This is a genomic window from Bradyrhizobium sp. WD16 (assembly GCF_024181725.1).
Classification (GTDB): domain Bacteria; phylum Pseudomonadota; class Alphaproteobacteria; order Rhizobiales; family Xanthobacteraceae; genus Bradyrhizobium_A.
Map to the genome: position 1 here is coordinate 5,559,049 of NZ_CP028908.1, position 115,343 is coordinate 5,674,391.

Annotated in this window: 104 protein-coding genes and 4 pseudogenes (2 of these 108 only partly in view); 44 read left to right on the forward strand and 64 right to left on the reverse strand. The window is 65.7% G+C overall.

Annotation, left to right across the window (positions count from 1 at the left end):
- Positions 1-379: the 5' portion of a bifunctional aminoglycoside phosphotransferase/ATP-binding protein gene (locus tag DB459_RS25675; RefSeq protein ID WP_253709690.1), read on the reverse strand. The gene continues 1,139 nt to the left of window position 1, outside the view; only the first 379 of its 1,518 coding nucleotides appear in the window; the start codon lies at positions 377-379; its stop codon lies off the left edge, out of view.
- 149 nt (positions 380-528) lie between these two features.
- On the reverse strand, positions 529-897 hold the full coding sequence (locus DB459_RS25680; protein WP_253709693.1) for a nuclear transport factor 2 family protein: 369 nt from the start codon (positions 895-897) through the stop codon (positions 529-531).
- 130 nt (positions 898-1,027) lie between these two features.
- On the opposite strand from DB459_RS25680, the gene DB459_RS25685 reads away from it, so the two are divergent.
- Positions 1,028-1,669: a SagB/ThcOx family dehydrogenase gene (locus DB459_RS25685; protein ID WP_253709695.1), complete on the forward strand. Its 642-nt coding sequence runs from the start codon at positions 1,028-1,030 to the stop codon at positions 1,667-1,669.
- Between the two features lie 182 nt (positions 1,670-1,851).
- Here DB459_RS25685 and DB459_RS25690 read toward each other — a convergent pair whose 3' ends face one another.
- From DB459_RS25690 to DB459_RS25710, 5 genes are all read right to left on the reverse strand, one after another.
- Entirely contained in the window at positions 1,852-2,682 is an 831-nt protein-coding gene (locus DB459_RS25690; protein ID WP_253709698.1) for a universal stress protein, read from the reverse strand.
- Between the two features lie 65 nt (positions 2,683-2,747).
- Entirely contained in the window at positions 2,748-3,488 is a 741-nt protein-coding gene (locus DB459_RS25695) for an ABC transporter ATP-binding protein (protein ID WP_253709701.1), read from the reverse strand.
- Between the two features lie 294 nt (positions 3,489-3,782).
- A complete protein-coding gene (locus DB459_RS25700) occupies positions 3,783-5,009 on the reverse strand; it encodes an ABC transporter permease (RefSeq protein WP_253709703.1) in 1,227 nt (408 codons plus the stop codon).
- A complete protein-coding gene (locus DB459_RS25705) occupies positions 5,006-6,223 on the reverse strand; it encodes an efflux RND transporter periplasmic adaptor subunit (protein ID WP_253713703.1) in 1,218 nt (405 codons plus the stop codon). Before DB459_RS25705 ends, DB459_RS25700 begins: the two co-directional genes overlap by 4 nt.
- Positions 6,224-6,416: 193 nt before the next feature.
- A complete protein-coding gene (locus tag DB459_RS25710; RefSeq protein ID WP_253709706.1) occupies positions 6,417-8,249 on the reverse strand; it encodes an alpha/beta hydrolase in 1,833 nt (610 codons plus the stop codon).
- A 147-nt stretch (positions 8,250-8,396) separates the two neighbouring features.
- On the opposite strand from DB459_RS25710, the gene DB459_RS25715 reads away from it, so the two are divergent.
- A complete protein-coding gene (locus tag DB459_RS25715; RefSeq protein ID WP_253709709.1) occupies positions 8,397-8,864 on the forward strand; it encodes an NUDIX domain-containing protein in 468 nt (155 codons plus the stop codon).
- 39 nt (positions 8,865-8,903) lie between these two features.
- On the opposite strand, the gene ftsH is transcribed toward DB459_RS25715, so the two are convergent.
- The 4 genes from ftsH to DB459_RS25735 form a co-directional block, all read right to left on the reverse strand.
- Positions 8,904-10,754, reverse strand: a complete 1,851-nt coding sequence (gene ftsH / locus DB459_RS25720) for an ATP-dependent zinc metalloprotease FtsH (protein ID WP_253709712.1) — start codon at positions 10,752-10,754, stop codon at positions 8,904-8,906.
- Between the two features lie 61 nt (positions 10,755-10,815).
- A complete protein-coding gene (locus DB459_RS25725) occupies positions 10,816-11,925 on the reverse strand; it encodes an MlaD family protein (protein ID WP_253709715.1) in 1,110 nt (369 codons plus the stop codon).
- Between the two features lie 12 nt (positions 11,926-11,937).
- Positions 11,938-12,708, reverse strand: coding sequence for an ABC transporter ATP-binding protein (locus tag DB459_RS25730; protein WP_253709718.1), 771 nt, complete (start codon positions 12,706-12,708; stop codon positions 11,938-11,940).
- A gap of 2 nt (positions 12,709-12,710) precedes the next feature.
- Complete coding sequence (locus tag DB459_RS25735; protein WP_253709721.1) at positions 12,711-13,850, reverse strand: ABC transporter permease; 1,140 nt, start codon at positions 13,848-13,850, stop codon at positions 12,711-12,713.
- 228 nt (positions 13,851-14,078) lie between these two features.
- On the opposite strand from DB459_RS25735, the gene DB459_RS25740 reads away from it, so the two are divergent.
- The 3 genes from DB459_RS25740 (at position 14,079) to DB459_RS25750 (ending at position 15,308) form a co-directional block, all read left to right on the forward strand.
- Positions 14,079-14,354, forward strand: a complete 276-nt coding sequence (locus DB459_RS25740; RefSeq protein ID WP_253709724.1) for a hypothetical protein — start codon at positions 14,079-14,081, stop codon at positions 14,352-14,354.
- A complete protein-coding gene (locus tag DB459_RS25745) occupies positions 14,355-14,831 on the forward strand; it encodes a phage holin family protein (RefSeq protein ID WP_253709727.1) in 477 nt (158 codons plus the stop codon).
- 66 nt (positions 14,832-14,897) lie between these two features.
- Positions 14,898-15,308 (forward strand): hypothetical protein, encoded by a 411-nt coding sequence (locus DB459_RS25750; protein ID WP_253709731.1) that lies wholly within the window; start codon positions 14,898-14,900, stop codon positions 15,306-15,308.
- A 111-nt stretch (positions 15,309-15,419) separates the two neighbouring features.
- On the opposite strand, the gene DB459_RS25755 is transcribed toward DB459_RS25750, so the two are convergent.
- The 4 genes from DB459_RS25755 to DB459_RS25770 form a co-directional block, all read right to left on the reverse strand.
- Positions 15,420-18,134: a bifunctional acetate--CoA ligase family protein/GNAT family N-acetyltransferase gene (locus tag DB459_RS25755; RefSeq protein WP_253709733.1), complete on the reverse strand. Its 2,715-nt coding sequence runs from the start codon at positions 18,132-18,134 to the stop codon at positions 15,420-15,422.
- A gap of 340 nt (positions 18,135-18,474) precedes the next feature.
- Complete coding sequence (locus tag DB459_RS25760) at positions 18,475-18,903, reverse strand: HPP family protein (RefSeq protein ID WP_253709736.1); 429 nt, start codon at positions 18,901-18,903, stop codon at positions 18,475-18,477.
- 66 nt (positions 18,904-18,969) lie between these two features.
- Positions 18,970-19,302, reverse strand: coding sequence for an Hsp20/alpha crystallin family protein (locus DB459_RS25765; RefSeq protein ID WP_253709739.1), 333 nt, complete (start codon positions 19,300-19,302; stop codon positions 18,970-18,972).
- 81 nt (positions 19,303-19,383) lie between these two features.
- Complete coding sequence (locus DB459_RS25770; protein WP_253709742.1) at positions 19,384-19,779, reverse strand: hypothetical protein; 396 nt, start codon at positions 19,777-19,779, stop codon at positions 19,384-19,386.
- Positions 19,780-19,795: 16 nt separating this feature from the next.
- Between DB459_RS25770 and DB459_RS25775 the strand changes: the two genes are divergently transcribed.
- Positions 19,796-20,737, forward strand: coding sequence for a CHAD domain-containing protein (locus DB459_RS25775; RefSeq protein WP_253709745.1), 942 nt, complete (start codon positions 19,796-19,798; stop codon positions 20,735-20,737).
- A gap of 359 nt (positions 20,738-21,096) precedes the next feature.
- Here the strand turns inward: DB459_RS25775 and DB459_RS25780 are convergent, their stop codons facing one another.
- Positions 21,097-21,462, reverse strand: coding sequence for a hypothetical protein (locus tag DB459_RS25780; protein WP_253709747.1), 366 nt, complete (start codon positions 21,460-21,462; stop codon positions 21,097-21,099).
- Positions 21,463-21,601: 139 nt separating this feature from the next.
- On the reverse strand, positions 21,602-22,429 hold the full coding sequence (locus DB459_RS25785; RefSeq protein ID WP_253709750.1) for a universal stress protein: 828 nt from the start codon (positions 22,427-22,429) through the stop codon (positions 21,602-21,604).
- 438 nt (positions 22,430-22,867) lie between these two features.
- Between DB459_RS25785 and DB459_RS25790 the strand changes: the two genes are divergently transcribed.
- The 9 genes from DB459_RS25790 to DB459_RS25830 all read left to right on the forward strand — a co-directional run bounded on the left by DB459_RS25790 (position 22,868) and on the right by DB459_RS25830 (position 30,746).
- Positions 22,868-23,701 carry a universal stress protein gene (locus DB459_RS25790; protein ID WP_253709753.1) on the forward strand — a complete coding sequence of 278 codons (834 nt, stop codon included), beginning with the start codon at positions 22,868-22,870 and terminating at the stop codon, positions 23,699-23,701.
- Between the two features lie 344 nt (positions 23,702-24,045).
- Entirely contained in the window at positions 24,046-24,870 is an 825-nt protein-coding gene (locus DB459_RS25795; RefSeq protein ID WP_253709756.1) for a universal stress protein, read from the forward strand.
- Positions 24,871-25,011: 141 nt separating this feature from the next.
- Positions 25,012-25,743 (forward strand): CBS domain-containing protein, encoded by a 732-nt coding sequence (locus tag DB459_RS25800; protein WP_253709759.1) that lies wholly within the window; start codon positions 25,012-25,014, stop codon positions 25,741-25,743.
- Positions 25,744-25,783: 40 nt separating this feature from the next.
- Positions 25,784-26,194, forward strand: coding sequence for a translational machinery protein (locus DB459_RS25805; RefSeq protein WP_253709762.1), 411 nt, complete (start codon positions 25,784-25,786; stop codon positions 26,192-26,194).
- Between the two features lie 138 nt (positions 26,195-26,332).
- On the forward strand, positions 26,333-27,859 hold the full coding sequence (locus DB459_RS25810) for a PAS domain S-box protein (RefSeq protein WP_253709765.1): 1,527 nt from the start codon (positions 26,333-26,335) through the stop codon (positions 27,857-27,859).
- Positions 27,852-28,466, forward strand: a complete 615-nt coding sequence (gene fixJ / locus DB459_RS25815; RefSeq protein ID WP_253709768.1) for a response regulator FixJ — start codon at positions 27,852-27,854, stop codon at positions 28,464-28,466. The genes DB459_RS25810 and fixJ overlap by 8 nt, the downstream gene beginning before the upstream one ends.
- A gap of 109 nt (positions 28,467-28,575) precedes the next feature.
- The gene (locus DB459_RS25820) at positions 28,576-28,965 is read left to right on the forward strand and encodes a response regulator transcription factor (protein WP_253709770.1); all 390 of its coding nucleotides are present in this window, start codon (positions 28,576-28,578) and stop codon (positions 28,963-28,965) included.
- Between the two features lie 117 nt (positions 28,966-29,082).
- A complete protein-coding gene (locus DB459_RS25825) occupies positions 29,083-29,751 on the forward strand; it encodes a helix-turn-helix domain-containing protein (protein ID WP_253713704.1) in 669 nt (222 codons plus the stop codon).
- A 92-nt stretch (positions 29,752-29,843) separates the two neighbouring features.
- Entirely contained in the window at positions 29,844-30,746 is a 903-nt protein-coding gene (locus DB459_RS25830) for a hypothetical protein (RefSeq protein WP_253709773.1), read from the forward strand.
- A 6-nt stretch (positions 30,747-30,752) separates the two neighbouring features.
- On the opposite strand, the gene hemA is transcribed toward DB459_RS25830, so the two are convergent.
- From hemA to DB459_RS25905, 15 genes are all read right to left on the reverse strand, one after another.
- The gene (gene hemA / locus DB459_RS25835; RefSeq protein WP_253709776.1) at positions 30,753-32,069 is read right to left on the reverse strand and encodes a 5-aminolevulinate synthase; all 1,317 of its coding nucleotides are present in this window, start codon (positions 32,067-32,069) and stop codon (positions 30,753-30,755) included.
- A gap of 203 nt (positions 32,070-32,272) precedes the next feature.
- A complete protein-coding gene (gene ccoS / locus DB459_RS25840) occupies positions 32,273-32,443 on the reverse strand; it encodes a cbb3-type cytochrome oxidase assembly protein CcoS (RefSeq protein WP_253709779.1) in 171 nt (56 codons plus the stop codon).
- A 3-nt stretch (positions 32,444-32,446) separates the two neighbouring features.
- Complete coding sequence (locus tag DB459_RS25845) at positions 32,447-34,636, reverse strand: heavy metal translocating P-type ATPase (protein WP_253709782.1); 2,190 nt, start codon at positions 34,634-34,636, stop codon at positions 32,447-32,449.
- 25 nt (positions 34,637-34,661) lie between these two features.
- On the reverse strand, positions 34,662-35,162 hold the full coding sequence (locus DB459_RS25850; protein ID WP_253709785.1) for a FixH family protein: 501 nt from the start codon (positions 35,160-35,162) through the stop codon (positions 34,662-34,664).
- A 10-nt stretch (positions 35,163-35,172) separates the two neighbouring features.
- Positions 35,173-36,642, reverse strand: coding sequence for a cytochrome c oxidase accessory protein CcoG (gene ccoG / locus DB459_RS25855; protein ID WP_253709823.1), 1,470 nt, complete (start codon positions 36,640-36,642; stop codon positions 35,173-35,175).
- Between the two features lie 126 nt (positions 36,643-36,768).
- Complete coding sequence (ccoP, locus tag DB459_RS25860) at positions 36,769-37,641, reverse strand: cytochrome-c oxidase, cbb3-type subunit III (RefSeq protein ID WP_253709826.1); 873 nt, start codon at positions 37,639-37,641, stop codon at positions 36,769-36,771.
- Positions 37,642-37,647: 6 nt separating this feature from the next.
- The gene (locus DB459_RS25865) at positions 37,648-37,812 is read right to left on the reverse strand and encodes a cbb3-type cytochrome c oxidase subunit 3 (protein ID WP_253709829.1); all 165 of its coding nucleotides are present in this window, start codon (positions 37,810-37,812) and stop codon (positions 37,648-37,650) included.
- Positions 37,813-37,821: 9 nt separating this feature from the next.
- Entirely contained in the window at positions 37,822-38,550 is a 729-nt protein-coding gene (ccoO, locus tag DB459_RS25870; protein ID WP_253709832.1) for a cytochrome-c oxidase, cbb3-type subunit II, read from the reverse strand.
- A gap of 12 nt (positions 38,551-38,562) precedes the next feature.
- Complete coding sequence (gene ccoN / locus DB459_RS25875) at positions 38,563-40,185, reverse strand: cytochrome-c oxidase, cbb3-type subunit I (protein WP_371926823.1); 1,623 nt, start codon at positions 40,183-40,185, stop codon at positions 38,563-38,565.
- A 110-nt stretch (positions 40,186-40,295) separates the two neighbouring features.
- Positions 40,296-40,466, reverse strand: coding sequence for a hypothetical protein (locus DB459_RS25880; RefSeq protein WP_253709837.1), 171 nt, complete (start codon positions 40,464-40,466; stop codon positions 40,296-40,298).
- Between the two features lie 57 nt (positions 40,467-40,523).
- Positions 40,524-40,931 carry a hypothetical protein gene (locus tag DB459_RS25885; protein WP_253709840.1) on the reverse strand — a complete coding sequence of 136 codons (408 nt, stop codon included), beginning with the start codon at positions 40,929-40,931 and terminating at the stop codon, positions 40,524-40,526.
- Positions 40,932-41,018: 87 nt separating this feature from the next.
- Positions 41,019-42,413: an oxygen-independent coproporphyrinogen III oxidase gene (gene hemN / locus DB459_RS25890; protein ID WP_253709842.1), complete on the reverse strand. Its 1,395-nt coding sequence runs from the start codon at positions 42,411-42,413 to the stop codon at positions 41,019-41,021.
- A gap of 3 nt (positions 42,414-42,416) precedes the next feature.
- Entirely contained in the window at positions 42,417-42,563 is a 147-nt protein-coding gene (locus DB459_RS25895) for a hypothetical protein (protein ID WP_253709844.1), read from the reverse strand.
- Between the two features lie 119 nt (positions 42,564-42,682).
- Positions 42,683-43,957, reverse strand: coding sequence for a cyclic nucleotide-gated ion channel (locus tag DB459_RS25900; protein WP_253709846.1), 1,275 nt, complete (start codon positions 43,955-43,957; stop codon positions 42,683-42,685).
- On the reverse strand, positions 43,954-44,667 hold the full coding sequence (locus DB459_RS25905; RefSeq protein ID WP_253709849.1) for a Crp/Fnr family transcriptional regulator: 714 nt from the start codon (positions 44,665-44,667) through the stop codon (positions 43,954-43,956). Before DB459_RS25905 ends, DB459_RS25900 begins: the two co-directional genes overlap by 4 nt.
- 419 nt (positions 44,668-45,086) lie before the next feature.
- Here DB459_RS25905 and DB459_RS25910 point away from each other — a divergent pair, with 419 nt between their 5' ends.
- The 3 genes from DB459_RS25910 (at position 45,087) to mgtA (ending at position 49,236) form a co-directional block, all read left to right on the forward strand.
- Complete coding sequence (locus tag DB459_RS25910) at positions 45,087-45,404, forward strand: cytochrome c (RefSeq protein WP_253709852.1); 318 nt, start codon at positions 45,087-45,089, stop codon at positions 45,402-45,404.
- Positions 45,405-45,488: 84 nt separating this feature from the next.
- Positions 45,489-46,475, forward strand: a complete 987-nt coding sequence (locus DB459_RS25915) for a zinc-dependent alcohol dehydrogenase family protein (protein WP_253709855.1) — start codon at positions 45,489-45,491, stop codon at positions 46,473-46,475.
- A gap of 154 nt (positions 46,476-46,629) precedes the next feature.
- Positions 46,630-49,236 (forward strand): magnesium-translocating P-type ATPase, encoded by a 2,607-nt coding sequence (mgtA, locus tag DB459_RS25920; protein WP_253709857.1) that lies wholly within the window; start codon positions 46,630-46,632, stop codon positions 49,234-49,236.
- A gap of 21 nt (positions 49,237-49,257) precedes the next feature.
- On the opposite strand, the gene DB459_RS25925 is transcribed toward mgtA, so the two are convergent.
- Entirely contained in the window at positions 49,258-49,713 is a 456-nt protein-coding gene (locus DB459_RS25925) for a hypothetical protein (protein WP_253709859.1), read from the reverse strand.
- A gap of 223 nt (positions 49,714-49,936) precedes the next feature.
- Here DB459_RS25925 and DB459_RS25930 point away from each other — a divergent pair, with 223 nt between their 5' ends.
- The 3 genes from DB459_RS25930 (at position 49,937) to lon (ending at position 53,460) form a co-directional block, all read left to right on the forward strand.
- Positions 49,937-50,572, forward strand: coding sequence for a nucleoside deaminase (locus tag DB459_RS25930; protein WP_253709861.1), 636 nt, complete (start codon positions 49,937-49,939; stop codon positions 50,570-50,572).
- Positions 50,573-50,642: 70 nt separating this feature from the next.
- Positions 50,643-51,047, forward strand: a complete 405-nt coding sequence (locus tag DB459_RS25935) for an Hsp20/alpha crystallin family protein (RefSeq protein ID WP_253709863.1) — start codon at positions 50,643-50,645, stop codon at positions 51,045-51,047.
- A 22-nt stretch (positions 51,048-51,069) separates the two neighbouring features.
- On the forward strand, positions 51,070-53,460 hold the full coding sequence (lon, locus tag DB459_RS25940) for an endopeptidase La (protein ID WP_253709865.1): 2,391 nt from the start codon (positions 51,070-51,072) through the stop codon (positions 53,458-53,460).
- A gap of 835 nt (positions 53,461-54,295) precedes the next feature.
- Here lon and DB459_RS25945 read toward each other — a convergent pair.
- From DB459_RS25945 to DB459_RS25985, 9 genes are all read right to left on the reverse strand, one after another.
- Positions 54,296-55,242 (reverse strand): IS630 family transposase gene (locus tag DB459_RS25945; protein WP_253706756.1). Its coding sequence is split into 2 segments (ribosomal slippage): positions 54,296-54,903 and positions 54,903-55,242, totalling 948 coding nucleotides; the frame shifts between segments, so codons are not numbered across the junction.
- A 336-nt stretch (positions 55,243-55,578) separates the two neighbouring features.
- Positions 55,579-56,283, reverse strand: a complete 705-nt coding sequence (locus tag DB459_RS25950; RefSeq protein WP_253709867.1) for a glutathione S-transferase N-terminal domain-containing protein — start codon at positions 56,281-56,283, stop codon at positions 55,579-55,581.
- A gap of 331 nt (positions 56,284-56,614) precedes the next feature.
- Positions 56,615-56,917 (reverse strand): HU family DNA-binding protein, encoded by a 303-nt coding sequence (locus tag DB459_RS25955; protein WP_253709869.1) that lies wholly within the window; start codon positions 56,915-56,917, stop codon positions 56,615-56,617.
- A gap of 280 nt (positions 56,918-57,197) precedes the next feature.
- The gene (locus DB459_RS25960) at positions 57,198-58,406 is read right to left on the reverse strand and encodes a GTP-binding protein (protein WP_253709872.1); all 1,209 of its coding nucleotides are present in this window, start codon (positions 58,404-58,406) and stop codon (positions 57,198-57,200) included.
- Positions 58,407-58,522: 116 nt separating this feature from the next.
- Positions 58,523-59,239: a sulfite exporter TauE/SafE family protein gene (locus DB459_RS25965; RefSeq protein ID WP_253709875.1), complete on the reverse strand. Its 717-nt coding sequence runs from the start codon at positions 59,237-59,239 to the stop codon at positions 58,523-58,525.
- 97 nt (positions 59,240-59,336) lie between these two features.
- Positions 59,337-59,966, reverse strand: coding sequence for a uracil phosphoribosyltransferase (gene upp / locus DB459_RS25970; RefSeq protein ID WP_253709877.1), 630 nt, complete (start codon positions 59,964-59,966; stop codon positions 59,337-59,339).
- Between the two features lie 23 nt (positions 59,967-59,989).
- Positions 59,990-61,156 (reverse strand): DUF1688 family protein, encoded by a 1,167-nt coding sequence (locus tag DB459_RS25975; RefSeq protein WP_253713705.1) that lies wholly within the window; start codon positions 61,154-61,156, stop codon positions 59,990-59,992.
- 411 nt (positions 61,157-61,567) lie between these two features.
- Positions 61,568-62,824, reverse strand: a complete 1,257-nt coding sequence (locus tag DB459_RS25980) for a GTP cyclohydrolase II (RefSeq protein ID WP_253709880.1) — start codon at positions 62,822-62,824, stop codon at positions 61,568-61,570.
- Positions 62,825-63,100: 276 nt separating this feature from the next.
- On the reverse strand, positions 63,101-64,351 hold the full coding sequence (locus DB459_RS25985) for an MFS transporter (RefSeq protein ID WP_253709883.1): 1,251 nt from the start codon (positions 64,349-64,351) through the stop codon (positions 63,101-63,103).
- Between the two features lie 208 nt (positions 64,352-64,559).
- On the opposite strand from DB459_RS25985, the gene DB459_RS25990 reads away from it, so the two are divergent.
- The gene (locus tag DB459_RS25990; protein ID WP_253709885.1) at positions 64,560-65,297 is read left to right on the forward strand and encodes a DUF3750 domain-containing protein; all 738 of its coding nucleotides are present in this window, start codon (positions 64,560-64,562) and stop codon (positions 65,295-65,297) included.
- Positions 65,294-66,283, forward strand: a complete 990-nt coding sequence (gene pip, locus DB459_RS25995; RefSeq protein WP_253709888.1) for a prolyl aminopeptidase — start codon at positions 65,294-65,296, stop codon at positions 66,281-66,283. Before DB459_RS25990 ends, pip begins: the two co-directional genes overlap by 4 nt.
- On the opposite strand, the pseudogene DB459_RS26000 reads toward pip, so the two are convergent.
- Positions 66,255-66,607, reverse strand: a pseudogene (locus DB459_RS26000) (ATP-binding cassette domain-containing protein); the annotation flags it as partial. The gene pip and the pseudogene DB459_RS26000 overlap by 29 nt on opposite strands.
- 159 nt (positions 66,608-66,766) lie before the next feature.
- Between DB459_RS26000 and DB459_RS26005 the strand changes: the two are divergent.
- Positions 66,767-68,029, forward strand: coding sequence for an NAD(P)/FAD-dependent oxidoreductase (locus DB459_RS26005; RefSeq protein ID WP_253709890.1), 1,263 nt, complete (start codon positions 66,767-66,769; stop codon positions 68,027-68,029).
- 32 nt (positions 68,030-68,061) lie between these two features.
- Here DB459_RS26005 and DB459_RS26010 read toward each other — a convergent pair whose 3' ends face one another.
- Positions 68,062-68,571, reverse strand: coding sequence for a MarR family winged helix-turn-helix transcriptional regulator (locus DB459_RS26010; protein ID WP_253709893.1), 510 nt, complete (start codon positions 68,569-68,571; stop codon positions 68,062-68,064).
- A gap of 130 nt (positions 68,572-68,701) precedes the next feature.
- On the opposite strand from DB459_RS26010, the gene DB459_RS26015 reads away from it, so the two are divergent.
- The 3 genes and pseudogenes from DB459_RS26015 to DB459_RS26025 form a co-directional block, all read left to right on the forward strand.
- Complete coding sequence (locus DB459_RS26015) at positions 68,702-69,904, forward strand: cytochrome P450 (RefSeq protein ID WP_253709895.1); 1,203 nt, start codon at positions 68,702-68,704, stop codon at positions 69,902-69,904.
- 8 nt (positions 69,905-69,912) lie between these two features.
- Positions 69,913-70,236, forward strand: coding sequence for a 2Fe-2S iron-sulfur cluster-binding protein (locus DB459_RS26020; protein ID WP_253709898.1), 324 nt, complete (start codon positions 69,913-69,915; stop codon positions 70,234-70,236).
- A 24-nt stretch (positions 70,237-70,260) separates the two neighbouring features.
- Positions 70,261-70,767, forward strand: a pseudogene (locus tag DB459_RS26025) (ABC transporter substrate-binding protein); the annotation flags it as partial.
- Between the two features lie 408 nt (positions 70,768-71,175).
- Here the strand turns inward: DB459_RS26025 and DB459_RS26030 are convergent.
- The 5 genes and pseudogenes from DB459_RS26030 to DB459_RS26050 form a co-directional block, all read right to left on the reverse strand.
- A complete protein-coding gene (locus tag DB459_RS26030) occupies positions 71,176-72,012 on the reverse strand; it encodes a 3-keto-5-aminohexanoate cleavage protein (protein WP_253709901.1) in 837 nt (278 codons plus the stop codon).
- A 34-nt stretch (positions 72,013-72,046) separates the two neighbouring features.
- Positions 72,047-72,361: a hypothetical protein gene (locus tag DB459_RS26035; protein WP_253709904.1), complete on the reverse strand. Its 315-nt coding sequence runs from the start codon at positions 72,359-72,361 to the stop codon at positions 72,047-72,049.
- A gap of 238 nt (positions 72,362-72,599) precedes the next feature.
- A pseudogene (locus tag DB459_RS26040) lies at positions 72,600-72,872 on the reverse strand (acyclic terpene utilization AtuA family protein); the annotation flags it as partial.
- Between the two features lie 202 nt (positions 72,873-73,074).
- Positions 73,075-74,685 (reverse strand): FAD-dependent monooxygenase, encoded by a 1,611-nt coding sequence (locus DB459_RS26045; protein ID WP_253709907.1) that lies wholly within the window; start codon positions 74,683-74,685, stop codon positions 73,075-73,077.
- A gap of 87 nt (positions 74,686-74,772) precedes the next feature.
- Positions 74,773-75,558, reverse strand: a complete 786-nt coding sequence (locus DB459_RS26050) for an IclR family transcriptional regulator (protein ID WP_253709913.1) — start codon at positions 75,556-75,558, stop codon at positions 74,773-74,775.
- A gap of 169 nt (positions 75,559-75,727) precedes the next feature.
- Here DB459_RS26050 and DB459_RS26055 point away from each other — a divergent pair, with 169 nt between their 5' ends.
- Positions 75,728-77,089 carry an MFS transporter gene (locus DB459_RS26055; protein ID WP_253709917.1) on the forward strand — a complete coding sequence of 454 codons (1,362 nt, stop codon included), beginning with the start codon at positions 75,728-75,730 and terminating at the stop codon, positions 77,087-77,089.
- 9 nt (positions 77,090-77,098) lie between these two features.
- Here DB459_RS26055 and DB459_RS26060 read toward each other — a convergent pair whose 3' ends face one another.
- Entirely contained in the window at positions 77,099-78,814 is a 1,716-nt protein-coding gene (locus tag DB459_RS26060; RefSeq protein ID WP_253709921.1) for an IlvD/Edd family dehydratase, read from the reverse strand.
- A gap of 120 nt (positions 78,815-78,934) precedes the next feature.
- On the opposite strand from DB459_RS26060, the gene DB459_RS26065 reads away from it, so the two are divergent.
- Complete coding sequence (locus DB459_RS26065; RefSeq protein WP_253709924.1) at positions 78,935-79,864, forward strand: dihydrodipicolinate synthase family protein; 930 nt, start codon at positions 78,935-78,937, stop codon at positions 79,862-79,864.
- Between the two features lie 374 nt (positions 79,865-80,238).
- Here the strand turns inward: DB459_RS26065 and DB459_RS26070 are convergent, their stop codons facing one another.
- Complete coding sequence (locus DB459_RS26070; protein ID WP_253709927.1) at positions 80,239-82,455, reverse strand: amylo-alpha-1,6-glucosidase; 2,217 nt, start codon at positions 82,453-82,455, stop codon at positions 80,239-80,241.
- A 530-nt stretch (positions 82,456-82,985) separates the two neighbouring features.
- Here DB459_RS26070 and DB459_RS27665 point away from each other — a divergent pair.
- Positions 82,986-83,081: pseudogene (locus DB459_RS27665) on the forward strand (PRC-barrel domain-containing protein); the annotation flags it as partial.
- A gap of 215 nt (positions 83,082-83,296) precedes the next feature.
- Complete coding sequence (locus DB459_RS26080; protein ID WP_253709932.1) at positions 83,297-84,622, forward strand: MFS transporter; 1,326 nt, start codon at positions 83,297-83,299, stop codon at positions 84,620-84,622.
- On the opposite strand, the gene DB459_RS26085 is transcribed toward DB459_RS26080, so the two are convergent.
- Positions 84,597-85,661, reverse strand: a complete 1,065-nt coding sequence (locus DB459_RS26085; RefSeq protein ID WP_253709937.1) for a glycosyltransferase family 4 protein — start codon at positions 85,659-85,661, stop codon at positions 84,597-84,599. The two genes, DB459_RS26080 and DB459_RS26085, sit on opposite strands and share 26 nt — an antisense overlap.
- Positions 85,662-85,909: 248 nt before the next feature.
- On the opposite strand from DB459_RS26085, the gene DB459_RS26090 reads away from it, so the two are divergent.
- Both DB459_RS26090 and DB459_RS26095 read left to right on the forward strand, forming a co-directional pair.
- A complete protein-coding gene (locus DB459_RS26090; RefSeq protein WP_253709942.1) occupies positions 85,910-87,673 on the forward strand; it encodes an ABC transporter ATP-binding protein in 1,764 nt (587 codons plus the stop codon).
- 117 nt (positions 87,674-87,790) lie between these two features.
- Positions 87,791-90,235, forward strand: a complete 2,445-nt coding sequence (locus tag DB459_RS26095) for a mechanosensitive ion channel family protein (RefSeq protein ID WP_253709951.1) — start codon at positions 87,791-87,793, stop codon at positions 90,233-90,235.
- 484 nt (positions 90,236-90,719) lie between these two features.
- On the opposite strand, the gene DB459_RS26100 is transcribed toward DB459_RS26095, so the two are convergent.
- The 3 genes from DB459_RS26100 to DB459_RS26110 are packed head-to-tail and all read right to left on the reverse strand — an operon-like array spanning position 90,720 to position 94,226.
- On the reverse strand, positions 90,720-92,132 hold the full coding sequence (locus tag DB459_RS26100; RefSeq protein WP_253713706.1) for an FAD-binding oxidoreductase: 1,413 nt from the start codon (positions 92,130-92,132) through the stop codon (positions 90,720-90,722).
- Between the two features lie 28 nt (positions 92,133-92,160).
- A complete protein-coding gene (locus DB459_RS26105; RefSeq protein ID WP_253709953.1) occupies positions 92,161-93,240 on the reverse strand; it encodes a D-TA family PLP-dependent enzyme in 1,080 nt (359 codons plus the stop codon).
- Entirely contained in the window at positions 93,237-94,226 is a 990-nt protein-coding gene (locus DB459_RS26110; RefSeq protein WP_253709955.1) for a hydroxyacid dehydrogenase, read from the reverse strand. The genes DB459_RS26105 and DB459_RS26110 overlap by 4 nt, the downstream gene beginning before the upstream one ends.
- 246 nt (positions 94,227-94,472) lie before the next feature.
- Here DB459_RS26110 and DB459_RS26115 point away from each other — a divergent pair, with 246 nt between their 5' ends.
- The 3 genes from DB459_RS26115 to DB459_RS26125 all read left to right on the forward strand — a co-directional run bounded on the left by DB459_RS26115 (position 94,473) and on the right by DB459_RS26125 (position 96,956).
- The gene (locus tag DB459_RS26115) at positions 94,473-95,189 is read left to right on the forward strand and encodes an RraA family protein (RefSeq protein WP_253709957.1); all 717 of its coding nucleotides are present in this window, start codon (positions 94,473-94,475) and stop codon (positions 95,187-95,189) included.
- 109 nt (positions 95,190-95,298) lie between these two features.
- Positions 95,299-96,603, forward strand: a complete 1,305-nt coding sequence (pncB, locus tag DB459_RS26120; protein WP_253709960.1) for a nicotinate phosphoribosyltransferase — start codon at positions 95,299-95,301, stop codon at positions 96,601-96,603.
- Positions 96,604-96,620: 17 nt separating this feature from the next.
- Complete coding sequence (locus DB459_RS26125) at positions 96,621-96,956, forward strand: VanZ family protein (protein ID WP_253709963.1); 336 nt, start codon at positions 96,621-96,623, stop codon at positions 96,954-96,956.
- Between the two features lie 134 nt (positions 96,957-97,090).
- Here DB459_RS26125 and DB459_RS26130 read toward each other — a convergent pair whose 3' ends face one another.
- Positions 97,091-98,071 (reverse strand): tripartite tricarboxylate transporter substrate binding protein, encoded by a 981-nt coding sequence (locus DB459_RS26130; RefSeq protein WP_253709966.1) that lies wholly within the window; start codon positions 98,069-98,071, stop codon positions 97,091-97,093.
- A 183-nt stretch (positions 98,072-98,254) separates the two neighbouring features.
- Here DB459_RS26130 and DB459_RS26135 point away from each other — a divergent pair, with 183 nt between their 5' ends.
- Positions 98,255-99,505: a Zn-dependent hydrolase gene (locus DB459_RS26135; RefSeq protein ID WP_253709970.1), complete on the forward strand. Its 1,251-nt coding sequence runs from the start codon at positions 98,255-98,257 to the stop codon at positions 99,503-99,505.
- Between the two features lie 322 nt (positions 99,506-99,827).
- On the opposite strand, the gene DB459_RS26145 is transcribed toward DB459_RS26135, so the two are convergent.
- From DB459_RS26145 to DB459_RS26180, 8 genes are all read right to left on the reverse strand, one after another.
- A complete protein-coding gene (locus DB459_RS26145) occupies positions 99,828-100,238 on the reverse strand; it encodes a VOC family protein (RefSeq protein WP_253709973.1) in 411 nt (136 codons plus the stop codon).
- 7 nt (positions 100,239-100,245) lie between these two features.
- A complete protein-coding gene (locus DB459_RS26150) occupies positions 100,246-100,488 on the reverse strand; it encodes a DUF3297 family protein (RefSeq protein ID WP_253709976.1) in 243 nt (80 codons plus the stop codon).
- 85 nt (positions 100,489-100,573) lie between these two features.
- Positions 100,574-101,449 carry an SDR family oxidoreductase gene (locus DB459_RS26155; RefSeq protein WP_253709978.1) on the reverse strand — a complete coding sequence of 292 codons (876 nt, stop codon included), beginning with the start codon at positions 101,447-101,449 and terminating at the stop codon, positions 100,574-100,576.
- Between the two features lie 44 nt (positions 101,450-101,493).
- Positions 101,494-102,480 carry a UDP-glucose 4-epimerase GalE gene (gene galE, locus DB459_RS26160; RefSeq protein ID WP_253709981.1) on the reverse strand — a complete coding sequence of 329 codons (987 nt, stop codon included), beginning with the start codon at positions 102,478-102,480 and terminating at the stop codon, positions 101,494-101,496.
- Between the two features lie 32 nt (positions 102,481-102,512).
- Positions 102,513-103,331 (reverse strand): WecB/TagA/CpsF family glycosyltransferase, encoded by an 819-nt coding sequence (locus DB459_RS26165; protein WP_253709984.1) that lies wholly within the window; start codon positions 103,329-103,331, stop codon positions 102,513-102,515.
- Positions 103,324-105,603, reverse strand: coding sequence for an exopolysaccharide transport family protein (locus tag DB459_RS26170; protein WP_253709987.1), 2,280 nt, complete (start codon positions 105,601-105,603; stop codon positions 103,324-103,326). The genes DB459_RS26165 and DB459_RS26170 overlap by 8 nt, the downstream gene beginning before the upstream one ends.
- 154 nt (positions 105,604-105,757) lie before the next feature.
- The gene (locus tag DB459_RS26175) at positions 105,758-106,549 is read right to left on the reverse strand and encodes a polysaccharide deacetylase family protein (protein ID WP_253709990.1); all 792 of its coding nucleotides are present in this window, start codon (positions 106,547-106,549) and stop codon (positions 105,758-105,760) included.
- Positions 106,515-107,318, reverse strand: coding sequence for a bifunctional 2-polyprenyl-6-hydroxyphenol methylase/3-demethylubiquinol 3-O-methyltransferase UbiG (locus tag DB459_RS26180; protein ID WP_253709993.1), 804 nt, complete (start codon positions 107,316-107,318; stop codon positions 106,515-106,517). Before DB459_RS26180 ends, DB459_RS26175 begins: the two co-directional genes overlap by 35 nt.
- A gap of 293 nt (positions 107,319-107,611) precedes the next feature.
- On the opposite strand from DB459_RS26180, the gene DB459_RS26185 reads away from it, so the two are divergent.
- The 7 genes from DB459_RS26185 to DB459_RS26215 form a co-directional block, all read left to right on the forward strand.
- A complete protein-coding gene (locus DB459_RS26185) occupies positions 107,612-108,706 on the forward strand; it encodes a glycosyltransferase family 2 protein (protein WP_253709995.1) in 1,095 nt (364 codons plus the stop codon).
- Positions 108,707-108,835: 129 nt separating this feature from the next.
- Positions 108,836-110,200: a GNAT family N-acetyltransferase gene (locus DB459_RS26190; RefSeq protein WP_253709998.1), complete on the forward strand. Its 1,365-nt coding sequence runs from the start codon at positions 108,836-108,838 to the stop codon at positions 110,198-110,200.
- A gap of 4 nt (positions 110,201-110,204) precedes the next feature.
- On the forward strand, positions 110,205-111,665 hold the full coding sequence (locus tag DB459_RS26195) for a lipopolysaccharide biosynthesis protein (RefSeq protein WP_253710000.1): 1,461 nt from the start codon (positions 110,205-110,207) through the stop codon (positions 111,663-111,665).
- A 13-nt stretch (positions 111,666-111,678) separates the two neighbouring features.
- The gene (locus DB459_RS26200) at positions 111,679-112,740 is read left to right on the forward strand and encodes an endo-1,4-beta-xylanase (RefSeq protein WP_253710002.1); all 1,062 of its coding nucleotides are present in this window, start codon (positions 111,679-111,681) and stop codon (positions 112,738-112,740) included.
- A gap of 181 nt (positions 112,741-112,921) precedes the next feature.
- Complete coding sequence (locus DB459_RS26205; RefSeq protein ID WP_253710005.1) at positions 112,922-113,950, forward strand: glycosyltransferase family 2 protein; 1,029 nt, start codon at positions 112,922-112,924, stop codon at positions 113,948-113,950.
- Positions 113,951-114,289: 339 nt separating this feature from the next.
- Positions 114,290-115,192 carry a glycosyltransferase gene (locus DB459_RS26210; protein WP_253710009.1) on the forward strand — a complete coding sequence of 301 codons (903 nt, stop codon included), beginning with the start codon at positions 114,290-114,292 and terminating at the stop codon, positions 115,190-115,192.
- A 114-nt stretch (positions 115,193-115,306) separates the two neighbouring features.
- Positions 115,307-115,343 carry the 5' end (the start) of an SDR family oxidoreductase gene (locus DB459_RS26215; RefSeq protein WP_253710013.1) on the forward strand. It continues 743 nt past the right edge of the window, so the window shows 37 of its 780 coding nt (coding positions 1-37); the start codon lies at positions 115,307-115,309; its stop codon lies off the right edge, out of view.

The window sequence follows — 115,343 nt, forward strand, 5'->3', positions numbered from 1 at the left end:
TCAGCCGCCCCTGCCGCGCGAGGTTGTCGAACAGCGTTGCTTCGTCGAACCGGTTCATTTCGACGACGGCGTCGACCAGCGTCCCGGCGCCGTCGAATGCGAGACCTCCATCCGTCGTCCGGGTGATGTGCCGGGTAGCACGATAGATCGTCGGCGCGGTGCGCCGGTTCAATTCGAGCTCGCGCTCACAGGCGGCGAGCCGCTTCTCGGGGGTGGAGAAATCGAGATAGGGCAGTCGCACGGCCCGCTTCAGCTTCCAGGCCAAAGCGTCCGACAGCACCACTTTCGAAATGTGGGTTTCGATCGGCGGCCGGGCGGTTTCGGTTCGCCCACCCTGCCCGACCAGAAAATCGATAACCTCGGCCTGATCGTCCTGCATTACCCTCACCACCCGGCGGGCTTACGCGACCTTTAAGCATGATCCGGAAAAGTTGGCATCGGTTTTCCGATCGGATCATTGCTCCGTCAATAAGCCGGCGCGCGATGGTTTCGATGTGACGCATCGCGCACCAGGGCGTCGTGCAATGCTCAGATTCGCTCTATGGAATATTCCGTTTCGCGGCGAATCTTGCCGTCCTCGAACTCCATGATGCTGACGACGCAGAGCGCCGTCGCATTGCGGGTGCAGGTATACTCGGTCACCCAGAAATCCAGCCGGCCGCGCACGCGCTCGACACTCAGCATCTTGCGATGGGGCTCCCAGGCGCGAAATTTGCGGATGTTGTCGCGGCCGGTGATGATGCGCCCCGACTGCGGAAATTCGAGAACCGCGTCTTCGGCATAGATCTCGCAACTCGCAACGAAGCCGCGATTGGCGACCTTGCGCCAGTGAGTTTCCAGAACATCCTCGTTGAGCTCGAACAGGACGTCTTCGTCGTCCGCTGCCAGATCGCCCATCAGTTCATCTCCGGTCTCTGCAGTAACTACCTGCGATTCTTCATAAAGCCTTCACGCCGCCAGCGCCTGATCCAGATCAATGTTGCCGGGCAAAGTTGGTGGTTGGCTGCAAATACGAGGAGAAATCGGCATGAATACGCTGACGAAGCTGGCGCTCGGCATGATGGGGCGCCTGCGCCCCAAGCCGCCGCGCGGCGAAGGCGCGGCGCATCTCGCGCTGCCGCCGCCGGCCAAGAGCGGCGGCATGCCGCTGATGGATGCGTTGTCGCAACGGGCTTCGTCGCGCGACTTCGCAACCACCGAACTGTCGCCGGAAATGCTCTCCAGCCTGCTGTGGGCCGCCGACGGCAGGAACCGACCCCATGGCCGGACGGCGCCGTCGGCGCTGGATGCTCAGGAGATCGATATCTACGTCGCCCTGCCCTCCGGCGCCTATCTCTATGACGCCGATGCCCATCGCCTCGATCTGGTTGCCGGCAGCGACCTGCGCCAGGTCACCGGATATCAGGACTTCGTCGACGAGGCGCCGCTCGACTTTGTCTTCGTCGCCGACCACAGCCGAATGCGGCTCGTTCCCGTCCAGAACCGCGACAGTTTTGCCGCCGTCGCAGCGGGCGCGATCGCGCAGAATGTCTACCTGTTCGCCGCGGCCAATGGCCTCGCCACCGTGATCCGGGCCTGGATCGACCGCGAGGCACTGGCGGATGCGCTCGGGCTCAGCCACGACCAGCACGTACTGCTGTCGCAGACGGTGGGCTATCCGAAGAGATAGTACCGCCACGGCCTGTCGACTCTGCCCGGCTGGCGCTCTCCGTAGTTGCCGTCACGGCCAGGCTCGTCGCCCGGTAGTCGGATGCTTCCGACTTCCGTGATCTTGAAGAAACGCCATCCGGCGGAAGCCGGATCGCCATGCCGGGCAAGCGGAACGTCGCGGCGACTGGTTACTGGCCGCGCTCAATGCGCCATGAAGACCGGACAGGTCATGGTCTCCAGGATGCCGCGGGTGACGCCGCCGAGCATGAATTCGCGCAGCCGGGAGTGGCCATAACCGCCCATCACCAGCATGTCGGCGCCGCAGTCCGCGCTGTGCGACAAGATCACGCTGGCGACATCGATGTCGGCGGCCGGCGTGGTCTCCACCGTAACCTTGACGCCATGGCGGGCGAGGTGCTGGGCCATGTCGGCGCCGCGCATCTCGTTCTCGCTCCTCGTTTTCTCGTTGGCGACGATGAAGAGCTCGACGGCCGTAGCCCGCTTGAGCAGGGGCAGCGCATCGTTGGCGGCGCGGGCGGCGGTACGGCTGCCGTCCCAGCAGCAGACGATCCGGCCGAGCTTGAGGCCTTCCTTCTGGATGTACGGCGCGACGATGACCGGACGGCCGGTGTTGAACAGCGCCGCCTCGATCATCAGGTCGTTGTGGACGCCGTTCTCATGGTCGGACTGCATGATCACGCTGAGGTCGAAACGGCGCGCAATGTTGGCGAAGACGTCCGGCGGCCCCATTTCGGTTTCAAGCACCAGCCGATGCTCGTTGGAGACGCCACTGCGGCCGACGGCGGCGTCGAAGCGCGTCACCGCGCCGCGGGCTGCCGCCTCGTTCTCCGCCAGCATGCTGGCGAGGACGTCCGAGGGCACATCCGGCAGGACGAAGCTGGGCAGGTTGGCATGGGCAAAGGAAACCCCCGCCACATGGGCCGCGAACGTCTCGGCAATCGAGATCGCGTAGTCGCGCACATGGTCGCGCGCGGCATCACGTTCGAGCTTCACCAGGATGTCCTTGATCATCGTCGCCTCCGCCTGTTGAGTTGGTATCATAATGACACGCCATCCTCGGCCAGATTTGACGCAGGTCAACTCTGAATGGGCGCCCCCGCCGCCCCGGACGGCGCGGCAATCCGACCATCGATCACCTCGATGATCCGATCGCAGCGGCGCGCCAGGGACATGTTGTGGGTCACGATCAGGAAGCTCGTGCCGTCCTGCCGGTTGACCTGCCGCATCAATTCGAACACGCCGTCGGCCGACTTGCTGTCGAGATTGCCGGTGGGCTCGTCCGCCAGCACGAGCTCGGGGCGCATGGCGAGCGCCCGCGCCACGGCAACCCGCTGCTGCTGCCCGCCGGACATGTTGGTGGCGAGATTGTTGGCGACCTTTTCGAGCCCGACCTGCACCATCAGGTCCATGGCCCGTTGCTCTATCGCCCTGTCGGGAAAGCCCCGGTCGACCAGCATCGGCATCATCACATTCTCAACGGCGGTGAAGGCCGAGATCAGGTGATGGTACTGGAACACAAATCCGAGTGTACGCCCGCGCAAGTGGGTGATCTGAGCCTCGGTCAAGGCCGCGGTATCGCGGCCGTCGATCAGAAGCCGTCCGCGGCTCGGCCGATCGAGCAGCCCGATGATGTTCAACAGCGTGCTCTTGCCTGAGCCGGACGGCCCGATCAACGCGACGAACTCGCCACGCGCCACGCCAAGGTCGATGTCGTGCAGCACCTCCACTTCGGAAGGCAGGCCGAGATTGTAGGACTTGCAGACCTCGTCGAGGCGGACGATTTCGCTAGTGTCCCGTTTCCAAGGTTCGTATTCCATTGCAGCGGGTCCTTATACGAACGCTGGAAACAATGGGACACCAGGTGTGGCGTCTCGCAATTGCCTACCGCCTTTGCGGCGAGCCTCTCGTAGGCAATTGCGAGACATAAGCCACACTAGCACTTTGATTTTGCTAGTGTCCTTATGTCTCCAAATGACCGTGCGAGCGTGAGGCAAATGGGGCGGTAATTCGGAGACAGGACACTAGCATCATTGTGATCTCGTGCGGTTTTGGATCTGACGCTCGTATGAAGAAGGCGATCCAATGCTGATACGAGCGTCAGATCCACCGCACTAGCCACGGATCGCCACCACCGGATCAAGATTGGCCGCCCGCAGGGCCGGAGCGGTCGCGGCGGCAAGCCCGGTCAGCGTCGCCAGCAGCGCCGTGAGGACGAAGAGCTGACGTTCGAGGATGAGCGGGAAGAGTTCGGAGCCGTCAACCTGACGCGCCACGGCGTGCCAGTAGATCAGCGCGCCGGCACCCATTGCCGCCCCGAAGATCGATCCGACGAATCCGAGCAGTCCGCCCTGCAGCAGGAAGATGCGCAGGATCCGCTGCCGCGTCGTGCCCATCGCCCGCAGGATGCCGATTTCCTTGGAGCGCTGGATGACGGACACGATCAGCACCGCCGCGATGCCGAACGCCACCGACAGGCCGACGAAGACGCGGATCAGCGTGTTGGTGCTTTTCTGGGCCTGGACCGCGGTGAAGAACTGGGCATTGGTCTTGATCCAGCTGTCGGCGATCACAGGGTTGGAGGCCCGGATCTGCTGGGCGAGCGTTTCGGCCGCGTAGATGTCCTTGACGGTGATGTCGATCGTGGTCACGCCGCCGATCATGTTGAGCAGCGACTGAGCAGTGCGCAGCGCCACATAGGCGATGCGCTGGTTGGCGCCCTTACTGCCGAGGTCGACCAGGGCGGTGACGGTCAGCACGCGCAAGCGTCCGGAAGCAGTGCTGACGATGATCTTGTCACCGACGCTGGCGCCGAGATCCTTGGCCAGCTCCGTGCCGAGAATGACGTCGTCGCTGGTCAGCCGTGGCTGGCCGGCGACCACGTAATCCGGCACCTTGACGATCTTGAAATAGCTGTCGGGCTCGACGCCCGAGAGCGAGACCGATCGGCTGGCATCCCCTCTCACCGCCAGCGCCGAGCCGGCCATGGTCGGCGATACCACGACGACCTCGGGCATGGCCTGGAGTTCGGCCCGCAGCTTCGGCCACTGATCGATCGACAGGATGCGCTGGCTCGGCCGCTGGATCGCAGCATCTTCGACCTCGCTGCTGCCGCCGCGCAAGGGACGGGCGATCTGGTCGGGCGGCAGGATCTGGATCTGCGGCTGAGAGGTGAGGACGCGCTTGATGAAGTTCGCCTCGAGCCCGGCCAGCATCGCCGACATGAAGACGATCACGGCGACGCCGATCGAGATGCCGACGATGATGAAGACCGTCTGCAGCCGCCCTTCGCGCAGGAAGCGGACCGCGGCGATCCATTCGAATGGCAGCCAGTGGTTCACGGCATCACCGCCCTGATCCGTTGACCGATCAGGATCCCCGCCGTCACGGGGATGGCAAGATCGCCCTCGGCCGCACCTTCGAGGATTTCTGCGCTGCCGTTACCGCGGATGCCGAGCTTGACCGGCTCCCTGGCGGCACGCCCGTTGCGAACGGCCATGATCCAGGGCTGCGACAGCAGCGCATCCCGCACGCTGCGCAGCGGCAGCACCAGCGTATCGTTGCGCCGCGCCGTTTCGATGTCGACGGAGACGGTCATGTCCTGGCGAAGATAGTCCGGTGGTTTTGGCACCACGAGCTTGACCTGCACGGAGGCGCGGGAGATGTCGATCCCCGGATTGATGTAGCTGACGCGGGCCTCGAAGCGCCGGTCGGGATAGGCGTCCGCCGAGGCAAGCGCCGGCTGACCCAAAGCGATCCTGCCGAGATTGCGTTCGTCGATCTGCAGCACGAGCTGGGTATCGCCGCTCGGCGCAAGCACCAGAAGCGCCCGGCCCGGCTGCACCACGGTGCCCTTTTCGACATTGCGCGTGATCAAGACCCCGTCCCGCGGCGCCACGATCGTCGCGTAGTTGAGACGGGAGGCGGCGGTCTCGAGATTGGCGCGCGCCTGGCTGAGCTGGGTCTGAGCCATGATGTAGTCGCTGCCCTTCACATCGGCGGTGAAGACCTGCAGCTCCGCGGTCCTGACCTGGGTGCGGGCCACATCGAGGTTCTTCTGGGCATCGTCCAGCGCTGCCCGGGTGGCGAAGCCGTTCTTGAACAGCTCCGAGGTGCGATCAAAGGTCCGCTGGGCATTGAGTAAAGTGGCCTGGGCCTGGGCCAGCGCCTCGCGCGCTGAGGGCAGCGTGAGTTCGGTCAATTGACGAATGCGCGCTTCCGCCTGATCGACCGCACCCTGCGCCTGAACCACCGCGGCCTTGAGTTCACGCGCCTCGAGCGAGATCAAGGGCTGGCCCTTGACCACGCGCTGGCCTTCCTGGACCAGAACCTCGTCCACCGTGCCGGTGATCTGGCTGCCGATCTCGACCCGGAACGGCGTCTCCACGTGACCACTTGCAACCACGGTCTCGACCAATGCCGCGCGGCGGACCTGGTCGACCACGACGGCGGGACCGAGAACGATCCGGATGGCCTGCCATGATCCGAACGTCACCAGACCCACGGCGACCAGAATGAACCAGCGATGGGCCCACAGGAATCTCACGCCGGCCATGGCACGCTTCGCCTGCTCAGGCGCGATGGGGGGCCGTTGCAGCATCCGCATTGATCCTCAACGGCAACGATCGCCCCCACCTCACCGTTGCGCTGACTACTCATCGCCCGCAGCCGGCGGTATCACCTTGCGGTGAATCAAGCAGATTGAACCGGCGTCGATTTTTCGCCGAAGCGGAACCGTCATGTCCGCGTCAATGCTCGTGGACGTAGCGGCCGGGAGCATCCTCCAGCGCCGGATTGCGCGGCGATCCCATGGTCGGCGGGGCATTCTGGCTGGTTGAATGAGCCGACAACCAGGCGACCCACGCGGGCCACCACGACCCTTGGCGGAGTTCCGCGTTGGCCATCCACTCCTCCGGGCCGATGTAGCGGCCTTCAGCAGGGCGGCGGGCGATGCGAAAGTGTCGCCGCGACGACCCGGGTTCGCTGACCACGCCGGCATTATGGCCGCCGGAGGTGAGGACGAACGTGATCTCGGCATCGTTGAGCAGATGAAACTTGTAGACCGAGCGCCAGGGAGCGATGTGGTCGGTCTCGGTTCCGACCACGAAGCTCGGAACGCGGATGTCGCTGATGGCGATCTCGCGCCCGTCGACGGTGTAGCGCCCCTCGGCCAGTTCGTCGTTGAGGAACAGGTGGCGGAGATATTCGGAATGCATTCGCGCCGGCATCCGCGTGCCGTCGGCATTCCAGGCCATCAGGTCGCTGGGATGCTCGCGCTCGCCCAGCAGATAGCTCTTGATCAGTCGCGACCAGATCAGGTCGTTGGCGCGCAGCAGCTGGAAGCTGCCGGCCATCTGGCGGCTGTCGAGATAGCCCTGCTCGCGCATGACATCGCCAAGAAAGGCGAGTTGGTCCTCGGTGATGAAGAGTTCCAGTTCGCCGGCGTCGGTGAAGTCGGTCTGCGCGGCGAACAGGGTGAGACTGGCGAGGCGCTCGTCGCCGTCACGCACCATCGTCGCCGCAGCAATCGAAAGTAACGTTCCGCCGAGGCAATAGCCGGTGGCATGAATCCTGGTCGCGGGGCAGATATCGGCGACGACATCCAGCGCTGCCATCACCCCGCGGACCCGATAGTCATCGAGGCTGACGTCGCGGAATTCGGCACCCGGATTGCGCCAGGAAATCGCGAACACCGTATGGCCCTGCCCGACCAGGTAGCGGATCAGCGAATTGTGCGGCGAAAGGTCGAGAATGTAGTATTTCATGATCCAGGCCGGCACGATCAGCACCGGCTCGTGCTGCACCGATGGGGTCGTCGGCGCATACTGGATCAATTCGATCAGATCGTTGCGGAACACCACCTTGCCCGCCGTCGCGGCGATGTCGACACCGATCCGGAAGGTTTCATCGGCCGACGCCCCGGTCGCGATCTGCATCACGTCGCGCCGCCAGTTGCGCGCGCCGGCGACGAAATTGGCGCCGCCGCTTTTCGCCGTCGCCTCGATGACCTCGGGGTTGAGCCAGGGGATGTTGGAGGGCGAAAACACGTCGACGAGCTGCCGGGTGCGGAAGGACACGATGCGCTGGTTGGCGCGATCGACGCCGGGAGGACTCTCGGCCACCTTCATCCAGAACTCCTCGGCGAGAAGGAATGCCTGCGAGAACAGCTTGAACGGCTGCTGCTGCCACGCAGTATCGACAAAGCGGTGGTCGGTGGGTTTGGGCGCGATCACCTCCTCGCCACCCGCGGCCCGGACCAGCCGGCCCCATTGCTTCGCCGCAGTGCCAGCGAGATCGGCCTGGCGGAACGGCACGTTGACGTAGTGCACGCCCCAGTCGAGCATCGCCAACCATTGCGCCGTCAGCGACAATCCGCCGGTGAGCTTGCCTTCAGCGGCGTGGAAGAGGCTGTCGAGCTCCTCAGGGCTGATCGGCATTGCCGTCGCCGGCCGCGGCGTCAACGGCAGCGCCGCTGCAATCGGCATCGGCAGCAGACGCTCACGCTCTGCCTGATTGACCGGATCATGAGAGCTATCATGATGGTTGATGATGGTCTGCTGTTGCAACGGCGCGTCGTCCATGGTCGTGTCCTGCCGGTTCTGCGTCAGTGCCCGCTTGCTCGTGTCCGGGGGGCGACAACTCAAGCACGAACGACGGAAACGGGTATTGGAACCCTTACGCCACGACGGTTAAGGGCGTTTGACGTGCCTCAAGTCGAGGGCGCGCCGATGGCAGCGAAGGCAAGCGCAGGCATTTTGATGTACCGACGGCGCGGCAAGTCGCTGGAGGTGCTGCTGGTCCATCCGGGCGGCCCTTTCTGGCGGCGCAAGGAAGCCGGCGCCTGGTCGATCCCCAAGGGCGAGTTCGGTCCGGACGAGCCGGCCGAGACGGCGGCCCGCCGGGAATTCACCGAGGAGCTCGGGCGGCCGCCGCAGGGCGCGCTGATCCCGCTCGGCGAGATCCGCCAGGCGGGCGGCAAGCGCGTGGTGGCGTTCGCCGTCGAAGGCGACTTCGACGAGAGCCGGATCGAGAGCAATCAGTTTGAAATCGAATGGCCGCCGCACAGTGGCCGCCGCCTGCTCTTTCCCGAGGTCGATCGTGCCGCCTGGTTCGACCTCGCACGTGCCCGCGACAGGATCGTCATCGGCCAGATGCCGCTGCTCGATCGCCTCGCCGAGATCAGCAAGGCGCACTGAATACGGCGCGCGGAGCCGGCACACAGCCTCGCTCACGCCTCAGGCGATGGCGCGCGGCGGGCCGCGCTCGGCCGGCGGACGCAACGGTTCGAATTCGTCGGCAGTGAGCGTCTCGCGTGCGATCAGAAGATCGGCGCCGCTCGACAAATCGGCACGACGCTTCTCCAGAATGGCGCGGGCGCGGATCTCCGCCGCTTCGATCAGGTCGCGCACGGCGACATCGATCTCGCGCGAGGTGACTTCCGCCGCGCCGACCACCTGATCCTGCGCCATGCCAAGGAAGGTCTGCGGCCGCGGCGCATAGGTGCGCTGTCCGATGGTGGCGTCCATGCCGTATTTCGTCACCATCTCCACCGCCATCTCGGTCGCTCGCTGCAGATCATCGGCAGCGCCCGTCGACACGTCGCCATCGAAGATCAGCCGCTCGGCGGCGCGGCCGCCGAGCAGGACCGCGAGACGGTTCTTCAATTCGGTGACCGTCAGCAGGAATCGGTCCTCGGTCGGCCGCTGCATGGTGTAGCCGAGCGCGCCGACGCCGCGCGGAATGATCGAGACCTTCTGCACCGGATCGACCCCCGGCAGGTCGGAGGCCACCAGCGCATGCCCCATCTCGTGGAAGGCGACGCGGCGGCGCTCCTCGGACCCGAGCACCCGGCTCTTCTTCTCGATGCCGGCGATGATGCGTTCGATGGCGGCGGTGAAATCCTCGAAGCCGACCGCACTCGCCTTGCGTCGCGTCGCCGCGATCGCCGCCTCGTTGATCAGGTTCGAAATGTCAGCCCCGGTGAAGCCCGCCGTCATGCTGGCGATCTTCTCGAGGTCGACGCCCGGCGCGAGCTTGATCTTGCGGACGTGGACCTCGAGGATCGCGAGCCGCCCGCCGCGGTCGGGCCGGTCGACCAGGACCTGGCGATCGAAGCGGCCGGCACGCAGCAGCGCGGGGTCGAGAATTTCCGGACGATTGGTCGCGGCGAGCAGGATCACACCGGCGCGCGGGTCGAAACCGTCGAGTTCGGCCAGGAGCTGATTGAGGGTCTGTTCCTTCTCGTCATAGCCGCCGAACGCTCCCGCGCTCCGGCTGCGGCCCAGCGCATCGAGTTCGTCGATGAAGATGATGCAGGGCGCGGCCTTGCGCGCCTGCTCGAACAGGTCGCGCACCCGTGCCGCGCCGACGCCCACGAACATCTCGACGAATTCCGAGCCCGAGATCGAAAAAAACGGCACCCCGGCTTCGCCGGCGACTGCGCGCGCCAGCAGGGTCTTGCCGGTGCCGGGCGGGCCGACCAGCAGGATGCCCTTGGGCACATGCGCGCCAAGCCGGCCATAGCTCTTCGGGTCCTTCAGGAACGACACCACTTCCTGCAATTCGAACTTGGCCTCCTCAACGCCGGCGACGTCGGCGAAGGTGACCCTGGTGTCCTTCTCGACATAGACCTTGGCGCGCGACTTGCCGATCGACATCAGCCCGCCGAAGCCCTGCCGGTCGGCAATGCGGCTGCCGAGGAAGGTCCAGATGAAATAGAACATCACCGCCGGCAGCACCCAGGACAGCAGCGTGCCGAACAGGCCGCTCGACGGCTCGCCCGTCACGGTCACACCCTTGGCGGCCAGCTTCTCCGCGAGCTGCTGGTCGACCCGGGCGGTGATGAAACCGGTCTTGCCGTCCGGCAGCTTGTCTTTGTCCTTGACCTTGCCGCGGATCAGGTCCTGACCGATCGTGACCTCGCTGACCGCGCCCTCGCTCACCAACTGCTCGAAGCGGCTGTAGGAGATGGTGTCGACCTGGCTGTAGCTCGTCAGCAGCCATTGCAGCAGCAGCATGCCGATGCTGGCGGCGAACACGTACCAGATGATGATGGTCTGTTTGCGCGACGATCCGTCCGGTTCCACGACAACCTCCTGGCGGCGGCGCCGCCGATCTCTACGCGCGCCACGGCCGCGCCCGCCCGCGTCATCCGAGCTTGACCACCCATTGGATCAGCCGGCTCGCCACCGCGCCGAACGCCGTATTGAAGGCGCTGAGCGCGGCCGGCGGCGTCAGCTCCGAGAGCGGACTGCGCTCCTGGAACAATTCTGCCGCCACGACCTTCCCGTCCTTGTTCAGCACCCGCGCCGCGAAAGCGATGTCGGCGACGGGCTTCTCCTCGCTGTGCACGGTGAAGCTGCGGATCTCGATCAGCAGCTGGTAGTCCGGCGTCACGCTGTCCAGCGGCCGCAGTGGCGCATGGCCGACATCGTAGTTCTCGAAGCTCTGGATCAGCTTCTCCTGGAGCAATTTGGGGATGCTGTCGGCCCATTGCACCTCGGCGAACCCCGGATAATTGTGCCCGGTCGGCGTGATCAGCACACGCTGGGTGTCGAACATCACCGTGCCTGTCGGCTCGGGGAACACGATCTGGTGCCGGATCGGCTCCTTGGCGAAGGCAAATCTCTGCGGCGGCTGAAGATCGAGGATCGCCTTGGGCGCCGGCGGCGTTCCCCCGCCGGTCATCTTCTCGAGCCCGGCCAGGATGCCGTCGATCCGGCCGGTGTTGCGGGCGAGGCCTTCGGAGAAGGTCTGCAGGTTGCCCAGGGTATTCTTGAGCGGCTCGGCATTGTCCGAGAGCACCGCATCGACCCGGCGAAGCGCGTCCCGCGCCGCCTGGGTCATGCTCTGGCCGGCGCCCGGCTCGGCGATCAGCACCGGCACCGGGCCGGAGGCGGTCTTTTGCGTTCCGCCCTCCAGCGCCACCACAGGAACGCCGGTCAGCCCCTGGAATTCCAGTCCCACCTTGGTGTCCGCCCGTACCGGCGTCGCGATGGCGACCGCGATCGTCGCATTCACCTGCCGCGGATTGTCCGGCGCGAGACCGAGTTCGGTCACCTCACCGACCTTGATGCCGTTGAACAGCACGCCGGCGCCGACCAGGAGTCCCGGCACCGGGCCGTTGAACTGGACGTGAAAGACGTTGCGCGCGCCGATGCCGCCGATGTTGTGGAGCCAGTAGACGAAGCCGAACACGGCCATGATCGCCGCCAGCACGAATGCGCCGACAATGACGAAGGGAGCGCGGGTTTCCATGGCTAGCCGACCTCACTCTCGCGGTTGAAGCATCTGAGAGCGCTTGCCATGGAAATAGGCTCGCACCCAGGGGTGTTCGCTGACCAGCAATTCAGGCATCGGGCCGATGGCGACGATCTTGCCGTCCGCCAGCGCGGCAACGCGGTCGCAGACGGTGTTCAGGCTGGCGAGATCATGGGTGACCATGAACACCGTCAGCCCCAGGGTCTGCTGCAGCGTCTTGATCAGGGCGTCGAAATCACCGGCCGAAATCGGATCGAGGCCGGAGGTCGGCTCGTCGAGAAACAGGATCGCCGGATCGAGCGCCAGGGCACGGGCCAGCGCCACGCGTTTGGTCATGCCGCCGGACAATTCCGCAGGAAACTTGTCGCCGTCCTCGGGATCGAGGCCGACCATTTCCAGCTTGGCGGTCGCGATCTCGTCCATCAGGGGTTCCGAGATGACGAGCTTCTCGCGCAGCGGAAACTGGATGTTCTGTTTCGCCGTCAGCGACGAGAACAGCGCGCCCTGCTGGAACAGGATGCCCCAGGCCCCGGCCGCCAGCCGGTTCGCCCCGTCGCCGTCCATGGACAGGCCATCGACGACGATCTCCCCGCTGCGCTTGGGAATGAGGCCGATGATGGTCCGCATCAGCACCGACTTGCCCCCGCCAGAGGCGCCGACCAGTCCGAGAATCTCGCCGCGGCGGACCTCGAGAGACAGATGATCGAGCACCGTGGTGCGACCGAAGCCGACCACGAGATCGCTGACGCGGATTGCCGGCTGGCCTGAGGCGGCGAGCATCGTCACATCCCGATCGAGGCGAAGAACACGGCAAAGATGCCGTCGAGCACGATGACGAGGAAGATCGATTTCACCACCGATGTCGTGGTCTGGCGGCCCAGGGATTCCGCGCTGCCCTTGACGCGAAGCCCCTCGCCGCAGGCGACGATGCCGATCACCAGCGCCATGAAGGGCGCCTTGATCATGCCGACCTTGAAATGGGTCACCGACACCGCCTCGTGCAGGCGGGCGATGAAGATCTCGGGGCTCATGCCGCCGTAGAACCAGGCCACCAGCCCGCCGCCGTAGAGCGCGGCCATGGAGCCGAGGAACGTGAGGATCGGCAGCGCGCAGATCAGCGCAAGAATGCGCGGCAGGATGAGCACCTCCACCGGGTCAAGCCCCATGGTCGAGAGCGCGTCGATCTCCTCGCGCATCTTCATCGACCCGAGTTCGGCGGTGTAGGCGCTGCCCGACCGGCCGGCGACCATGATGGCGACAATCAGGACGCCGATCTCGCGCAGCACCAGGATTCCGACGAGGTCGACCACATAGGATTCCGCACCGAAGCGGCGGAAATGGAAGATGCCCTGCTGGGCGATGATGGCGCCGATCAGGAAGGTGATCAGCGCCATGATCGGGATCGCCTGCCAGCCGACGCGATAGAGATGATAGACCAGCGAGGTCAGGCGCAGCGATCGCGGCCGGCGCAGCGTCGACAGCAGCGCCACAGCCAGGGCGCCGAGCATGCGCAGGAAGACGGTGATGTCCTCGGTCGCCGCGAAAGCGGACCGGCCCACCTGCTCGACATTGTCGACCAGGAAGTTGCCTGGCGGCGCCACCTGCGGCTTGCGGCGATTGACCTGACGGACCTCGTCGATCAGCCCGGCATATTTGTCGGCGACGCCGACCAGTTCGGCCCGACGCCCGGCGCCGGCGACCTGCCGCGACAGCTTCTCCAGCATCCAGGCGCCGAGCGTATCGAGCTCCGTCACGCCGGAGAGATCGATCTGGAGTGCCCCGGCATCGGCGACCTGGGATGAAGCCTGGTCCCGCAGCCGTTCGAGGACCTCGACATGGGCCGCCGTCCAGGCGCCTGCCGGGCGCAGCCGCAGGCCGCTCGCCGCAACCACGGAATCGAGTACGGGGGCGGCGGCAGTCACGATCGACCTCGTTGAACCATTGCCATGCTCCGCTTCTAACGACGGTTCCGCCCCGACCCTTGACGTGCCTCAAGCCGCCGAGGCTCAAATCACGGCCGCACGGCCGCCGCCCTCGACGACGCGGCCCGTGGGATCGCTGCAGTGTCGCCACCCGCTTGATTCAAATCAAGAGCGCAACCGTATGCCGGCCTAGTCTTGCCCCGAACCCGTGGGGCTGGAGACCATCCGATGCCGCCAAGCAACGATTTGCGCGACGAATTGCATGCCTTGAAACGCGATCTTGCACGCATCCTGGAGGCGGCCAACGCCCGCATCGCGCAGGACTCGAAGACCCGCATCGACGACGTCGCCGAACAGATCAAGGCGACGCTTGGCGATCTCGGCGACACCCTGCTCCACGAGGAAGAGCACGTCGAGAAGCTGGTGACACAGCGGCCGATCGCCGCACTCGCCTCTGCCTTGGCCGTTGGCGTCGTGATCGGTCTCTTGCTGAGGAGAAGCTGAGTGAGCTCCGACGACATCGCACGCAACCTTCGGGCGCTCTGGCGTGCGGACAAGATCATCGCCGACATCCGCCTCCGGCACATGCTGGTCGGCCTCGGACTGAAGGCTTTCGCGGCCCTGATCGCCGCTTTCGGCCTGCTGATGTTCGAGCTCGCCGCCTATTTCGCACTGGTTCAGGTCTGGAGCGCGATCGTCGCCGCGGCGGCGCTCGGCGCCTTCAATTTCGTCATCGCGGGCATTATCCTGCTGATCGCGGCGCGGCAGCCGGCCGGGCGCGACCTCGAGCTCGCCAACGAGATCCACGGCACTGCCGTCGACGCGCTGCAACTCGAGGCGCAGGTGATGCAGTCCCAATTCAGCGAAGCCTTCCGCAATCCGTTGAACAGCATCCTGCCTTCGCTGATCGCCCCGCTCCTGACCATCGTCCTGCGTAGCCTGCGCAAGACCAGGGCCGCGCCCGAAGGGGAGCAGCGTTGATCTTCGCCCCCCGTTCGAGAACCGTTTTGAACAGCCCGCAATTCGCCCGTTCGCAGAAGTGATCAGATGACAAAGCCTCACCCCACCGCCATTCGCAACACCGATCTTCCGCCGAATTTTCGGCAAATTCGCCTCGAACTCGCGCGGGAATCCGGCCACCCCGAGGGCGCGGCCGGAATCGCCTATGTCTTCCTCGCGCCGCTCAACGCCGACAACAAGATCGACGCGGAGCTGTGGAAGCGCCATCGCGAGGCCTGTCGCGTCGCACGCCAGCGCCCGGGCGAACCCGATGAACTCGGTCATCTCGTCGAGCGCCCCGGCGGCGCATGGGCGTTCAAATACGATGTCGCCGGCGATACGCCGGACGAGGTCGGCTATCATTTCGGCGACGAACAGTTCGTCGCCGGCGAATATGTTTCAATCAGGGAAGACGGCGCCATGCACACATTCCGTGTGGTCGGCGTCCACCGGCTCTGATCCGAGGGCCCGGCGCCAAGAGAGGGCCGGCTCCGCCGCCGACGCAACGTGCCGCGATTGCGGGCGCGGCGTCGGCGCGGTCTTTCCTCGGGTCTGTGACGCTTTCCGCGATCAGCGGCCGACGGGCGGCCGGTCCAGCGCCAAGGTGACGTCGCACAATTCGGGCTCGTGCGGGTCGGTGCGGACCGCGAAGCCGAGATGACGGCACATCGCCAGCATCACGCTGTTGTCCTGCAACACCTGCCCCGCGATGCGCTTGAGCCCCTCGGCCTTGCCGTATTCGATCAGCAGCATCATCAGCGCCCAGCCGAGCCCCTTGCCCTTCATGTCGGTGCGCAGCAGGATGGCGTATTCTCCGCTCTCATAGATCGAATCCGAGTGCAGCCGGGATACGCCGAGGATCTCGCCGGTTGCCGGGTCGATGCCGACAAAGGCGATTGCCCGGGCGTAATCGAGCTGGGTGAGACGCGCGATGAACTGGTGGGAGAACTCCTTGATTGGAGCGAAGAACCGCAGCCGCAGGTCCTCCGGGGTGACATGCTTGAGCATGTCGTAGATGCCGGGCTCGTCATCGGGGCGGATCGGGCGGACCAGCAACTCGCGCTTATCCTTGATGCTGATATGGCGCACCCATTCCGCCGGATACGGCTTGACCGCAAAATTGGCATTGCCGGTGCCGGTGAATTTCCTGACCGGCGGCCCGACCGCGACCCGCGCATCGACCGCCAGCACCCCGGCCTCGTCGGCCAGCAGCGGGTTGATGTCGAGTTCGTGGACCTCGGGAAAATCCGCCGCGAGCTGCGACAGCTTGACCAGCGTCAATTCCACCTCGTCGGCCTTGGCCGGCGGAACATCACGATAGCCGCGCAACAGCCGTGACACCCGGGTCCGGCCGACCAGGTCGCGGGCGAGGCGCAGATCGAGCGGCGGCAGCGCCAGCGCCCGATCGTTGATCACCTCCACCGCGGTGCCGCCGCGGCCGAACACCATGGTCGCGCCGAAGGTCGGATCGTCGGCGAGACCAAGGATCAGCTCGCGCGCCTTCGAGCGTACCACCATCGGCTGAACGATGACGCCCGAGAGCCGCGCGTCGGGCCGGCGCTCCCTGGCCCGGGCGAGGATCTCGTCGGTCGCCGCCCTGACCGCCTCCGCCGAGGTCAGGTTCAGCACGACCCCGCCGACGTCCGATTTATGGATGATGTCACGCGACAGCACTTTGAGCACCACCGTCTCGCCCTTGGCGAGAAACGGCGCCGCTGCGGTCGCGGCGGCAGCGCCGTCGGGCGCCGCAAAGGTCGGGACCATGGCGATCTGGTAGGCTTCGAGGAGGCCGCGGACCTCCACCGGATCGAGCCAGGTTCGGCCCTCGCCCAGCGCCTTGTCGATGATCCGCCGCGCCCCGGCCTGATCCGGCGCGAAGGCGCTCGGCAGGCTGGGCGGCACCTCGGCGAGGGCCTCGACGATTTCGCGATGCCGCACCAGATGCATGAAGCCGCGCACCGCGTCGTCCTCGGTCGGGTAATTCGGAATGCCGGCGGCGCTGAACGCCTTCCAGACCGCCTCGTCGGCGCCGACCCAGGTGGCGAGGACGGGTTTGGGCGTCAGCGTGCGCCGCGCGCGGTCGGCCTTGACGATCTCCGCCACCCTCGCCGCAATCTCGTCGGCAGACGCGATCGCGGTCTGCACATTCATCACCAGGATGGCGTCGTTGTCCGGATCGGCGAGCAAGATCTGCAACGCGGCGGCGTAGCGCTCGGCATCGGCGTCTCCGACGATGTCAATCGGGTTGGAGCCGGACCAGGTCGCCGGCAGAACGGCATCGAGCTTCTGCCGCAGCGCCGGCGACAGGCTGGCCGGCTGGCCGCCGAGTTCGACCAGGCGATCGATGGCGAGCACACCGATGCCGCCGCCATTGGTGAGCAACGCGAGGCGTTTGCCGGCTGGCGGGCGAACGCGACCGAGAGTTTCGGCGCAGTCGAACAGTTCGCGAAGGTCATAGACCCGCAGCATGCCGGCCCGGAGAAACGCGGCGTCATAGACGGCATCCGCCCCCGCCAGGGCACCGGTATGGGTCGCTGCCGCCCGGGCGCCCTGCGCCATCCGGCCGGACTTCACCACCACGATCGGCTTGACCCGGGCCGCCGCCCGCGCGGCCGACATGAATTTGCGGGCGTCCTTGATCTGCTCGACGTAGAGCAGGATCGCCCGGGTGTGGCTGTCGAGCGCGAAGTAATCGAGGAAATCGGCGATATCGACGTCGAGCTGATCACCGATCGAGACAAGGCCGGAGAACCCCACCGACCGCTGCGCCGCCCAGTCCACCATGCCGGCTGCGATCGCGCCCGATTGCGAGATCAGCGCCAGATTGCCGTCGCGCGGATTATGGGCGGCAAAGCTGGCGTTGAGCTTCAGCCCGGGATTCATGATGCCGAGACAATTGGGGCCGATCAGCCGCATGCCATGCGCGCGCGCGGCATCATTGGCCACATCGGCGAGAGAGCCCTCTCCGTGACCGAGACCCGAACTGATGATCACCGCCCCCGCGACGCCGCGCGCTCCCGCCTCCGCGACGATCGCCGGCACCACCGCGGCCGGCGCCGTGATCACCACGACATCGGGAACAAAGGACAGCTGTGTCAGGGTCGGCACCGTCGCGATGCCGTCGATCATCGCGTGGCGCGGATTGACGACGCCGATCTCGCCGGCGAACCCCGCCGAGCGAATATTGCGAAGGATTGCGAGGCCGAGCGAATGAGGCCGCGAGCTGGCCCCGACCAGCGCCAGAGAACGTGGGGACAGAACCTGGTTCAGGCGATAGACCGACATGAGATCCTACGGATTCGAACTGTCGCGACCGAGAACTTCAGTTGAAGCTAGTGTGGCGTCTCGCAATTGCCTATGCCCTTTGCGGCAAGCCCCTGTAGGCAATTGCGAGACATAAGCCACACTAGCTTTTTGATTTTGCTAGTGTCCCGATGTCTCCGAATGACCGTGCGAGGGTGAGGCAAACGAAGCGGTAATTCGGAGACGGGACACTAGCACAAAACCTGCAGTGCGCATCAAGCGCGGGTCGCTGCTGGCGGCGTCCAGCAGCTGCCGATGCCCGCGCGGCCTGCACAGACCTGCACATTGAAGGAACGATGACGGAACACCGCCACAGGCGGTGTCACAAGTTGCGCGTCGCAACCCCGAGCGCATGGACAACGTCCACACGGGAGATCATCCCGACAAGCCCACCTTTGGGGCCGAGGACCGGCATGCTCCTGAGGCGATGTTCGACCATCAGCTGGAGCACACGCGTCAGCTTCGTTGCAGGGCCGACATAGATGTACTCTGCCGTCATGACGTCGCCCACGGTCTGTTTCATCAGATCGTCGTAATGGGGAACGAGGCTGTAGGTGGTGAAGGCGAAGCACTTGAGGAAATCAAACTTGGAGACGACGCCGATGACGTCGTCCCCTTCGACCACGGGATATGTGTTGTAGTCATCCGCCTCGAAACGTTGTTCCAGGTCCGCGAGCGTCATAGACCGGCCAACCGTCTTGATGTCGGCGGTCATGTAGTCTTGGACGACGGCTTCGAGGAATTCAAACAAGAGTGCTTCCCGTCATATGGATTTGGGTTTCGGCGCGCCGTGGCGTCGCCGCCGACGCGTCGTCGTTCAAGCCGCGGGCTTGATGTCGACTTTCCTGCCCTGGCCGGGGTCGGCTTCGCAACGTCGAGCTTCAGCGCGCGTTTCGCGCATCTCGGCCGTAATTGCGCTGGCGTCAATGCCCGCCGGCAACTCGACGCTTCGCGAGAAGGAACCGGAGCGGCGTTCGACGAGGTGATAGTCCTTTCCCGTCTCCTCACGCTGCGATTTCTTCTCGCCGCGGATGCGCGAACATCCGTCGAACCGGCGATCGATCTCCTGCTGCAGGGCGGCGATGGGGGTGAAATCCCGCGGGCCCAGCAGGCGGTCCTGATTGACTGGAAGCAGGGGTTTCAACGACATGACACGCTCCAGTGCTAGTTTGTCCGCGAAGCAACGCGGGGTGACCTTGCAGCCTGATCGCGCTTCGTGGTTTGATCAGGGTCAAAATCGGTGTGGTGGTGCAGAAATTCCCTTCATTGTCGCGGCGGGTCGCCATGAGAATGTCTGAACCAGACACACTGGAATCACCGGAATCACCGACTTCGAGTGTTCTTTCGCATCCGAAGCACGCTGACGAAGGTGCGGCAAAATCGAGCGAACCTCGGCTTCGGGACGCTGGGGTCGTTTTCCACCCGATCGCCCGGTCAGGACCAATCGCATCAGCATGCCGCCCGGTCCGATGTCGATCAGAGGTCGAGAAGTGACCCGCAGTCCCGCCAGATCTCGTCGGACCAGGCCGGATTCCAGGCCGACGACCGGACCAAGCCGGCCCGGCGCGGCGGCCGCCCTGCATCGCAGCCGGGCGAAATCCGAATCGAGCCCCAGCTCGCGCGCCAAGCCGGCCTCCAAATCAGTGCCCGAGGCCGACGTCGAACGGGAGCGGCAGCCCACGGGGCAGGCGAGGCCCGCCACACGGCAGAAGGCCCGGAAACCCGCCCTCCCACCGAGCGGGACCGTGGCGGCGGGAGCCGACCCGACGCTCGAGCCGTCGCTGCCTAAGGCGCAGGCATTTCGTCTCGCCATGCGACGCTGTCTCGACAGCATCGCCACGCTGCGGAACACCACGATCGCCGGCGATCTCGATGCACTGCACCAGATGCGCATCGCCATGACCCGATTGCGGGGTACCGTCTCCTTTTTTGCGCCGATGACGACCGACGCCGAATGGCGGCGGCTCAAGCACGAGTTGAAATGGATCAACCGACGGCTTGGCGCCGCGCGCGACCTTGACGTTCTGGTCCAGAAACAGGGCGAGAAGGATGCGCCGAGATTGACTGTCGACGAGCAGATCGCACTCGACCGGCGCTGGCTCGCGAGCCATGCGCGGCTGGCGCGAGCCCTCCAGTCATCGCGCTACCGCCGCCTCCTCCAGCGCACCTCGGATTGGATCGAACGCGGCCCATGGTCCTCTAGCGTCGGCTCCAGGCAGGATCGTCTGCGACAGGAGGCGCTGGGTGCGTGGTGCGGCCGCGTCCTGAGCCGCTGGCACGACCGCCTGGTGAAGCGCAGCCGCGGACTGGATCAAATGGATGAAGAGACGCTGCACCAGCTCCGGCTGAAGACCAAAAGGCTGCGCTACGCCATGGAAGACTACGGCCCCTACGTGCCGGATCGACCGCTGCACTGGTCGCAGGCGATCGCCAAGCAGCTCCGGCGCGCCCAGGGTGCGCTCGGCGAGATCAACGATGCCGCACAGGCTCCGATCCGCAACGGACTGCGCTTGAAAGCCAAGGCGCGCAAGCGGCTGCTGCGCGAGGCCGAGGCGGCCTATCGAGAATTGGGCCAGCTGGCCTGAGCTGGTGCGGCGTCTAGTGTGGCGTCTCGCAATTGCCTACCGCCTTTGCGGCCGGTCTGTCGTAGGCAATTGCGAGACATAAGCCACACTAGCGCTTTGATTTTGCTAGTGTCCTTTATGTCTCCGAATTACCGTGCGAGGGTGAGGCAAATGGGGCGGTAATTCGGAGACAGGACACTAGTGTCCCGGTTCGAACGTTCGTATCTCTTTGGCGCGAGCACTTATGCGAACGTTAGAACCAAAGGGGCACTAGCAATGATCATGATTCTGGTGCAGTTTTGGATCTGACGCTCGTTTGAAGAGCTCGCTGCAATACTGATACGAGCGTCAGATCTACCGCACTAGCCGCGAATCCGATTTCAAGTCGGGGCTGTTCCGGTCAACAGGCGGGAGGTGCGATCGCAAAGCCGCTGACCGTGCTTCATCAAAAGCTGGCTGTCGATCCGAAACGCTTCCGCCTGATGTTGGGTGCAATCATTGTAGGCGGTGGCGAGTTCGCGGATCGAATGGGCGCTTGCGACCCGCGCCACCAGCTCCGAGGTAATCTCGATTTCCACGTGCATGCGTTCGAGAATCTCGCCGGACGCCCGGGCCATCTCCTCGATCATCGCCCGCTGCAATTCGAGAGAGAATTGCAGGGCGTTGCGGCCGGAATCGGTCAGGCGCCTCGCATTTTCCGCAGCCAACCGGCTGGCATCGTCATCGTGGATGTGGAAGTCAGACATGACCGATCTCCCGTGGTTCCCAGCTCTTGGTTGGACCGCAATGCAAAATGAGCGTCAGGTCCACCACACTAGTGTCCCTATGTCTCCGAATGACCGTGCGAGGGTGAGGCAAATGGGGCGGCAATTCGGAGACAGGACACTAGCGTGACACCAGCGAGCAACGTTCGACCTCGCTTACCAGGCGCCGCGTCACCCCGCCGAACACCCATTCGCGCAACCGCGAATGACCGTAGGCGCCGGCGACAATGACGCCCGCCCCAAGCTCATCGGCGAGCCGATCGAGACGCTGAGCTGCATCGCCGCCCTCCTCCGGAACCATCGCATTGGCATTGATGCCATGCCCTCGTAACCAGCCGATGACGTCGCGGATCCGCGCCTCGGCCTGCGGCCGGTCGTCGCCGTTCTCGACGACCTCGACCACGGTGATGTCGCCGACTTTCTTCAGCAACGGCAGTGCGGCGGCCACTGCGCGACGGGCCTCGGGGGTATCCTTCCAGGCGATCATGCCGCGGCGAAGGTCAAGCCAGGTCGCGCCCGCCGGGACGATCAGCAGCGGCCGCCCCACCTGCATCACGAGATCGTCGGGATCGGCGTGATCGAACGGATCGGTGAGGCTTGAGCCGGCGCGGCCGCAAACGATCACATCCGCCGCCCGCGCCTGCTCGGCGACGAAGGCCGCGGGAAGGCTCAGCGCGCTGCGCCATTCGACCAGCTTGGCGCGGGGCGAGATCGCAGCCCTGAATACCTGCTCGAGATCCGCAAGATGCGTCCGAATCTCATTTTCGGTCCGCTCGACCAGTTGCTCTGCCGCTTCGCCGGACGTGTAGTAAAGTGGCGGGCTGAACTCGGCGGCGGCAATGCCGATGACGCGCGCGGCGAATTTCTCGGCAAGATCGCCGGCGACAGCGAGCGCCGCCTCATTGGGCTGACCGAGTGCGAGGCTCACCATCACCGTTGCGTAAGTCATTGCCCTCTCCCGTGCACGGCGGCCCTGTCTGCGCCTCCGACATCCAAGATCTTTCCGATCAAGACTGTTCCGATCAACAACCGTCCCGTTCGTATCCCTGGAGTTTCCGAAGTTCGTGCCAGCGTCCCTTTGTCTCCGAATGACCGTCCGAACGTGCGGCAAATGAAGCGGTCAGGGACACTAGAGTCCTGTCTCCGAATTACCGCCCTATTTGCCTCACCCTCGCACGGTCATTCGGAGACATAAGGACGCTAGCAAAATCAAAGTGCTAGTGTGGCTTATGTCGCGCAATTGCCTACGAGAGGCTTGCCGCAAAGGCGGTAGGCAATTGCGAGACGCCACACTAGCGGCTGAGCCGCGACAACCCATGAGCTAGATCAAAGATCTCTCGGCAAAGCCTGCTCATATCGTCAGCGGAAGATAACCTGGGGTTTTGCCATGCTGAAAGACATTCTTGCGCATATTCCCGCCGACGATCGCGACGGCGGTGTAATCGCTTGTGCCGTGTCCGCGGCACGTCTTTTCAATGCCCATCTCGACGGCCTGTCGGGCCCCGGCATTTCGGTTCACCCGGCGATCGCGCTCGGCGCCTCCTCTGCAGCGCTGGCGATCACTGCGGAAAATGACCCGGCGGTCGCGCGGGCCACGGCGGCGCTCGATCACCTGGAAGCGGCAGCCAAGGCCGCCGAAGTCCGACTGGGCGAACTGACAGTCTGCGACAGCCCCTATCCGGCCCACCAGCGCATGGCCGAACTTGCCCGCCTGTATGATCTCAACATTCTCGCCCAGCCGGACCGGTCGAGGCCCCGCTCCGGCGACGCTGTCCTCGAGTCCATCCTGATCCAATCCGGGCGGCCCCTGCTGGTCGTGCCCTATATATTCAAGGGGGCGCTCAAGCTCGATCGCGTCCTGCTGTGCTGGGACGGTGGCCGGCGGGCCGCCCGCGCGCTGCATGATTCAATGCCGTTGCTCCAGCGCGCCAAGGCGGTCACCATTGTCACCGTCAACGAGACGCTGCCGGACACCGACCGGCTGTCCTCGACGGCCTTGAGCGAACACCTCGCCCGCGGCGGGATCAATGCATCGGCCTTGCGCATCACCGCGGAAAAGCCTGAAATCCACGGCGCGATCCTGTCGCTCGCCGCTGATGACGGCGCCGACCTGATCGTCATGGGCGGTTACGACCACTCGCGGCTGCGCGAGCGCGCGTTCGGCGGAGTGACTCGGGGCATGCTGGAGACCATGACCGTCCCGGTGTTCATGTCGCACTAGTGTCCCGTTTCCAACGTTCGTATCCCATTGCAGCAGGCGCTCATACGAACGTTGGAAACAAGGGGACACTAGCATCGTTATGATTCTAGTTTTGTTTTGGATCTGACGCTCGTTTGAAGAACTCGCTCCAATGCTGAAACGAGCGTCAGATCCACCACACTAGTGTGGCGTCTCGCAATTGCCTACCGCCTTTGCGGCCAGTCTCTCGTAGGCAATTGCGAGACATAAGCCGCACTAGCTTTTTGATTTTGCTAGTGTCCCGATGTCTCCGAATGACCGAGCGAGGGTGAGGCAAACGAAGCGGTAATTCGGAGACAGGACACTAGCTGAGCGGAGCATCGGAAATGGCGATCCCGACCCTGATGGTGCATGTCGATCTGCAGGGCGGCGATGACGCCGCGCTGCGGCTGGCGGGCGAACTTGCCGGCCGGTTCGGCAGCCGCATCATCGGGGTCGCAGCCGGTTTCCCCGGCGTGCCCCTGCATGCCGAGGGCATGATCGCCACCAGCATTCTGGAGGTCGACGAGGAACGCTTCCGCCGCCTGATCGCGGCCGGCGAGGATCGTTTCCGGGCCGCACTCGCCAGCTGCGGCGCAGCGCTGGAATGGCGCTCGGCCGCGGCCAATCCGGCGCTGTTCCTCGCCGCCGAATCTCGCGCCGCCGATCTGGTGATCGCCGGCCGCGTGAACCCTGCTGCCGCCCGGCTGCCCAGTCTCGCACTCGACATCGGCGACGCCGTCATGGGGACTGGCCGGCCGGTCCTGGTGGTTCCACCGGACCGCGCCACATTGCGCCTCGACCGCGCCCTGGTCGGCTGGAAGGAGGCGCCCGAGGCGCGGCGCGCCATCGCCGCAGCCCTTCCGCTGCTGAAACAGGCGCGCGAAGTGCTCATTGTCGAGATCGTCCCGGAACAGCCGGACGAGAGTGCCGGCCGCGCCCTCGCCGACGTCGCCGCATGGCTGGCCGGGCACGGAATTGAGGCCGAGACCAAGACGGAACTCGCAGCCGGCCACGCCGGCAGCCATCTCGATCTGATCGCGGTGCAGGCCGGCGCCGACCTGATCGTCACCGGCGCCTATGGCCACTCGCGGCTGCGGGAATGGGCTTTCGGCGGGGTGACCCGACGGCTGCTGGACCATGCCTCGGTCTGCACGCTGCTGATGCATTGACGGCATGACTGGCGTGGTTGCATTCGGCGCAGTCCCGCCCCGTGGCGGCGCCGGACCAACGGTTGATCTGTGTCAACACCAGAATGCCGGCGGGGGATCATCGTTTCAGGATAATTTACCCGCCAAACCAGAAGGTCCGTCATGCGCGCTCATCAAATCATGACCCGTCAGGTCATCACGGTCGGAGCCGATACGCCGATCGCCGATGCTGCAGCCACCATGCTGCGTTACCACGTCAGCGGCCTGCCGGTTGTGAATGCGGCCGACAAGCTGATCGGCATCGTCTCCGAAGGCGATTTCCTGCGTCGCGCCGAAATCGGCACCCAGCGCCGACGCGCCCGCTGGCTCCAGATCCTGCTTGGACCCGGCAAATCCGCCAGCGAATTCGTCCACGAACAGGGCCGCAAGGTCGGCGAAATCATGACTCCCGATCCGTATACGGCGACCGAAGATACGCCGCTCGAGGATATCGTCAGGCTGATGGAGAAGCGTCACGTCAAGCGCCTGCCCGTCGTCGACGGCGACCGCATCGTCGGCATCGTCACCCGCTCCAACCTGCTGCGCGCCGTTGCCGACCTCGCCCGCGACGTGCCCGATCCCACCGCAGACGACGACCACATCCGCGAGCGCATCATCGCCGCCGTCGACAAGACCGACTGGCGCCCGTTCGGTCTTGCCGTCAATGTGCGCGACGGCATCGTCCATCTTCATGGCGTCATCACCGATGAAGCGTCGCGCCGTGCTGCCGTGGTCGCCGCCGAGAACGTTGCCGGCGTCAAGGAGGTCCACGATCATCTGTGCTGGGTGGACACCATGTCCGGCATGTACCTGAGCTCACCTGAAGACGAAAAATTAACGAAACGCAATCAATAGTTGCAAATCCCTCACACAAGCGGCCGGGGAAAACACGAAGATGAGTCACTTTCATGCGGTGGTCTGGCTGGATCACGAGCAGGCGCGCATTTTCCACGTCGGGCGGAACGGTGCCGACGAAGCCGTGCTGCGGCCGCATGACGCGGCGCCGCACATCCATCACAAGGCGAATTCGGTCGGCAGCGGCCATGTCCACGAAAGCAAGGCCTATCTCGGCGAAATCGCACAGGCCATCGCCGATGCCGGCGAGATCCTGATCATCGGCCCTGCCGGCGCCAAGAACGAACTGGCGAAATATCTGCAGGAGACCCATCCGGCGATTGCCAAACGGGTGATTGCCGTCGAAGCCGTGGCCCGCCCCACCGACGGCGAGATCGTCGCCCTGGCGCGCCACCACTTCAAGCTCGAGCCAACCCGAGCGGCGCCATCCGCCGGCAGCGCCACGCGCTGAGATCGGTACAACGTCCTATAAAGGGGCGGACGATTCCACCGTCCGCCCCCTTTCCGCCTCGGCCCGGGCCGGCTATTGATAAACGGCAGTCCAGCGCAAATAGCGCAGGAGCGGTGGAAGCTGAGGCCTGCAGATCGCGTGATCGGAGCCCATAAACCCATTATTGACCTTGTCCTGAGCGAGGAAAACCTCCGGCACGGCCTCGACGACGCGGAGGTTGGGCTGTGGGCGCTCGACCTGGTCGACCGGACATTCCATTGGTCGGACGCTGCCCGCCGGCTGTTCGGCGGCAGCGCCCCTGCAAACCTCGAGGCTCTCCTGGCTCCCCTCGCGGCCGAAGGGCGCAATCCACTCCGGGAGGCGGTCGATCGGGCGGTCAGCCAGGGAACTCCTTTCGACCTCCAGCATGGGATTGCAACCCCCGCGGGAATGCATTGGGTGCGCCTGCGCGGCGGCATAATCCGCGGCCCGGACGGTGCACCACGGCTGCTCGGCGGCGTGCTGATGGATATCGACGACCAGAAGCGCCTGGAAGAGGCCTTGCGCACCCGCGAAAGCCATCTGCGCTCGATTCTCGAAACCATCCCCGACGCCATGGTCGTGATCGACGAGCGCGGTATCATGCAGTCCTTCAGCACTGCCGCAGAACGGCTGTTCGGCTATTCGAGCAGCGAAGCCCTCGGCCAGAATGTCAGCCTGCTGATGCCCGAACCGGACAGCTCCAAGCACGACTCCTACATGGCGCGCTATCGCAGGACCGCCGAGCAGCACATCATCGGCATCGGCCGTATCGTCACCGGCCGCCGCCGCGACGGCACCACCTTTCCGATGCACCTGTCCATCGGCGAAATGAATCCCGGCGGTGATCGCTATTTCACCGGCTTCATCCGCGACCTCACCGAGCACCAGCAGACCCAGGCCCGGTTGCAGGAGTTGCAGTCCGAACTGGTCCATGTCTCGCGGCTCAGCGCCATGGGCGAAATGGCGTCCGCGCTCGCCCACGAGCTGAACCAGCCGCTGGCGGCCATCAGCAACTACATGAAGGGGTCTCGCCGCCTGCTCGGTGCCAGCGAGGACCCGAGCGCCGCCAAAATCGAAGTCGCGCTCGATCGCGCCGCCGAACAGGCCATGCGCGCCGGACAGATCATTCGCCGGCTGCGCAGCTTCGTGTCCCGCGGCGAATCCGAGAAGCGCGTCGAAAGCGTCGCCAAGCTGGTCGAGGAGGCCGGCGCGCTCGGCCTGACGGGCGCCCGCGAACAAGGCGTGTTGCTGCGCTTCAATCTCGACCCGGTGAATGATCTCGTGCTGGTCGACCGTGTGCAGATCCAGCAGGTTCTGGTTAATCTGTTCCGCAACGCCCTGGATGCAATGACGCAGTCGCCCCGGCGCGAGCTCTATGCCTCCAGTCACCGTATCGAAGGCGATCTCATCGAAGTCACCATTTCAGATACCGGCTCCGGCTTCGCCGAAGGCGTGCTGCCGAGTCTTTTCCAGACGTTTTTCACCACCAAGGAGAACGGGATGGGAGTGGGCTTGTCGATCAGCCGCTCGATCATCGAAGGCCATGGCGGCCGGCTCAATGCTGAATCCAACGAGTTCGGCGGGGCCACCTTCCGCTTCACGCTGCCCGCTGCACCGAACGAAGGAGCCGGCATCGATGGCTGAGGGCAAGGTCTACGTCATTGACGATGATCAGGCGATGCGGGATTCGCTGGAGTTCCTGCTCGGCTCGGCAGGATTCGACGTGATGCTGTTCGAATCCGCCCGGCGCTTCATCGAGGACTTGCCTTTGCTCGCCTTCGGCTGCGTGGTCTCCGACGTACGCATGCCCGATGTCGACGGCATCGAACTGCTCAGGCATCTCAAGGCCGAGCGGTCGGTGCTGCCGATCATCGTGATGACCGGCCACGGCGATATCCCGCTGGCGGTCGAAGCCATGAAGCTCGGCGCCCTTGATTTCCTCGAAAAGCCCTTCGACGACGACCGGCTGATCGTCATGATCGGCTCGGCGCTGAAGCAGGGGCGCGCCCAGGCCGAGGACGACGCCCTAATCGCGGAGATTGCCGACCGAATCGCCAGCCTCAGCCCCCGCGAACGGCAGGTCATGGAGGGGCTGGTGGCCGGCCTGTCCAACAAGCAGATCGCCCGGGACTACGACATCAGTCCCAGGACCATCGAGGTCTATCGCGCCAATGTGATGACCAAGATGCAGGCCGGCAGCCTTTCCGAGCTGGTCCGGCTGGCGATGCGGGGCGGGCTGATCAAGGACTGACAGCATTTGAGCTACGTCAAGCCGATCCTGCCAAATCTTGTGTAGTTTATTTTTCATGTACAGACCTAACCAGACCACAGCCCAGGCTGTTGCGCCGCGGATTGGCAGCATGCGCCCGCCAATCATCGGCGTCGTCGACGACGATCCCGGTGTCCTGGAATCGCTCGGTTTCCTTCTGGAAACCGAAGGTTTCGATGTGCGCACCTACCGTAGCGGCGCGGCCCTGCTGCGCGCTCCGGACCAGCCGCCGGTGGATTGCTTTGTCATCGACTACAAGATGTCGGGGCTCGACGGCATCACCCTCGCCAGCCGGCTGCGCGGGCGCGGCTCCGAGGCGCCTATCATCCTGATCACCGGCGACCCGGACGAGAACATCGGCCGGCGGGCCGCAGCCGCCGATATCTGCGCGGTACTGCACAAGCCGCACCTTGACGAAAGCCTGCTGGCCCATGTGCGCCGCCTGACCCGTCCAGATCCGGCCGGCGGCGACCTCCGGTAAACTACGTAAGGGTAACCCCTTAAGATAAGGAGCGAAATTTCGGCAGCGGGTCGATTCCCATAAACATGAGGCCAGCAGACAGTAATCAGGAGATGGCCCGTGCTCGCTCCCTCAAGCATCCAGCCAACCGCCACCCACCTCGATCTTCTCACTCCGACGCCCGGTGACGAGTTCAGCGCCGTGATGGGCCACGCCGGGCTGGTGGCCAGCGAATTCTCCTACAAGAAGGACGCCGAGATCTACGGCGAGGAAGAGCCGGCGGAATACGTCTATCAGGTGGTCCGGGGCGCGGTGCGCACCTACAAGCTCCTCTCGGACGGCCGCCGCCAGATCGGTACCTTCCACCTGCCGGGCGACGTTTTCGGCCTCGAGGCCGGTCCGGTCCACCGTCTCACGGCCGAGGCCATCATCGACACCTCCGTCCGCCTGGTGAAGCGCCGCAGCCTCGAGCACGCGGCCCTGGGCGACGTCCAGATCATGCGCGACCTGCTGCGGATGACCGCCGGCAGCCTCAAGCACGCCGAAGATCACATGCTGCTGCTCGGCCGCAAGACGGCCATGGAACGGGTGGCAGCCTTCCTGCTGGAGATGGACCGCCGCCTTGCGGTCGCCGGCATGATGGCCTTGCCGATGTGCCGCCGTGACATCGGCGATTACCTCGGCCTCACCCTCGAAACCGTGTCCCGCGCCCTGTCACAACTGCATGAGCAGGACGTGCTCGGCTTTTCCGGCGCACGACAGATTGTCCTGAGAAATCGGCAACGTCTGCGCAGCATGGACGCATGACCGCGCAGCAGTTTAACACGCAGTTTAATTGACGCCTTTCCTCCCGCGAGACTACACCCAGCTTAGAACAGTTCTAAACTGGGTTTTTTCTGGTGAATGTCTCCGACACAAGTCCTTCCGCCACCTCGCCGGCTCGTCACCCGCGAGGCAGAGCTCTTGAAGCCGCCTCTGCTGCGGCTGTCATCGCCATCCTCGGCGCCTGGGCGTCCCCGGCCCGCGCCATCGACGAGATCCAGGTCTACAATGCCGCCATCGTGGCGCCCGGGCAGTTCGCCATCCAGCAGCACTACAATTACGTGGGCATCGGCCAGAAGGATCCTCCCTTTCCGGGCGGATTTCCCTCGAACCACAGCCTCAACGGAACGCCGGAATTCGCCTATGGTCTGACCGACTGGTGGGAGGTCGGGCTCTACCTGCCGTTCGCGGTGCAGGACGACCGCTTCCTGTCGGACACTTTCAAGGTCCGCACCCTGTTCGTCACGCCGCAGGCCGACAAGCGCACCTTCTTCTACGGCGTGAATTTCGAGTTCGGCCTCACATCGCCGCCATTCTCACAGTCGCGTTTCGAGGTCGAGGTCAGACCGATCTTCGGATATCGCAAGGACGGCTGGGAATTCATCGTCAACCCGATCGTCGACGCGAGCTTCGGCAGGTTCGGCACGTTGGATTTTGCCCCGGCCGCGCGCGTCGCCCGTCTGCTCGACCACGACGTCGCCCTGGGCCTCGAATACTACGCCGACTTCGGCGAGATCGGAAATTTCGGCAAGCTCGCCGACCAGCAGCACACGCTGTTCGCGGTCACGGATTTCAAGCTGGGCGAATTCGATATCGATCTCGGCATCGGCTATGGCCTGACCCGGGCCTCCGATCGCCTGGTAGCCAAGACCATCATCAGTTACGCCTTCCCGCCGCCCGACGGTTCAGCCGACGAGTACGGTCCGATCGCGCCGGTCAATCCGATGTCGCACACCGCGCTGCACGGCTTTCAGCCGTAACGATCCTCAAACCGGCGGCGTCCGGCGCAACCCGAAACGCTCCCAGGCCTCGAACAGCGCATTGCAGAGCTTGTCGAGATCGGCGTCGCTGTGCAGCGGCGTCGGCGTGATCCGCAGCCGCTCGGTGCCGCGCGACACCGTCGGATAGTTGATCGGCTGAATATAGATGCCGTGGCTGTTGAGGAGGAAATCGCTCACCGCCTTGCAGGTCTCGGCGTCGCCGATCAGCACCGGAACGATGTGGGACGGATTGCGAATCTGCGGCAGCCCCATGGCATCAAGACGACGCTTGAGCAGCATCGCGCGGTCCTGATGCCGCAACCGTTCAGCATTCGAGGCCTTGAGATGACGGATCGCCGCGCTCGCCGCAGCGCAGACCGGCGGCGGCAGCGCCGTGGTGAAGATGAAACCGGGTGCGTAGGACCGCAGCGCGTCGATCACCGTGGCCGAGGCGGCGACATAGCCGCCGAGACAGCCGAAGGCCTTGGCGAGGGTCCCTTCAATCACGTCGATGCGATGGGCGACGCCGAGCTGCTCGCTGATGCCCCCGCCGCGGGGCCCATACATGCCGACGGCATGAACCTCGTCGCAATAGGTCATGGCGCCGTAGCGCTCCGCGAGATCGCAGATCTCGGCGATCGGGGCGACATCGCCGTCCATCGAATAGAGGCTCTCGAAAACGATCAGCTTGGGGCGCCGGCGGCCGGCGGCATTCAGCAACTCCTCGAGATGAGCGACATCGTTGTGGCGGAAGATGCGCTTCTCGCAATTGGACTGATGCACGCCCTCGATCATCGAATTGTGATTGAGAGCGTCGGAAAAGATCAGGCAGTCCGGAATGAGCTTGGCGAGGGTCGAGATCCCGGCCTGGTTGGAGACGTAGCCCGAGGTGAAGACCAATGCCGCCTGCTTGCCGTGGAGATCGGCGAGATCGGCCTCCAGCTCGACCAGCGGATGATTGGTGCCCGCGATGTTGCGCGTGCCGCCGGCGCCCGTCCCCATGCGCGAGGTGGTCTCGACCATGGCGCGAAGCACCTGCGGATGCTGGCTCATGCCGAGATAGTCGTTGGAGCACCACAGCACGATATCGCGCTTGCCGTCGGGGGCGTGCCAGATGGCGTGGGGAAAGCGGCCGGCCTGCCGCTCGATATCGGCGAAGACACGATAGCGCCGTTCTGCGTGCAACCGATCCAGCGCGCCCTGAAGCAGCGTCTCGTAATCGGGGGGGGACAGCTGTTGGCGGACGATGTCGCAGAACCGCTCCGGTTCCTCGACGGCCAGGTCCGGATGCAGATTATGAACCGTCGCGCTCTGTGCCGTCATCGTCATCCCGCTGAGATCAAATGCAGTCGAGCGGCGAACATGCGCTCTATGAGAAATCCTTCGTTGACCCAGATCAATCGCAAGCCCCGGCAAGGTCACGCCGACGACAATGGCAAGCACCGCCTCCCGGCGGACGGCAGACGCCGACGGCGCGACCACGCTTGGGCCGGCCCGCCGGGACCCTTGATGGCTGGCCGGATGCCCTACTGGCCCGGTTGCTGCTGCCCGGGCGACGGCTCATCGTCCGCGATGGCCCGCCAGGCGGCACCATCGAGGTCTTCGTACTGGCCGTTGCGCAGCGACCACAAGAAGCCGGCCAGCCCGGCGAAACCGAGCAAGAGGGCCAGCGGCACGAGATAGATCAGGACTTCCATGGATCAAGCCTCCGTGCCGGCACTACGGCCACGCAACGCGTTCATGATCACCAGGATCGATGAACCGCTCATCGCTGCGGCCGCGATCAGCGGGGTCGCCAGCCCGGCGATGGCGATCGGCACGGCGATGACGTTATAGCCGATTGCCAGCCCAAGGTTCTGCCGCATCAGGCCGACAGCCTTGCGCGAAAAATCGACCGCTTTGAGGACCGGCGACAGATCCTTGCCGAGAAAGACCAGATCGGCCGCCGCCTGGCTCAAATGGGTGGCGCTGATCGGCGACATCGAGACGCTGGCCGCGGCCAGCGAAGGCGCGTCGTTGAGACCATCGCCGACCATCATGACGTGATGGCCCTGGCGCTTGAGTTCCTCGATCCGGGCAATCTTCTCGGCAGGATTGACGCCCGCACGCCAGGTATCGACGCCGAGGGCGGTCGCCGCCTGGCGCACCGCCGGCTCGCGGTCGCCTGACAGGATTTCGACGGCGATGCCGCGCTCACGTAGCCTGGCCACGACTTTGGCGGCATCCTCGCGCAACCGCTGGCGCACCGCGAAGACCTGGTGCACCTCGCCATGGCGGAAGGCGACGACGGAAACCTCAGGGTCGGTTGCGAGCAGCTGGCGCGCCGCCGCTTCGGCATCGCAGAACGCCGGGCTGCCGAGCCGGGCCTCGATGCCATCGACCACGCCGCGCACGCCCCGGCCCGGCTCCTCGACAATGTCCGGCAACGGCAGCTTGGCTCCCGCGGCCTGGGCGACGGCGGCGGCCACCGGGTGATGGCTGGCGAGGGCCAGGCGGCCAGCCAGTGCCACCACGCCATCCGGAATGGCGTCGCGGTTGACCACATCGAGGTCCGGCAGCGTGAGAGTGCCGGTCTTGTCGAAGACGATGGTGTCCACCGCGGCGACCCGCTCGATCGCGTCACCGGAGTTCAGCAGCACGCCGGCCCGGAACATGGCGCCCGCCGCGACGGTCTGCACCGCGGGAATGGCAAGACCGAGCGCGCAGGGACAGGTGATGATCAGCACCGCGATGGCGGTCACCGTCGCGTCGTGCCAGTTGGCGCCGGCCAGCGCCCAGCCCACCAGGGTCATCAGCGCCGTGGCATGAACCACCGGCGCATAGAGCCGCGACGCCCGGTCTGCGAGCCGCACATAGCGCGAGCGGGCCTGCAGGGCGTTGTCGAGCAGGCGGCTGATCTCGTCGAGCAGCGTGCCTTCGGAGGCGGCCGCGACACGCACCCGCAACGTGCCCGACACGTTCAGCGTGCCGGCGTAGACCTGGGTCCCCGGCCCCGCCGCCACATGGGCGGTTTCGCCGGTGATCAGGCTCTGGTCGATCTCGGAGCGGCCCTCGACCACGGAGCCATCGATGGCGCAGCGCTCGCCAGGCCGCAGCAGCACCAGGTCGCCGGCATTGATCGCCGCGACCGGAACTTCGCGAATCTCTTCCGGCGAGACGAACTTGGTCGCGGTCTCCGCCTTCAGAGCGGCAAGATTGCCGGCCACCGCGCGGGTGCGACGGCGCATATTCTGGTCGAGAAAGCGCCCTGCCAACAGGAAGGTCAGCAACATGATCGCCGCGTCGAAATAGGCGTGCTCGGCGTGATTGATGGTTTCCACCACCGACATGCCGAGCGCCAGCACCACGCCGATGCTGATCGGCACGTCCATATTGACGCTGCGCGCCCGCAGCGCCGTGAAGGCCGAGCGGAAGAATGGCTGGCCGGCATAGGCCGCCGCCGGCAGCGCGATCAGCGCCGACAGCCAGTGGAAGAAATCGCGCTGCTCCGGCAGCATGTCGGTGACGTTGCCCGACCAGACCGGGACCGACAACATCATCACGTTCATCGTGGCGAAAGCCGCCACCCCGAGACAACGCAGCAGGAAACGCGTCTGCTGCACCTCGGCAAGCTCGGCGCGCACGGGCTCGTAGGGATAGGCCTTGTAACCGAGCTCGGCGAGACGATCGATCAGGCCGGCCGGGTCCACCGCCCCTGCCCGCCATTCCACTGCGACGCGCCGGTCCGTCAGGTTGACCCGCGCCAGCGTCACGTCAGGCAGCGCGGAGAGGCCACGCTCGATCTTGGTCATGCAGCCGGCGCAGGTGACACCCTCGACCGCGAGGTCGAGATGCGCGAGGCCCGAGCCCATGTCCTTGACGTAATGGGAATAGTCCCGCGTGACCTGCATGGGCCGCCGATTCAGTTGACTTCATTCAGTTCAGGATGACGCGATTCTTCGACAGAAAGACCCGCTTGCCCGCCGCATCTGCTTCCAGCACGAGATCCCACTGACCCGGCGCCACTTCGGCGACGTTGGCGCGATAGATGCCGGCTTCGCGCTCGGCGAGCTCGAGAACCTTGTCCTCGCGCTTGTCGGCGGGGCGCTCCAGCCGTCCGGAAAACGCGACGCCGGCGACCGGTTGCCCGTCGTGGTCGTGCGCCTCGATCCGCAGCGCCGCCATGCCGTCCGGGCGGCGCTCGATCTTCGCATCGACCTTCCAGGCGCGCTGGGCCTGCTCGTGCGCCGCCTTGATTTCGTCCTTGTAGGACAGGCTCGCGGCATAAGCGCTGTCGACCTCGGTGCCCGGCAGCGTACGCACGGCCAGATCCATCATGACGACATTGACGCCGATGACGACGGCGAAGAAGGCGACCGTGGTCACCAGGACGAAGCGTCCGGTGATCGGTTTCGGGGCGCGTTCGGTTTTGCTCATGACGTCGCTCTCACGGGGTGACGAAATTGTCTCGGGCGGTGGCGATCTCGCCGCTACCCACGTCGGTGATGCGGAAGATGACCGGGCTCGACGCATCGAGGCGGATATCCGGCTCGGCGGTCAGCAGCACCCGCAACTCCTCCGTCTGATCCTTGCCGATCACGACGGAGGGCCGGTCCGAACCGTTGCTGTCATTGCCGATCACATGCACTTTCAGCCCGGGAATGCCGTCGACGCCGACCGTCACGGTGCGTTCGGTGCTGTGCTTGTTGAGCAGCCGCACCGTATAGGCATTGCGCACCGCGCCATCGCTGAGCCGGACAGCCACCGGATTGCGGTCATGCAGCACATTGACGTCGAGGAGATGCCGCGTCAGCAGCGCGTACAGCATGACCGCGCCGACGCCGGCAATCAGGGCCACATAGGCGATCGTGCGCGGGCGCACCGGCCGATAGATCTCCGGCTGACCTGCCATCCGGCGCTGGATGTTGATATCGTTGTCATAGCCGATCAGCCGGTTGGGCCGGCCGATCTTCTCCATCACGCTGTCACAGGCGTCGATGCACAGGCCGCACTGGATGCAATCGAGCTGCGGCCCGTTGCGGATGTCGATGCCGGTCGGACACACCGCGATGCACTGGCGGCAGTCGACGCAATCGCCGACCCGCTCGCCCAAAGCGCGCAGCTCCGCGGCCTTCTTCAGCGAGGTGCGCTTCTCGCCGCGGTCATATTTGTAGGTGACGTTGAGCGCCCATTCATCGGTCAGAGCCGCCTGGATGCGCGGCCACGGACACATGTAGACGCAGACCTGCTCGCGCATGAAGCCGGCCAGCACGTAGGTCGTGAAGGTCAGGATGCCGATCCAGATGTAGGCCAGCACCGGCGCCTGGAACGTCAGGAGTTCGCGCACCAGGGTCGGCGCGTCGTCGAAATAGAGAACCCAGGCACCGCCGGTCCACCAGGCAATCATCAACCAGATCGAATGCTTCGCGGTGACCTCGTACATGCGCTGGAGCGTGACGCCGCCATCGGCCGCCTTGGCGGCCTTGCGCATGCGCTCGCGCCGGTCGCCCTCGATGAGACGCTCGACCGCGTAATAGAGGTCCGTCCACACCGTCTGCGGGCAGAGGTAGCCGCACCAGATACGTCCTCCCAGCGCGTTCATCAGGAACAGCGACAGAGAGGCAAGGATCAGCAGGCCGGTAAAATAGTAGACTTCCTGCGGCCACAGCTCGATGAAGAAGAAATAGAACCGGCGGTTGGGCAGATCGATCAGAACGGCCTGATTGGGGGCGCCGATCCCACGATCCCAACGCACGAAGGGCAACAGGTAATATATGCCCAGGCAGACGGCCATCAGCCGCCATTTGATGCTGCGAAATGTGCCGGAAACGCTTTGCGGATAGACCTGCTTGCGCGCCGCATAGAGCGGCGCTTCGGTCGCTTTTTCCAGTTCGCTGGGACGTGTGAGCTTGTTCATCAGAATGTCAGGGGGTCCGGTTCCACGGCTTGTTTGGCGGCTATTTACACCATGTGCTGCGGAATCGAACCCCTTATTGATTCAACTCAACCAAGGAGCATTTTGTTGCACGCCCAGCCCCTGCTCTTACTTGCCGCCGCCCAGCGAGTGGACGTAGACAGCAAGCGCCTTGATGGTCGGCGCATCGAGCCGGCTGGCCCAGCTCGGCATGACGCCACCCCGGCCGTTGGTGATGGTTTCGATCACCGTGGCCTCGTCAGATCCGTAAAGCCAGATCTTGTCGGTCAGGTTCGGCGCGCCGAGCTCCTGATTGCCCTTGCCGTCGGCGCCATGGCAGGCGGCGCAATTGTCCGCAAAGATCTTCTCGCCCTTGGCCTTGTCGTAGCCCTGGCGGGTCGGCAGACCTGACAGCGACCGGACGTAATTGGCGACGGTGACGATCTCATCCGGCTTGAGCACGCCGTCCTTGCCGAAGGCGAGCATGTTGCCTTCATGTGCCTTGGCGTGGCCCGAACGCGCGCCGAACTCGATGGTCTGCATGATCTGTTCGATCTTGCCGCCCCACAGCCAATCGTCGTCGTTCAAGTTGGGGAAACCCTTGGCGCCGGCCGCGCCGGTGCCGTGGCACGGAGCGCAGTTGTCGCCAAACGCCGCCTTGCCGCGCGCCCGGGCCAGCGCCAGCAGCGCCGGGTCCTTCTCGATGTCGCCGACCGGAATGGTCGCCAGAACGGCCATCTTCGCACCGCGCAGCTTCTCCAGATTGGCGAGATCCACCGCAACGCTGGCGCGGGAGGAATAGCCCAGCACGCCCGAGGTGTAACCCGAGATCATCGGCCAGGCCGGGTAGACCACCCAGTAGCCGACGGCCCAGATGATGGTGGCATAAAAGGTCAGCAACCACCACCGCGGCAGCGGCGTGTTGAGTTCCTTGATGCCGTCCCACTCGTGTCCGGTCGTCGACGTGCCGGAGACAGCGTCGATTTCAGTATGATCGCTCATTTCCCCTCACTCCTCGCGCAACGGAAGTTTTGACGCCGCATCGAACGTCGCCTTGTTGCGTGGCCAGAGGGCGTAAGCAACGATGGCGATGAAGATGGCGACGAATAGCGGCGTCCAGACTGTGAGGACGACGTCCGAGGCGATATTCTCAATGTTGACGATTGCCTTCATGTCGCGGTCTCAGCGGAGGTTGGCTTTTTCGTTGTAGAGCTTGAAGTCCACCATCGTGCCGAGCACCTGAAGATAGGCGATCAGCGCGTCAAGCTCCGTCGGATTGCCCGGCTTGCCGTCGAAGTTGCGCGCCACGGCCTTCGGGTAGCGCTTGAGCAGCGCATCCGCATTGTCCGGATCGACCTGGGCCTTCATGTCGGCCTCGGCGTTGGCGATTTCTTCTTCGGTATATGGCACGCCGATCAGGCGCTGGGTTCGCATGTCGTCGGCGATGGCCTTGGTGTCGACCTCGCTGCCGGCCAGGAAGGAGTAGCCCGGCATCACCGACTGCGGCACGATGGCGCGCGGATCCTTCAAGTGGGTGACGTGCCACTCGTCCGAATACTTGCCGCCGACGCGGGCGAGGTCAGGCCCGGTCCGCTTCGACCCCCACTGGAACGGATGGTCGTACATGCTCTCGGCCGCCAGCGAATAGTGCCCGTAGCGCTCCACTTCGTCGCGCAGCGGACGGATCATCTGCGAGTGGCAGAGATAGCAGCCCTCGCGGACATAGATGTTTCGTCCCGCGAGTTCCAGAGGCGTGTAGGGCCGCACACCGTCGACCTTCTCGATGGTGCTCTTGAGGTAAAACAGCGGCCCGATCTCGACCAACCCGCCGATGGCGATGACGACAAGAATGCCGACAATGAGGATGATCGAGTTTTTCTCGAAGACCTGATGACGAGTCCAAAACGACATGTTGTTCGTCCCTTATTCGGCGGGAGACAGCGCGACGCGCGGGGCTTCGGTGGTGGCCACCTCGCCCGCCCGGACCGTCATCCAGAGATTGTAGGCCATGATCAGCGCACCGATCAGGAACAGGGCCCCGCCCGCCGCACGGATCACATAGAAGGGATGCATCGCCTCGACGGTCTCGATGAAGGAGTATTCGAGGAAGCCGAGCGAGGTGTAGGCCCGCCACATCAGCCCCTGCAGGATGCCCGACACCCACATCGCCGAGATGTAGAGGACGATGCCGAGGGTCGCGATCCAGAAGTGCCAGTTGACCAGCTTGAGGCTGTAGAGCCTGCGATTCCAGATCCAGGGCACGAGGCAGTACAGCGCGCCGAACGACACGAAGCCGACCCAGCCGAGCGCACCGGAGTGCACGTGTCCGATGGTCCAGTCGGTGTAGTGGCTGAGCGAGTTGACCACCTTGATGGACATCATCGGGCCTTCGAAGGTCGACATGCCGTAGAAGGCCACCGACACCACCAGCATGCGCAGCACAGGGTCGGTCCGCAGCTTGTCCCAGGCACCCGACAGCGTCATCAGACCGTTGATCATGCCGCCCCAGGACGGCATCCACAGCATGATCGAGAAGGTCATGCCCAGCGTCTGCGCCCAGTCGGGCAGCGCCGTGTAGTGCAGATGGTGGGGACCGGCCCAGATGTAGAGGAAGATCAGCGCCCAGAAGTGGATGATCGACAGGCGGTAGGAATAGACCGGCCGCTCGGCCCGCTTCGGCACGAAGTAGTACATGATGGCCAGGAAGCCGGCGGTCAGGAAGAAGCCGACCGCGTTGTGGCCGTACCACCACTGGAACATGGCATCCTGGACGCCGCCCCAGACGATGTACGACTTGGAGCCGAACACCGACACCGGCACGCTCGGATTGTTGCCGAGATGCAGCACGGCGATGGTGACGATGAAGGCGAAGAAGAACCAGTTCGCCACATAGATATGCGGCTCCTTGCGCTTGATCACCGTGACCAGGAAGACCAGCAGATAAGTCACCCAGACGATGGTCAGCCACAGGTCGGAATACCATTCCGGCTCGGCATATTCCTTGCCTTGCGAGACGCCGAGCAGATAGCCGGTGCCCGCGATCAGGATGAAGAAGTTGTAGCCGAGGACGACGAACCACGGTGCGAGATCGCCCGCGAGGCGCACCCGCGAGGTCTTCTGCACGACGTAGAATGAGCTGGCCAGCAGCACGTTGCCGCCGAAGGCAAAGATCACCGCAGAGGTGTGCAGCGGCCGCATCCGGCCGAAGCTGATCCAGGGAAGATCGAAGTTGAGCAGCGGATAGGCGAGCTGCAGGGCGATGATCAGGCCGACGGTAAAGCCGGCGATGCCCCAGAACATGGCCATGAAGGAGGCGAACTTGATCGGTCCGAAATTGTAGTTCGGCCGGCCGTCGATCTCCTGCGGCGCGAGCCCCGCCCGGTTGAAGTAGCGATTGAAGATGGCCATCACCGCGGCCACGCTCGCCGCCGCCGCCAGATAGGCGTGGAAGGCGAAGGCCGCGTCGCGAGCCTGCGAGGCAGCGTAGATCGAGAGGAGAACCGTCAAGGCGAAGATCAGCGCTAGACTGGTCTCACCGAAAGTCATTCGTTTTGTTTGTGCTTGTGGCTGTATCATAGCGCCCCACTTCGCGGTTGGTCAGCTGCGGCTCATTAATCGCAAATTCGCCCAACTTGGATTGATCGAGATCAAACCGTTCAATCGCCCTGTTCATAGGCGCGTTCGAAGACAGTTTTGGATGAAAAATGCCGCGACAGCGGGCAGATTGCACAGGCAATCGCGCGAATCCGCGCCGCCGTCGGCGCCAAGATGATCACGGATGGCGACGCCGCCGGGCATACGCCCGCCGGCGCACGCGCCGCGAGCATTCATCCCGCCGTCATGGTCTGGGATCGAGGGCCGCCACGCCGAATCAGCGCATCCGGCTATTGGACCTGCTGCAGTGATTCGATGGTCCAGGCGTTGTCGCAGAACTCGTGGAAATGCGTCGGCAGAGTCCCGGCGGCAATCTCACGGTGGCAGCGCCGCTTGTCGCCACAGAACGAGCAGACCCGCTGCATGTCGGCGAGCAGCAGGGGCTGGGTCATGGCGAGGCGCTCCTCGTCGATGCCCAGCATGACGAGCAGCTGGGGCAGTTCGTCCGCCGCGTGGGGCCCCTGCCGCACGAAGGCATCGAGATCCGAGGGGGCGACGCCGAGATCATGGGCGATCTGGGTGAAGGCCCCGCCGTCGTCGTGGGACAGCTCCTCGATCTCGTGCACCGCCCGGCGATGGTCCAGCCACGATCCGAACTTCTCGATCAGCTGGGTGATGGGATGTGAAGCACTGGTCATGTTCTGCCTCGCGTCAGCGCGCCTGTTTATGAAAATATTGACGCAGCTCCGGGGGCCGGACGTTGCGCTGGATCAACCACGCCGGGACTACACCGCGACGCTGAAACGGCCGGTGCGCTGGCGCAGATAGACGTCGAACACCGAGGCGATCACCCGGGCGACGGTGCGGCCCGGCGGCGTCACCACCACGACCGTCCCCTCGATCCGGGCCAACCCGTCGGTCACGAAGGGCCGCAACAATGCGCGCTCTTCGGAGAAGTCCTCCCCCGGCGCCAGCGCCGCGAGATCGGCGCGAAAATGGCAGAGCAGGCTTTCGATGATCCTCGCCCTGGTGCGGTCGCCCGCATCGATCCCGCAGCCGCGCGCGCTCGGCATTATCCCGCTGTTGACCGTTCGCACATAGGTCGGCACGTCGACGATGTTCTGAACATAGCCGTCGCGGAATTCGGAGATGGCCGAGGCGCCGAAGGCAACCAGAATATTGCGGTCGTCATCGGTATAGCCCTGGAAGTTGCGGTGCAGCCGACCTTCCGCCGCCGCCAGGGCGAGCGGGTCCTCGGCCAATGCGAAATGGTCGATGCCGATCTTGACGTAACCGTGCTGCTGGAATTCCTCGGCGATGGTCTGCGCCTGCTCGAAGCGGGCGTCGGCGTCAGGCAGGGTCGTGGCGTCGATGCGGCGCTGGTTGGCCTTGCGCTCCGGCAGATGGGCGTAGCCGTAATGGGCGATGCGGTCGGGGTGCAGGGCGATGACCGTGGCGCAGGTCTTGCGCAATGACTCCACCGTTTGCAGCGGCAGGCCGTAGATCAGATCGAAATTGAGATGGTTGATGCCTGCGGCGCGCAGGGCGGCAACCGCACCCTGCACCACCGACAGCGGCTGCAGCCGGCCAATTGCTGCCTGAACCAGCGGATTGACATCCTGCACGCCGAGACTGGCGCGGTTGACACCAAGAGATGCGAGCGCAGCGGCCAGTTCGGCGGTCACATAGCGCGGATCGAGTTCGATGGCATGTTCGAAGCGGGGCTCGAAATCGAAATACTCGCGCAGCACCGCCACCACGGACGCGAGCCCCTCGCCACCGAGGATGCTCGGCGTGCCGCCGCCCCAATGCAGCCGGGCAACCGGCACCTTGGCCGTGAATTGACTGCCGACCAGGCGAATTTCGCGCTCCAGCGCCTCGCGATAGCCCTCGACCGTGTCCTCGCGATTGGTCTTCTTGGTGTGACAGCCGCAATAGAGGCAGATGTCGCGGCAATATGGAACGTGAAGATAGAGCGAAATCGCTTCGCTGCCATCGAGCTGCGCAAGCCAGCGCCGGTGATCGTCGCTGCCGCTCAGCGGCGCGAATTCGGCCGCTGTCGGATAGGACGTATAGCGCGGAACCTGCAGCGTGGCGAGGCGGCGAACCGCGGCGTCGATCGCCGAGTCATCCCCGTCCGGCGCCAGGACGGGCGCGGCCGAATCCGTTGATGATGCCATTGATCAGAATGTCCTTCGTCGCGGACCGCTGCCGAATGCGCGCGGTTGCGGCGCCGGGCGATTCTCGTGATCCACAAAGATCAGGATCACCGTCAGCATCGTCGAGACGATAGCGACGGCGGCGACGAGGATCAGCGCGATACCGGACATCCGAGGGTCCTCCGAATTACATTTGAAAGCATGCGCTTCGCTCCTCGATGCCACTTTGATCGGGATCAAACTGATGGCCTTTTCCTTCGGAATGAGAGTGCCTTGCGCCGAGACAACCCTCAGCTCTCGATTTCGGCGGCACCCGGTTCATCGGCCCCCTCGTGCGGCACGGCGGAGCCGGCGGCACGGCCCAGAGCCACCTTGTTGATGTGATCGGCGATGCTCGGCTCGCGGGCGATCAGCGTCCTCAGGTCGGTGGCATCCAATACCAGCAGCTTCACCCTGGTCAGTGCGGTGACCGTCGACGACCGCTTGGCCTTTTTCAAGATCGCACGCTCGCCGAAAAAGTGGCCGGCGCCCAGCCGGACCGGCCGGACCCTGCCCTCACGGCCGAGTTCGATTTCGACCTCGCCATCGGCAATGAAGTACATCGAATGAGCTTCCTCGCCGCGCCGGACGATGATGTCGCCGCGCTCGGCCTGGCGCGCCCGCAACAGCTGCATGACATGGGCGATGTCGCCGGCGGTCATGCGGGCGAACAGCGGCACGCGCGCCACCATGCTCCAGGTGACGATGAATTCGCGCTTGTGGATCACCTCGGAGAAGGCCGTGGCGACGATACCGACCGGCAGTGCCACCATGATCAGGCCGCCGACAATGGTCGTCGCCGCGACCATCTTGCCGAGACCGGTCACCGGCACCACGTCGCCATAGCCGATGGTGCTGAGGGTGACGATCGCCCACCACATGGCGTCGGGAATGGTGCCGAACTTCTCGGGCTGCGCCGTCCCCTCGACCACATGCATCATGGCGGCGGAGAGCAGGGTCGTACAGGCGAGGATGACAAGGCAGCCGATCAACGCGCGCCGCTCGCTCCACAAGACGTCGAGCAGAGAGCGCATGCCGGACGAATACCGGGCGAACTTGAACACCCGCAGCACACGCAGGATCACCAGGATGCGCAGGTCGCCAGGGCCGAAATTCGCGATCCACAACGGCGCCAGCGCCAGGAAGTCGATGACGCCATGGGCGCTGAGGATATAGGCCCGCCGCGCGGCGATCGCCGGCAGGTCGCGGTAAGGCAGATGCTCGGGTGCAATCCAGATCCGCAGAATGTATTCGACCGTGAAGGCAACGATGACCACCGCCTCGACGACGGCGAAGGCCAGACCGTAGCTGTCATGCAGACGAGGCACCGTGTCGAAGACGGTCGTGGCGACGCCGGCCAGGATCAGGATCTCGATGCCGCGGCTGACCAGCGGCCCGAGCCAGCCGCTTTGCGGCGTATCCTCCAGAATGTCGTAGAAGCGGCGACGGATTTCATCCGAACCGGCCGGCTCGGCGTCCACAGCGGCCGTGTTGTCCGGCTTCGAAGCCGCAGACTGCCGCGTCATGCCGCCGCCAAGGCCTCCACCCGCTTGAAATCGAGCAGACGCACGCCGCCGGGGACGATGATGATAACCTTGTCGCGCTCCAGGCGGGTGAAGGTCCTGCTCACCGTCTCGATGGTCAGGCCGAGGAAATCGGCGATGTCCTGCCGGCTCATGGGCAGCGGCAGGGTCTTGGACGGCATACCGTGCCGCTCGAGGCGATCGCGCCAGCCGACCAGGAAGGATGCAACCTTCTCGTCCGCCGAACGCCGGCCGAGCAGCAGCATCTGGTCATGCGCGAGGTTGAGGTCGCGATTGGCGAACTCGTTCATGCGGCGCAGGAAGTGCGGCTTGTTTTCCACGTAGCGCTGAAAGGCCGTCCTGGAGAAGCGGCACGCCACTACCGGGGCGACGGCGTCGGCGGAAAAGCTGTAGCGATCGGCAGGACCCATGCCGAGGAAATCGCCGGGCAGAGCGAAACCGACGATCTGACGGCGGCCGTCCGGCAGCAGCTTGTACAGCCGCACCACGCCTTCGTTGATGTTGAAGACGGAGTCGGCGAGTCCGTCCTGAAGGAACAGGGTCGATTTGGGCGCGATATGCACCAGGTGCGAAAGCCGTTCGAAACCGCGCAACTCGGCCTGATCGAGCACTGAGCACAGGCTAAAGGAACGGACCCCGCAGTCGGCACAAGGCTCCTGGCAGGCCTCAATCGGGATGATCGTCCGTTCCATTCTTGCTCCCTTCGGCGGGCCACCTGATGAACCCATGCCAACGCACGGGAATAACATGCATTTTACCCATTGCCGCCACGGCCACTTGATTCAGATCAATTCGGCGAGGGCCCGATTGCCTAGTGTCCCGTCTCCGAATTACCGCTACGTTTGCCTCGCACTCGCACGGTAATTCGGAGACATAGGGACACTAGCAAAATCAAAGTGCTAGTGTGGCTTATGTCTCGCAATTGCCTACGAGAGGGTTGCCGCGAAGGCGGTAGGCAATTGCGAGACGCCACACTAGCATCATGATGATTCTAGTGTGGTTTTGGTCTGACGCGCGAACGAAGAACGCGCTCCAATGCTGAAGCGAGCGTGAGATCCACCGCACTCGGTGACCGCCTTTGGCAAGAATCCCCCTCGGGAGATGTGGACAAATGCGGAAAACCGGCCCGGGTGCGCTCGCCGTTCTGCTGGTGACGGGCATGACTGCCCTGGCGGCCTCCCCGTCCGAGCAGCGTGGCCGGACATTCGCCATCCACAATTGCGCCAATTGCCACTCGATCAGCAAGGTCGGCCCCAGCCCTCTGGCGGTGGCTCCGCCGTTCCGGGATCTCCACCATCGCTATGCGGTCGAAACCCTGTCGGAAGCCTTCGCCGAAGGCATCTATACCGGGCATCCCACCATGCCCGCCTTCCAGCTCGCCCCCGACCAGATCAACGATCTGATGTCGTTTCTCAAGACACTGGAGTGAACGCCTGTCATCGCGCGGCCGCGGTTATCGCGGAAGTTGATCGCGGGGATCGGTATCATGTGATCGATTGCAGCGGAGGTGGCGATGCGGGCCATGGTTCTGACCGCGCCGGGGCGGCGGCTCGAAGCCGTTGAACGCTCCCTGCCCGAACCCGGCCCCAACGAGGTCCGGGTCCGGATCAGTGCTTGCGGCGTCTGCCGCACCGACCTGCATGTGGTCGACGGCGAACTGCCGGACGTCCGCTATCCGATCATCCCAGGCCACGAGATCGTCGGCCGTATCGAAGCGCTCGGTGCCGGCGTCAGCGGACTTGCGGTCGGCGAGCGGGTCGGCATTCCCTGGCTGGGCCACACCTGCGGCGTCTGCCGCTATTGCCACGACGGCATGGAAAATCTCTGCGACGCACCGCTCTTCACCGGCTACACGCGGGACGGTGGCTTTTCGACCCACACGATCGCGGATGCCCGCTACACGTTTGCGCTCGGCGAAGGCAGCGACGACGTCGCCACCGCGCCCTTGCTCTGCGCCGGCCTGATCGGCTGGCGCTCCCTGGTGATGGCCGGCAGCCGTGCCGAGCACCTCGGCATCTACGGCTTCGGCGCGGCCGGACACATCGTCGCCCAGGTGGCGCGGTTTCAGGGCCGGACGATCTACGCCTTTACCCGGCCCGGCGACGACGCCGCGCAACGATTTGCCGTCGAACTCGGCGCCGACTGGGCGGGCGGATCGGATCAATTGCCGCCACAGCCGCTGGATGCGGCGATCATCTACGCGCCGGCGGGACCGCTGGTGCCGACGGCGCTGCGAGCTGTTCGCAAGGGCGGTCGCGTCGTCTGCGCCGGCATCCACATGACCGACATTCCCTCGTTTCCCTACGCGCTGCTGTGGCAGGAGCGACAGCTCGTCTCCGTCGCCAATCTCACCCGCCAGGATGGGGTCGATTTCCTGCGTGTCGCCGCCGCAGCCGGCGTCCACACTGCCACCACACCGTTTCCGCTCGCACAGGCCAATGCGGCGCTCGATCGCCTGCGCGCCGGCGAGCTGCTCGGCGCCGCGGTACTGATCCCTTGAGGCTCCGCCCCTCGACATCCGCGATGCATCGATTGATCCTGCCCGCCGGCTGTGAAAGCCTGCCGGCGGTCTCGCTGCCGGACCCCGGACCGATGGCAATGTCATGACGCTCCGCAGATCGCGTGGTCTGGATCGCCCCAGGAGAGTACCATTCATGTCGTTGCTGCCGGCTCGCCTCGCGGCACCCTTCGTCCGGACGCGACACGGAACCCGACCGCCCGCGCACGAAGCCTTTTGGCGCCGGTCGCCCGAAGAACTCTTCAGCCGGCTCGACAGCGGTCCTCAAGGTCTCGCCTCGCGAGAGGCTGCGAGCCGCCGCCTTCGCTTCGGCCTCAACAGCTATCGCGAGCATGGCCGCCAGCATCTGGTGCTGCGGATCGCGCACAAGCTGCTCAATCCGCTGATCGCGATCCTGCTGGCGGCGGCCGCGGTGTCCGGCCTGAGCGGCGATCTCGGCAGCTTCATCATCATCGTGACGGTGATCTCGATCTCCCTGGCGCTCGACGTCATCCAGGAGCATCACGCCGAGACCGCCGTCGATGCCCTTCGCCGGTCGGTGGCGGTGACCGCCGACGTCCGGCGCGACGACACCACCAAGGTCATTCCCGTCGAGGACATCGTACCCGGCGACGTCGTCGAATTGCGAACCGGAGACCTGGTGCCGGCCGACGGCCTGGTGCTCGAGGCCCAAAACGCCCAGGTCAACGAGTCGCTGATGACCGGCGAGCCTTTCCCGGCGATGAAGTCCGCTGCGCCCTGCGCCAGCCGCTCCCCGGCGGACGCCACCAACGCCCTGTTCTCGGGCACCGCGCTGGTCGGCGGCAGCGCCCTGATGCTGGTCGTCCATACCGGCCTGCGCACCCGTTTCGGCAGCATCGCGGCCGGCCTCGCTGCGAGCGAACCACCCACCGCGCTGGAACAGGGCGTGCAGCACCTCGGCCTCTTGATCCTGCGGCTGACGGTCTTTCTGACGCTGTTCGTACTGCTCGCCAACCTCACCGCGGGTCGCCCTCCGGTCGATTCCTTCCTGTTCGCCATCGCCCTTGCCGTCGGGCTCACCCCCGAACTGCTGCCGATGATCATGACGGTCACCCTCGCCCGCGGCGCCCTGCGCATGGCCGAACGCAAGGTCATCGTCAAACGCCTGTCTGCCATTCACGATCTCGGCGCCATGGACGTCCTGTGCGTCGACAAGACCGGAACGCTGACCAAGGCGCAGATCACGCTGATCGATCACGTGACGCCCGAAGGAGTGAGCGCCGAACGGGTGCTGAGCCTCGCCGCCCTCAACAGCCGTTTTCAGACCGGCGCACGCAGCCCGCTCGACGAATCCGTCCTCGCCCATGCCGGCACACCGCCCGACGACCGGCTCCGGATCGCCGAAGTGCCGTTCGATTTCGAACGGCGCTGCGTCTCGGTGCTGATCGGCGACGGCGCGCGCCGCCTGCTGGTGACCAAAGGCGCACCGGAGGCGGTCATCGACCGCGCCAGCGACATCGAGACCGCGGCGGGACGACGCCCGCTGGACGCGACGGCGCGCGCGTTGATCGACGAAGTCCAGCGCGCCCAGAACGCCCAGGGCTACCGCCTGCTCGCCGTCGGCATCCGCGACCTCCCGGACGGCACCAACGAGGTCGGTCTCGCCGATGAGCGCGATCTCACGCTAGTGGGATTCTGCGTGTTCTCCGACCCGCCCAAGCCCGACGCCGCCATCGCCATCGCCGGCCTGCGCGACCTCGGCATCGGCCTCAAGATCATTTCCGGCGACCATGCCACTGTGGTCCAGCACGTCGCCGCGGCGGTCGGCCTGCCCCATGCCCGCGCCCTCACCGGCGCGGATATCGCCGACCTGTCCGATATCGCGCTCGCCGCGCGGATCGACGAGGTCGATATCTTCGCCCGGGTCGACCCCGACCAGAAGACCCGGATCATCCGCGCCCTGCAGCGCCGGGGCCACGTCGTCGGCTTCATGGGCGACGGCGTCAACGACGCGCCGGCCATTCGGGCCGCGCATGTCGGCCTGTCGGTCGAAGGCGCCACCGACATCGCCCGCGCCGCCGCCGACATGATTCTGCTGGCGACGGATCTCACCGTGCTCGGCAACGGCGTGCGGGAGGGCCGCCGCACCTTCGCGAACATCCTCAAATATGTGCGCATGGGCACGAGCTCCAACTTCGGCAACATGCTGTCGATGGCACTCGCCTCGGTGGTGCTGCCCTTCCTGCCGCTGCTGCCGATCCAGATTCTGCTCAACAACCTCGTCTACGACCTGTCGGAGATCGGCATTCCCTTCGACGACGTCGACGCCGACGCCGTCGAGATGCCGCACACCTGGGACATGCGCAGTATCCTGCGATTCACCGTCGTCATGGGCGCGCTGTCGTCGCTGTTCGACATCGCCACCTTCGTCATCCTGCTGAAGGTGTTTCATGCCGATGCGGCAACGTTCCAGACCGGCTGGTTCGTCGAATCGATCGCGACGCAGATCCTGGTGATCTTCCTGATCCGCACCCGCGGGGCGTTCTGGCGGAGCCGGCCGCACCCCCTCCTCGCCGCCACCTCGCTCGGCGCCCTCGCCGGCGTCCTCATCCTGGTGCTGAGCCCATTGCGCACGCTGTTCGGTTTCGCGGCGATCGACGCACGGCTCGGCTTCGCTGTCCTCGCCATCGTCGTGGCCTATCTGATCTGCGCTGAACTCGCCAAGCGTTTCGCCGTCGGCCGCGCGGTCGCGAAGGCTCCGCCTTGCGCGCAGGCGCCGTGACGCACGAATGACCGCTGGCGGCTATTTGGGTGCCGCGAAGGACTGGTTGCTGAAGATGTTGGCGGTCGGCGACTTGATGGCGATGTAGCTGCGGTCGTTCGCCTGGTGACAGCCGTTGCATGCCGTGGTCAGATCGGCATAGACCGCCTCGAATTTCGCCGCATCCTTGCGGGCGATGACGTCGCTGAGCCGGCGGATCGGATCGGCCACGATGCTCATATTGGTCACGGGAATCCCGGGATAGAGCATCGCGGCATCCTGCAGGCTGGAATGGATCTGGCCCAGCGCGTAATCGGCCATCGCCCAGTTGCGGGCCTTGCCGGCGAAATACAGCTTGGCATGCCGTAGCTGAATGACCGCCATGATGTCGGCGAGGCGCGGCAGATAGCCCTGGTTCGGTCCCACCGTCTGGGCCGCCGCGCCAACGACGAGAGAGGCTGCGACCGCTGTTCCGGCGGCAATGACTGACAATTTCATCGACACATGCTCCGCTGCGGCAATCCGGCCGCCCCCTTGTCGCGACCGGGCTGTCGGCATCTAATCACCACCGTGGGATGCTTTGTTGATGCTGATCAAGACCGGCATGGCAACGGGTGTATGCTGGCAGCTTCTCGCCCTCCCCCGGATTGATCAGGACACGCATTCGGTCCGGTCAGGGCGCCATAGCGTTTTGGGACGATTATAAGCGAAAGGTGATTGCATGACGGCTCCGGCTGACGATCTCGCCTCGCCTCCCCACCCTTCCGATGTCACGATGATGCGGCGATGTATCGCGCTGGCGGGGGAATCCGTCAGGGCCGGCGAATTTCCGTTCGCCGCGGTGGTCGCAAGGGGCGGCCGCATCGTCTGCGAATCCATCAACCGCGCCAAGAGCAACGGCGACGCCAACAGCCACGCTGAAGTAGTGGCCATCGGCGAGGCGCAGCGACGCCATGGCACCGATCTGTCCGAATGCACGCTCTACACGACGGTCGAGCCCTGCGCGCTGTGCGCCTATGCAGCCCGCGAGTCGCGCCTCGGCCGGGTCGTCTATGGCCTGCACTCGCCGTTGATGGGCGGCCATTCGCGCTGGAATATTCTCGACGATCACCGCCTGTCGGAAGCCCTGCCGGACGTCTTTCGGCCTGCGCCCGCGATCGTCGCCGGTTTTCTCCAGGAGGAGGTGTCCGCGGTCTTCCGCAGCTGGAACCCGATCGCCTGGCAGGTCATCAAGGCCCGCGGCATCTTCGTCGCCGGCCCTGCCCGATCGACGCCGGCGGGCAGCATCGACGGCCTCGCCGCCCGCCTTTTGGCCGGCATGCGGACCCTTGTGATTGACCGGATCGGTCGCACATAGAAGGAATCGTGCCTGCCTCACCTCCGTGCGCCAGTGAACCGGTCGCACTGGAAACATCCGAGAGATGCCGATGTCGACCAAATCTCCAATCAACTGGATGCTGTCGGACGCCATCGAGGCCCTGGCGCGGGCCGAGCGGCTGCATCAGCAGTTTCTCAAGCTGCAGCCCGCCGCAACCCGCGAGCCGAGCTGGGAGCCGCCGATCGACGTGCTCGAAACCGAGCGCGAGATCATGATCCTCGTCGCCCTGCCCGGGGTCGACCCCAACGAGGTCGAGGCGGTGATCGAGGGCGCCACGCTCGTCGTGCGCGGCCATCGCGTCCTGCCGCCCGAATTGCGGAATGCGCGCATTCTCCGGCTGGAACTGCCCCAGGGCCGTTTCGAGCGCCGCATCGCGCTGCCGCCCGGCCGCTACTCCGTCAGCCGCTTCGCCACGCATGGCTGCATCGGCCTGCGGCTCGCCAAATCGATCTGATCGTCGCCCGAGGAGAGACGCCATGTCGGCCAGCGACAATGCCGAAGTTTCCGCGCCCGCCGCAAGCACTGCAACCCCGATCCCCCAGGATGCCGTGATCATCGTGCCGGTGCGCAACACCGTGCTGTTTCCCGGCGTGGTGCTGCCGATCACCATCGGGCGGCCGAAATCGGTTGCTGCGGCCCAGCAGGCGGTGCGCGAGCAGCGACCGATCGGCATTGTGCTGCAGCGTGACGCCAGCACCGACGATCCCACCCCCGACGAACTCTACCGGATCGGCACCGTGGCCAACATCGTCCGTTACGTTACCGGCCCGGACGAGAGCCACCACATCATCTGCCAGGGCGTGCAGCGGATGCGCCTGCTCGATTTTCTACCGGGCACGCCGTTTCTCGCCGCGCGCGTCCTGCACATTCCCGAGCCGACCACCCAGTCCGCCGAGATCGAGGCGCGCTTCCTCAATCTCCAGCGCCAGGCGATCGAAGCCGCCGAACTCTTGCCCCAGGCTCCGCCGGAACTGATCGCGGCGTTGCGGAGCACCACCTCGCCGGCGACGCTGGCCGATCTCGCCACCTCCTACATGGATATCAAGCCCGCCGAGAAGCAGGAGATTCTCGAAACGATCGATCTCGCCTTGCGCATGGAGAAGGTCTCGCGCCATCTCGCCGAACGCATCGAGGTGCTGCGCCTCAGCGCCGAGATCGGCAAGCAGACCAAGGCGGCATTCGACGAGCGCCAGCGCGAGGCGATTCTGCGCGAACAGATGGCGGCAATCCAGCGCCAACTCGGCGAGGGCGATGGCAAGACCCAGGAGGTCGCCGAGCTGAACGAGGCCATTACCAAGGCGAAGATGTCGCCGGAGGCGGAAAGCCAGGCCCGCAAGGAAGTCCGCCGCTACGAACGGATGCCGGAAGGCGCCGGCGAAGCCGGCATGCTGCGGACCTATCTCGACTGGCTGGTCGAATTGCCCTGGGCCCTCCCCGAGGAGAAGACCATCGACATCGCCGAGGCGCGTCGCATCCTCGACGAGGACCACTACGGGCTGGAGAAGATCAAGAGCCGGATCATCGAGTACCTCGCGGTGCGCAAGCTCGCGCCGCACGGCAAGGCGCCGATCCTGTGCTTTGCCGGCCCCCCGGGGGTCGGCAAGACCTCGCTCGGCCAGTCGATCGCCCGCGCCATGGGCCGGCCCTTCGTCCGCGTCAGCCTCGGCGGCGTCCATGACGAGGCCGAGATCCGCGGCCATCGCCGCACCTATATCGGCGCCCTGCCCGGCAACATCATCCAGGGCATCAAGAAGGCCGGCACCCGCAACTGCGTGATGATGCTGGACGAGATCGACAAGATGGGCCGCGGCATCCAGGGCGATCCGTCTGCCGCCATGCTGGAGGTGCTCGATCCCGAACAGAACTCGACGTTCCGCGACAATTACCTCGGCGTGCCGTTCGACCTGTCGCGTATCGTCTTCATCGCCACCGCCAACATGCTCGATACGGTGCCGGGCCCGCTGCTCGACCGCATGGAGATCATCAGCCTCGCCGGCTACACCGAGGAGGAAAAGCTCGAGATCGCGCGCCGCTATCTGGTGCGGCGGCAGCTCGAGGCCAATGGCCTTTCCGCCGACCAGGCGGAGATCGAGCCCGAGGCGCTGCGGCTGATCATCAAGGGCTATACCCGTGAAGCGGGCGTGCGCAATCTCGAGCGCGAAATCGGCAAGGCGTTCCGCCATGCCGCCGTTCAGGTCGCCGAGGGCCGCAGCGGCCGCGTCATCCTCACCCCCGCAGAGCTCGCGCCGGTGCTCGGTCCGCCGCGCTTCGAGAACGAAGTCGCCATGCGCACCAGCATTCCCGGAGTGGCCACCGGCCTCGCCTGGACGCCTGTCGGCGGCGACATCCTGTTCATCGAGGCGACCCGCACGCCCGGCAAAGGCGGGCTGATCCTCACCGGCCAGCTCGGCGACGTCATGCGCGAAAGCGCCCAGGCCGCACTCACCCTGGTGAAAAGTCGGGCACGCGACCTCGGCGTCGATCCCGATCTGTTCGCCAACAGCGACATCCACGTCCATGTTCCGGCCGGCGCGACGCCGAAGGACGGCCCGAGCGCGGGCGTTGCCATGTTCATGGCCCTCGTCTCGCTGCTCACCGGACGAACGATCAACAGCAGCACCGCCATGACCGGCGAGATCTCGCTGCGCGGCCTTGTGCTGCCGGTCGGCGGCATCAAGGAGAAGGTCGTGGCGGCAGCCGCAGCCGGCCTGACCCGCGTGATGCTGCCCGCCCGCAACCGCCGCGACTTCGACGACATCCCGGCCGGCGCACGCGAGCGGCTGCAATTCATCTGGCTGGAGCGCGTCGACGACGCCGTCGCGGCCGCGCTCGAACCGGCGGCGGCTGCCGCCGCCGGCGGCGGCTAGTGTGGCGTCTCGCAATTGCCTACCGCCTTTGCGGCAAGCCTCTCGTAGGCAATTGCGAGACATAAGCCACACTGGCACTTTGATTTTGCTAGTGTCCCTTATGTCTCCGAATGACCGGGCGAGCGTGAGGCAAACAACGCGGTAATTCGGAGACGGGACACTAGTGCGGTGGAGCTGACGCTCGTATCAGCATTCGTTAAAACCGGGACACTGGCACAGTGTTCGGAAAGCTCCTCCGCCCAAGGGGCGACGGCGTTGTTGGACCATCACGTAAGCGATCGCCGAGATCGACAACGGCCCTCGATTTCAAGGGCCGTGATCGCGTCATCAACAACTCCGTCGCGACTCGGCATATCAATTTTCAAAATGTTGTGTACTCTTGACAACGTGCATGCTGATTCTCGGCATGCGCGTTTCGTTTAAGCTACCTTCAGAGGACACCATGGCGAAGAAAGCGAAGAAGGCGAAGAAGACGGTAAAGAAGGCTGTGAAGAAAACAGCCAAGAAGAAAGCCGCCAAGAAGAAGAAGTAATCTCTCGACGACAACGACGCGTCGCGTTATTCCGGCGGGGCTGCGCGACTTGCGCGCCCACCAGAGGGTTTCCAGAGCCTTTCGTGCCGGCGACCTTGCGACCACGACTGATGAGGCCGGACCTTTATGCAGATGGCTGCTGCATAAAGGTCCGGTTTTTCATTATGGCCTGCAAGTTCCCCAGAGAGCGCTTCTTGGCCGCGTTATGCGATCGTGCGGTGTCCCTTTAGTCGCCGAAGGACCCTTCGACCGTGCAGCAAATGCAGCGGTCATTCGGAAACAGGGCACTAGAGCAGACTCCGATCAAGGTGGATCATATCCGCATGCGGCGAAGTAGTTTGCGCATTGGGCGGGCTTGAAGATGTCGGCGCAGGTTTCGAGGGCGCGCATCAGGGCGGCGACGGTTCGCTCGGCGATTTTGCGCAAATGCGCTTTCAGCTTGGAAAACGCCTTCTCGATCGGGTTCATGTCGGGGCTATAGGGCGGGAGGTAGAGCAGCTCGGCGCCCGCGGCCTCGATCAACTCCTTGACCCGCGGCCCCTTGTGGGCGGACAGATTGTCCATGACGACAACGTCGCCTTTCGTGAGGGTAGGAACGAGGCAGTGTTCCACCCAGTCCTCGAACAGGGCGGCGGTGATCGGACGATCATAGGTCTTCGCCGCCACGAGCCCGCGAAGGCGGATGCCGGCGACGAGCGTGACCGTCTTGTAATGGCCGTGCGGCACGCCGACGCGCAACCGCCGTCCGCGCCGGCAACGCCCACCTTTGCGCGCCAAATTGGTCGAGGCGCCCGTTTCGTCGATGAAGACGAGCTTCTCGGGATCGAGATCGAGCTGTCGCTCGAACCATTCGAGGCGTTGCTTCAGGACGTCCGGCCGCTGCTGCTCCGAGGCGTGTGCGGTCTTTTTTTAAACGTGACGCCATGACGGTCGAAGAAGCGCCACAGCACGGAACTCGAAAAATGCTCGCCACAATTCCTGATCAGACGTTCCTGGATCTCCAGCAGGGTGACGTCCGGCGTGCGCCGGATCAGCCCCATCAGGTAGCCGTGATGGGCTTCGATGCGGCCGGAGCGGCGATCGCCTCCAGTCGACTTCGGCGACATTTCTCCCGTCGTCTCGAATTGCTTGACCCAGCGCACGGCGCTCGCAATGCTGACTTCGAAACGCTTCGCCGCCGCATTGCGCGACAGCCCGCCCGAGACGACAGCCTCCACCACTCGTTTGCGAAGATCGTCGGAAAGCGCCATTCCAGCCGCCTCCATTCTGCGGCAGGAATCATGAATCAGATGTCAGCCGATTCGGGAATCCTGATTCGATTCACATCGCTCGGAGCCTGCTCTAGTGCGGCGTCTCGCAATTACCTACCGCCTTTGCGGCAAGCCCCTGTCGGCAATTGCGAGACATAAGCCACACTAGCTTTTTGATTTTGCTAGTGTCCCGATGTCTCCGAATGACCGTGCGAGGGTGAGGCAAACGAAGCGGTAATTCGGAGACGGGACACTAGGATGAAGTAGAGTGCGACAGCGAGCAACGTGACGATTGCTATGTAGTCCGGCATGCGGACTTCCTGTTGCACGCCTTCGTCAGGGCCGCGGCGGGATCTCCAGGCCGCATTGCACCGCCGGGCGCGCGAGACCGCGCTCCAGCCACGCCGGAACTTCCCTGAGGCTGTCGAAATCGACGAGCTCGCGCGCCTCGTAGAAGCCGATCAGGTTGCGCACCCACCCCAGCAGCGAGATGTCGGCGATGGTGTAATCGTCGCCCATGATCCACCTCCGGCCGGCGAGGCGGCTCTCGATGACGCCGAGCAGCCGCTCGGTCTCGGTGCGATAGCGCTCCAGCGGGCGCTTGTCCTCGATCTCGCGGCCGGCGAATTTATGGAAATAGCCCAGCTGGCCGAACATCGGCCCGACCGATGCCATCTGGAAGAACACCCACTGCACGGTCTCGTAGCGCAGCGCCGCATCCGCCGGCAGCAACTGCCCGGTCTTGTCGGCGAGATAGAGCAGGATGGCGCCGGACTCGAACAGGCCGAGGGCTTTGCCCCCCGGTCCGTGGGGATCGACGATCGCCGGAATCTTGCCGTTCGGATTCAGGGACAGAAACTCGCTCGTCCAGCTCTCATTCTTGGTGATGTCGATGACGTGCGCCTCGTAAGGCAGCCCGATCTCCTCAAGCATGATCGACACCTTGACGCCGTTCGGCGTCGGAAAGGAATAGAGCTGCAGGCGATCGGGATGCCTGGCGGGCCAGCGGCGGGTGATCGGAAAGGCGGATAGATCGGTCATGCAGGGCTCCGGCCGGTTGCGGGACGACGAACGCGCCACTCCTGGAATGGATCGCAAGTGTGGATCGCGAGGGCTCCTTTGATCCCATCATTTGCAAACGCGCCTGATGGAGCGGATTGCGAATGTTGGAATTGCACCATTAGCACAAGCCCTTCCACAGGAAGCAGGGCGGCTACAATGACAGCCGAAGGCGAAGAATGCAGGGCTGACGAGGCGGCAGAATGCGTGCCGACTAAACGCCTGATGAAGGGAATGGCTCCTGAAAAAGTGGTCCGGAAAAAAATAAGGCCCCCGAAGGGGCCTTACCTGTCGGCTTGAACCGCCGGCCGGATCAGAGGGCGTCCTTGGCCGCCTTGACGGGCCGTGCGCGGATGATCTTGCGGGCCGGCTTCGCCTTGAACACGGTCGGCTCCTTGGTGAAGGGATTGATGCCCTTGCGTGCCTTGGTGGCCGGCTTCTTGATGACCACGAACTTCGCAAAGCCCGGCACCAGGAACACGCCGCTCTTCTTCAGCTCCTTGTAGCCGATCGAGGTCAGCGACTCGAGCACGCCCTTGACCTGGCGCTTGGTGAGATCGGCGTTCTCGCCGGTGATTTTTTCGATCAGCTCCGACTTCGTCAACTGCTTTGCCATGTGTGTCTGGCTCCTGTCCATCGTTGGAGAAAGGTGATTCGTGCCAGAGCACAATATGAGGAAATGCAGCGGAAAGCCCGCATTTGCAGCGGCCTTTCACAGATTTATGGCAAAAACCGCCTGAAAATAGGCCTATCGGGCCCAGCTGCGCTGCGATGCCCTTGCAAATAGGGGATTCGCTGACTCGCGAAGACACCCACGGCGACCGTCGGCGTCTCCTTCGGCGAATCGATCCGTCCATTCGCGGCGGCGATCGCCACACCGGCTCGACGGTGCGACCTCATTCCGCACCGACCGTCCATGCGGGAAAGGGGTCCGGCAGCCGGCGCCAAGCCTCGGGTGCGAAGCGGTCTGGCTCGCCGATCAGGCAGTCGTCCAGCCTCTGCCGGAGCGCGGCTTCATCCATCGCACGCGTCCCGATGAAGACGATCTCCTGCCTGCGGTCGCCCCAGACGGGGTCGAGATAGGCGCGCATGCTGTTGCGCCATCCGTCGTGATCGGGCCAGCGCTCCTTTGGCACCGCCGCCCACCACAAGCCTCTTTTCGACGTCCGCACCATCGCGCCGGCCTGAGCCAACTCCCCGACGAAATGCGGCCGGGTCGCCAGCCAAAAGAAGCCCTTGGCACGGATCACGCCGAGCCAGGATTCATTGCAGAACGCCCGGAAGCGACCGGGATGGAACGGCCGGCGCGCGCGATAGACGAAGGAACTTACGCCATATTCCTCGGTCTCCGGCACATGCTGCTTGAATCCGTTCAACTCCTTGAACCACAGCGGATGACGATGAGCCCTTTCGAAGTCGAACAGGCGGGTATGCAGCACTTGGCCGATCGGCACGTCGCAGAAATCGCTCTCCAGAATCCGGGCGTCCGAGTTCAGCGCTCGAACGATGGCGCGCGCTGCGTCACGCCGATCGGCCGAGGCCTGCGATACCTTGTTGAGAACGATGACGTCCGCGAATTCGATCTGCTCGACCATCAGATCCACCAACGATCGGCCGTCGCCGTCGCCAGCGATCTCGCCACGATCGCGCAGGAAATCCTGGCTGGAGTAGTTGGCGAGCAGGTTCGCGGTGTCAACAACCGTCACCATCGCGTCGATGCGGGCGACATCCGACAAGCTCCGCCCCTCCTCGTCACTGAATTCGAAGGTGGTTGCGACCGGCAGCGGTTCGCCGATCCCCGTCGACTCGATGACCAGTGCGTCGAAGCAACCGCGCTCCGCCAGTCGCCGGACTTCGATCAGCAGATCCTCGCGCAGTGTGCAGCAAATGCACCCGTTGGTCATTTCGACGAGCGACTGCTCCGTGTGGGTGACGGCTCCGTCGGAGCGCACCAGCTCCGCGTCGACATTCACTTCGCTCATGTCATTGACGATCACGGCGATCCGCTGCCCGGCCGTATTGGTCAGAAGTCGATTGAGCAGCGTGGTCTTTCCGGCTCCGAGGAAGCCGGACAGAACGGTGACGGGGATGCGGGGGTCTTCCATGTGGTCTCCGTGATCGAATATGTAATGTTATAACATTACATTTAAGAGGGCGATTGACCACCCTTCGACGATCGCCTTCCAACAACATTTGCGTGAGGGACGACGCGCGCCCCGGTTCAGCCGATGCCGCACCACTCGGCGAAATTCGCCGCCGGGACGATCGCGCTGGCGACGCCGAGCAGGATGATCGCCAGCCCGACTGCAGGTCGCAGCCAGCCGGCGCCGGCCTTGCGCTGGAGAAAAGGAAGCCCGAGCCCTGAGGCCATCACGGGCGCCAGCGTACCGAGACCGAAGCCGAACATCGCGATTGCGCCGTTGAGCCAGGCCCCCGACAGCATGGCGTAGAACAATGCGGCGTAGACCATGGCGCAGGGAAACAGCCCCCAGACGCAGCCGGAGGCAAACAGCCCCGCGGCCGATGACGGACCGACGCGGCTCGCCATGGCGCCGAGCCGGTCGCCGACCACCGCGGCGAATCGATGCAGCGGCTCGGGGATCGGCACGAAACCGATCATCGACATGCCGATCCAGCCGAGCGAGACGGCCGCGGCCCAGCGCAGCACGATGTGGACCAGGGAGCGGTCGAGGGCTCCAAATGCCATCGAGCCGAGACCGCCGACAACGGCGCCGGCAACGATATAGGCGGACATCCGGCCGGCATTGATCAGCAGGTTCGTCAGCACCGGGTGGCGCGCCCAGCCCGAATCCGGCGACGAGGTTGCCGCGAAACTCAGGCTCGCCGCAATCCCCGAGCACATGCCGATGCAGTGCAGGCTCGAGGCGAACCCGAGCAAGAGACCCGCAATCAGCAGGGGCTGACCGAAATCGAACACCGTAATCCTCCGCGACCGGGCAGCCTTAGGCCGGATCCGGCGCTCTCACTTTGCGTTGCATCAACACGCCCCCCCATCCGAATGCCGTTCCGACCGCTCAACGGGTACCGTAGGCACGGTCGCCGGCGTCGCCGAGACCCGGCAGGATGTAGGCGTTCTCGTCGAGGCCCTCGTCGATGGCGGCGGTCCAGACCGGAACGTCTGGATGCAGGCCGCGAATGCGTTCGATGCCCACGGGCGCCGCGATCATGCAGACCATGCGGATGTCCTTCGCCCCCCGTTCCTTGAGGCGGTCGACGGCGGCGACCGCGGTGTTGGCGGTGGCAAGGACCGGCGTCACGACGATGGCGAGGCGCTCGCCAAGGTCGGAGGGTGCCTTGAAGAAGTATTCGACGGCGACGAAGGTCTGCGGGTCGCGATAGAGGCCGATATGGGCGACCCGCGCCGTGGGCACGAGGTCGAGCATCCCGTCGACGAAGGTGACGCCGGCGCGCAGCACCGGGACGAAGACCAGCTTCTTGCCGGCGATCCTGGCCGACTGCATCCGTGCCAGCGGCGTCTCGACCTCGACCTCGGTCAGCGGCAGGTCGCGCGTCACCTCGTAGCACAGCAGCATCCCGATCTCCTTGAGGAGCTCTCGGAACGACTTGGTCGAGATCGTGCGATCGCGGATCAGCGTCACCTTGTGCTGCACCAGCGGATGATCGACCACCGTGACGCCCTGCATGATGCCTGTCTCCTCGCTTGCGTTCAGAACACTGTGCCGTCGCTGACGACCTTGACCGGCGGCGAACCGTCGGGCCGGCGCTCGAAGGCGAGCCGGCGGCCCGCCGCCCAGGTGCCGCCTTCGAGCAGCTTGGCCAGCGGAAATGCCTCGGCATCGAGGCCGAGCTGCACCCTGACGACGCCGGCCAGCCGATCCAGCAGCGCCACCGTCAGCGCGCGCCACTCGACGACGAGAGTCGAATCCACCGCATGGGCGCGGCTCGCGTCCGCCGCGTCGCGGAAGACGAGCACTCCGGCATCGACGAACAGGCCGCCGTTGCGATATTCGGCGAGCCCGGTCAGTCCGTCGATGGCGGTGACCGTGAGGCCGGCCCGCTGCATCGGCTCGATCAGCGAATAGCTCAGCCATTGCGACAGCTTGTGCAGCGGCACGAGGCCGCTGGTGGCATCGTCGGTCACCAGCGCCGGATGACGCCAGCAATCGCCGAGCGGCACGCCGCCGAGAGTGAGGCGTGATGGCCAGATCGGGCCGAGCTGGCGCAGCACCGCGCGCAGGATCTCCGGCGCGGCGATGGTGCCGCCGGCGGCCGCCGCGGTCAGATGATCGAACAGGCCGCCCGGGCGCGGGCCGTCATGACGGCCGAACACGTCCGCATGGGCCGCGATGTGCGCGCCGAGCCGGCGCAGCAGTTCGGCGCGGCCCTCGAGGCCGACCAGCGGATTGGCCTCGCCGACCTGAAGCCCGCGCCGCAGATCCGCGACGTCCAGCGCGGCCAGCCGTTCGGCGTCGGCCCGCAGCGGCGCGGTGGACCTCGCCGAAAACACGCCGCCGGCGAACATCTCGAGGCTGGCCAGCGCCAGCCCTTCGGAGCGGCCGATGCGCTGGCCACTCGACGCGTCATGATAGCGCCAGTCGGGGCCGGCCCCGGCATCGAGCAACACGCTGACGATGGCGAGATCGAACTCGCTCCGCGCGCGGCTCGCCGCGTCGGCCCAGGCGGCCGTCTGCGCGATCGCCGCCCAGCGGTCCTCGCCCGCGACCACGAAATGGCGCCAGCGGGCGTGGAACGGCACGTTGCCATCGGGGTAGTTGCTGCGGATCGTCGCGATGACGAGATCGGCGGCAGCGCCGAGCCGATCGAGGTCGAGCTTGAAATGCGGAAGGGCGTCGGCCTCGGCCAGCGCCAACATGCGCCGCGCCCGCTCCCGCACGGCCACCGCGGACAACAACGCCAGCGCCTCGTCGGCTTGTTGTGGCACGCCTAGTACCCTGTTTCCGAAGTTCGTGACCTGTTTGCAGCACCCGCCCGTCACGAACTTCGGAAACGAAAGGGTACTAGAATTTAATCTTGCTAGTGGAGTTCAGGATTTGACATTCGCTCTACGAGCCCGCGTCCAGGCGGGTAGCGAATGTCAAATCCACTCCACTAGTGTGGCGTCTCGCAATTGCCTATGCCCTTCGCGGCAAGCCCCTGTAGGCAATTGCGAGACATAAGCCGCACTAGCTTTTTGATTTTGCTAGTGTCCGTATGTCTCCGAATTACCGTGCGAGGGTGAGGCAAATGAAGCGGTAATTCGGAGACAGGACACTAGCGCCCGCCTTCAGTATTTTTCCAGCGGACGACCGACGGAGCCGGAAAGATCCTCCGGCTTCGGCGGCTCGACCGAGAAATAGCCGGCGGCCTTCTTGGCCGCGATCTCGACATGGGCATCCGCCGGGATCAGCTCGTCCGGAATCGGCACGCGCTCGACGATGTCGACGCCCTGCGAGGTGAGCGCGTCGTATTTCATGTCGCTCATGGAGATGAAACGGTCGATGCGGCGCAGCCCGAGCCAGTGGATCACGTCCGGCATCAACTGCTGGAAGCGGGCATCCTGGACGCCGGCGACACATTCGGTGCGCTCGAAATAGGCCGCGGCGGCATCGCCGTCTTCCTGCCGTTTGCGGGCGTTGTAGACAAGGAACTTGGTGACCTCGCCCAGCGCCCGGCCTTCCTTGCGGTTGTAGACGACGACGCCGAGGCCGCCGGTCTGGCCGGCGCGGGCGCATTCCTCGATGCCGTGAATGAGATAGGGCCGGCAGGTGCAGATGTCCGAGCCGAACACATCGGAGCCGTTGCATTCGTCATGGACGCGGCAGGTGATGGTGGTGCGGGCATCGGGCAGGCGCGCCACGTCGCCGAACAGATAGACCGTAGTGCCACCGATGGGCGGCAGGAAAACCTGCAGGTCCGGTCGCGTCACCAGTTCGGGGAACATGCCGGCGGTCTGTTCGAACAGGCCGCGCCGCAGGTTTGTCTCGCTGGTGCCGAAGCGGGCGGCGATGCCGGGCAGATACCACACCGGATCGATGGCGATCTTCACCACCGACACGCTGCCGTTGGCGTGCACCACGTCGCCGTCGACCTTGAGCCGACCCGCCACAAGCGCCGCCTGCAGTTCGGGCAGGTCGAGCCGCGCACGGGTGACGGCGATGCTCGGACGGATGTCGACGCCTTCGGCGATCTCGCGGCGGAAATCTTCGGCGGCGAGATGGCCGAACGGATCGAGCGCGACGATACGCCCCGGCTCGCTCCACTGCGGAAACGGTCCAATGGTCGCGGCCGGATGGGTGTTGGTGAGGTCGGGACGGCGGATCGGGTCGAGTGCCCCCGAGGAGACCGCCAGCGCGCGGTACACCGCATAGGAGCCGCCATGGCTGCCGATCACATTGCGATCCTGCGGGCGGGACACAGTGCCGATGATTGGGCCACGTTCGCGCGCCGTCGGCGCGCCCCAGGTGATGGGGAATTGGTGTTTGGCCCCCGGCACCGGATGGGACGTCAGCCGGATGTGGTCGGTACGATTGGATCTGGTCATCTCAAAGCCTTGTGGTCGCAAGCCTCGTGGTCGAAATGCCTTGTGGTCGTGGCGTCGTCGCACCAGCTCGGTCGACCGGCATCATGGCAGCCCTCCGCGACGGCGCCCGCGCGTTTGGGCGGCCCTAAAACGGCAACGGCCCGCCTGAACGACGGGCCTGAACGGTCGAACCAATAGCGCTGTGAGCCCCTGTCGAGGCTTAAGTGAAGTATATAAGCAAGTCGTCGCCGGACGCAATGGGGGGAACCGAAGCCCCCCTGCCCCGAGCGCCGACGATCAGGCGAGTTCGACGCCGCCGCGGTCCGGCACGAGGAGAAGCAGCGCCACGATGTCGAGGATATAAAGCAGCGCCAACAGCGCAATCGCGGTCTGGAAGCCATAGGCGAGACTGACCGCACCCACCGCCAGCGGCCCGAAGCCGGCGACGGCGCGTCCGATATTGAAGAACACGTTCTGGGCGGTGGCGCGCGCGGCGGTCGGATAGAGTTCGCTCATCAGCGCGCCGTAGCCTCCGAGCATGCCGTTGACGAAGAAGCCCATCACCGCGCCGCCGATCAGAAGCGCGGTCGGCGAGACGAGCTGCGAATAGACCACGACCATCACCGCGGCGCCGATCATGTAGCCGAGGAAAGCCGGCCGGCGGCCGAGACGATCGGCGATATGGCCGAACAGCGCAATGCCGAGCGCCATGCCGGCGATGGTGACGGCCGTCCACACCGCCGATTGTGTCAGACCATAATTGAAGCGGGTCGACAGATAGTTCGGCAGCCAGATCATGATGCCGTAGTAGCCGAAGTTCTGCACCGAGCAGAGCACGACCATGCCAAGGCTGGTCTTGACGGTTTCGCGATCGGCGACGAGGAGGCGCAGCGACTGGACGGTGTCGCCACCGCTTGCCTTGTTGGCGATAAAGACATCCGGCTCATGCAGGCGGCGGCGGATGAAGTAGGCCGTCAGCGCCGGCAGGATGCCGACCAGGAACATGCCGCGCCAGCCGATCGTCGGCAGCAGCAGCGGCGTCGCGATCGCGGCGACGAATACCCCGGCCTGCCAGCCGAGCCCGACATAAGAGGACGCCCGCGCCCGCTTGGCCGCCGGCCAGGATTCGGCGACCAGTGCCATGCCGATGCCGAATTCGCCGCCCAGACCGAGGCCGGCGATGCCGCGATAGAACAGCAGATCCCAATAGCCCTGCGCCAGCGCGCACAGGCCGGTGAAGACGGCGAACAGCACGATGGTCCAGGTCAGCACCCGCACCCGGCCGAGCCGATCCGACAGCATGCCGAACACCAGCCCCCCGACCACGGCGCCGACCAGCGTCACGGTGACCAGCGAAGCCGCCTCGGGCGGCGAAAGCTTCAGGTCGACGGAAATCGCCCGCAACATGAAGCCGAGGATCAGGAGGTCGAAGCCGTCCATGGCATAGCCCAGCGCCGCGCCGAGCATCGTCCGGCGTGCGCGATCGCCATCGTCGCGAGCCGCATCGCCTTCGAGGGCGAGCGCGGACGTTCCCTGGATCTGGCTCATGATCTTGATCTCCCCTGCGGAATGCGTCGACAGAGACGCGCGCCGACCCCCGCGGTTCCAGCTTCTACACAAGCACAGCCGAGGCAAGCGGCACCAGATCGAAGCGCCACTTTTTCCCCAAAAGCCGTGCCAGGCTGGCGGGCGGAGGGCGAGTCCCTATATCAGCCGGACACATGCCTTCTCCTTCCCGAACACCTTGAGACGCTTCGTGCTCCTGCTCCTGTTGCTGCTGTTCGGCCCGATCAGCGTGTCGGCGGCCGATTACTGGTTCGGCGCCCGCCGGGACAGCTGGCAGACCGCCGACCGCTCCAGCGCCGGGCTGCTGCCGCCGCCCGCCGACCACCCGGAGGCCCTGATCCGGGTGTTCGCCGCGCGCACCGTCCGCTGGCGCGGCATCTTCGCCGTCCATTGCTGGCTGGTGATCAAGCCGCGCGGCGCGGACCGCTACACCCGCTACGACTACACCGCCTGGGGCGAGCCGGTGCGCGTCAACGGCTTCGCCGCCGATGGCCGCTGGTTCGGCGCCGCGCCCGAAACCGTCGTCGCGGTGAACGGCAATGCGGCCGAGCGGCTTATTCCGAAGCTGCAGCACGCCATCCAGACCTATCGCTTCCGCGCCCATGGCGACTACAGCGCCTGGCCGGGGCCAAACTCCAACACCTTCGTGCAGGCGGCGCTCGATGCCGTGCCCGAACTTCAGGGCGTGCTGCCACCGACTGCCATTGGCAAGGACTTCCCTTACCATGGCGGCTGGGTCGGGCTGACGCCGTCGCGCACCGGCCTCTGGCTGTCGCTCGGTGGTTATGCCGGCCTCACCATGGGCTGGATCGAGGGCGTCGAAATCAACCTTCTCGGCGCGGTCCTCGGCGTCGACATCCGCCGGCCGGCGGTCAAGTTGCCGGGCATCGGCCGGCTCGGGCTGGCACCAAACATGGTCACCGCATGAACGAGATCGTCCAGGCCACCGGCAAAGACAAGATCGAGCAACGCATGCTCGACACCGGCGACGGCCATCAGCTCTATCTCGAGATCAACGGCCCCACCGATGCGCCCGCAGCGGTCTATCTCCATGGCGGTCCGGGCAGCGGCTGCCAACCCGATCACCGCCGGCTGTTCGATCGCGCGGCTGTCCGCGCGGTACTGTACGATCAGCGCGGCGCCGGCCGCAGCCTTCCCAAACGCAGCCGCGAAGCCAACACCACCAGCCATCTCGTGGCCGATCTCGAAACGATCCGCGAGGCCCTCGGCGTCGCGCGCTGGCTCGTGGTCGGCGGCTCTTGGGGGGCAACCCTCGCCCTCGCCTATGCCGAACGGCATCCCGAGCGGGTCACCGGCCTCGTGTTGCGGGCGGCCTTTCTCGGCACCCGGGCCGAGCTCGACGCCGCATTTGGCGCGACGCTGCCGCGCTTTTATCCCGCGCTGTACCAGGACTTCCTCTCGGTGCTGCCGGCCGAGGAGCAGGACCGGCCGCTGGAGGCCTATTGGCGGCGCATTCTCGATCCTGATCCCGCCACGCACGTGCCGGCGGCGCGCGCCTGGTTCGAGACCGAGCGTATTCTTTCCGAGGTGAAACCGGGCCGCGGCGGCTTCGATCGCGACGCGATCCGCACCAGCACCGCGCCGCTGCCGGCGACGCCCTTCATGGAAGCCCACTACTTCAGCCAGAACTGCTTTCTCGCCGAGGGCGAACTCCTCGCCCATGCCGACCGGCTCGCCGATATTCCCGGCATCATCGTCCAGGGGCGCTATGACCTGTTGTGCCCTCCCGCCACGTCCGCGGCGCTCGCCGCGGCCTGGCCACGGGCCGAACTGCGCATCGTCGAAGGCGCCGGACACTCTCTCGGCGATCCCGGCATCCGCGAGGCCGTCAGCGCCGCCGTTGCCGATCTGATCGCCGCGGCGCGGCGACCGGAGGCCAGCGCTCCGGACTGAGTTTCCAGACCGCAGCGAGCAGGATGAGGGCGAGAGTGAAGACGAGATATTCGAGCGGGTCAGCTTGTCGTAGATCATCGGCGTCCGATACTCAGGCCACCACCTGCTTGGCGGCGACGCCATCGCGCAGCCCATCGAGCCGAGGATCGAGATCGCGCCGCCATCGGGCCGCAACAGGCCGCGACCGTCCGCAGCGCGGTCGTCTTGCCGGCGCCGTTGGGCCCGAGCAGCGAATTCGCAGCGACGCATGGTGAGATCGAGGCCATCGACCGCCGCCTGATCACCAAAGCGTTTGCGCAGGCCGCGCGGCGCCAGCGCGGGAATGGCCGCCGTGCGGCTGTGACGGCAACGGGTTTCGGCGAGGTGGACGCCGGATGTGGAACATGTTCGGAATTATCGTTGCCACGGCAACTGATCCGTGCCAGTGTCCGGCAAAATGAGGCGAGGCCGGCCACAGCCGCCGGCTGTTTGAGGGAGAGGCGGATGCCGCTACACCAGGCGGGGACGACGTCCCACGGCATCGTTGTGATCGGCGCCGGCCAGGCGGGCTTCCAGGTTGCAGCTTCGCTGCGCGACAACGGCTATGGCGACCCCATCCAGATCGTCGGCGACGAAGCCGGCCTGCCGTATCAGAGACCGCCGCTATCCAAGGCGTATCTCACCGGCCATTCCGATCGCACTGCGCTCGATCTGCGGCCCGAGAAATTCTTCACCCAGGCCTCGATCGCCCTGCGCCACGGCAAGGCGGTCGCGATCGATCGCGATCGCCGCAATATCCGGCTCGCCGACGGTGCCGAACTTCCCTACGACCATCTCGTGCTGGCGACCGGCGCGCGCAACCGCCCCCTTCCGGTGCCGGGCAACGATCTCGCCGGCGTCTATCTGCTTCGCACGGCCGCGGACGGCGACGCGTTCCGCGCCGCCCTGCCCGACATGCGCCGTATCGTCATCGTCGGCGCCGGCTTCATCGGTCTCGAGATCGCCGCCCTGACGGCGTCGCGCGGCATCGATACCACCGTCGTCGAGGCCACCGGCCGGCCGATGTCCCGCGCCCTGTCGTCGACCATGTCGGAATTCTTCCGCGAGGCACACGGGCGCGCCGGAATACGATTCATCTTCGATGCCGTGGTCACCAGGATCCGCGGCGAAGGCGGACGCGTCAGCGGCGTTGAAACCGCCAATGGCGACATCCTGCCGGCGGATTCCGTGCTGGTCGGCATCGGCATCCTCGCCAATGACGAGCTTGCCGCCGCCGCCGGGCTCGAAACCAATGGCGGCATCGTCGTCGATGACTTCCTGCGCACGGCCGATCCCGCGATTTCGGCGATCGGCGACTGCGCGGTGTTTCGCCTGCCTTTCGGCGACGGCGCGCGCGGCCGACTGGAATCGGTGCAGAACGCTGCTGACCAGGGCCGCTGCGTCGCTGCGCGCCTGACCGGCAAGCCGCAGCCTTACAGTGCGGTCCCTTGGTTCTGGAGCGACCAGGGCCCATACAAACTGCAGATCGCCGGCCTCGCCTGCCCGCACGAGACTGCCGTGGTCCGCGGCGATCCCGCCTCTGGCGCCTTCTCGGTGTTCTGCTTCCGTGTCGGCAGGCTCGCCGGCGTGGAATCCATCAACAAACCGGCGGATCACATGCTGGCGCGGCGGCTCATCGCGTCCGCCGTGGCGCTGACGCCCGAGCAGGCGGCGGATGGCGGATGCGATCTGAAGCGCCTTCTCGCAGGCGGCGCGGCCGCGGCATGAACTCCGGCATCGTCCTCCCGAATCCAGCGCGGTCAGCTGCTCTCGGCGCCGTCGGTCACCGCATCGAGATTGCCGTGAATGCGCAGCAACAAAGTGATCAGGGTGTCGCGCTCGGCTGCGGTGAGACAGCCGAGCAGACGGCGCTCGCGTTCGAGCGCGACGGCAATGACGCCATCATGGACCTTCCAGCCCTTCGCCGTCATCGCGATGGAATGGCTGCGGGCATCGTCCGGATCGCGCGCGATGGTGATCAGGCCCATGGCTTCCATGGCAGACAGCGTCCGGCTGACCGGGCCCTTGTCGAAGCCGATGACATGGCAGATGCGGGCAGCAGAGATATTCGGCTCGACCGCGAGCAGGGACAGGATCCGCCACTCCGTGACGTTGACGCCGAACTCGCGCTGGTAATGGCTGTTGGCGATACGCGACAGCTTGTTGGCGATGAAGGTGATCAGCGCCGGCACATAGCGGTCGAGATCGAGGACGACATCGTGTCCGGCCCGCGTGTCGGGGCGCATGCGCGCCTGCCTGCCCTTGCTCATGCCCTCCGGCCAACCTCGCGAATCGAACGGCTTCGTCCTGCAACGGGAATGTACCGCGCCGCTTGACCCTCCAGATAGGGAGAAGCGGAGCGTCTTGACAATAGACAATCACAATCTTCGGGAGGTTGCCATGGTCGCCAGCAAACTGCGCCACGCCCCTGCGGTGGATGTCGATCCATTTTCGATCGATTTCTTCGACGATCCCTATCCCGCCCACGAACGGCTTCGGGAGGCCGGGCCGGTGGTGTGGATCGACCGCTGGAAGGTCCACGCGGTGGCGCGCTACGCCGAAGTCCACGCAGTCCTCAACCAACCGGAAACATTCTGCTCGAGCCGGGGGGTCGGCCTCAGCGACTTCGCCAAGGAGACGCCGTGGCGACCGCCGAGCCTGATCCTGGAGGCCGACCCGCCGGCGCATGCGCGGCCGCGGCGCGTCCTCACCAGCGTGCTGTCGCCGAGCGCCATGAAAGGCATTCGTGACCATTTCACCGCGGTCGCTGAGGCGAAGGCTGACGAGCTGGTGGCGAGAGGCAGCTTCGATGCGATCACGGACCTCGCCGAAGCCTATCCGTTGTCGGTCTTCCCCGACGCGCTCGGCCTGAAAAAGGAGGGGCGCGAGCACCTCATCCCCTATGCCGGCGTGGTCTTCAACGCCTTCGGGCCGCCCAACGAACTGCGCCAGGAGGCGATCGAGCGCTCGAAGCCGCACCAGGCCTATGTGCAGGAGCAGTGCCAGCGCGAAAATCTCGCCCCGGGCGGCTTCGGCGCCTGCATCCATGCCCGCGTCGATGACGGCGAACTCAGCGCCGAGGAAGCGCAGCTGCTGGTTCGCTCGCTGCTCAGCGCCGGCCTCGACACCACGGTCTATGGCATCGGCGCGGCAATCTCCTGCATGGCCCGTTGTCCCGATCAATGGCAGCGGCTGCGCGGGGATCTCTCGCTTGCCCGCAACGCTTTCGAGGAAGCCGTCCGCCTGGAAAGCCCGCTGCAGACCTTCTTCCGGACAACGACCCGCGAGGTCGAGATCGGCGGCGTCCGGATCGGCGAAGGCGAGAAGATCCTGATGTTCCTTGCCGCGGCGAACCGCGATCCTCGCCGCTGGGACGATCCGGAGCGCTACGACATCACCCGGCGCACCAGCGGCCATGTCGGCTTCGGCTCCGGCATCCACATGTGCGCCGGCCAGCTGGTCGCGCGCCTCGAAGGCGAAATCATGCTCACCGCGCTCGCCACTCGCGTCGCCCGCATCGACATCACCGGACCGGTCAAGCGCCGCTACAACAACACCTTGCGCGGCCTTGCGAGCCTTCCTGTCACTCTAGCAGAAGCCTGAAGCAAGCCATGCCCAGCATCACCTTCATCCATCCCGATGGCCGCGCCGAAACCATCGGCGGCAACGACGGCGACAGCGCCATGCATATCGCCACCATGAATGGCGTTGGCGAAATCGTCGCGGAATGCGGCGGCAACGCCATGTGCGCCACCTGCCACGTCTATGTGGACGAGGAATGGCAGGCCCGGCTGCCGCAACCAAGCGACGACGAGATCGCCCTGCTCGAGGGCGTCGCCGCCGAGCAACGGCCGAACAGCCGGCTGTCATGCCAGATCAAGCTGACGCCGGCACTCGACGGGCTGGTGCTGCACCTGCCCGACAAACAGACCTGACGGCGAAAGCCCGCCGGTCGCGACCAGCAGGCCGGCGAATTCGGTCTCAAGGACAGCGGCCAATCGCTGGTCGCCTTCCTGCTCTTCATCAACGACATCCACGGTAGGGGGCTGAAGGCGGCACAAGGCCTTCTCCTCATCGAATCCTTCTATTGGGACATGGACGACAATACCCGGGCCTTCGCCAAGCGCTTCGGCGCGCGTCCGGGCATGAACGGCAAGGCGCCGAACGGCAATCAGGCCGGCGTCTATGCCTCGACGCGGGCCTATCTCAACGCGGTCGCCACCGCCGCGAGCGACGATGCCAAGGACGTCGTGCCGCAGATGAAGACCTTCAAGGGCAAGGACGAGCTGTTCGGCGACACCGCAATCCGTCAGGACGGCCGGGTGATCCACCCGATCTACCTGTTCGAAGTAAAGAAGCCGGAAGAGTCGAAATACCCTTACGACTACGACAAGCTCATCGTGACGATTCCGGCCGACCAGGCGTTCCGGCCGATGAATGAGGGGCACTGCCCGCTGGTCGAGTGACCTTGGCGGCAAGCTGAGCAGCCGCGCGTTCGAACCGCCATCGGGGTGCGAACACGCGGGCCTGGCCAGTGTCCCGTCTCCGCATGGGACGCTAGTGTCCCGTTTCCAACGTTCGTATTCCTTTGCAGCAGGTGCTCCTACGAACGTTGGAAACAAAGGGACACTAGCATCAATATGATTCTAGTGCGGTTTTGGATCTGACGCGCGTTTGAAGAACTCGCGGCAATGCTGAAACGAGCGTCAGATCCACCGCACTAGCCAAATCAAAAAACTGGTGCGGCTTATGTCTCACAATTGCCTACGGCGGCCGGCCGCAGACAGGCAGGCAATTGCCAGACGCCGCACGCGAGCTTTTTCGAGCGAAGCGGACACCCGGTTCGCGTGACGACAACGCGTCAAAGCAAAAAATCAGCCCTGCGGCCGGCCGAGCGCCGCCAGCACCTCGGCCCGCAAGGCCCGCGGCCGGTTAATGCCGACGAGCGCGCGGCGCAGGTCCGCCACCCGCTCGGCGTTGCTGGCGGCAAGGCTGCCGTCGGCATTGAAAAAGCTGTTTTCGAAGCCGATGCGGCAGTGACCGCCGAGCGCGGCGGTTGCCACCAGCGCCGCGGTCTCCGCGGCGCCGAAGGCGCAGGTCCACCAGATGAAGCGCTCCGCCCCACCCTGCGCGCGCACCCGCGCGAGAAAGGGCACGAGTTCGGCCAGGTCGCTCTCCTGGCCGGCGACATAGCGGCCGAGCGGAAAGATCACGGCGTGGCGCGCGCCGGGAACGACGCCGCGCCCGATCAGATCGGCGAGGCGATCGAACTCGTCCGGGCTGTAGACGATGTGCTGCACCGCGATGCGCTGCGCATGGGCCCAGGCGTAGAGCGCACCGGCCTCGCCCTCGGCGCCCGCATCCGGGACCAATTCCTTGACCGCGATGCTGACGGCCTCGGGCACGACGGCACGGACCGTGGCGATCTGCTGCTGGGGCGAGAACTGTCCTACCGCCTCGGTGGTGATCTGGACGACGAGATCGTCGCCGACCCGCCGGCGCACCGCGGCGATGGCCGCGGCATAGCGCCCCGGATCGAGGCTGTGCCGGCCGGCATCGTCGCGCACATGGAGATGAATGGCCTGTGCGCCCGCGGCGTGGCAGGCGGCGGCATCCGCGGCGATGGCATCGACCGTCAGCGGCAGGCCGGGATGATCCGCCGCCGTCTTGCGCGCTCCGTTGGGTGCCACCATCAGCGTCAACGGCGTCATCGCCCTGCCCCCGTTCCCTGCACGCGCTCCAAATTCAATCCTTGTCCGCCTCGATCTCGAGATCGAGCAGCGCCGAACTCAGCGACTTGCCGTGGGCGTCCAGCGCCAGCGAGCGGGTGACGCCGCCGCCCAACGCCCGGTGCAGCACGAAATCGAGCGCGCCGATGGTTTCGAGCTCGTAACGGATCACCTCGCCGGCGACGATGTCGCCGAAATGCGCCTTGACCCGCGCCGCCGTCACCTGATCGCGCAGCAGCGGATAGTCACCCGCATCGAACGCGATCAGCGAGATGTTCGAAGTGTCGCCCCTGTTGCCGGTTCGGGAATGGGCAAGCTCGCGCAGCTTCATGGCTAGTGTCCCATTTCCAACGTTCGTATCCCATTGCAGCAGGCCCTTATACGAACGTTGGAAACAAAGGGACACTAGCATCGATATAATTCTAGTGCGGTTTTGGATCTGACGCTCGTATGAAGAATTCGCTGCAATGCTGAAACAAGCGTCAGATCCACCGCACTAGCTCTCCAGATACTCGACGCGCGGATCGACCAGCCGGCTCCGCCCGCCAGCGCCTCGACGATCGGCGCCGCGCGAGATAGGCGTTGGCCGCACCCATATTCGTGACGATGCGCACGCCGTTGCGGCGACAGGCCGGCAGCACGGCGCGCATCCGTGCTTCGAGCAGCGGATCGAAGCCGGCCTGCGGATCGCGGCGCCGCGCCTGCTGGGCCAGCGCCACCGTGCGCTCGCCCAGACATTCGAAGATCAGGTAGTCGAGACGGCCTTTTTCGGCGAGCTCCACCGCCGGCTCGATGCGATCGCCGGAATAGCCCGCACCTCCGCCCAATCTGATCGTTCGCAAAGCCCGCGTCCTCGTGACAAGTGTGGTGGTTCGACGAGCATCCGAGTTCGCTAAAGAGCATGCGCCAGGATCGAGCGAACGCCGGACGTCGCTATATCTTCCAAGGCAAAGGTGCTTGTGCGGATTGGCGTTTCGCGTCGAAGTCTAGACCGCAAGCCTGTTGAGAGACAATCAGCACGATCCAGGTCCTGTATTCCGCAGATCAGAATACGCCGACAGCCTGTCGCAACACCGACGCTGCGTCATTGGGCCCCTCGCCGGCAAACGCGACAAACTGGTCCGGCCGCACCAGAATCGTGTCGGCGCGATAGAGCTCCCGGCCGCCGGTCCTGGTGTCGGTGATGATCTTGAATGGGATGTGAAGTTGGGCGGCTGACCGGCGGAACGCATCGGCGCAATCCATCGGGGCACCAAGATCGATGAGGGTGAAGCCATCGCCCAGTTCCTCGAACACATTGCGCCCGGACGACAGGGGGTGTGGCGTCAGATGGTGCCCCGCGCGCGCCTCGAAGCCATGTGCGCCGATGGCGCTGCTCGCGCCGCCCGCCGCCCCGCTGACGATCGACGAGCCCTCATAATGCGGCTCGAAGCTGTTGACCTCGCTGCGCGCACCGGATTGACGCTGCCGCCAGGCCGCCTCGAACGCCGCGCGGTCGCGCGACGGGTCGAACGTGCGGAGGAAATCCCGATCGCTCAAAATCGCCTTCTCGATGAAGTCGCGCGCCGTCGAGGCGAACACCGGCTGACGTTCTTCGCTGTAGCTGTCGAGCAGACGGGGTCCCGCCCAGCCCTGCAGCTCGGCGGCGAGCTTCCAGCCGAGATTGACAGCGTCTTCGAAACCGGAATTGACGCCGTAGCCGCCGTAGGGTGGATGGCTGTGCGCGGCGTCGCCAGCGATGAAGACGCGCCCGCTGCGATAGCGATCGGCAATGGCGAAGCGCAGGTCCCAGAAGCCGATGTGCTCGAATTCGACGTCGAATTGCGCGCCGACGGCGTCCTCGAGATAACGGCGGAAATTGAAATTGTCCCGCGTCGTACCCGGCGGCACGGGCGCGTGAAAGAACCAGGTGGTGCCGAGATCGACCCGGCCGAAGAACTTCCAGTAGCCATCGAGCTCCGGCTGCAGGACGTTGTAATAGGATTTGCCCGGGAAGCGCTCGAGCAACCGATGCAGCCCGCTCGACCGGAACACCAGCAGCACCATCGTTCGATCGTGGTCCGACAGGGTCTGGGTGATGCCGGCCTGTTCACGGACAGCCGACCGGCTGCCGTCGCAGCCGACTGCATAGGACGCGCGCATCGTCCGGCGCGTGCCGGTTTCGCGGGCCAGGATCGCGACCTCCACGCCGCCGTCGTCCTGCCGGATCGTTTCGAAATCCCAGCCGTAGAGAACTTCGACGTTGGCGATCTGCGCCGCGCGACGCCGCAATACAGCCTCGGTGGCGTATTGCGGCAGCCGCTCATTGTCAGTGAAATAGAACGGACGGACGAGCTCGCGCTGCAGCCAATCGTAAGCATAGCCGCTGAGCAGCGTGCCGTAGGTGGTGATGCCGCCAATGCCGTAGTCACGCGGAATGGTGCGCGCGGCCCGGAGCTCCGTTTCGGCGCCCCAGAAGAAGAAGTGCTCCATGGTGCGCTGGGTGAGATTCTGCCCCTTGGGAATCGACTGCGGCGTGCGGTGGCGCTCGACCACGATGCATCGCACCCCACGGCGGCCGAGCTCGATGGCAAGCCCCATGCCGACCGGGCCGCCGCCGATGATCGCGACCTCGGCGTCATTGCGGGAAGCATTCGCGTTCGCTGTCTCTGCCATAGCCTGCTTGTACGTGATCGCGCCGGCATCGCGGCGCCCGATGGGACGACCGGTGCTGAAATGCAGGCCCGACCGCCGGTCGTCAAGTCAAAATCTTATTATACGAGATTTGTCACGCAGCTCGACATCATTTGCCGCAGCGATCGCCTGCGCCGAGCCCCGCACCTCGGCTGCGATCTTGTCGATCTGCGCGCCTGTCACACTGCTGCCAGCAATGGTGACGCACAGGCTCGCCACAGGATAGCCGCCATCGAGCACCGGGGCGGCGATCCCCACCGCCCCCGGCGTCACCTCGCCATGGGCCACAGCAAATCCGGCGCGGCGGACCTGCTTGAGGCACTCCCGGATCTCTGCCGGGCTGCTGCCGAGCCCGACCGCGCGCAAGTCCTGGAGATTGCGGGTGATCAGCGGCAGCTGCTGCGGCTTCGGCAGAAAGGCCATGATCGAGCGTGCGATCGCACCGCGGCCCAACGGCATGGGACGGCCTCTCGGATAGCTGCTGGCAGGATTGGGAGCCGAAGATCGGGAGGCAACGCACAGCATCTTGTTGCCGTACCAGCGCACGATCAGCGCGGTGCAAGGGTGCGCCGCCGTGAGCCTCGCCAGTTCCGGCTTGGCCGCGATCATCAGCGGATCGGCGCGACGGCTCAGAAAGTCCATCTCGACGACCCGCGGCCCCAAGGTGAAGCTGCCGTTGCGCGTCGGCATCAGCAGGCCGGATTCCTTCAGACCCTTGAGATAGCGGTAAAGCGTCGGCCGGCTGTAGCCGAGTTCGCTCATCAACTCCTCGGGCGTCCATTCGAGATGCTGCTCCGAGAACAGGTCGAGAATGGCGAGCACGCGCTCGAGGCTATTGGTCTTGGCCGCTGCCATGGTCCTGAGATTCTCCTGCGTTCGTCTCTCGATAGCCCGGTTTGCCCGGGCGCAAAACCGGCTGCGGCAGCGCCGGACTTGAACCCAATCGAATCTCACTATAAGAGATTTCAATAAAATGAATTATCATGCATACGGGCCCACCCCGTATCGGGAGGAGAGCGCGGCGATGGCGACAGCGAGCTTGCGCGGGACCGCCCTAAGCGGCCCCATCGACGTGGCCGGCTTCATCGACGCCTACCCCGTCGGCCGCTTCCAGGTCCGTGTTCTTCTGATCTGCTCGGCGGTGCTTTTCATCGACGGCTTCGACACCCAGGCGATCGGGTATGTCGCGCCTGCCCTGGGCCACGAGTGGAGCCTGCCACGTGGCGCGCTTGGCCCGGTTTTCAGCGCCGGCCTGTTCGGGCTGATGATCGGCGCTTTGATCTTCGGCCCCGTCGCCGACCACATCGGTCGCAGGCGCATCGTCATGTTCAGTACAGCGGCCTTCGGCATCGGAACGTTGCTGACGATGCTCGTCCAGGACGCCGGCTGGCTGATCGCGCTCCGCTTTCTCACCGGGCTTGGGCTCGGCGGCGCCATGCCCAATGCGGTGGCTCTCACTTCGGAATTCAGCCCTCATCGTCGGCGCGCCACCATGGTGATGATGACGTTCGCCGGATTCTCCATCGGCGCGGCCCTTGGCGGCCTGCTGGCCGCCGCCCTGATCCCGGCATTCGGCTGGCGTTCGGTGTTCCTGGTCGGGGGCATCGCACCACTTCTGCTGCTGCCTCTGCTGATGGCGTACCTCCCGGAATCGATCCGCTATCTCGCGCTCGATGGCCGGCGCGACCGTGAGGTCGCAGCCCTGCTTGCCGGCATCGCGCCCAGCGCATCGTTCGAGGCGGCAACGCGATTTACCATTGCCGAACCGAAACTGACCGGCCTGCCAGTCGCCCATCTGTTCGCAGAGCGGCGCACCACCACCACCATGCTGTTCTGGGTGGTGTTCTTCATGAGCCTGCTCGATCTGTACCTGCTCTCGAACTGGCTGCCGACGGTGCTCAACGATCTCGGCGCGACCGTCTCGGTGGCCGCGGCAGTCGGGGCCATGCTGCAGGTTGGTGGCGTGGTGGGCACGTTCGCGCTCGGCCGCTTCATCGACCGCTTCTCGTTCCGCGCGCTGGCCCTGACTTATCTCGCCGCCGCGCTGGCCGTGGCTGCGATCGGAGCATCCGGCCATTCCATCATTCTCGCGGCCGTCGCGATCTTCGCTGCCGGCTTCTGCATCGTCGGCGGCCAGATCGCCGCCAACGCGCTGACCGCGACCTATTATCCGACCGCGATCCGCGCCACCGGCGTCGGCTGGGCGCTGGGCATCGGACGGATCGGCTCGATCGTCGGGCCGCTGGTGGGCGGCTTCATGCTGGCGCAGAATGTCGGGGCACAGCCGCTGTTCACGGCCGCGGCCATTCCGGCCATCATTGCCGCGATTGCCGCATTTGCGCTGAGCCGGACTGCGACGCCGGCAGCAGCCGCGGATCGCCGCTGATCCCGATGATCAACCAGGGCGAGCGCTCCCGTCTCCAACCAGGAAATCGAAATCGCAGCCCTCGTCGGCCTGCAGCACGCTGGCGTCGAACAGCCGAGCATAGCCGCGCGCCGGCGGCGGCGCCTTCGGCCGGCGGTCGAGTTCGGCCTTGCGGCGGGCCAGTTCGGCATCGTCGACCAGGAGCTCGATGCGGCGGGCTGCTACGTCGAGCCGGATCTGGTCGCCGGTCTTCACCAGCGACAGCGGACCGCCGACCGCCGCTTCCGGCGTGATGTGCAGCACGATGGTGCCGAACGCGGTGCCGCTCATGCGCGCGTCGGAAATCCGCACCATGTCCTTGATGCCCTTGGCCCCGAGCTTCTTCGGGATCGGCAGATAGCCCGCCTCCGGCATTCCCGGCGCGCCCTTCGGTCCGGCGTTGCGCAGCACCAGCACGTCCTGCTCAGTGACATCGAGGTCGGGGTCATCGATCCGCGCCGTCATGTCCTCGACGGATTCGAACACGACGGCGCGGCCGGTATGCTGCAGCAGTTCCGGCGTCGCCGCCGATTGCTTGATCACCGCGCCGCGGGGGGCGAGATTGCCGCGCAACACCGCCATGGCCCCTTCGGCCTTGATCGGCGCCTGACGCGGACGGATGACATCCTGCCCCGGCACGTCTTCGGCGGCGGCGACCACCTCGCGCAAAGTGCCGCCGGCAACCGTCTTGGCGTCAAGATCGACGAGATCGCCGAGCTGCTTCATCAGCGTCGGCAAGCCGCCGGCATGATGGAAGTGCTCCATGTAGTGCAACCCGGACGGCTTGAGGTCGACCAGTACCGGCACTGCGCGGCCGAGACGGTCGAAGCCGTCGAGGTCGATGCGCTCCGCCGTACGGTTGGCGATGGCGGTGAGATGGATCAGTCCGTTGGTCGAGCCGCCGATCGCCTGGAGCACCACCAGCGCGTTGCGGAAGGCGGACGCGGTCAGGAGTTCGCTCGGCCGCGGCCCGCCGGCCTTGGCCATTTCCGCGGCGCGGCGGCCGCTGAGCTCGGCGCAGCGCACCCGCTCCGCATGAGGCGCCGGAATGGTCGCGCTCATCGGCAATGACAGGCCGAGCGCCTCGGTGATGCAGGCCATGGTGCTCGCCGTGCCCATCACCATGCAGGTGCCGACCGACGGTGCAAGGCGGCCGTTGACGGCGGCGATCTCCTCCTCATCGATCTGGCCGGCCCGATGGGCGCTCCACAGCCGCCGGCAGTCGGTGCAGGCGCCGAGCACCTCGCCCTTGTGATGGCCGACCACCATGGGCCCGACCGGCAGCACCACCGTCGGCAGGTCGACGCTGGCAGCCGCCATGATCTGCGCCGGCAGGGTCTTGTCGCAGCCGCCGATCACCACGACAGCGTCCATCGGCTGGGCGCGGATCATCTCCTCGGTATCCATCGCCATCAGGTTGCGCAGATACATCGAGGTCGGATGGGCGAAGCTCTCGTGGATCGAGATCGTCGGGAATACCATCGGCATGCCCCCGGCCAGCATGACCCCTCGCTTCACCGCCTCGATCAGCACCGGGACATTGCCGTGGCAGGGATTGTAGTCGCTGTAGGTGTTGGTGACGCCGATGATCGGCCGGTCGAGCGCATCGTCCGAATAGCCCATCGCCTTGATGAAGGCCTTGCGCAGGAACAGCGAAAATCCCGCGTCGCCATAGCTGGTCAGGCCTTTCCGGAGCCCTCTCGTCATGCGCTTCCCCTGCAATGCGGACCCTCGGTCCGGCGACTATGCAAGCATGGCTTTTATCAATATTTTCCGCCGGCGCGATCCCTTTCCCGGGCATCGCTCGCATGCCGGAGGTCCGTTCCTATGAAGCTCACCGAGTCAGCCCAGGGCGTCTTTTCGATCGCCGTCACCCCGTTTCTGCCCGATGGCCGCCTCGACATGGATTCGGTTGGTCGCATGACAGATTTTTATGTGCGCTGCGGCGCGACCGGACTGACCATCCTCGGCATCATGGGCGAGGCGCCGAAGCTCAGCGAAGAGGAGTCGCTCGCTATCACCAAGGCGGTGACCTCCCGCACCAAGGTGCCTGTAATCGTCGGCGTCTCGGCCCCGGGCTTTGCGGCAATGCGGTCGCTGGCGCGCGGCGCCATGGAGCGCGGCGCCGCCGGCGTCATGATCGCGCCGCCATCGCACCTGCGCACCGACGACCAGATCATCACCTATTACGCCCAGGCGGTGGAGGCGATCGGCGACGACATTCCCTTCGTCATCCAGGATTACCCGCTCACCCTCACCGTCATCATGACGCCGAAGGTAATCCGGCAGATCGTGCAGAACCATCCCTCCTGCGTCATGCTCAAGCATGAGGACTGGCCGGGCCTGGAAAAGATCACGGCGGTGCGCGGCTTCGAGAACGACGGCTCGATGAAGCACATCTCGATCCTGACCGGCAACGGCGGCCTGTTCCTCGATTTCGAAATGGAGCGCGGCGCCGATGGCGCCATGACCGGCTACGCCTTCCCCGAGATGCTGGCCGATGTCGTCCGGCTGTCCAAGGCCGGTGAACGAGACAAGGCCCACGACCTGTTCGACGCCCATCTGCCGCTGGTGCGCTACGAGCAGCAGCAGGGCGTCGGGCTCGCCGTGCGCAAATATGTCCTGCAGAAGCGCGGTGCCATCGCCTCCGATGCCCAGCGCAAGCCCGGCTCGTCGCTGAGCGCGGCCGCCAAAGCCGAGGTCGAGTACCTGCTCGCCCGCCTCGCCCGGCACGATCCGCGGGCGAAGATCGGCTAGTGTCCCGTTTCCAACGTTCGTATTCCTTCGCAGCAGGCGCTCATACGAACGTTGGAAACTAAAGGGACACTAGCATCAATATGATTCTAGTGCGGTTTAGGATCTGACGCTCGTATGACGAATTCGCTGCAAATGCTGATACGAGCGTCAGATCCACCGCACTAGTGTCCCGTTTCCAACGTTCGTATTCCTTCGCAGCAGGCGCTTCTACCAACGTTGGAAACAAAGGGACACTAGCATCAATATGATTCTAGTGCGGTTTTGGATCTGACGCGCGTATGAAGAACTCGCTGCAATACTGAAACGAGCGTCAGATCCACCGCACTAAAGCGTTTTCCCGCAAGGTGTCGCCGTGGGCCAGACGCGCGCGCCGCTCACGCCGGCGCGCCGTCGAAATCCGATGGCTGGCGCTGGCTGATCGAAATCTCGGCGCCGCCGTCGTTGCGCAGAATCTGCAGCGAGATGTTGCGGCCGTAGCGGTACAGCGCCATGTCGACCCGGCCGTTGCCGAGTTCGAGATTGCGCAGCACCACCATGTCGAGAAAATTCGGCAGCATCGGCGCCACCAGCCGGATCCGATTGACTTCCGGCTCGCATTGAATGCCGAGACAGGCCTGCAGCATGGCGAGCGGCGCCGCGCCGGCCCAGGCCTGGGGCGCGCAGGCCACCGGATAGAGCGTCGGCGCCTGGCCCTTGATCCGGCGGAAGCCGCAGAACAGTTCGGGCAGCCGCCGCAGTTCCATGTAGGATGCCGCGCCGCCGATCGCCTCGAACACGGTCGCCACCTCGTCCTTGAAGCCGTAGCGACACAGGCCAAGCGCGATCATCGCGTTGTCGTGGGGCCAGATCGAACCGTTGTGGTACGACATCGGATTGTAGCGGCTCTCGCCCTGGGCGACAGTGCGAATGCCCCAGCCGGAGAAGAACCGTGGCGACATCAGGCCGGTGGCAACGCGCCGGGCGCGATGCGGGGATGCCAGTCCGCCGAACAGCACGTGCCCGGCATTGGATGTCTGCACCCGGCAAGGCTCGCCGTCACCGTCGAGGGCGATGGCATAGGTGCCGATGTCCTCGCACCAGAAGCGCTGGTCGAAGCGGATCGCAAGCCGCAGCGCCTCTTCGTCGAGGCGCAGCGCCTGTTCGTCGAAACCAAGGCGGCGGGCCACCCCTGAGATCGATCGCCTGGCGGCGAAGACGTAGGCCTGCACCTCGGCGAGCGCGATCGCGCCTTCGGCGAGGCGGCCGTCGGCGTGGAACACCGAATCGTAGGAATCCTTCCAGCCCTGATTGGCCAGTCCGCCTTCGACGTTGCGGCTGTGGCGCAGAAATCCGTCCTGGTCCGCCGCGCAATGCCGCCCGATCCACTCCAGCGCGGCGCTGATCTGAGGCCAGAGTGTCTTCACGGTGGCGTAGTCGCCGGTCCGTGAGGCATATTCTCCGGCGAGCAGCACGAACAGCGGCGTCGCATCGACGCTGCCGTAATAGAGCCCGAACGGTACTTCCCGCAGCTTCGCCATCTCACCACAGCGCATCTCGTGGAGGATCTTGCCCGGCTCGGCGTCGTTGAGCGGATCGACGCAATCGGCCTGGAACGCCGCGAGCCGCGACAACACCCCGCGCGCCAGGGACGGCATGCACCACAGCATCTCCAAGGCGGTGATCAGGCCATCGCGGCCGAACGTCGTCGAGTACCAGGGAATTCCCGCATAGGGATACGCTCCTTCAGCGGTCTCCGTGGTCAGCATGCGCAGGTCGGCGAGCGAACGGCTCAGCACGCGGTCGAACACGTCGCTCGACGTGCCGATGGCGACCGTCTCGCTGCGCTGACGCCTCAGCTCGCGCGAGGCCTGCGCCATGCCCTTGAAGAAGTTGATCGGTGCCCCCTCCCCCTCGGTGCCGCAGCCTACCGCCACGAAGATCGAACTGCGGGCATGGGGATCGAGCACGAGATCGTAAGTGGCGACGTCGTCTTCGAGCTGGTCGGGCTGGGGCTCGAACCGCAGCGTCGTCGTCCTGATCTCGCCGTCGAGACCGAGATAGGACAGGCGCGCCGTTCGCTCGTCTCGCCAGACCGGACGGAGCGAACCGCGACGGGCGCGGTGGCTGCCGCGGGCCTCGAAGATGTCGGCGAAATCGCTGTCGAAGCTCAGGGCCAGCGTGACGCCGACACGGCTCTGGCCATGGTTCTGGATGCCGAAGCGAATGTAGAAATGTGCGTTCCAGATGAAGCAGGTGCGGGTGATGTGGATGGTGTCCTTGGCGAGCACCAGTCGGTCGCCGCGGTAGATGTCCGGGTTGGTGAGGTCCGCCGTCAGGCTGGTGTTGTCGTCGCGGACATTCGAGCCCAATAGAAGCGGCTGAACGCCGTTGATGGTGAGTTCGAGCAGCGACAGATAGCGTGTGTCTTGATTGAAGATGCCGTCAGGTTCGCCGAGCGCGGCACCGATGTCTCCATAGTCGTTCAGCACGGCGAAAGTGTCGTTGTGCTTGAGCGTACGGCGCGGCCGTTCGGACGGCCCCTTCGCAGCGATATAGAACTGCGCCTGTTCGGATCTGTCGGCCGCGACGGCGGCTACTGATGTGATGGTCAAGGGACCCCCGATCGCGGCTGGCGACGAAATTTGGTCCGGCGGCGGCGTTGCGGCAGAAGTGGAACCCGGACGCACGATTGCAGCACGGAAGAAGGCACAAGGATACTGCCTTTGTGTCGGCCTTTTCTCTTGGCCTTTATGCATCCCGGCGGCTTCCATCGCGCTCACGCGCGAGCGCCGTCCGGTTCCGGACTTTCGCGGAACCCAACCAGACCCTGCATTCCCGCAGGCGGAGAGACCCGATGCCAACGAGCCCCACCACCGCGGCCGGAGCACTGATCGCGGCCTGCGTCGCTGCCCCGCTCGCGCTGCTGCCGGTGGCGGCCTGCGCGCAACAACCGCCGGCACCGGCTGCGCCACCCGCTGTCGAGGCTCCCGCCAATCCTTCAGCCAACCCGCCGGCCGCTCCGCCCAGCCCGGCCACGGCCGCTCCATCGAGCACCACTGCCGGCACCCCCGCGGTCGTTCTCAATGGCGAGGAGGTCGAGAGCATCATGGGCAAGAAGATCCGCAGCAGCCGCGGTGAGGACATGGGCCGCATCGTCGATCTCATCGTCGACAAGGCCGGGCAGATCCGCGCGGCGATCATCGATTTCGGCGGGTTCCTCGGAGTGGGCACCCGGCAGATCGCGGTCGACTGGAACTCGTTGCGGTTCCCCAGCAATCCCAAGGCCGATGCGCTGGCGGTAGATCTGACGCGCGATCAGCTCAAGGGCGCCCCCGCCTACAAGCCGGGTGAGCAGATCGTCGTGCTCGGACAGCAGCCCCGGGCCGCACCGGCCGGGCGATACGGCAGCGCAGGCCGGCAGCACCGCCCGCCCGCAATGACGCCCCCAGAGCAATGGACCAGCCGTTCAAGGCTCCCGCTCCGGCTCCGGCGCCCTCGCAGCGGAACAACGAGGCTCCGCGCGCATCGCGCCGAAGCCGCCGGGGGCTCGACTGGTTCGTCTTCTTCGTCGCCGATGTCCAGACCGGTTTCGGCGCCTTCGTCGCCGTCTACCTGACCGCCCAGAAATGGACCCAGGTCGACATCGGCCTGGTGCTGACCATCGGCGGCATCATCTCGCTCGTCGGCCAGATCCCGGCGGGCGCGTTGCTCGACGCCATTCGCTCCCCCCGCCTTGCCGCCGTGGTGTCGCTGCTGCTGATCGGCGCCAGCGCCTTCGTCCTCGCGATCTGGCCGGTGTTCCCCGCCGTCGTCGCCTCGCGCGTCGTCCAGGCCACGGCAAGCAGCGTGCTCGGTCCGGCGATCGCGGCGATCAGCCTCGGCCTCGTGCCGCGCAGCGAAATCGGCGAGCGCTTCGGCCGCAACGCGGCGTTCGCCTCCGTCGGCACCGGCGTCGCCGCCGCCGGCATGGGCGCCTGCGGGTATTTCATCTCCAATCAGGCGGTGTTCTTCGTGGCTGCGGCCTTCGTCGCGCCCGCGGTGTTTTCGCTGATGCAGGTCCGGCGCGAGGAGATCAATCCGACCCGGGCGCATGGCGGCACCAACCCGCACCCCCTGAACATCGCGACGGGTTTCGCCGAGCTCTCGCGGCAGCCGGCGCTGCCCATCCTCGCCTGCAGTGTGATGCTGTTTCATCTCGCCAATGCAGCGATGCTGCCGCTGACCGCCAGCATGCTGACTGTGCGCTCGGCAAGCTCCGCCCCGGCGCTGATCGCCGTCGCCATGGTAGTGCCGCAACTGACGGTGGCGCTGCTGTCCCCGACCGTCGGCCGCAAGGCCGACCGCTGGGGCCGGCGCCCGCTGCTGGCAATCGGCTTTCTGGCGCTGACGATCCGCGGGCTGCTGCTGGCCTGGGTGACGACGCCCCATGCCATGATCGCGGTGCAACTGATCGATGCGATTTCGGCGGCCGTGCTCGGCGTGCTCGTGCCGCTGACGGTGGCCGATCTGACCCGCAACACCGGCCACTTCAACCTCGCCCAGGGCCTGATCGGCAGCGCCATGGGCATCGGCGCCTCGGTCAGCACGACCCTGGCAGGCTATCTGTCGGACCGCTTCACCAGCTCGGTCACGTTTCTCTGCCTTGGCTCCGTCGCCGGCGCCGGCCTTCTGCTGATCCTGCTGAAGATGCCAGAGACCCGGCCGGGCGCCGACGATGACGACGACGACGACGACCGGCCGGCGGCACCAACGCTCAGCCCGCCACCAGGCGCGGCTTGATCTCGGCCCCGGCCTTCTCCGCGCAGATCTCGCGATAGATCGACAGATAATCGCGCGCCATCCGCCGCGCGGTGAAGCGTTCCTCGAAGCGGCGGCGGATCGTTTCGCGCGACAGTTTCGAAATGTCGCGGATCGCCGCCACCGCGCTCAGCTCGTCCTCGACGACGAAGCCGGTCACGCCGTCCTCGATGATCTCCGGAACCGAGCCGCGGTTGTAGGCGATCACCGGCGTACCGCAGGCCATCGCCTCGATCATCACGAGGCCGAACGGCTCAGGCCAGTCGATCGGCACGATCAGCGCCAGCGCGCCACTGAGGAATTCGGGCTTCTGCGCATCGGTAATCTCACCGATGAAATCCACATTCGGATTGGCGATCAGCGGACTGATCTCGTCGTTGAAATAGTCGAGATCGGCGCGGTCGATCTTGGCGGCGATCCGCAAGGGCAAGCCGCAACGCTCGGCGATGTGGACGGCCCGATCGACCCGCTTCTCGGGAGAGATGCGGCCGAGAAACGCAAGATAAGACGGCTTGACCGGCTGCGGCATCAACAGCCTTTCGGGCAGGCCATGAGGAACGGTCGCCACCCAGTTGGCGGCATGGATCGGACGGCGCTGGGAGTTGGAGATCGACACCACCGGAACTGAAGAGAAGGTCGCGAACATCGGCTGGTGTTCCGGCAGGTCGAGCCGACCGTGCAGCGTCGTCACGAACGGCGTCTGCTGCCGCGACATCAGCGAAAATGGATAGTAGTCGAGATGGAAATGCAGCATGTCGAACTCGCCGGCCCGCCGGCAGACCTCCTCGATCATCATCATGTGCAGGGCGTTCGGGTCGCGCACCGAGCCGTCCAGCCGCAGTGCTCGCGGCCACATCGGCTCGAGCTTCGCCGTCGTCACCGAATCGCCGCTGGCGAACAGCGAGACGTCATGGCCGAGCGCCACAAGTTCGTCGGTCAGCCATGAAATCACCCGTTCGGTGCCGCCATAGAGCTTGGGCGGTACAGCTTCGGTGAGCGGCGAGATTTGCGCGATACGCATGATGGATCCCTAACTTTCGGCACATGACTTGCACGCAGCGCGATCCGGGGCCGATGCGGAATCACACTGCCGTCTCTCAATCGCCACAGCCTGTCCTCAAAAGTCCGTCACGAATGGAACACGGCTATCTGGACCGACTTCTACAAGCCGTGGTGCGCGCACTTGTTCCTGCGCATCACGTTCGCGACGAAGGTCGGACAAATCATCCGTACAAAGCCAATGTGTCGTGGTCGGGGTGAAAATATCTCATGAGCGATTTTTGCCGCTGGACCGATCGTCCCATCGCGTTTCTTCTGTGGTACGCGCTCAGAAGGAAGGTGGCCCATGCCCTGATCCTGAGCGCCGTGCTGGTCGCGGTCGGCTTTTCGGTCAGCACCCAGTATGGCGTGAAGATCCTGGTCGATACCCTGTCGACCCCGCGGCACGGCGGAGATCCCTGGCCCGCCTTCGTGCTGCTGGTTTCGCTGATCGCCGCGGACAACCTGTGCTGGCGGGTCGCGAGCTGGGTGGCGAGCTTCACCTTCGTTCAGGTCACCGGCGACATCCGGCGTGACCTGTTCCGCCACCTCACCGCCCATTCGCACAGCTATTTCGCCGAGCGCCTGCCGGGAGTGCTGACCAGCCGCGTCACGGCGACGTCCAACGCCGTATTCGCGATCGAGAACATGTTCATCTGGAATGTGCTGCCGCCCTGCGTCGCGACGGTCGGCGCGATCGCGTTCCTCGCCACCGTCAGCCTGCCGATGGCGGCCATCCTGATCGCGCTGGCCGCGGTGATCGTGGTCGCCATGTTCCGCTTCGCCGCCGCCGGGCGGCCGCTGCACCATGAATTCGCCGACAAGGCGGCGGATGTCGACGGCGAGATGGTCGATGTCGTCGGCAACATGGCGCTGGTCCGCGCTTTTTGCGGACTCGTGCGCGAACATACGCGATTTGACGAGACCGTCTCGCGCGAGCTGAATGCGCGGCGCCGCAGCCTGCTCTATCTCGAGAAGCTCCGGCTCGGCCATGCGATCGCGACCGTCGTCCTCACCCTTGCCCTGCTCGGCTGGGCCATCACCCTGTGGCAGCGCGGTGCCGCCAGCACGGGCGATGTCGTGCTGGTCTGCACGCTCGGCCTGTCGGTGCTCAGCGCGACGCGCGATCTCGCGGTGGCGCTGGTCGACGTCACCCAGCACCTCGCGCGTCTATCGGAGGCGCTGCTCACACTGCTGGTTCCCCATCAGCTGCGCGACCACCCCGAAGCGGTCCCGCTGGTTCCCAAGCGCGCCGGCATCACATTCGATAACATCAGCTTCCGCTATCCCGGCGGCCGACAGGTCTTCACCGGCTTCAGCCTCGCGATCGAGCCCGGCCAGCGTGTCGGTCTCGTCGGCCGTTCCGGCGGCGGCAAATCCACGCTGCTCACGCTGCTGCAGCGGTTCCACGATGTCGACGACGGCCGAATCCTGGTCGACGGCCAGAACATCACCCGGATCACGCAGGAAAGTCTGCGGCAGGCGATCGCGACAGTTCCCCAGGACACCACCATGTTCAATCGCTCGCTGCTCGAGAACATCCGCTACGGGCGGCCCGATGCCAGCGACGAGGAGGTCTGGGAGGCCGCCGTCGCCTCGCGCTGTCACCTTTTCATCGAGAAGCTGCCGCAAGGACTGCAAACCGTGGTCGGCGACCGCGGCCTGAAGCTGTCGGGTGGCCAGCGCCAGCGCATCTCGATCGCCCGGGCCTTCCTCAAGAACGCGCCCATCGTGCTGCTGGACGAAGCCACCTCGGCGCTCGACTCCGAATCCGAGGAGGCGATCCGCACCGCGCTGGAACGCCTGATGGTCGGCCGCACGGTGATCGCCATTGCTCATCGTCTCTCGACCTTGCGGCACTTCGATCGTATCGTGGTGCTCAATTCCGGCTCCCTGGTCGAAGACGGCGCCCCCGAAGTCCTGGTTCAGCGCGAAGGTCCCTATCGCCGGCTGATCGAGCAGGAGGCTCGGCGGCTCGCCATCCAGGCAGCCTGACGCTCTCGCCTGCCATGGGCGAGTGAGCGGCGTTCTTCGAACCGCCGCTGCCATGACGCAACTTCACCGCGAACACCTGTTGAATTCCCTTAATTCTTAACCGGAGAACTGTGCAACGTGCCGCGACCGATCGTCTTTGTGCTCCCTGTCCTGTTCTGCGCCCTGTTCGTCCTGGGCGCCGCGCCCGCACGCGCCCAGCCCCCCTCGCCTGTACCACCGTCAGCGGCCGCAACCGCACCCATCGCGCGGCCGGCGCTGACGCCCGAGGAAGCCAGGCGCGCGCTCGAAACGCTGCAGGATGACGCCAGGCGCGCGCAGGTGATCGAAACGTTGCGGGCGATCGCCGCCGTGCCGCAGACGGCGTCGCCACCGGCAACACCTTCATCGTCGCCACAGGCCGCGCCCGCAACGCCGGGCGCGAGCACCAAGAGTGACGGCAAGGACGACAGCATTCCGCCCCTTGCCGCCGACAGCCTCGGCGCTCAGTTGCTGCTCGCCATCTCCCGCAATCTCGATGACATCTCCACCGAACTGAGCCAGGGGGCGCAGACCGTCACGCGCTTTCCGGAGCTCTGGCATTGGCTGGTGCGGACCGTTTCGGATCCCGCCTCCTACAATCTGCTTCTCGACATCGCCTGGAAGCTCGCGCTGGTGATGGGCGCCGCGCTGCTCGCCGAACGGCTGGTCGCCCGCCTCGTCGCGCGGATGCTGGTCTACCTCGAAACCCATCTGCCGGGCGCGGCGCGCCGGCCGGCTCCCGAAGTTGCCGATGCCATGCCGCTGGTGCCGCCGCTCGAAACCGAACGGCCCGAACAAGTCCGCAAGCGCCACATGGTGCTGACCCGCGCATGGCAATCGCTGATCCGGCTGCCTTATGTGCTGGCTCGTTTCGTCGTCGATCTCGGTCCGGTGCTCGCCTTCACGGCGACCGCGATGGTCCTGCTCAGCACACGCCTCGGCGAACTCGGCACCACCCGTCTCGTCATCCTCGCCCTGATCGACGCCTACGCCCTGTTGCGGGCGATCGAGTGCCTGACCCGCATGGCGGTGTCTTCAGGTCCGCTCAGTCTCGTCACAGTGCGGCACGAAACCGCGGCTTACGTCTCCATCTGGGTCAGACGGCTCGTCACCGTCGGTGCTTTCGGCTTCGCTCTTGCCAATGCCGCCTACCTGTTGGGACTTTACCAGTCCGGCTATTACGCGCTGCTGCGCATCGTTCTGCTGGTGATGCATCTGCTGGTCGTGGTCATCATCCTGCAATGCCGCCAGGCCGTCGCCCGGGCGATCCGCGCCGATCGCGACGGCACCGCCTTCCTAGCAACGAGCCGCAATCGCCTCGCCAGTCTGTGGCACATTCCGGCGATCGCGCTGGTCTTGGCGCTCTGGGTGGTCTGGGCACTCAATGTCCGCAACGGCTACGCGCTGCTCCTGCAGTACTTCGTCAGCACCGCCGCGGTGCTGCTGGTGGCGCGGCTGCTCACCATCATCGCGCTCGGCGTGATCGATCGCCTGTTTCGCATCCACCCCGATCTGTCGCAGCGCTTCCCCGGCCTCGAGGCCCGCGCCAACCGCTATCTGCCGCTGTTGCGCAACACCGTATCAACGGTGATCTCGGCGGCAACGCTGATTGCGGTGCTGGAGGTCTGGGGAATCGACGCCATGGTCTGGTTCGCCGTCGGCCAGATCGGCAACCGTCTGGTCTCCGCCGTCACCACCATCGCCATCGCCGTCTTCGCGGCGCTGGCGGTCTGGGAGGTCGGCAACGCGCTGCTCGAACGCCAGCTTAACCGCCTCGTCCATGACCATCATCATGCCCGCGCCGCCCGCCTGCGCACCTTCATTCCGATGCTGCGCACCACGCTGTTCGCGGTGATCGCCGCCGTGGTGGCGTTGACCGCGTTGAGCGAGATCGGCGTCAACGTCGCCCCCCTGCTCGCCGGCGCCGGCATCGTCGGCATCGCGGTCGGCTTCGGCTCGCAGAAGCTGGTGCAGGACCTGATCACCGGATTGTTTCTGCTGCTCGAGAACGTCGTCCAGGTCGGCGACACCGTCACCGTGTCAGGCGTCACTGGCACGGTGGAGAATCTGTCGATCCGCACCATCCGCCTGCGCGATGGCGACGGCTCGGTGCATATCGTGCCCTTCAGCTCGGTGACCAGCGTGACCAATGCCAGCCGCGGCAAGGGCAATGCGGTGGTCAACGTCTCCATCGCCTTCAAGGAGGATACCGACCGCGCCAGCGCCGTGCTGAAATCGATCGGCGCCGAATTGCGCAACGACCCGGACTTCCGCCATCTCATCCGCAGCGATCTGGAGCTCTGGGGCGTCGACAAGGTCGACGGCAGCATGGTGACGATGGTCGGACAGATTCCCTGCACCGACGCCGGCCGCTGGCCGGTCCAGCGCGAATTCAACCGGCGCATGAAGAAGCGCTTCCAGGAGAACGAACTCGAGATCGCGACGACGAGGTCGACGGTCATTCTCCAGGCACCGCCGCCGGCCGAACCCGACGAGGTCCAGCAAGGTCGCGAGCGGCGCCGCATGCCGGCGCACCCCGGCTAGTGCCCGCTTTCCGAAGTTCGTGCTACATCGTGGCAACCTCTTACACGAACTTCGGAAAACAACGGGCACTAGCAAATTTATGATTCTAGTACCCTTTTATTTCCGAAGTTCGTGTCCGGACGATGCCGCAACTGACTCACGAACTTCGGAAACAGGCTACTGGTGTCCCGGTTCTAACGTTCGTATCACTTTGCAGCGAGCGCTCGTACGAACGTCAGAACCAAAGGGACACTAGTGTGGCGTCTCGCAATTGCCTATGCCCTTCGCGGCAAGCTCCTGTAGGCAATTGCGAGACATAAGCCGCACCAGCTTTTTGATTTTGCTAGTGTCCTTATGTCTCCGAATGACCGTGCGAGCATGAGGCAAATGGAGCGGTAATTCGGAGACAGGACACTAGTGTGGTTTTGGATCTGACGCTCGTACGGAGAATTCGCTGCGACGCTGATACGAGCGTCAGATCCACCACACTAGACCGGGCTCGAGCTCAGATCACCTTGCCCGGGTTGAGAAGCCCCTCGGGATCGAGCGCCGCCTTGAGCGTGCGCATCAGCGCGATCTCGGTCTCGCTGCGGGCATGCCCGAGCCATTTCTTCTTCGCCGTGCCGATGCCGTGCTCGGCCGAGATGCTGCCGCCCACGTCGCGGACGAGGCCATAAACGATGGCGTCCATCTCCTCCTTCGGCTGGCGCTCCACGGTCAGGCCGTGGACCCAGGAGACGAGATGCAGATTGCCGTCGGCGATGTGGCCGTAATAGACGCTTTCGCATCCAGGGATGGCGGCCGCGAGGGCCGCCTTGCAGCGCGTCGCGAACTCGTCCATCCGCGCGACCGAAAGGCCGATATCGTAGGAGATGTGCGGCCCGAGCACCTGGCCGAATTCCGAGCAGATGTCGCGCACCGCCCAGAGCCCCTGGGTCTGCGCCAGCGATTGCGATACCACGGCGTCGACCAGCAACCCGCGTTCCATCGTGTCCTCGAGCCAGTCCTGGAACCGCGGCGCATCCGCGGCCTCGTCAGCGCCCTGGGCTTCCACCAGCACATAGATCTGTCCGCCGGATGCGATCGGCGGACGGACACCGGCGCGCGTCGTGATCACCTCCCAGTAATCGGACCACATCACTTCGAAGGCGGAGAGCAGCGGGCCGAGCCCGACGCGCGCAGCGTCCAGAAACCTGAGCACCGCCGGATAATCGGCGAGCGCGCACAGCGCCGTCATGGTCGAGCGCGGTTTTGCAAACAGCCGCAGCACCACCCGTGTGATGATGCCGAGCGTGCCTTCCGAACCGATGAACAGGTGCTTCAGGTCATAGCCGGCGTTGTTCTTGAGAAGCTTGTTGAGATTGGTGATGACGGTGCCGTCGGGAAGCACGACTTCGAGGCCGAGCACGAGCTCGCGCGTCATGCCGTAGCGGATCACGCGGTTGCCGCCGGCGTTGGTCGAGAGATTGCCGCCGATAGCGCAGGAGCCGCGCGAGCCCAGATCGAGCGGAAAGAACAATCCGGCGTGATCCGCGGCCTGCTGGATCACCTGCAGCGGCGTGCCGGCCTTGACCGTCATGGTGGCGCTGGTGGGATCGATCTCCTCGATACCGACCATGCGCTCCGTCGAGATCGCCACCCAGCCCAGCTCCGGCGCCGCGCCACGGCACAACCCGGTCAGGCCGCCCTGCGGCACGAACGGCAGCCCGACCCTGCGGCAGGCTTTGACCGCCGCGGCGACGCCCGCGGCATCGAGCGGACGCACCACCGCGCGCGGCACCTGGGGCGGGGTGGCGCTCCAGTCGTTGCAGTTGCGCGCGGGAATGTCGTCCCCGAGCAGCACGGCCTGCGAGCCGAGCAAGGCGCGCAGCGCGTCGAGCTCGCGGTCCAGCCTGTCGACTTCCATGACGCCATCCATCGCATTCTCACTGATCATCTGTCCTGCCTCAGCGCAGCCGGCCGCGCGCCGCGACCGGCAGCGTGCCGATGATCTCCTCGCCCCGCACCATCACCACCTCGTCGACCATATTGACGACGACGCAGACATGGTTCGGCACGATGCGCACGACGTCACCGACATTCGGCCGCGTGTTGCTGCGCGACAGGTCGAGAAAGCCGTGCTCCTCGGCGAAGCGCGCGATCTTCGCTTCGGGATGCTCGAGGATCAGGCCGTGGCCCTCGAGTCCTCCGGTATCCGAGGTCAGGGTCTTGGAACCGGCATCGATGATGCCGCGCTCGGGCGCTGCGCGGCTGACCACCGTGGCATAGACATGCAGCGCGCAGTCGTCCCAGCCGGCGACGCCCGCCGCGACCTGCATGCGGTCGTTGTAGATGTAGGTGCCGAACCGATGCTCGGTGGCTCCCTTGAGCTTGCCGACATTGGGCAGGTTCGGCGTACCGCCGGTCGAGACGATCTCGGGCTCGAGCCCGAGCGCGCGGACCCCGGCCACGGCCTCGTCGAAGAACCGCTGCGCCTCGGCCCAGCCGCTCTCGGTCGGATACATCAGGAAGCCGGCGAAACGCAGGCCGCGCGTCTCCTTGAGGAGGTTGGCCAGCGCGATCGCCTCGGCCGGCGTTTCGACGCCGGCGCGCTTGCGCCCGGTATCGCATTCGATCACCACGCCAAGCTCCCTGCCGCCGATCTCGGCGGCGGGCGGCAGACCTTCAATGACCACCGGATTGTCGGCCGTGACGGTCACGCGCGTGTGCGCAAGCAGCGCGCCGAGCCGGCGCGCCTTCTCTTCGCCCAGCAGATTGTAGCTGATCAGGATGTCGTCGAGCCCGGCCCCGGCCATGACCTCGGCCTCGCCGAGCTTCTGGCAGGTGATGCCGCGGGCGCCGGCGTCGCGCTGCAGGCGGGCGAGATAAGGGCTCTTGTGCGTCTTGATGTGGGGGCGGTTGGCGAGCCCCGCCTCGTCACACACGGCCTGGATACGCGCGATGTTGCGCTCGACCCGGTCCATGTCGATGACCAGCGCCGGCGTGCCGTAGTCGCGGGCGATCTTCGCCGCCAACGTCGTGGTCATGCCAGCACCTCCGGATTGATGACATTGTCCCGGATCGGCGCGCCGTCGAGCACGGAAAGGATATTGCGGGCGGTCTGTTCGCCCATGCGATCCAGGGCCTCGCGGGTGACGCCGGCGAGATGCGGCGCGACAACGACGTTGTCGAGCCTGAACAATGGATTCTCCGCCGACGGCGGCTCGCGATCGAACACGTCGAGGCCGGCGCCGGCGAGACGGCCGGTAACCAGCGCGTCGTAAAGCGCCGTCTCGTCGACGATGCCGCCGCGCGCGGTATTGATCAGACAGGCCGAGGGCTTGAGGCTGCGCAGCCGCGCGGCACCGAACAGGCCGACGGTCTGCGGCGTCTTCGGGCAATGCAGGGTGACGAAGTCCGCGTCCTTGAGCGCGGCATCGAGATCGGGGGCGTGGCGGCAGCCGGCCGACTCGATCTCGGCCGCGCTCTTATAAGGATCGAACACCACCACCTTCATCTCCATGGCGAGGCAGCGCTTCGCCGTGCGCGAGCCGATGCGGCCGAAACCAACGATCGCCACGGTCCTGCCGTAGAGGTCGAACGGAATGGCGCCGAGCCGGTCGCCCCAGCGGCCCTGCTTGACCAGGCGGTCGAGTTCGGCGCCACGCTTGGCCAGGGCCAGCATCATGTACAGCGCCTCCTCGGCGACCGACGGCGAATTGGCGATGCCGGTGGTCATCAGCGGCACTTTCGCCGCGGTCAGCGCCGGCACGTCGATGGCATCGAACCCCACCCCCATGCGCGCTACCACCTCGATGCCTGCCGAAGCCGCGATCTCCGACGCGCCGAAGCGCGTCGGCCCGAGCGCGACGCCGTGCACCGGGGCATGACGACGCAACAGCGCATTGAAATCGTCCTGGGCAATGGCGTTGGGAAACTGGATGGCATCGATGTCGTCCCGCGCGCCGAACAGCGCCATGCCTTCCGGCGGCAGGGTCTCGGTGATCAGCAGAGTCTTTCGGTTCGTCGCCATGCCCCTCACGCCCTCTCGAGGATTTTAGCTTCGCTTGACGCGCCCTCGTCCCGCCGCGTCGCCAATGCCAAATCCTCTCCACCAGGTTTCTTCTGCTAACCCAGCGCAGGCGGGCCAGCAACCACCGTACGCGCAGGGCACATTGCGCAATCTCTGTGCCACCCGCCGTGCTGCGGCGCGCTCGACCTTGCTGCAGCCGTGACGAACGGGCAGTCTGCCGCGTCTCGTTCATGCGGAGACTGCAACGTGACCCACGCCGCCGAACCCTTGCCCGCCGCCGTGCTGCAAGCCCTCACCCATTTCGACACGCCCACGATCTGCAATGCGCTGGAAATCGTCGCGCCATCCCGGCGGCTGAACGGCTACACGGTCAAGCCGCTGGTCTGCCCGTTTCCCAATCTGCCGCCGATCGTCGGCTATGCCCGCACGGCCACGATCCGCGCGACCTCGGCGTCGGAACTGCCCGCAGCCGAGCAGCGCGCCCGCCGCTCCGCCTATTACGAATATGTCGGCACCGGTGCCGGTCCGCGCATCAGCGTCATCCAGGATCTCGATGGCGCCAGCGTCGGCTACGGCGCCTTTTGGGGCGAGGTCAATAGTGCGGTGCACAAGGCGCTTGGCTGCCGCGGGGTGATCACCGACGGCTCCATCCGCGACATCCCGCAATGGGCGCCGGACTTCCAGGCACTGGCCGGCTCGGTCGGCCCGTCCCACGCCTATGTCCACGTCACGGCGTTCGGCGAGCCGGTCAACGTCGCCGGCATGACGGTGCGTTCCGGCGACCTGATCCACGCCGATCGCCACGGCGCCGTGGTCATTCCCTTCGAGCATGCCGCGCAGCTGCCCGCGGCGGTCGATCTGTGCAGCCGCCGCGAGGAGGTCATCCTCAAAGTTGCGCGCAGCCGCGACTTCACGCTGGAGCGGCTCAAGGAGGCCCTGACCCGGTCGGCCGAGATCCATTGAAACCCGGCGGATCGGCGGTATAGGCAGGGCGGACAGGGTCGGGTAGACTAAATGGAACCAGGGCGGCCCTCGCCGCCCGACCTTGCCGCCGGGGCCTTAGCAGACATCAATGACCGTCACCGACATTGCCACCCGCACCTATAACCACGGTTGGCGGCTCGACCCGATCATCCGCAGCCTTCTCGACACCGATTTCTACAAGCTGTTGATGCTGCAGATGATCCGGAAGATGTATCCGGACGTCCACGTCACCTTTTCGCTGATCAATCGCAGCAAGCACGTCCGCCTCGCCGAGGTGATTGACGAGAAGGAACTGCGCGCTCAGCTCGACCATGCGCGCACCGTGCAGCTGTCGAAGAAGGAACACATCTGGCTGGCCGGCAATAGCTTCTATGGCAAGGCCCAGATGTTCTCGTCGGACTTCCTGGCCTGGCTGGTCGATTTCCGGCTGCCGGAGTACGAGTTGCGCAAGGTCGACGGCCAGTATGAACTTTATTTCGAGGGCCCCTGGACCCACACCAGCATGTGGGAGATCCCGGCGCTCGCCATCGTCAACGAGCTGCGCTCGCGCCAGGCGATGAAGGGACACGGCCGCTTCGCCCTCGACGTGCTCTATGCCCGCGCCAAGGCCAAGCTGTGGACCAAGGTCGAACGGCTGAAACAGCTCGACGGGCTGTTGCTGTCGGATTTCGGAACCCGCCGCCGCCACGGCTTTCTCTGGCAGCGCTGGTGCGTCGAGGCCGTCAAGGAGGGCCTCGGCAATTCCTTTACCGGCACTTCCAACGTGCTGCTCGCCATGGACAACGATCTCGAAGCGATCGGCACCAATGCCCACGAGTTGCCGATGGTCTCCGCCGCCCTCGCCAACAGTGACGAGGAATTGCGGGTCGCGCCCTATCGAGTGCTCGACGACTGGCGGCAGATGTATGCCGGCAACCTCCTGATCGCCCTTCCCGATGCCTTCGGCACCACCGCCTTTCTGCGCGATGCGCCGGACTGGGTCGCCGACTGGACCGGTTTCCGGCCGGACAGCGCCCCGCCGATCGTCGCCGGCGAGCAGATCGTCCGGTGGTGGAACGACAAGGGCCGCGATCCCAGTCGCAAGATCCTGATCTTTTCCGACGCCATGGATGTCGACAGCATCGAGCGGACCTATCGTCATTTCCACGGCCGCGTCCGCACCAGTTTCGGTTGGGGTACCAATCTCACCAATGATTTTATCGGCTGCACGCCGGACGGCGCGGCGGACCTTGACCCGATCTCGCTCGTCTGCAAGGTCACCTCGGTGAATGGTCGGCCTGCGGTGAAACTCTCGGACAACACCGAGAAGGCCACCGGCGACCCGGAGGAGATTGCGCGCTATTTGCGGGTGTTCGGCGGCGACGATCGATTCACCAGCGCGGTGCGGGTGTAACGGGAGACACGCATCGCATGACCAGACTGTTCCGCCTCGCCGCCTGGCTGCTGTTCGCCGCCATCGTTCTGGCGACCCTTGGTTCGCCGAGCCTGCGGCCGCAGAGCTCGTTCGGCCACGACACCGAGCATGCCTTCGCCTTCGTCCTGCTCGGCGCCGCCTTTGGCCTCGGCTATGCCGAACGCCGCATGGAACTAGTGTTCGCGGCGATCCCCCTGATCGGCGTAATCGAGCTGCTGCAGCTCTGGGCGCCGGGGCGCCATGCCAGGATCGAGGATTTCGTCGTCAATCTTCTGGCCTTCTGGGTGGCGCTTGCCGTGGCGAACCTGCCCCGCCTGGTGCTGCGCCGCTGATCCGACACGCGATCTCGAAGCCGGTCTGGCGCCCGAAAGCCGGCGCGGGCCTCGCGGCGACGCCTTGGGTGGCTCCGGCGCTGAACAGAATCACTTCGCCCATGCGGTGACGTTCGCGGCATTCCGCACCCGCCTCAACGGGCTGTCTTTACGAAGAGCCTGGCGATCCCCGCCCACTTGATGATGTCGCCGCGCAGATAGCGATCGAACTCGGCCGTGGTCATCACCATCGGCGCAGCGCCCTGGGCCGCCCGTTGCGCCCGGACCTCAGGCTGCGTCACGGCATCCCGGATGGCCACGTTCAGCGCCTCGACGACCGGCTTCGGCGTTCCCGCCGGCGCCACGATGCCGAGCCAGATCGTTGCCTCGTAGCCGGGGACGCCGGCCTCGTCGGCGGTCGGTACGTCCGGCAGCACGCTGGTGCGGGTCTTGCCGGTGGTGGCAAGCGCCCTGACCTGACCGGCGGCGATATTGGGCGCCATGACGGTGACAGCGTCGATCATCATCTCGACCTGGCCGCCGATGATGTTGTTGCGGGCTTCGCCGCTGTTGCGGTGAGGCACATGGACGATGTCGGCGCCGGTCATGGCTTTGAAGAGTTCGCCGGCCATGTGATAGGGCGTCCCAGTACCGGAGGAAGCGTAGTTGAGCGTGCCGGGCCGGCTCTTCGCGAGCGCGATGAACTGCCGCAGCGTCGTCGCCGGGACCGACGGATGGACCACGATGACGAGGTCCGAGGAATTCACCGGCGCCACCGCGACGAAATCGCGCATCAGCTGATAATTCCGGTCGGGCAGCAGGGTCTCATTCGCGGTCTGGGTGTTCGACATCATCAGCAGCGTGTAGCCGTCCGCCGGCGATCTCGCCGCCTCGAGCGTGCCGATGACGCCGCCGGCGCCGGGCCGGCTTTCCACCACGAAGGGCTGCTTGAAACGATCCTGCAGATACTTGCCGATCAGTCGCGCGGCAACGTCGGCCGGGCCGCCGGCCCCGAACGGAACGATGACCCTGACGAGATGTGTCGGATAGTCGGCAGCCTGCGAATGCGCACTGGCGCGGCCGAAGACGACCGCGGATAACGCGGCCAGCAGCGCCCACGCGATCCCCGGCGCCATTCCCTCCCTCCCGGATCTTGTTGTCGTTCTCAACGGGGGGCGCAGCTTAGCACCATCCGCAGGCCGGATGCGACCCCCACGGCCGTCATCGCGGTCCGACCGCGCATGGCTTCGCGGCGGCGGCAAATGGTGCTAATCGGCAGGACGCCGGGATTGCTTAAGGACGTAAGGGACTCATTCTTCATGGCTCACAGCGCCTCGAACCTGCAGATCAATTCGGACCGGCTCTGGGGCACGATCCACGAAACCGCGCAGTTCGGCGCCACGCCCAAGGGCGGCGTGCGCCGCCTGACCCTCGGCCCCGAGGACCAGAAGGTGCGCGACTGGTTTCGCGCGGCCTGCGAAGCCGCTGGCTGCACGGTGCATGTGGATACGCTCGGCACCCTCTATGCCATCCGGCCGGGGCGCGACATGACCATGGATCCGGTCGGGCTCGGCTCGCACCTCGACACCCAGCCGACCGGCGGCAAGTTCGACGGCATCCTCGGCACCCTCTCCGCCCTGGAGGTGGTGCGGACGCTGAATGATGCCGGCATCACCACCGATGCGCCGCTGTGCATCATCGACTGGACCAACGAGGAAGGCTCACGCTTCGCGCCGGCGATGATGGCCTCGGCGGCCTATGCCGGCGACTTCACCACCGAGGACATCCTGTCGCGCCGCGACGCCGACGGCATCAGCGTCGGCGAGGCCCTCGACGCCATCGGCTATCGCGGCAAGGAAGCGGTCGGCGCCGTCAAGCTGCAGAATTTCGTCGAGCTGCACATCGAACAGGGGCCAATCCTCGAGGCCGAAGGCAAGACCATCGGCGTGGTCGAGCATGGCCAGGGTGTCATCTGGTATGACGGCGTGGTCACAGGCTTCGCCGGCCATGCCGGTGCGACGCCGATGCCGCTTCGTCGCGACGGCCTCGCCGCGCTCAGCGAGGTGGTTCTCGCGGTCGAGGCGCTAGCGACCGCACTCGGTCCGAATGCGGTGGGCACCATCGGCGAGGCCGTGATCAGCCATCCTTCGCGCAACGTGGTGCCGGGCGATCTCGCCTTCACTCTCGACCTGCGCAGCGCCGATGCCGGCGTCCTCGATCGTCTCGACGAGGCCGTGCGCGAGAAGATCGCGGCAATCGCGACGCGCCGCAACGTGGCCGTCGAGCTGACGCAGGTGTGGCGCAAGCTGCCGACCCATTTCAATGGGAAGCTGGTCGACGCGGTGGAGACGGCGACCAGGGCGCTCGGCTATTCCCATCGCCGTATCACATCCGGCGCCGGTCACGACGCCTGCAATCTCGCCAACGTGATGCCGGCGGCAATGATCTTCGTGCCCTGCAAGGACGGTGTCAGCCACAACGAGCTGGAAGACGCCACCCAGGCGGACTGCACCGCCGGTGCCAACGTGCTGCTCCACACCGTGCTGTCGCTGGCCGGCATCGCTGACTGAGCGAGGCACCATCGACGCTCCGGAGCGCGATCGATTGATCGCGCTCCGGTTGGCGAAGTTCGAAGGCGCGCGCCGCCGAGATCGTAGAACCCCTCCTGAAGATGCAGATCGCTGTGGCAAACTCCGCAACGGGTCACCTCGACCACGACCTCGGATCCCTTGGGCTACGGATCGGCGACGTCGATCGCCTGCACAGGCTCGCAGACCGGTTGGACGGCGTAGGCGCGCATAGATTCTTCCTCCCTGTTCTGTCATCGGCCTTTGCGGCCTGTTGCCGACTTGGTGAAACATCCCCGGCGAGGCGAGCCGGGGATCGAGATCTTCAGGCCCGATAGGACGCGATCTCGATCAGGCTGCCATCGGGATCGCGGCAATAGACGGAGGTGAGGACGCCGCGGGCGCCCTGCTTGGCGACGGGCCCCTCCTCGATCGCGACGCTGCAGCTCTGAAGATGCCCAACCACCGCCTCGGGCGTTGCCGTGGTCAGGAAGCAGAGATCATCACTGCCGGCCTTGGCGTGACGCGCAGTGAACCATTCGACCGTATCGGCCAGGGCCGGCCGCAGATTGATCTTCTGCTGACCGAACACCATCGACACCCGCTGCGCCTTGCCCTGCCCTGGATTGAAATCCTGCCGGACCATGCCGAGGACGCGCGCATACCACGCGGCGGAAACTTCTACATCGGCGACATTGACGACGAGATGATCGAGCCCCGTGACCGCGAGAGCCATGGCGGCCTCAGCTGCGATCGCGGAAATAGGGTTCGACCGTCCCGGACAGTTTGACGGTCATCGGATTGCCGAAGCGGTCCTTGGCCGTGCCGACCGGAACCCGGACCCAGCCCTCGCTGACGCAGTACTCCTCGACGTTGTCCTTTTCGACGCCCTTGAAGCGGATACCGATGTCGCGGGCCAGGATTTCGGCGTTGTAGTAAGGGCTTTTCGGATCAACCGAGAGGCGGTCGGGGAATTCATCCGTCATCGTCACTTTTCCATGCGGTCCTGCCGATTCCATAGCTCCCTTGGGCGGCGCTGACAATGTCGGCCCTTTCGCCGGCTGCCGCGCTTCAGTGCGGCCCCTCGCCGGCCGCGCGCAGCGCCGAAAGCCCCTCGCGGTAGCTCCGATAGCGCAGCCTGACGCCGAGTTCGACGGAGAGCAGACGGCTGCGGACGCGCTTGCTCTCGCTGAAGAAGCTGCGCGACATCGGGCTGAGCTCCGCCTGCGCGAACGGAATTTCGGGCGGCGCTGCGACGCCGCAGAGACCGGCGGCATAGGCGACGACGTCCTGCGGCGGCGCCGGCTCGTCATCGACAACGTTGTAGATCGCGCCGGCGCGCGGCTGCCGCCGCGAGGCGGCGACCGTCTGGACGATGTCGTCGACGTGGATGCGGTTGAAGACCTGGCCGGGCTTGACGATACGACGCGCCGTCCCGACCGCGAGCTGATCGAGCTGGTTGCGGCCCGGGCCATAAATGCCGGCAAGGCGGAAGACCTGCACCGGACCTCGCCGGTCGCGGCCGAAGGCGAGCCATGCCTGTTCGACGGCGAGCCGCCGGCGCGACCGTTCCTCGCCGGGCGTCGGCGGACTGGCTTCGTCGACCCAGCCGCCCTGCCGGTCGCCATACACACCGATCGTGGAAAGATAGCCGATCCAGCGCAGCGACGGCGCCGCGGCGAGATCGTCACCATAGACCCGCAACACCGGATCGCCGTCGTCGTCCGGCGGCACCGACACCAGCACGGCATCGCTGGTTGCGAGATCGCGGGCGAGTGTTGCGTCATGGTTGCGGCCATCGAACAGGTGCAGTTGCAGGCCGGAGCCGGCAAGCGCTTCGGCCTTGGCGCGCGTTCGCACGCTCGCCGCGACGGCGTCGCCGCGCGCGAGAGCGTCGCGTGCAATGAAACCCGCGGTGTAGCCGAGACCGAAGATGAACAGCTTCATGCCCGCAACGATCTATACGGCGCCCGGTCCGAGAATATGGCGGCTCAGCTCTGCGCCGGATGGGCGAGCTGATGCCAGGCCCATGCCGACCGCACGATGGTCGCGAGATCCGAATGACGGGCCACGAAGCCGAGGGTCTCGCGCGCCCGGCTCGGATCCGCCACCAGTTCGGCGGGATCGCCCGGCCGGCGCGGCCTGATCGTCCACGGCACGGCGCGGCCGGTCTCCGCGGCAATCGCGGCCAGCACCTGCTTCACAGAGAAGCCCGACCCAGTGCCGAGATTGAAACTGCCCCCGGCGTGACCTTCGAGCAGCAGCCGCAGCGCCAGGACATGGGCCGCGGCGAGATCCGTCACATGGATGTAATCGCGGATCGCGGTGCCGTCGGGGGTCGGATAGTCGTCGCCGAATATGGCGAAGTCCGGCGCATGGCCCTGGAGCGCCATCATCGCCCGCGAAATGAGATGGGTCTCGGGATCGCGCAACTCGCCGATCACGCCCGAGGGGTCGGCGCCGCAGGCGTTGAAATAGCGCAGGCAGAACGCCGACAGGCCGTAAGCCGCACGATAATCGGCGATGATGCGCTCGACCATCCACTTCGAGGCGCCGTAGGGATTGATCGGCTTGCAGTCGAGTGTCTCGCTGATCAGGCCGCTCGGCACCTCGCCGTAGACCGCGCCGGTGCTGGACAGAATGAAGCGGCTGCAGCCGCCTTCGCGCAAGCCGGCAAGCAGCGCCAGGGTGCCGGCCAGGTTGTTGAGATAGTACTTCTGCGGATCAACGACGGATTCACCGACCAGGCTGCAGGCGGCGAAATGCATCACAGCCACGACCTGATGGTCCCTGACGGTATCGGCAATTTTTTGCCTATCGCCGATGTCGCCTTCGACAAGGGGCCCCCAGCGCACGAAATCGCGATGGCCCGTGGTTAAATTATCGTAGCTGACGGGGGTGAAGCCGGCCTCGGCGAGCGCCTTGCAGCAATGCGCTCCGATATAGCCGGCGCCTCCGGTGACCAGGACATTCTGCATGTTCGAACCACTCCGTGCCGGCCGTCATGACGTCAGGGGCGCCGGGCGAAGGCCGCTTCCCCGGAGCGCGTCAACAACAGATACATGGCACGTGGATTGGTCGTCGCATAGCGCCAGATGAGGCGGCGCGGCTCGAGGGCGATGCGCCACGCCCATTCGAGGCCGGTCGCCTGCATCCATCTCGGCGCCCGGGAGCGGCTGCCTGACAGGAAATTGAACAGACCACCAGAGGTCTTGATCACCCCGACATCGCCGAGCCGGTCGGTGAATCTCGTCACGAAGCGCTGTTCGCCGGGTACGCCCAGGGCGATCCAGAGAAAATCCGGCTTGAGGCGATTGATTTCGTCGACCTTGTCCTCCAGCGCCTTGCCGGTGAGATAGCCGTGGCAATGACCGACGATGCGCAGACCGGGATGCGCCCGGCGCACATTGGCGACCGCAGCGCGGTTCTCCGCATCGTTCGCGCCGTACATGTAGAACGTCAGCCCGCGGGCTGCGGCTTTGTCGGCGACGACGTGAAACAGATCGGTCGTGGCGACCCGCTCGGGCAGCGGGCACGCCGTGCGCCAGCGCGACGCCATGACCAACGGCTGGCCGTCGGCGCTGATCAGATCCGCCGCGCGGAAGAGACCGTCGAGGTCCGGATCGGTGGCGCAGCGGGCCAGAACCTCGCCATTCGCCGACGTCAGATAGAGCGGCCGGCCGAATTCGTGGCGGCGCAGCGCCGCGCCGATCATGAAGTCGGCGGTCTTCTCCATGTCCAGCACGCCTAGCCGCAAGCCGCCCAGCAGCACGCGCGGAATGTCGGCGGTCGCGGCGCGACCGACCGGGTTCTTTCGTCGTTCAAGCATATTCGCATTCCTGCACTACGCCGGCGCCGGGGCCATCGATTTCGTTGATCACGACACCCAACAGCTTGCGCGCGTCGCTCCCCAGAGCCGCCAGCAGACCCTCCATGGCGGCATTGATGTCGACCTGGGCCGGCAGGGCGGCCAGCAACCCGTCGGCGAAGTCGAGGATGCTGCGGTCCCAGTCGGCGAAAGGGGCCGCCGGCCCGTCGAGGATGATGAGGCCGCATTCGGTGGTCGCGCGGGCGTGCTCGGCGATCATCCGCTCGGCTTCCGCCATCAGCGCCGGCTCCGCGCCGGAGCCCAGCGGCAGCACGGTGACGCGGTTGAGGGTTTCGATCGGCGAGCCCAATCCGCTCGGCGTCGGCAGCCCGGCGTCGCGCGTCGGACGGAACGCCTGAAGTCGCTGCGACAACCCGCCCTGCGGCAGATCGCTGTCGATCAGCAGCACATCGAAACCGTCATGGGCCGCGGCGAGCGCCGCGTTGAGGGCGGTGACCGAACGGCTGGCATCGCCGCGCGTGCCGATCACCGCCAGCAACGGCGCGTGACGCATCGAGGTACGACTGGCGGCGACGACGCGGATCTCCCGCATGGCCTCGGCGAAGGCGCCGGCCGGACCGCCGATCCGAAGGGTCGGCCAGCCGATCCGGTTGAGATCGACGGCGCCCTGGCCAGAGCTGTCGGCATTGCGCGGATAGACCTCTTCCGACTGCAGCCGCATGATCAGCGGCTTATCGCGCGGCGGCAGCGCCGCACTGGCAACCGGCGTCTCCTGCTTGAGCATCACGTGCGGCAGCCCGGCTGCCTGCAACGGTGCCGAGACCGTCTGCGTCACAGGCGCCGGCGCCGTCAGGGCACGCAACCGGTCGAGCAGCACGATCGCCGCGATGCTCCCTCCCGAGCCGAACAGCAGGCCGGCGAGCATCAATAGCGCCATGCCGGGTGGAAAGCTCCGCCGCTGGGGGATATTGGCCTCGCTGGTGACGCGCGCGGTCGACGTGTTGAGGCGCTCCTGCTCTTCGGTCTCGCGCGACCGCTTCAGGAAGGCCTGATAGACGCCGCGGTTCGCCTCGACGTCGCGCTCCAGTTCGCGCAGCCGGACCGAAGCCTTAGTCATGTTCATGCTCTGGCGCTTGAGGCCATCGAGCGCCCGGGAGAGCCCGTTCTCGTAGTCGCGGGCGCGAATCAGGTCGTTCTTGGCCGCCTGGGCGAAGCGGGCGATCTCCTCGTTGATGTTCTTCTTCAGGTCCGCGACCTGCGTATCCATCGACCGGATCGCAGGATGGCGCGGCCCGAGTTCGTTGGCGAGCTCCGCCTGCCGCCGGCGCGCTTCGGCGTATTGGGTCCGCAGGCCGGCCAGCGTCGGCGAGCGCAGCGCCTCGGCGGTGGCGCCGCCGTCGCCGCTGGCGCGGATGGTTTCGGTGATCTGGTCGTAGCGGGCCTGGGCGTCGAGGGTCGCCGCACGTGCCGTGCTGAGCTTGGCATTCATTTCCGAGAGCTGCTGGTCGGTCACCGAGGTGTCCTGGGTGCCGACGAAATTGTTCTCGGCCTTGTAGGCCGCCACCGCATTCTCGGCGGCGCGCAGCCGCTGCTCGAGCTCCTTGAGCCGTGCCGAGAGGTCGACGGTGGCGCGCCGCGCCGACGACGACTGGACGTTGGAAGCCTCGGCGAGATAGGCCGCGGCCACCGCATTGGCGAGTTTCGCCGCCTTGACCGGATCCCGTGACCAGACATCGACATCGACGATGAACGTGCGGTCGGTGCGCTTGACGTTGACATGCTTGGTGAGCGCTTCCAGCGCTCCTGTGCGCAGGTCTCGGTCCGCACCGCCGGTACCGCCGAACGAGACCAGACGAGTCAGGCCGGCGAGCAGGCCAGCGGACTGGCCGCCGCCGAATTCGGGATCATCCTCCAGATGGGCGCTGTCGACGACGCGCAGGAGAACGCTGCTCGAGGTGATCAGACGCGCCTGGCTCTCGACGACCATCGGCAGGTTGGCGGCGTCCTGGGTCCGCGGCGCCAGTTCGCGGTCGACCAGCTGCAGCTCCCGCGGATCGACGTAGAGCTGCGCCGTGGCGATGTATTTCGGAGCCAGACTCTTGCCGACGATCAATCCCGCGAGGGCGCAGCCGAGCCCTGCGCCGAGGATGAGATAGCGTCGCCGCCACAGCAGCAGAACGAGGTCGAGCAGGTTGAAGCCGGCGAGCGCCGGTGCTCCCCGCTGCTCCGCCGGCGCAGCAGGATCGGCCGGGGCCAGGTCATAGGCCAGCATCAGCGCAACACTCCCTGCTCATGGCAAGGAATGCGCCGGGTCGCCGCGGAGCTGTTTACGCCGCGGATCTCAAGTCCTCTGCAACGGACGACCATTGACAAACTCTTAACCTTACCGATCTCTTAACTTTCCATCAAAAGAACGAAGAAACGGTTTAAATCCTCGCTGCCTGCAGCCCTTCCGCAACGCTGACGATGGCGAGGTCGCGGCGCTTTGCGCCCTTGAGGGCGTGATCGAGCAGCGCCTCCGAGCAGCCATAGGCGCTCGGACGGCGACAGACGTCGTGGCCAAAGAAGATCAACCAACCGTTGTCGGCGACAGCCGCATCCATCAGGTCGTCGAGCCGGGCGCGATCGATCTCGCGGTCGATCAACGGCACCGCCTTGAGAAACTGCAGGTCGACCCGACCGCGATTGATACCCGGAACGATGCTGCGGCTGGTCCGGAAATGCTGCGCCAGCTGCCGTTTGCCGCGGAACGTGCCGACACCATAGGGAAACGCGAAATTGGCCAGCCTCGCGCCGGGCACCAGCTCTTCGAAACAGGCGCGATTGCGGGCAATCTCGGCCTCGAGCGTCGTCGGATCGAGATCGCTGGCCCTGATGTGCGAATAGGTATGGCAGCCAAGCTCATGACCCCGCGCATGAAGATCCGCGAGTTGCGCCGCCGTGGCGTGCTGCCAGAACTTGTCGCGCTCGCCGACGAGCGTGCCGGAGACATAGAACGTCCCGTGCGCGCCATAGGCCTCGAGCGCGGCGGCTCCGACGGTTGCCGCGCTGTGCGGCACGTCGTCGAAGGTGAAACTGACCATCGGCCGCGGATTGGCGAGCTGCGCGCCCGCCATCGGCACGTGCATCGCCAGGCGATGCGACAGCCGATCGCGAAGCACCGACCAGGTCGTCCCGGCAGCCTCAGAGCTTGCGAAGAATGAGGTGGTAATCGCCACGCCTGACATCCTTGGTGTTGAACAGGAACGCGTTGCTGACCGACGCCGCAACGTCGAGCAGCTTGCCGAAAGCGGGCTTGCCGACGCGCAACTCGGGATATCGTGGCGACTCGTAGATGCGATCATAGAGAACCTCGTAGCCGAGGCTGCGAGCGAAGCGCTTCAGGCGCTCCGGCTCGACCAGCGGATGGAAATGAACCGGGAACGGCGGCTCGCCAGGCTTGCCGGCACCGGCGACGCCCATGATGTTGCGGTAGTACCAGACGTGGAAGGCGTGTGGCGTGACGCGCGTGACGAAGCCCGACAGGGAGTTCGGATTGGGCGCGCCGATCATGATCAGCCCGCCGCGACGAAGCGCTTCGTTGAAGCGCCGAAACGCCCGCTCGACTTCGGAAAGGTGCTCGATCACGTTGTCGCAGATGATCAGGTCGAAGCTGTCGCGCGGAAAGCGACAGGCCTGGATGTCGCCGAGAATCTTGCGCCGGGCATAGCCGTTATTGGTGAGTTGCACCTCGTCGATGTCGACGACGGTGATGTCGGCCCGCGCCAGCACCGACGGCGGCAGGAAGCTCGTCGACCCGCCGCCGGCCTCGTAGATCGTCGGTGCCGACGACGGCAGCACTCGCTGCAGCACGTCGTGAGCCTGCTTCAGGCTATCTCTCGCCTCGCCGGGCGGCAGAACCGCAAGATACCCCGTCTCGGCGTGCCGGCGCGCGGACGCCTCGACGGACGACAACCTCACTGCAACGCAGCTCAGGTCGATCGGCATACTTGAGTTCCAGTTCGCCACCATTGCTCGGCCCTTTCCCGATACGTCGCCCCCCCCCAGCCGGTCGCCGGCCCGGATCGCTTATCGGCGCGTCCGCCTGTGAAGCGATCGGCACGTCCGCAGACACATTGAGCAAAATCGGTGCCGGGGCTGCGCCAGCCGCCGGCCAGGCGCGGACCGTGGTTAACGCCCCGCGATCCATGCCGTTGACGGCGGAGTCTCGGCCAAACCTGCTCGAATTCACGGATCTTGCCGCCGGATAGAGCTGGCTCGATTTTGGCAATGAGGTCGGGATGACCACGCAATCTGCCCTGGCACGGACCACCTCATCCCATGTTGGGACAGACCTGTCCCGCGACCGCGCGCAGGCCGAAAGGCTGGAGACGGCGCTATCTCTCATCGCCGTCAAGACCGCAGCTGCCATCGTCGGTCGCGAAATCGTCGCGAGCAGCGAACGGCTCGACCAGCAGGTCGAGGCCGTGGTGTGCATCCCGGCATTCCGCCGCCCGACCCAGTTGCGCGCAACGCTCCACTCCCTCGAACGGCAGGTCACCTCCGTGCGCTTCGCCGTGGTCGTCGCCGAGAACGACGCCGAGGGGCGTGCGAGTATCGTCGAAGCGCACCACTTCCTGATGCTCTCCGGCATTCCGGGTCTCTGCGTCCTGGAGCCTCGGCAGGGCAACTGTCGCGCCATCAATGCCGCCTTCGAGACGGCTCGCGCCGCCTTTCCGCAGGCCGACGCCTTCCTGATGATCGACGACGACGAAATCGCCTCACCGGACTGGCTCGAACGGATGGTCGAGGCATCACGAACCAGTGGCGCCGATATCGTCGGCGGACCGGTCTATCCCCGCTTCAGCGACGGCAGGGATCATCTCGCACAGCATCCTGTCTTTTGCCCGGCCTATGCCGTCACGGGACCGGTGCCGACGATCTATGGCAGCGGCAACTGCCTGATCCGGCGCAGCGTGTTTGAAAGCCTGGCCCCTCCATCGTTCGATCTGCGATTCAACTTTCTCGGCGGCGGCGATACCGATTTCTTCGGCCGCGGCCGCGCCGCCGGCCTGCGCTTCTACTGGGTCGCCGAAGCAACCGTCGTCGAAACCGTCCCGCCCGAACGCACCCGCCTGTCCTGGATCGCCGGCCGTGGCGTCCGCATCGGCGCCATCAACTACCTCAGCCAGCGCGGACTTCAACGGACGCCCGCGGCAAGGTTCCGCTTCGCCTGCAAGATGGCGGTGCTATGGCCCTATTCGCTGGTGAGAGCCGGCCGCATGGTGCGGCAGGGCGGAAGCTGGCTCATGGCCGTTCATCCCGTCCTGGTGGCGAGCGGCAGCCTGCTTGCGCTGATCGGGATCCGGCCACAGCCATACCGCGCCAGGATCTGAGCAGGGGCGAGCGGTCACCACGCCGGCATCGCCCTTGCACATCCTGCCCCGAGCGGGCCCGAACCGTCCCTCGACGGGACGGCGGGCGCGCCGAAACGAGACAGCCTGTCCAGTGAAGGAGCAGTGAGCGTGATCAGCAAGGCGGTGTTCACCGGCCGGGGCGCCACCCGGGCGCTGCCGTGGGGGCACCAGCCGTCCGGCCGGACCAAGCCGACCAGCATGATCGCCGACGGCCATCCGGGCGCCAAAACGCGGACGCCAGCGGACTATCGCGTCGAGGTCGTGCAGGACTGGGCTGCGTTCGCACCGGTCTGGAGCGCGATGGGTACCGAGGCCGTCACGGGGCCATTCCAGCACCGGTTCTGGCTCGACGCCTGGTATGGCGCCTTCGCCTCCGCCCAGGAAATCGAACCGCGCATCATCGTCGCCCGCGACCGTGCCGACGGCCGGCTCGCCGTCGCCTTGCCGCTGATCGTGCGCTCCCGGCGCGGTTTGCGTATCGCCCAGTTTGCCGACTGCGATCTCACCGACTACAACGCGCCGCTGCTCGGCCCCGCGGCCCCGGACGACGAAGTCGGCGCCGAACGATTGTGGCGCGCGCTCGTGGCCGCCGGGCTCGATGACGTCGACTTCGTCGAACTCAAGAAAATGCCGGTCGCGCTCGGCGGACGTCCCAATCCGCTCGCGCTGCTGCCATACGTCGCGCGTTGCGCCGTCGACGGCAATATCGTCACCACAGGCGATGATTACGACGCCTGGCGCCATTCGCGCGGTCGCTCGGCGCGCAAGGATCTGGAGCGCTGCTGGCGGGTGTTCATGCGTCACGAGAACGCCGCCTTCCGCCGCATCACCGATGTCGACGAGGCGCTGGACACTCTTGCCGTGATGGAGCGCCAGCAGAGCTCGCGCATGACTGAACTCGGCCAGGTCTACATTCTCGACCGCAGCGGGCCCCGCACCTTCTACCGCGAGCTCATTGCCTCCGGCCTGGGATCGGGCGACGTCGTCATGACGGCACTCGCCTGCAATGGCGACGTCATTGCGGCGCTGCTCGGAATTCGCGACGCGGCCCGCTTCGTGATGATCCGCATCAGCCATGCCGGGGCGGCGTGGTCGAATTGCTCGCCGGGCCGCCTCGTGATCGAACGCAGCATGGCCCACCTTCACGGTGTCGGCTGCCGCGAGTTCGACTTCGGCATCGGCGACTACGACTACAAGCGCCGCTTCGGTGTCGACACCATTCCGCTGGTGGACAACGTCACGGCCCTGAACTGGCGCGCGCTGCCCAGCGCGACACGCAGCGGCGCCGTGCAGTGGCTGCGCCGCCATCCCGAACTCGACCGCCTCGCCCGCCGCTGGTTCGCAGGCCGGCGCGCCGCCGCACGCCGGTCACCGGAGGGTGCGGTCGCGCCGCCGTCGGTCGGCGCCATGAACGGAAGACCCACGCCGGCCCGGCTTCTCGCCTCGTCCGAAACGCCTCCGGCCCTGTGCTGAGCCCATGCTGAACCGTCACTTCTCGGTCTATCTGATCGCGCATCTGCTGCCCGCCCTGATCGGCTTCGTTGCGATCACGCTCTACACGCGCCTGCTCAGCCCGGCCGAATACGGCCTCTACATTGTCGGCATGAGCATCGCCGGGATCTTCTTCGGCATTTTCTTCGTCTGGATCCGGCTGTCGGTCTCGCGCTACCAGGCATCCCTTGCCTCGGTCGACTTCAGCGGGACCGCCGCCGTCGCCTATGGCCTCACCTTCGCCGCCGTCGTCGTGGTCACCCCCCTCGTCCACATCTTCTTTCCCGAGATCGATACCCGCATTCTCGCCGCCGCCGTCCTCACCGCGGTGGCAAATGGCGGGTTCGAGATTGCCCAGGAATTCATGCGCGCCAACCTGCGGCCGCTGAAATTCGCGACCGTGGCGATCGTGCGTGCCGCCTTCGGCCTGGCGCTCGGCCTCCTCGCGGTAACGGCGGGATGGGGCGGCGTCGGCCTGCTGACGGCGGTGGGCAGCAGCTACATGATCGGCTGCATTCTCAACGTGGCGAGCAACGGTTCGAAATGCGGCCCCTGCGATCGAGACCACCTGATGCAGTTCGCCCGTTACGGATTGCCGCTGTCGCTGGGCGGGCTCTCGGTCGCGATCTACAGCACGGTCGACCGGCTGATGGTGGCCTATTTTCTCGGGGCGGACGCCGCCGGTCACTTCGGGGTGGCCGCCGAACTGCCGCGCCAGTTCCTGGTCATACTCGGCTCCAGCGTCGCCGCGGCGACCTTCCCGGTCGTGTTTCGCAGTCTCACCGGTGAGGGCCTCGCCGCAACGAGAGAGCGCCTGAACGAGAACGCGGAGCTTCTTCTGGCCGTCGTGCTGCCGGTCGTGGTCTGGCTGGTGATGGCGTCCGACCAGATCGCCGGAACGCTGGTCGGCGCCGAGTTCCGCGCCAGCGTAGCTCTGCTGCTGCCGATCGCTGCGCTCGCCCGCATGTGTGCGGTGATCAACCAGTTCTATGTGCAGATCAGCTTCCAGCTCGCCGAGCGCTCGGCGCTGCCGCTGATCCAGTCCGTGGCAACGCTGGTGCTGAGCGTCATCCTGATGGTCCCCATGCTCTGGCAATTCGGGTTGCCGGGTGCGGCCTACGCCTCGCTGCTCGCCGAAGCCAGCGGCCTCGCTTTCGGCATCATGCTGACGCGCCAAGCCTTTCCGCTGCCGTTCGACGCCGCGCGCCTGTTCAAGGTGGTGCTCTGCGCCTCCGCCATGACAGTGGCGATCTACGCCGCGCGAAGCCTCACGCCCGGCGCCGGGTTCTGTTCGCTGGTGATCGTCAGCGCCGCCGGCGGCGCTGCCTATGCAGCGGCGGCGCTGACGGTCAATATCGTCGGCGTCAGAGCGACGGCGTCGGCCGCCTGCGGCGTTCTGCTGCGCAGGCTGCGCGTACCAGCTGCCAACACCTATTCCGGCGTTTGACGGGACAGGACCCATGCCGATGACCCGACGCGATTTCGGCATACTGCTCCGGGGCGCGGCCGCGTTATGCGCGGCCGGCGCGCTGTCCGGACCGGCATTGGGCCGGCCGGTCCGCAAGACACCTTATGGCGCCGCGCTGGCGCTGGCCGATCTGAAAGCCGATCCAAGGCTCGGCGAGGCGATCGCCGCCACCTGCGACGCCATCGTTGCCGTCACCGAGATGAAATGGAGCGACCTGCGGCCGCGACCTGGCGAGTTCGCTTTCGACAAGGCCGACGAGCTGGCCGCCTTCGCCCGGGTGAACAACCTCGCCATGCGCGGGCATACGCTGGTGTGGTACGCCGTCATGCCCGACTGGACCAACCAGATCGCGAACGCCGCCGAGGCCGAGCGCGTCCTGACCGAGCATATCGAGACGGTGATGGCGCGCTATCGCGGCACCGTCCGCTCGTGGGACGTCGTCAACGAGGCGATCCCGGATGCGGTCCGCGGCGTCGGCGACCGCCGTCCGACGATCTGGTCGCGCCATCTCGGCGAGCGCTATCTGCCCCTGGCCTTCAAGATCGCGGCGCGAACCGATCCCGCGGCAGAGCTGGTTCTCAACGAATACGACGTCGAATTCGGTGACACGCGCTGCCGCACCAAGCGCGCGGCCTTCCGCAACCTCGTTCACCAGTTGCTCGACGCCGGCGCACCGCTGCACGCCGTGGGCCTGCAATGCCATCTGCGCGGCGGAATGCCGGTCGACCGCGAGGGGCTGGCGGCCTTCGTCGCCGAGATGCGCGGGCTCGGCCTCAAATGCCTCGTCACCGAACTCGACGTCATCGACCAGAAGCTCCCCGGGCCCGCCGCGGCGCTGGACCAGGCCGTCGCTTCGCAGGTCGACGCGGTACTGTCGGCCGCCACCGCCGGCGGACCGCTCGACATGCTGATGACCTGGGGACTTTCGGACCGTTACAGCTGGATCCCCTACAGCTACCCGCGTCGCGACGGATTGCCCAACCGCCCGCTGCCGCTCGACCGGGACTTCCGCCGTAAACCATTTATGGACGTCATCGATCAATTTACCTCGTAAGACACTAGTGTCCCGTCTCCGAATTACCGCTACGTTTGCCTCGCGCTCGCACGGTCATTCGGAGACATAGGGACACTAGCAAAATCAAAGTGCTAGTGTGGCTTATGTCTCGCAATTGCCTACAGGGGCTTGCCGCAAAGGGCATAGGCAATTGCGAGACGCCACACTAGGGTGCATTTGCATGACCAGCCGAGCGACCCTGCAGATCAATCTCCATCCCTCCGACGTGCGCCACGCCGTCTGGACGCTGGATCACCAGCTCGACACCTGGAGCAGCCAGGTGGAGCGGACCGTGCTGACCGTCGACACCCGGCCGAGCCGCAGCGGCCGCTATCGCGATGCGTTGTATGACGACAACCGCCGCAAGCTGTTTCACCACCTGGAAGCACTCGCGGCGCGGCGCTCCGGCGTCGAGATCGTCGAGGTCGACTATTCGCCACGGGCCATGGATGCGGCCCGGCAGCGCTACTTCCCCCGGTCGGACGCCTATCCGCAGAAGGCGTTCGACGGCGGCCCGTTCCACGTCTACTTCCACGGCCTGATGACGGCCGACGCCGATTACGTCGTTCACATGGACAGCGACATGCTGTTCGGCGGCGGCAGCCAGAGCTGGCTCGACGAGGCCTTCGAATGGTTCGACAAGGTCCCCGAGGCGTTGTTCGCGGGGCCCCTGCCCGGTCCGCCCCGGCATGATGGCGCGCTCGGCGGCCTTCATGGCTCGCTGCCCGGCACGCGGCCGCTGCCGGCGCCGAAACGCCTCGCCGCACCCTATCCCGCTTACCGCTTCCACAGCGTCAGCACGCGCATCTTCGTCTTCAATCAGAAGCGTTTCGATACCATGTCGGGAGGCTTCGACATCCTGCGTCCCGATCTGCGCCGCCGGCTGCGAGCCCGCCTGTTTCACCAGTCGCCGTCGACCATGCCTGCGGAAGAGGCCATGACCAACACGCTGCTCGCGCGCGAGCTCTGCCGCGTCGACTTCCTCGGCAGCGGCCTCGGCCTCTACTCGTTGCACCCGCCCTATCGCTCCGAGCGTTTCTATCGCGAATTGCCGGGCCTCATCGCCCGCATCGTTACCGGCGATATTCCCGAAGGCCAACGCGGCGATTATGATGTCAATGCGAGCATGATCGACTGGACCGAAGCCTTGCGGCATAAGACCTGCCCCCGCCGCGTCGCCCGCGCCATCAACGCCTTGCTGGCGCACTAGCGTGGCGTCTCGCAATTGCCTATACCTTTGCGGCAAGCCTCTCATAGGCAATTGCGAGACATAAGCCACACTAGCTTTTTGATTTCGCTAGTGTCCCGATGTCTCCGAATGACCGTGCGAGGGTGAGGCAAACGAAGCGGTAATTCGGAGACGGGACACTAGTGTGGTGGATCTGACGCTCGTTTCAGTATTGCAGCGAGTTCTTCAAACGAGCGTCAGATCCAAAACCACACTAGAATCATAATGATGCTAGTGTCCCCTTGTTTCCAACGTTCGTATGAGCGCCTGCTGCAATGGGATACGAACGTTGAAAACAGGACACTAGGAACATTGGCGACGATGGCCGTCTCGATCGTCATAGCCGCACGGAATGCGGCGCCCTTCATCGGCGCGACGCTCGCCAGCGCCGCCAGCCAGGGCAAGGAGCTCGGCGAGATCATCGTCGTCGACGACGGCTCGGCCGACGCCACCGCCGCCATCGTCAGGAACGTTCCCGATCGCCGCGTCCGCCTGGTGAGCAATCAGGGCCTTGGCGTCTCCGCAGCACGCAACACCGGCGCCCGCCTCGCCTCCGGCGAGTGGCTGATGTTTCTCGATGCCGACGACCTGTTGCGCGAGGCCGCGCTCGCCAGCCTGTGCGCCATGGCGGCGGCATCGCCCGACGCGGATGTCGTCTATGGCGACTACGACCGGATCGACGCCGAGGGCCGCGCGCTCGGCCGCCGGCGGCTGCTCAAGGCCCGGCGCAAGCCCTCCGGCGATGTGCTCGAACCATTGCTCGCCGGGAATTTCATCGTCAACGGCGGCATCATGATCGTCCGCAAATGCGTTTTCGACCGGGTCGGCGGCTTCGACGAGACGCTGCGCTTCTGCGAGGACTGGCACTGCTGGTGCCGGCTCGCCGCCGTTGCCAGGTTCCGCTTCCTGCCGGAGATCGTGCTCGATTACCGCGTCCACTCCGCCAATACCATGAGCTCGACCCAGCGGTCGCCGGACGATTTCCTGCCTGCTGCCGAACGGGTGTTCGACGAAGCGGCGATCATCGGGCGGCTGCCGGCCTCGGCGCTCACGAAGCTGCGCGAAGCCGCAACGATTCATCTCATCACCTATGCCGCCGCACAGGCCGTGCGCTTCCGCAGTTACGGCAAGGCGCTGGCCTTCGCCGCGCGAGCGGCCCGCCGGTCGCCATCGAACGTCTTGCCGATCGCCTTGCGTCTCGTCTCGGCCGGCTTCGGCCTCTGATGCCGGTCAATTGATCCAGAACCGGCGGCACGTGCCCTCCCCGCCGGCGACGCCGTCATGGACTTTTCCGCGGACGGGCGGCACAGTCGAGGCTCACTCACCGGGGCCGCGACCATGGATCTTCATCTGCGCGGCAAGCGCGTGCTCATCA

Bases quoted from the DNA above. Each gene is read 5' to 3' on its own strand.
- DB459_RS26165 (WP_253709984.1), bottom strand. From the start codon at position 103,331: ATGCTTGAACGACGAAAGAACCCGGTCGGTCGCGCCGCGACCGCCGAC.
- DB459_RS26195 (WP_253710000.1), top strand. From the start codon at position 110,205: ATGCTGAACCGTCACTTCTCGGTCTATCTGATCGCGCATCTGCTGCCC.
- DB459_RS25795 (WP_253709756.1), top strand. From the start codon at position 24,046: ATGGCGATCCCGACCCTGATGGTGCATGTCGATCTGCAGGGCGGCGAT.
- upp (WP_253709877.1), bottom strand. From the start codon at position 59,966: ATGCAGGGCGTCACGGTGGTCGATCATCCGCTGGTGCAGCACAAGGTG.
- DB459_RS26090 (WP_253709942.1), top strand. From the start codon at position 85,910: ATGAGCGATTTTTGCCGCTGGACCGATCGTCCCATCGCGTTTCTTCTG.
- DB459_RS26110 (WP_253709955.1), bottom strand. From the start codon at position 94,226: ATGGCGACGAACCGAAAGACTCTGCTGATCACCGAGACCCTGCCGCCG.
- DB459_RS26085 (WP_253709937.1), bottom strand. From the start codon at position 85,661: ATGCGTATCGCGCAAATCTCGCCGCTCACCGAAGCTGTACCGCCCAAG.
- pncB (WP_253709960.1), top strand. From the start codon at position 95,299: ATGACCGTCACCGACATTGCCACCCGCACCTATAACCACGGTTGGCGG.
- ccoN (WP_371926823.1), bottom strand. From the start codon at position 40,185: ATGACTTTCGGTGAGACCAGTCTAGCGCTGATCTTCGCCTTGACGGTT.
- DB459_RS25885 (WP_253709840.1), bottom strand. From the start codon at position 40,931: ATGACCAGTGCTTCACATCCCATCACCCAGCTGATCGAGAAGTTCGGA.
- DB459_RS26200 (WP_253710002.1), top strand. From the start codon at position 111,679: ATGCCGATGACCCGACGCGATTTCGGCATACTGCTCCGGGGCGCGGCC.
- DB459_RS26045 (WP_253709907.1), bottom strand. From the start codon at position 74,685: ATGGCAGAGACAGCGAACGCGAATGCTTCCCGCAATGACGCCGAGGTC.
- DB459_RS26065 (WP_253709924.1), top strand. From the start codon at position 78,935: ATGAAGCTCACCGAGTCAGCCCAGGGCGTCTTTTCGATCGCCGTCACC.
- DB459_RS26050 (WP_253709913.1), bottom strand. From the start codon at position 75,558: ATGGCAGCGGCCAAGACCAATAGCCTCGAGCGCGTGCTCGCCATTCTC.
- DB459_RS25695 (WP_253709701.1), bottom strand. From the start codon at position 3,488: ATGGAATACGAACCTTGGAAACGGGACACTAGCGAAATCGTCCGCCTC.
- fixJ (WP_253709768.1), top strand. From the start codon at position 27,852: ATGGCTGAGGGCAAGGTCTACGTCATTGACGATGATCAGGCGATGCGG.
- DB459_RS26185 (WP_253709995.1), top strand. From the start codon at position 107,612: ATGACCACGCAATCTGCCCTGGCACGGACCACCTCATCCCATGTTGGG.
- DB459_RS25800 (WP_253709759.1), top strand. From the start codon at position 25,012: ATGCGCGCTCATCAAATCATGACCCGTCAGGTCATCACGGTCGGAGCC.
- DB459_RS26055 (WP_253709917.1), top strand. From the start codon at position 75,728: ATGGCGACAGCGAGCTTGCGCGGGACCGCCCTAAGCGGCCCCATCGAC.
- DB459_RS26170 (WP_253709987.1), bottom strand. From the start codon at position 105,603: ATGCTGGCCTATGACCTGGCCCCGGCCGATCCTGCTGCGCCGGCGGAG.
- DB459_RS26150 (WP_253709976.1), bottom strand. From the start codon at position 100,488: ATGACGGATGAATTCCCCGACCGCCTCTCGGTTGATCCGAAAAGCCCT.
- DB459_RS26145 (WP_253709973.1), bottom strand. From the start codon at position 100,238: ATGGCTCTCGCGGTCACGGGGCTCGATCATCTCGTCGTCAATGTCGCC.
- DB459_RS26035 (WP_253709904.1), bottom strand. From the start codon at position 72,361: ATGAAGCTGCGCGAGCTTGCCCATTCCCGAACCGGCAACAGGGGCGAC.
- DB459_RS26060 (WP_253709921.1), bottom strand. From the start codon at position 78,814: ATGACGAGAGGGCTCCGGAAAGGCCTGACCAGCTATGGCGACGCGGGA.
- DB459_RS25780 (WP_253709747.1), bottom strand. From the start codon at position 21,462: ATGTCTGACTTCCACATCCACGATGACGATGCCAGCCGGTTGGCTGCG.
- DB459_RS26100 (WP_253713706.1), bottom strand. From the start codon at position 92,132: ATGGATGGCGTCATGGAAGTCGACAGGCTGGACCGCGAGCTCGACGCG.
- mgtA (WP_253709857.1), top strand. From the start codon at position 46,630: ATGTCGTTGCTGCCGGCTCGCCTCGCGGCACCCTTCGTCCGGACGCGA.
- DB459_RS26130 (WP_253709966.1), bottom strand. From the start codon at position 98,071: ATGGCGCCGGGGATCGCGTGGGCGCTGCTGGCCGCGTTATCCGCGGTC.
- DB459_RS26015 (WP_253709895.1), top strand. From the start codon at position 68,702: ATGGTCGCCAGCAAACTGCGCCACGCCCCTGCGGTGGATGTCGATCCA.
- DB459_RS25715 (WP_253709709.1), top strand. From the start codon at position 8,397: ATGGCAGCGAAGGCAAGCGCAGGCATTTTGATGTACCGACGGCGCGGC.
- lon (WP_253709865.1), top strand. From the start codon at position 51,070: ATGTCGGCCAGCGACAATGCCGAAGTTTCCGCGCCCGCCGCAAGCACT.
- DB459_RS25725 (WP_253709715.1), bottom strand. From the start codon at position 11,925: ATGGAAACCCGCGCTCCCTTCGTCATTGTCGGCGCATTCGTGCTGGCG.
- DB459_RS26180 (WP_253709993.1), bottom strand. From the start codon at position 107,318: ATGCCGATCGACCTGAGCTGCGTTGCAGTGAGGTTGTCGTCCGTCGAG.
- DB459_RS25790 (WP_253709753.1), top strand. From the start codon at position 22,868: ATGCTGAAAGACATTCTTGCGCATATTCCCGCCGACGATCGCGACGGC.
- DB459_RS26210 (WP_253710009.1), top strand. From the start codon at position 114,290: ATGGCCGTCTCGATCGTCATAGCCGCACGGAATGCGGCGCCCTTCATC.
- DB459_RS25845 (WP_253709782.1), bottom strand. From the start codon at position 34,636: ATGCAGGTCACGCGGGACTATTCCCATTACGTCAAGGACATGGGCTCG.
- DB459_RS25765 (WP_253709739.1), bottom strand. From the start codon at position 19,302: ATGTCGTTGAAACCCCTGCTTCCAGTCAATCAGGACCGCCTGCTGGGC.
- DB459_RS25905 (WP_253709849.1), bottom strand. From the start codon at position 44,667: ATGGAACGGACGATCATCCCGATTGAGGCCTGCCAGGAGCCTTGTGCC.
- DB459_RS25750 (WP_253709731.1), top strand. From the start codon at position 14,898: ATGACAAAGCCTCACCCCACCGCCATTCGCAACACCGATCTTCCGCCG.
- DB459_RS25935 (WP_253709863.1), top strand. From the start codon at position 50,643: ATGTCGACCAAATCTCCAATCAACTGGATGCTGTCGGACGCCATCGAG.
- DB459_RS26135 (WP_253709970.1), top strand. From the start codon at position 98,255: ATGGCTCACAGCGCCTCGAACCTGCAGATCAATTCGGACCGGCTCTGG.
- DB459_RS26030 (WP_253709901.1), bottom strand. From the start codon at position 72,012: ATGACGCCGTTGACGCTGATGGTGGCACCCAACGGAGCGCGCAAGACG.
- DB459_RS25705 (WP_253713703.1), bottom strand. From the start codon at position 6,223: ATGGCCGGCGTGAGATTCCTGTGGGCCCATCGCTGGTTCATTCTGGTC.
- pip (WP_253709888.1), top strand. From the start codon at position 65,294: ATGAACGAGATCGTCCAGGCCACCGGCAAAGACAAGATCGAGCAACGC.
- DB459_RS25975 (WP_253713705.1), bottom strand. From the start codon at position 61,156: ATGTTGGCGCTGGCCGAGGCCGACGCCCTTCCGCATTTCAAGCTCGAC.
- DB459_RS25850 (WP_253709785.1), bottom strand. From the start codon at position 35,162: ATGAGCAAAACCGAACGCGCCCCGAAACCGATCACCGGACGCTTCGTC.
- DB459_RS25805 (WP_253709762.1), top strand. From the start codon at position 25,784: ATGAGTCACTTTCATGCGGTGGTCTGGCTGGATCACGAGCAGGCGCGC.
- DB459_RS26125 (WP_253709963.1), top strand. From the start codon at position 96,621: ATGACCAGACTGTTCCGCCTCGCCGCCTGGCTGCTGTTCGCCGCCATC.
- DB459_RS25900 (WP_253709846.1), bottom strand. From the start codon at position 43,957: ATGACGCGGCAGTCTGCGGCTTCGAAGCCGGACAACACGGCCGCTGTG.
- DB459_RS25820 (WP_253709770.1), top strand. From the start codon at position 28,576: ATGCGCCCGCCAATCATCGGCGTCGTCGACGACGATCCCGGTGTCCTG.
- DB459_RS26105 (WP_253709953.1), bottom strand. From the start codon at position 93,240: ATGACCACGACGTTGGCGGCGAAGATCGCCCGCGACTACGGCACGCCG.
- ccoO (WP_253709832.1), bottom strand. From the start codon at position 38,550: ATGTCGTTTTGGACTCGTCATCAGGTCTTCGAGAAAAACTCGATCATC.
- DB459_RS25985 (WP_253709883.1), bottom strand. From the start codon at position 64,351: ATGAGCCAGATCCAGGGAACGTCCGCGCTCGCCCTCGAAGGCGATGCG.
- DB459_RS26005 (WP_253709890.1), top strand. From the start codon at position 66,767: ATGCCGCTACACCAGGCGGGGACGACGTCCCACGGCATCGTTGTGATC.
- DB459_RS25755 (WP_253709733.1), bottom strand. From the start codon at position 18,134: ATGTCGGTCTATCGCCTGAACCAGGTTCTGTCCCCACGTTCTCTGGCG.
- DB459_RS26205 (WP_253710005.1), top strand. From the start codon at position 112,922: ATGACCAGCCGAGCGACCCTGCAGATCAATCTCCATCCCTCCGACGTG.
- DB459_RS25960 (WP_253709872.1), bottom strand. From the start codon at position 58,406: ATGGAAGACCCCCGCATCCCCGTCACCGTTCTGTCCGGCTTCCTCGGA.
- DB459_RS25915 (WP_253709855.1), top strand. From the start codon at position 45,489: ATGCGGGCCATGGTTCTGACCGCGCCGGGGCGGCGGCTCGAAGCCGTT.
- DB459_RS26020 (WP_253709898.1), top strand. From the start codon at position 69,913: ATGCCCAGCATCACCTTCATCCATCCCGATGGCCGCGCCGAAACCATC.
- DB459_RS25680 (WP_253709693.1), bottom strand. From the start codon at position 897: ATGGGCGATCTGGCAGCGGACGACGAAGACGTCCTGTTCGAGCTCAAC.
- DB459_RS25895 (WP_253709844.1), bottom strand. From the start codon at position 42,563: ATGTCCGGTATCGCGCTGATCCTCGTCGCCGCCGTCGCTATCGTCTCG.
- DB459_RS25910 (WP_253709852.1), top strand. From the start codon at position 45,087: ATGCGGAAAACCGGCCCGGGTGCGCTCGCCGTTCTGCTGGTGACGGGC.
- DB459_RS26010 (WP_253709893.1), bottom strand. From the start codon at position 68,571: ATGAGCAAGGGCAGGCAGGCGCGCATGCGCCCCGACACGCGGGCCGGA.
- DB459_RS25950 (WP_253709867.1), bottom strand. From the start codon at position 56,283: ATGACCGATCTATCCGCCTTTCCGATCACCCGCCGCTGGCCCGCCAGG.
- DB459_RS25685 (WP_253709695.1), top strand. From the start codon at position 1,028: ATGAATACGCTGACGAAGCTGGCGCTCGGCATGATGGGGCGCCTGCGC.
- galE (WP_253709981.1), bottom strand. From the start codon at position 102,480: ATGCAGAATGTCCTGGTCACCGGAGGCGCCGGCTATATCGGAGCGCAT.
- DB459_RS25710 (WP_253709706.1), bottom strand. From the start codon at position 8,249: ATGGACGACGCGCCGTTGCAACAGCAGACCATCATCAACCATCATGAT.
- hemN (WP_253709842.1), bottom strand. From the start codon at position 42,413: ATGGCATCATCAACGGATTCGGCCGCGCCCGTCCTGGCGCCGGACGGG.
- DB459_RS25980 (WP_253709880.1), bottom strand. From the start codon at position 62,824: ATGACCAGATCCAATCGTACCGACCACATCCGGCTGACGTCCCATCCG.
- DB459_RS25925 (WP_253709859.1), bottom strand. From the start codon at position 49,713: ATGAAATTGTCAGTCATTGCCGCCGGAACAGCGGTCGCAGCCTCTCTC.
- ccoP (WP_253709826.1), bottom strand. From the start codon at position 37,641: ATGAGCGATCATACTGAAATCGACGCTGTCTCCGGCACGTCGACGACC.
- DB459_RS25730 (WP_253709718.1), bottom strand. From the start codon at position 12,708: ATGCTCGCCGCCTCAGGCCAGCCGGCAATCCGCGTCAGCGATCTCGTG.
- DB459_RS25690 (WP_253709698.1), bottom strand. From the start codon at position 2,682: ATGATCAAGGACATCCTGGTGAAGCTCGAACGTGATGCCGCGCGCGAC.
- DB459_RS25955 (WP_253709869.1), bottom strand. From the start codon at position 56,917: ATGGCAAAGCAGTTGACGAAGTCGGAGCTGATCGAAAAAATCACCGGC.
- hemA (WP_253709776.1), bottom strand. From the start codon at position 32,069: ATGACGGCACAGAGCGCGACGGTTCATAATCTGCATCCGGACCTGGCC.
- DB459_RS25785 (WP_253709750.1), bottom strand. From the start codon at position 22,429: ATGACTTACGCAACGGTGATGGTGAGCCTCGCACTCGGTCAGCCCAAT.
- DB459_RS25865 (WP_253709829.1), bottom strand. From the start codon at position 37,812: ATGAAGGCAATCGTCAACATTGAGAATATCGCCTCGGACGTCGTCCTC.
- DB459_RS26155 (WP_253709978.1), bottom strand. From the start codon at position 101,449: ATGAAGCTGTTCATCTTCGGTCTCGGCTACACCGCGGGTTTCATTGCA.
- DB459_RS25930 (WP_253709861.1), top strand. From the start codon at position 49,937: ATGACGGCTCCGGCTGACGATCTCGCCTCGCCTCCCCACCCTTCCGAT.
- ccoG (WP_253709823.1), bottom strand. From the start codon at position 36,642: ATGAACAAGCTCACACGTCCCAGCGAACTGGAAAAAGCGACCGAAGCG.
- DB459_RS26080 (WP_253709932.1), top strand. From the start codon at position 83,297: ATGGACCAGCCGTTCAAGGCTCCCGCTCCGGCTCCGGCGCCCTCGCAG.
- ccoS (WP_253709779.1), bottom strand. From the start codon at position 32,443: ATGGAAGTCCTGATCTATCTCGTGCCGCTGGCCCTCTTGCTCGGTTTC.
- DB459_RS25880 (WP_253709837.1), bottom strand. From the start codon at position 40,466: ATGCTCGCGGCGCGTGCGCCGGCGGGCGTATGCCCGGCGGCGTCGCCA.
- DB459_RS25740 (WP_253709724.1), top strand. From the start codon at position 14,079: ATGCCGCCAAGCAACGATTTGCGCGACGAATTGCATGCCTTGAAACGC.